Annotated in this window: 123 protein-coding genes and 3 tRNA genes (2 of these 126 only partly in view); 67 read left to right on the top strand and 59 right to left on the bottom strand. The window is 56.6% G+C overall.

All coding sequences use genetic code 11. From position 1 onward, the window contains the following. On the bottom strand, positions 1 to 771 hold the start of the coding sequence (gltB, locus tag BL107_RS03400; RefSeq protein WP_009788873.1) for a glutamate synthase large subunit. Its footprint begins 3831 nt before the window's first position; 771 of the gene's 4602 nt are visible here — the first part of the coding sequence; its start codon is at positions 769 to 771; its stop codon lies beyond the left edge, outside the window. A 101-nt stretch (positions 772 to 872) separates the two neighbouring features. On the opposite strand from gltB, the gene BL107_RS03395 reads away from it, so the two are divergent. The 9 genes from BL107_RS03395 to BL107_RS03355 all read left to right on the top strand — a co-directional run bounded on the left by BL107_RS03395 (position 873) and on the right by BL107_RS03355 (position 9364). Then, positions 873 to 2558: a phosphodiester glycosidase family protein gene (locus BL107_RS03395; RefSeq protein WP_009788872.1), complete on the top strand. Its 1686-nt coding sequence runs from the start codon at positions 873 to 875 to the stop codon at positions 2556 to 2558. A gap of 37 nt (positions 2559 to 2595) precedes the next feature. Then, complete coding sequence (locus BL107_RS03390; protein WP_009788871.1) at positions 2596 to 2922, top strand: AIR synthase; 327 nt, start codon at positions 2596 to 2598, stop codon at positions 2920 to 2922. Between the two features lie 74 nt (positions 2923 to 2996). Then, positions 2997 to 3371 carry a 30S ribosomal protein S12 gene (gene rpsL / locus BL107_RS03385; RefSeq protein WP_009788870.1) on the top strand — a complete coding sequence of 125 codons (375 nt, stop codon included), beginning with the start codon at positions 2997 to 2999 and terminating at the stop codon, positions 3369 to 3371. Between the two features lie 48 nt (positions 3372 to 3419). Beyond that, entirely contained in the window at positions 3420 to 3890 is a 471-nt protein-coding gene (gene rpsG / locus BL107_RS03380; protein ID WP_009788869.1) for a 30S ribosomal protein S7, read from the top strand. 89 nt (positions 3891 to 3979) lie between these two features. Beyond that, positions 3980 to 6055, top strand: a complete 2076-nt coding sequence (gene fusA, locus BL107_RS03375) for an elongation factor G (protein WP_009788868.1) — start codon at positions 3980 to 3982, stop codon at positions 6053 to 6055. Positions 6056 to 6097: 42 nt separating this feature from the next. Further along, complete coding sequence (gene tuf, locus BL107_RS03370) at positions 6098 to 7297, top strand: elongation factor Tu (protein WP_009788867.1); 1200 nt, start codon at positions 6098 to 6100, stop codon at positions 7295 to 7297. A gap of 118 nt (positions 7298 to 7415) precedes the next feature. Continuing rightward, on the top strand, positions 7416 to 7736 hold the full coding sequence (rpsJ, locus tag BL107_RS03365) for a 30S ribosomal protein S10 (RefSeq protein ID WP_009788866.1): 321 nt from the start codon (positions 7416 to 7418) through the stop codon (positions 7734 to 7736). Between the two features lie 57 nt (positions 7737 to 7793). Beyond that, on the top strand, positions 7794 to 8432 hold the full coding sequence (locus BL107_RS03360) for an LON peptidase substrate-binding domain-containing protein (protein WP_009788865.1): 639 nt from the start codon (positions 7794 to 7796) through the stop codon (positions 8430 to 8432). Beyond that, positions 8432 to 9364, top strand: coding sequence for a methyltransferase domain-containing protein (locus BL107_RS03355; protein ID WP_009788864.1), 933 nt, complete (start codon positions 8432 to 8434; stop codon positions 9362 to 9364). The genes BL107_RS03360 and BL107_RS03355 overlap by 1 nt, the downstream gene beginning before the upstream one ends. Here the strand turns inward: BL107_RS03355 and pheA are convergent. After that, entirely contained in the window at positions 9345 to 10193 is an 849-nt protein-coding gene (pheA, locus tag BL107_RS03350) for a prephenate dehydratase (RefSeq protein WP_009788863.1), read from the bottom strand. The two genes, BL107_RS03355 and pheA, sit on opposite strands and share 20 nt — an antisense overlap. Before the next feature lie 32 nt (positions 10194 to 10225). Here pheA and BL107_RS03345 point away from each other — a divergent pair, with 32 nt between their 5' ends. Continuing rightward, the gene (locus tag BL107_RS03345; RefSeq protein WP_009788862.1) at positions 10226 to 10780 is read left to right on the top strand and encodes a DUF1997 domain-containing protein; all 555 of its coding nucleotides are present in this window, start codon (positions 10226 to 10228) and stop codon (positions 10778 to 10780) included. Here the strand turns inward: BL107_RS03345 and BL107_RS03340 are convergent. The 3 genes from BL107_RS03340 to BL107_RS03330 all read right to left on the bottom strand — a co-directional run bounded on the left by BL107_RS03340 (position 10769) and on the right by BL107_RS03330 (position 16232). Then, positions 10769 to 11368 carry a ribonuclease HII gene (locus BL107_RS03340; RefSeq protein WP_009788861.1) on the bottom strand — a complete coding sequence of 200 codons (600 nt, stop codon included), beginning with the start codon at positions 11366 to 11368 and terminating at the stop codon, positions 10769 to 10771. The genes BL107_RS03345 and BL107_RS03340 overlap by 12 nt on opposite strands. Positions 11369 to 11371: 3 nt before the next feature. Then, entirely contained in the window at positions 11372 to 13327 is a 1956-nt protein-coding gene (locus BL107_RS03335; RefSeq protein ID WP_009788860.1) for an Rne/Rng family ribonuclease, read from the bottom strand. 250 nt (positions 13328 to 13577) lie between these two features. Further along, positions 13578 to 16232 carry a TIGR03960 family B12-binding radical SAM protein gene (locus tag BL107_RS03330; RefSeq protein WP_037987988.1) on the bottom strand — a complete coding sequence of 885 codons (2655 nt, stop codon included), beginning with the start codon at positions 16230 to 16232 and terminating at the stop codon, positions 13578 to 13580. 53 nt (positions 16233 to 16285) lie between these two features. Here BL107_RS03330 and BL107_RS03325 point away from each other — a divergent pair, with 53 nt between their 5' ends. The 4 genes from BL107_RS03325 (at position 16286) to BL107_RS12140 (ending at position 20593) form a co-directional block, all read left to right on the top strand. Continuing rightward, positions 16286 to 17512, top strand: a complete 1227-nt coding sequence (locus tag BL107_RS03325) for an LL-diaminopimelate aminotransferase (RefSeq protein ID WP_009788858.1) — start codon at positions 16286 to 16288, stop codon at positions 17510 to 17512. Between the two features lie 51 nt (positions 17513 to 17563). Then, positions 17564 to 17878, top strand: a complete 315-nt coding sequence (gene clpS, locus BL107_RS03320; protein ID WP_009788857.1) for an ATP-dependent Clp protease adapter ClpS — start codon at positions 17564 to 17566, stop codon at positions 17876 to 17878. Beyond that, the gene (locus tag BL107_RS03315) at positions 17879 to 18760 is read left to right on the top strand and encodes a CPBP family intramembrane glutamic endopeptidase (RefSeq protein WP_009788856.1); all 882 of its coding nucleotides are present in this window, start codon (positions 17879 to 17881) and stop codon (positions 18758 to 18760) included. It begins immediately after the preceding gene. A gap of 420 nt (positions 18761 to 19180) precedes the next feature. Then, complete coding sequence (locus BL107_RS12140) at positions 19181 to 20593, top strand: sulfatase (protein WP_071984224.1); 1413 nt, start codon at positions 19181 to 19183, stop codon at positions 20591 to 20593. Between the two features lie 16 nt (positions 20594 to 20609). Here BL107_RS12140 and BL107_RS03305 read toward each other — a convergent pair whose 3' ends face one another. Beyond that, positions 20610 to 21254, bottom strand: coding sequence for a sulfotransferase family 2 domain-containing protein (locus BL107_RS03305; protein WP_050749825.1), 645 nt, complete (start codon positions 21252 to 21254; stop codon positions 20610 to 20612). A 19-nt stretch (positions 21255 to 21273) separates the two neighbouring features. After that, complete coding sequence (locus BL107_RS03300; RefSeq protein ID WP_009788852.1) at positions 21274 to 22830, bottom strand: photosystem II high light acclimation radical SAM protein; 1557 nt, start codon at positions 22828 to 22830, stop codon at positions 21274 to 21276. Positions 22831 to 23033: 203 nt separating this feature from the next. Here BL107_RS03300 and psbA (BL107_RS03295) point away from each other — a divergent pair, with 203 nt between their 5' ends. The 6 genes from psbA (BL107_RS03295) (at position 23034) to aroC (ending at position 29625) form a co-directional block, all read left to right on the top strand. Continuing rightward, positions 23034 to 24113: a photosystem II q(b) protein gene (gene psbA, locus BL107_RS03295; RefSeq protein ID WP_009788850.1), complete on the top strand. Its 1080-nt coding sequence runs from the start codon at positions 23034 to 23036 to the stop codon at positions 24111 to 24113. A gap of 227 nt (positions 24114 to 24340) precedes the next feature. Further along, positions 24341 to 25867 carry a bifunctional orotidine-5'-phosphate decarboxylase/orotate phosphoribosyltransferase gene (locus tag BL107_RS03290; protein WP_009788851.1) on the top strand — a complete coding sequence of 509 codons (1527 nt, stop codon included), beginning with the start codon at positions 24341 to 24343 and terminating at the stop codon, positions 25865 to 25867. A gap of 144 nt (positions 25868 to 26011) precedes the next feature. After that, complete coding sequence (gene psbA / locus BL107_RS03285) at positions 26012 to 27091, top strand: photosystem II q(b) protein (protein WP_009788850.1); 1080 nt, start codon at positions 26012 to 26014, stop codon at positions 27089 to 27091. A gap of 119 nt (positions 27092 to 27210) precedes the next feature. Beyond that, positions 27211 to 28011, top strand: a complete 801-nt coding sequence (locus tag BL107_RS03280) for an aspartyl/asparaginyl beta-hydroxylase domain-containing protein (protein WP_009788849.1) — start codon at positions 27211 to 27213, stop codon at positions 28009 to 28011. After that, complete coding sequence (locus BL107_RS03275) at positions 28008 to 28466, top strand: cupin domain-containing protein (RefSeq protein WP_009788848.1); 459 nt, start codon at positions 28008 to 28010, stop codon at positions 28464 to 28466. Before BL107_RS03280 ends, BL107_RS03275 begins: the two co-directional genes overlap by 4 nt. A 64-nt stretch (positions 28467 to 28530) precedes the next feature. Beyond that, positions 28531 to 29625 (top strand): chorismate synthase, encoded by a 1095-nt coding sequence (gene aroC / locus BL107_RS03270; protein WP_009788847.1) that lies wholly within the window; start codon positions 28531 to 28533, stop codon positions 29623 to 29625. 3 nt (positions 29626 to 29628) lie between these two features. On the opposite strand, the gene BL107_RS03265 is transcribed toward aroC, so the two are convergent. The 7 genes from BL107_RS03265 to BL107_RS03235 form a co-directional block, all read right to left on the bottom strand. Further along, complete coding sequence (locus BL107_RS03265; protein ID WP_009788846.1) at positions 29629 to 30072, bottom strand: hypothetical protein; 444 nt, start codon at positions 30070 to 30072, stop codon at positions 29629 to 29631. Positions 30073 to 30134: 62 nt separating this feature from the next. Further along, on the bottom strand, positions 30135 to 30836 hold the full coding sequence (locus BL107_RS03260) for a bifunctional 4-hydroxy-2-oxoglutarate aldolase/2-dehydro-3-deoxy-phosphogluconate aldolase (protein ID WP_232192733.1): 702 nt from the start codon (positions 30834 to 30836) through the stop codon (positions 30135 to 30137). Beyond that, positions 30808 to 32661 (bottom strand): ATP-dependent zinc metalloprotease FtsH, encoded by a 1854-nt coding sequence (gene ftsH / locus BL107_RS03255; protein WP_009788844.1) that lies wholly within the window; start codon positions 32659 to 32661, stop codon positions 30808 to 30810. The genes BL107_RS03260 and ftsH overlap by 29 nt, the downstream gene beginning before the upstream one ends. Before the next feature lie 45 nt (positions 32662 to 32706). After that, positions 32707 to 33879, bottom strand: coding sequence for a sulfate adenylyltransferase (sat, locus tag BL107_RS03250; protein ID WP_009788843.1), 1173 nt, complete (start codon positions 33877 to 33879; stop codon positions 32707 to 32709). A 108-nt stretch (positions 33880 to 33987) separates the two neighbouring features. Further along, positions 33988 to 34815, bottom strand: coding sequence for a photosystem II manganese-stabilizing polypeptide (locus tag BL107_RS03245; protein WP_009788842.1), 828 nt, complete (start codon positions 34813 to 34815; stop codon positions 33988 to 33990). A 116-nt stretch (positions 34816 to 34931) separates the two neighbouring features. Further along, positions 34932 to 36221, bottom strand: coding sequence for a bifunctional phosphopantothenoylcysteine decarboxylase/phosphopantothenate--cysteine ligase CoaBC (coaBC, locus tag BL107_RS03240; protein WP_009788841.1), 1290 nt, complete (start codon positions 36219 to 36221; stop codon positions 34932 to 34934). Positions 36222 to 36225: 4 nt separating this feature from the next. Next, positions 36226 to 36426: a DUF2555 domain-containing protein gene (locus BL107_RS03235; protein WP_009788840.1), complete on the bottom strand. Its 201-nt coding sequence runs from the start codon at positions 36424 to 36426 to the stop codon at positions 36226 to 36228. 62 nt (positions 36427 to 36488) lie between these two features. Here BL107_RS03235 and BL107_RS03230 point away from each other — a divergent pair. From BL107_RS03230 to BL107_RS03215, 5 genes are all read left to right on the top strand, one after another. After that, positions 36489 to 36561, top strand: a tRNA-Ala gene (locus BL107_RS03230). 5 nt (positions 36562 to 36566) lie between these two features. Then, positions 36567 to 36707, top strand: coding sequence for a hypothetical protein (locus tag BL107_RS12560; RefSeq protein WP_009788839.1), 141 nt, complete (start codon positions 36567 to 36569; stop codon positions 36705 to 36707). Positions 36708 to 36752: 45 nt separating this feature from the next. After that, entirely contained in the window at positions 36753 to 36953 is a 201-nt protein-coding gene (locus BL107_RS03225; protein ID WP_006850779.1) for a hypothetical protein, read from the top strand. Between the two features lie 187 nt (positions 36954 to 37140). Then, positions 37141 to 37473, top strand: a complete 333-nt coding sequence (locus BL107_RS03220) for a DUF565 domain-containing protein (RefSeq protein WP_037987982.1) — start codon at positions 37141 to 37143, stop codon at positions 37471 to 37473. A 75-nt stretch (positions 37474 to 37548) separates the two neighbouring features. Next, the gene (locus BL107_RS03215; protein WP_037987981.1) at positions 37549 to 39081 is read left to right on the top strand and encodes an NAD(P)/FAD-dependent oxidoreductase; all 1533 of its coding nucleotides are present in this window, start codon (positions 37549 to 37551) and stop codon (positions 39079 to 39081) included. Here BL107_RS03215 and BL107_RS03210 read toward each other — a convergent pair. Further along, positions 39021 to 40070, bottom strand: coding sequence for an aspartate carbamoyltransferase catalytic subunit (locus tag BL107_RS03210; protein WP_009788836.1), 1050 nt, complete (start codon positions 40068 to 40070; stop codon positions 39021 to 39023). The genes BL107_RS03215 and BL107_RS03210 overlap by 61 nt on opposite strands. Beyond that, the gene (locus tag BL107_RS03205; RefSeq protein WP_009788835.1) at positions 40067 to 40735 is read right to left on the bottom strand and encodes a DNA-3-methyladenine glycosylase; all 669 of its coding nucleotides are present in this window, start codon (positions 40733 to 40735) and stop codon (positions 40067 to 40069) included. Before BL107_RS03205 ends, BL107_RS03210 begins: the two co-directional genes overlap by 4 nt. 111 nt (positions 40736 to 40846) lie before the next feature. On the opposite strand from BL107_RS03205, the gene BL107_RS03200 reads away from it, so the two are divergent. The 4 genes from BL107_RS03200 to gatC are packed head-to-tail and all read left to right on the top strand — an operon-like array spanning position 40847 to position 42949. Further along, a complete protein-coding gene (locus BL107_RS03200) occupies positions 40847 to 41617 on the top strand; it encodes a queuosine precursor transporter (RefSeq protein WP_156779373.1) in 771 nt (256 codons plus the stop codon). Between the two features lie 56 nt (positions 41618 to 41673). Next, the gene (locus tag BL107_RS12855; RefSeq protein WP_009788833.1) at positions 41674 to 41817 is read left to right on the top strand and encodes a hypothetical protein; all 144 of its coding nucleotides are present in this window, start codon (positions 41674 to 41676) and stop codon (positions 41815 to 41817) included. 53 nt (positions 41818 to 41870) lie between these two features. After that, positions 41871 to 42659, top strand: coding sequence for a creatininase family protein (locus BL107_RS03195; protein ID WP_009788832.1), 789 nt, complete (start codon positions 41871 to 41873; stop codon positions 42657 to 42659). Beyond that, entirely contained in the window at positions 42656 to 42949 is a 294-nt protein-coding gene (gene gatC / locus BL107_RS03190; protein ID WP_009788831.1) for an Asp-tRNA(Asn)/Glu-tRNA(Gln) amidotransferase subunit GatC, read from the top strand. The genes BL107_RS03195 and gatC overlap by 4 nt, the downstream gene beginning before the upstream one ends. A gap of 8 nt (positions 42950 to 42957) precedes the next feature. On the opposite strand, the gene crtR is transcribed toward gatC, so the two are convergent. Together crtR and BL107_RS03180 are read right to left on the bottom strand one after the other, a co-directional pair. Then, positions 42958 to 43989, bottom strand: a complete 1032-nt coding sequence (crtR, locus tag BL107_RS03185) for a beta-carotene hydroxylase (protein WP_009788828.1) — start codon at positions 43987 to 43989, stop codon at positions 42958 to 42960. 54 nt (positions 43990 to 44043) lie between these two features. Beyond that, positions 44044 to 44125: transfer RNA gene (locus BL107_RS03180), tRNA-Leu, on the bottom strand. Positions 44126 to 44183: 58 nt separating this feature from the next. Between BL107_RS03180 and BL107_RS03175 the strand changes: the two genes are divergently transcribed. Next, the gene (locus BL107_RS03175; protein WP_009788827.1) at positions 44184 to 44723 is read left to right on the top strand and encodes a Ycf66 family protein; all 540 of its coding nucleotides are present in this window, start codon (positions 44184 to 44186) and stop codon (positions 44721 to 44723) included. A 27-nt stretch (positions 44724 to 44750) separates the two neighbouring features. Next, complete coding sequence (ileS, locus tag BL107_RS03170) at positions 44751 to 47672, top strand: isoleucine--tRNA ligase (RefSeq protein ID WP_009788826.1); 2922 nt, start codon at positions 44751 to 44753, stop codon at positions 47670 to 47672. Here the strand turns inward: ileS and BL107_RS03165 are convergent. Both BL107_RS03165 and BL107_RS03160 read right to left on the bottom strand, forming a co-directional pair. Continuing rightward, entirely contained in the window at positions 47657 to 47950 is a 294-nt protein-coding gene (locus tag BL107_RS03165) for a hypothetical protein (RefSeq protein ID WP_009788825.1), read from the bottom strand. The two genes, ileS and BL107_RS03165, sit on opposite strands and share 16 nt — an antisense overlap. Then, on the bottom strand, positions 47950 to 48561 hold the full coding sequence (locus BL107_RS03160; protein ID WP_009788824.1) for a DUF3177 family protein: 612 nt from the start codon (positions 48559 to 48561) through the stop codon (positions 47950 to 47952). The genes BL107_RS03165 and BL107_RS03160 overlap by 1 nt, the downstream gene beginning before the upstream one ends. A gap of 69 nt (positions 48562 to 48630) precedes the next feature. Between BL107_RS03160 and BL107_RS03155 the strand changes: the two genes are divergently transcribed. Genes BL107_RS03155 through BL107_RS03140 form a run of 4 tightly spaced genes read left to right on the top strand, consistent with a single transcriptional unit; the run spans position 48631 to position 52893 of the window. Continuing rightward, a complete protein-coding gene (locus BL107_RS03155) occupies positions 48631 to 49908 on the top strand; it encodes an FIST N-terminal domain-containing protein (protein ID WP_009788823.1) in 1278 nt (425 codons plus the stop codon). Positions 49909 to 49912: 4 nt separating this feature from the next. Continuing rightward, positions 49913 to 50623, top strand: a complete 711-nt coding sequence (gene trmB, locus BL107_RS03150; protein ID WP_037988717.1) for a tRNA (guanosine(46)-N7)-methyltransferase TrmB — start codon at positions 49913 to 49915, stop codon at positions 50621 to 50623. Positions 50624 to 50626: 3 nt separating this feature from the next. Next, positions 50627 to 51955: an IctB family putative bicarbonate transporter gene (locus BL107_RS03145; RefSeq protein ID WP_037987978.1), complete on the top strand. Its 1329-nt coding sequence runs from the start codon at positions 50627 to 50629 to the stop codon at positions 51953 to 51955. Next, complete coding sequence (locus tag BL107_RS03140; RefSeq protein ID WP_009788820.1) at positions 51955 to 52893, top strand: BadF/BadG/BcrA/BcrD ATPase family protein; 939 nt, start codon at positions 51955 to 51957, stop codon at positions 52891 to 52893. The genes BL107_RS03145 and BL107_RS03140 overlap by 1 nt, the downstream gene beginning before the upstream one ends. Here BL107_RS03140 and glmM read toward each other — a convergent pair. Beyond that, positions 52880 to 54274 (bottom strand): phosphoglucosamine mutase, encoded by a 1395-nt coding sequence (glmM, locus tag BL107_RS03135; RefSeq protein WP_009788819.1) that lies wholly within the window; start codon positions 54272 to 54274, stop codon positions 52880 to 52882. The two genes, BL107_RS03140 and glmM, sit on opposite strands and share 14 nt — an antisense overlap. A gap of 270 nt (positions 54275 to 54544) precedes the next feature. On the opposite strand from glmM, the gene BL107_RS03130 reads away from it, so the two are divergent. Then, entirely contained in the window at positions 54545 to 56599 is a 2055-nt protein-coding gene (locus BL107_RS03130; RefSeq protein ID WP_037987977.1) for a lytic transglycosylase domain-containing protein, read from the top strand. Here the strand turns inward: BL107_RS03130 and BL107_RS03125 are convergent. Continuing rightward, positions 56537 to 57040 carry a hypothetical protein gene (locus BL107_RS03125; protein WP_009788816.1) on the bottom strand — a complete coding sequence of 168 codons (504 nt, stop codon included), beginning with the start codon at positions 57038 to 57040 and terminating at the stop codon, positions 56537 to 56539. The two genes, BL107_RS03130 and BL107_RS03125, sit on opposite strands and share 63 nt — an antisense overlap. A gap of 63 nt (positions 57041 to 57103) precedes the next feature. On the opposite strand from BL107_RS03125, the gene BL107_RS03120 reads away from it, so the two are divergent. Then, a complete protein-coding gene (locus BL107_RS03120; protein WP_009788815.1) occupies positions 57104 to 57661 on the top strand; it encodes a thioredoxin domain-containing protein in 558 nt (185 codons plus the stop codon). Between the two features lie 58 nt (positions 57662 to 57719). Next, positions 57720 to 58445, top strand: coding sequence for an FAD-dependent thymidylate synthase (thyX, locus tag BL107_RS03115; protein WP_009788814.1), 726 nt, complete (start codon positions 57720 to 57722; stop codon positions 58443 to 58445). A gap of 55 nt (positions 58446 to 58500) precedes the next feature. Here the strand turns inward: thyX and dcd are convergent, their stop codons facing one another. Then, positions 58501 to 59094, bottom strand: a complete 594-nt coding sequence (gene dcd / locus BL107_RS03110; protein ID WP_009788813.1) for a dCTP deaminase — start codon at positions 59092 to 59094, stop codon at positions 58501 to 58503. Next, complete coding sequence (locus BL107_RS03105; protein ID WP_009788812.1) at positions 59094 to 59702, bottom strand: cob(I)yrinic acid a,c-diamide adenosyltransferase; 609 nt, start codon at positions 59700 to 59702, stop codon at positions 59094 to 59096. Before BL107_RS03105 ends, dcd begins: the two co-directional genes overlap by 1 nt. A gap of 141 nt (positions 59703 to 59843) precedes the next feature. Here BL107_RS03105 and rph point away from each other — a divergent pair, with 141 nt between their 5' ends. The 4 genes from rph to BL107_RS03085 all read left to right on the top strand — a co-directional run bounded on the left by rph (position 59844) and on the right by BL107_RS03085 (position 62989). After that, positions 59844 to 60575 carry a ribonuclease PH gene (gene rph, locus BL107_RS03100; protein WP_009788811.1) on the top strand — a complete coding sequence of 244 codons (732 nt, stop codon included), beginning with the start codon at positions 59844 to 59846 and terminating at the stop codon, positions 60573 to 60575. Positions 60576 to 60650: 75 nt separating this feature from the next. Then, positions 60651 to 61367, top strand: a complete 717-nt coding sequence (gene ntcA / locus BL107_RS03095) for a global nitrogen regulator NtcA (protein ID WP_009788810.1) — start codon at positions 60651 to 60653, stop codon at positions 61365 to 61367. Positions 61368 to 61394: 27 nt separating this feature from the next. Next, on the top strand, positions 61395 to 62546 hold the full coding sequence (locus tag BL107_RS03090) for a DUF3084 domain-containing protein (RefSeq protein WP_009788809.1): 1152 nt from the start codon (positions 61395 to 61397) through the stop codon (positions 62544 to 62546). Beyond that, entirely contained in the window at positions 62543 to 62989 is a 447-nt protein-coding gene (locus tag BL107_RS03085) for a resolvase (RefSeq protein ID WP_009788808.1), read from the top strand. Before BL107_RS03090 ends, BL107_RS03085 begins: the two co-directional genes overlap by 4 nt. Here BL107_RS03085 and BL107_RS03080 read toward each other — a convergent pair. From BL107_RS03080 to psbH, 4 genes are read right to left on the bottom strand one after another with little or no spacing between them, the layout of a single operon-like run. Then, positions 62967 to 63224 carry a DUF3146 family protein gene (locus tag BL107_RS03080; protein WP_009788807.1) on the bottom strand — a complete coding sequence of 86 codons (258 nt, stop codon included), beginning with the start codon at positions 63222 to 63224 and terminating at the stop codon, positions 62967 to 62969. The two genes, BL107_RS03085 and BL107_RS03080, sit on opposite strands and share 23 nt — an antisense overlap. Further along, on the bottom strand, positions 63224 to 63841 hold the full coding sequence (gene pth, locus BL107_RS03075; RefSeq protein WP_009788806.1) for an aminoacyl-tRNA hydrolase: 618 nt from the start codon (positions 63839 to 63841) through the stop codon (positions 63224 to 63226). The genes BL107_RS03080 and pth overlap by 1 nt, the downstream gene beginning before the upstream one ends. Positions 63842 to 63850: 9 nt before the next feature. Next, positions 63851 to 64084 carry a TatA/E family twin arginine-targeting protein translocase gene (locus BL107_RS03070; protein ID WP_009788805.1) on the bottom strand — a complete coding sequence of 78 codons (234 nt, stop codon included), beginning with the start codon at positions 64082 to 64084 and terminating at the stop codon, positions 63851 to 63853. Positions 64085 to 64093: 9 nt separating this feature from the next. Further along, positions 64094 to 64294: a photosystem II reaction center phosphoprotein PsbH gene (psbH, locus tag BL107_RS03065; protein ID WP_006849996.1), complete on the bottom strand. Its 201-nt coding sequence runs from the start codon at positions 64292 to 64294 to the stop codon at positions 64094 to 64096. A gap of 86 nt (positions 64295 to 64380) precedes the next feature. Here psbH and psbN point away from each other — a divergent pair, with 86 nt between their 5' ends. Next, entirely contained in the window at positions 64381 to 64521 is a 141-nt protein-coding gene (gene psbN / locus BL107_RS03060; RefSeq protein ID WP_011360825.1) for a photosystem II reaction center protein PsbN, read from the top strand. Here the strand turns inward: psbN and BL107_RS03055 are convergent. Beyond that, on the bottom strand, positions 64509 to 67448 hold the full coding sequence (locus tag BL107_RS03055) for a glycoside hydrolase family 38 C-terminal domain-containing protein (protein WP_037987976.1): 2940 nt from the start codon (positions 67446 to 67448) through the stop codon (positions 64509 to 64511). The two genes, psbN and BL107_RS03055, sit on opposite strands and share 13 nt — an antisense overlap. 71 nt (positions 67449 to 67519) lie before the next feature. Here BL107_RS03055 and BL107_RS12135 point away from each other — a divergent pair, with 71 nt between their 5' ends. After that, entirely contained in the window at positions 67520 to 67639 is a 120-nt protein-coding gene (locus tag BL107_RS12135; protein ID WP_006042333.1) for a photosystem II reaction center protein I, read from the top strand. Positions 67640 to 67811: 172 nt separating this feature from the next. Next, positions 67812 to 70667: a DUF3769 domain-containing protein gene (locus BL107_RS03045; RefSeq protein ID WP_009788800.1), complete on the top strand. Its 2856-nt coding sequence runs from the start codon at positions 67812 to 67814 to the stop codon at positions 70665 to 70667. Here BL107_RS03045 and BL107_RS03040 read toward each other — a convergent pair whose 3' ends face one another. From BL107_RS03040 to BL107_RS03010, 7 genes are all read right to left on the bottom strand, one after another. Then, a complete protein-coding gene (locus BL107_RS03040; RefSeq protein WP_009788799.1) occupies positions 70668 to 71138 on the bottom strand; it encodes a pentapeptide repeat-containing protein in 471 nt (156 codons plus the stop codon). 24 nt (positions 71139 to 71162) lie between these two features. Further along, a complete protein-coding gene (locus BL107_RS03035; RefSeq protein ID WP_009788798.1) occupies positions 71163 to 71777 on the bottom strand; it encodes a 3-isopropylmalate dehydratase small subunit 2 in 615 nt (204 codons plus the stop codon). Further along, positions 71777 to 73195, bottom strand: a complete 1419-nt coding sequence (leuC, locus tag BL107_RS03030) for a 3-isopropylmalate dehydratase large subunit (protein ID WP_009788797.1) — start codon at positions 73193 to 73195, stop codon at positions 71777 to 71779. Before leuC ends, BL107_RS03035 begins: the two co-directional genes overlap by 1 nt. A gap of 26 nt (positions 73196 to 73221) precedes the next feature. Beyond that, positions 73222 to 74481, bottom strand: coding sequence for a competence/damage-inducible protein A (locus tag BL107_RS03025; RefSeq protein WP_009788796.1), 1260 nt, complete (start codon positions 74479 to 74481; stop codon positions 73222 to 73224). Next, complete coding sequence (locus BL107_RS03020) at positions 74474 to 75616, bottom strand: glycosyltransferase family 4 protein (RefSeq protein WP_009788795.1); 1143 nt, start codon at positions 75614 to 75616, stop codon at positions 74474 to 74476. Before BL107_RS03020 ends, BL107_RS03025 begins: the two co-directional genes overlap by 8 nt. Positions 75617 to 75721: 105 nt before the next feature. Then, the gene (gene glyA / locus BL107_RS03015; RefSeq protein WP_009788794.1) at positions 75722 to 77011 is read right to left on the bottom strand and encodes a serine hydroxymethyltransferase; all 1290 of its coding nucleotides are present in this window, start codon (positions 77009 to 77011) and stop codon (positions 75722 to 75724) included. A 98-nt stretch (positions 77012 to 77109) separates the two neighbouring features. Continuing rightward, positions 77110 to 77183 (bottom strand) — tRNA-Arg (locus BL107_RS03010). 88 nt (positions 77184 to 77271) lie between these two features. On the opposite strand from BL107_RS03010, the gene BL107_RS03005 reads away from it, so the two are divergent. The 3 genes from BL107_RS03005 to BL107_RS02995 all read left to right on the top strand — a co-directional run bounded on the left by BL107_RS03005 (position 77272) and on the right by BL107_RS02995 (position 78176). Then, the gene (locus tag BL107_RS03005; protein WP_037988715.1) at positions 77272 to 77517 is read left to right on the top strand and encodes a hypothetical protein; all 246 of its coding nucleotides are present in this window, start codon (positions 77272 to 77274) and stop codon (positions 77515 to 77517) included. Positions 77518 to 77547: 30 nt separating this feature from the next. Next, complete coding sequence (locus BL107_RS03000; protein ID WP_009788792.1) at positions 77548 to 77835, top strand: DUF3181 family protein; 288 nt, start codon at positions 77548 to 77550, stop codon at positions 77833 to 77835. An 80-nt stretch (positions 77836 to 77915) separates the two neighbouring features. After that, positions 77916 to 78176, top strand: a complete 261-nt coding sequence (locus BL107_RS02995; RefSeq protein ID WP_009788791.1) for a hypothetical protein — start codon at positions 77916 to 77918, stop codon at positions 78174 to 78176. A 42-nt stretch (positions 78177 to 78218) separates the two neighbouring features. Here BL107_RS02995 and BL107_RS02990 read toward each other — a convergent pair whose 3' ends face one another. Beyond that, positions 78219 to 79835: a DUF3352 domain-containing protein gene (locus BL107_RS02990; RefSeq protein ID WP_009788790.1), complete on the bottom strand. Its 1617-nt coding sequence runs from the start codon at positions 79833 to 79835 to the stop codon at positions 78219 to 78221. Between the two features lie 17 nt (positions 79836 to 79852). Here BL107_RS02990 and BL107_RS02985 point away from each other — a divergent pair, with 17 nt between their 5' ends. Then, the gene (locus tag BL107_RS02985) at positions 79853 to 80206 is read left to right on the top strand and encodes a rhodanese-like domain-containing protein (RefSeq protein WP_009788789.1); all 354 of its coding nucleotides are present in this window, start codon (positions 79853 to 79855) and stop codon (positions 80204 to 80206) included. Continuing rightward, complete coding sequence (gene hrcA / locus BL107_RS02980) at positions 80206 to 81180, top strand: heat-inducible transcriptional repressor HrcA (RefSeq protein ID WP_009788788.1); 975 nt, start codon at positions 80206 to 80208, stop codon at positions 81178 to 81180. Before BL107_RS02985 ends, hrcA begins: the two co-directional genes overlap by 1 nt. Before the next feature lie 15 nt (positions 81181 to 81195). Here hrcA and trpB read toward each other — a convergent pair whose 3' ends face one another. After that, entirely contained in the window at positions 81196 to 82452 is a 1257-nt protein-coding gene (gene trpB, locus BL107_RS02975) for a tryptophan synthase subunit beta (RefSeq protein WP_009788787.1), read from the bottom strand. 178 nt (positions 82453 to 82630) lie between these two features. On the opposite strand from trpB, the gene BL107_RS02970 reads away from it, so the two are divergent. After that, positions 82631 to 82957: a translation initiation factor gene (locus BL107_RS02970; protein WP_009788786.1), complete on the top strand. Its 327-nt coding sequence runs from the start codon at positions 82631 to 82633 to the stop codon at positions 82955 to 82957. Positions 82958 to 83005: 48 nt separating this feature from the next. Further along, positions 83006 to 83626 (top strand): adenylyl-sulfate kinase, encoded by a 621-nt coding sequence (cysC, locus tag BL107_RS02965; protein ID WP_009788785.1) that lies wholly within the window; start codon positions 83006 to 83008, stop codon positions 83624 to 83626. On the opposite strand, the gene BL107_RS02960 is transcribed toward cysC, so the two are convergent. From BL107_RS02960 to purE, 3 genes are read right to left on the bottom strand one after another with little or no spacing between them, the layout of a single operon-like run. Then, complete coding sequence (locus BL107_RS02960) at positions 83586 to 84677, bottom strand: AI-2E family transporter (protein ID WP_009788784.1); 1092 nt, start codon at positions 84675 to 84677, stop codon at positions 83586 to 83588. The genes cysC and BL107_RS02960 overlap by 41 nt on opposite strands. After that, a complete protein-coding gene (locus tag BL107_RS02955) occupies positions 84678 to 85313 on the bottom strand; it encodes a hypothetical protein (RefSeq protein WP_009788783.1) in 636 nt (211 codons plus the stop codon). Continuing rightward, positions 85313 to 85870, bottom strand: a complete 558-nt coding sequence (gene purE / locus BL107_RS02950) for a 5-(carboxyamino)imidazole ribonucleotide mutase (protein ID WP_050749824.1) — start codon at positions 85868 to 85870, stop codon at positions 85313 to 85315. Before purE ends, BL107_RS02955 begins: the two co-directional genes overlap by 1 nt. A 33-nt stretch (positions 85871 to 85903) precedes the next feature. Here purE and BL107_RS02945 point away from each other — a divergent pair, with 33 nt between their 5' ends. Next, positions 85904 to 87055, top strand: a complete 1152-nt coding sequence (locus BL107_RS02945; RefSeq protein ID WP_009788781.1) for an N-acetylglucosamine-6-phosphate deacetylase — start codon at positions 85904 to 85906, stop codon at positions 87053 to 87055. A gap of 28 nt (positions 87056 to 87083) precedes the next feature. After that, positions 87084 to 87797, top strand: a complete 714-nt coding sequence (gene bchM / locus BL107_RS02940; RefSeq protein ID WP_009788780.1) for a magnesium protoporphyrin IX methyltransferase — start codon at positions 87084 to 87086, stop codon at positions 87795 to 87797. A gap of 150 nt (positions 87798 to 87947) precedes the next feature. Here the strand turns inward: bchM and BL107_RS02935 are convergent, their stop codons facing one another. From BL107_RS02935 to BL107_RS02925, 3 genes are read right to left on the bottom strand one after another with little or no spacing between them, the layout of a single operon-like run. After that, positions 87948 to 88895: an RluA family pseudouridine synthase gene (locus BL107_RS02935; protein ID WP_009788779.1), complete on the bottom strand. Its 948-nt coding sequence runs from the start codon at positions 88893 to 88895 to the stop codon at positions 87948 to 87950. Then, on the bottom strand, positions 88895 to 89632 hold the full coding sequence (locus tag BL107_RS02930) for a response regulator transcription factor (protein ID WP_009788778.1): 738 nt from the start codon (positions 89630 to 89632) through the stop codon (positions 88895 to 88897). The genes BL107_RS02935 and BL107_RS02930 overlap by 1 nt, the downstream gene beginning before the upstream one ends. Positions 89633 to 89671: 39 nt before the next feature. Then, positions 89672 to 90286, bottom strand: a complete 615-nt coding sequence (locus tag BL107_RS02925; protein ID WP_009788777.1) for a hypothetical protein — start codon at positions 90284 to 90286, stop codon at positions 89672 to 89674. Between the two features lie 36 nt (positions 90287 to 90322). On the opposite strand from BL107_RS02925, the gene BL107_RS02920 reads away from it, so the two are divergent. Both BL107_RS02920 and BL107_RS02915 read left to right on the top strand, forming a co-directional pair. Beyond that, a complete protein-coding gene (locus tag BL107_RS02920; protein ID WP_037988714.1) occupies positions 90323 to 91387 on the top strand; it encodes a cysteine desulfurase family protein in 1065 nt (354 codons plus the stop codon). A 44-nt stretch (positions 91388 to 91431) separates the two neighbouring features. After that, entirely contained in the window at positions 91432 to 92238 is an 807-nt protein-coding gene (locus BL107_RS02915; protein ID WP_009788775.1) for a hypothetical protein, read from the top strand. Here the strand turns inward: BL107_RS02915 and rsmH are convergent. Continuing rightward, positions 92225 to 93109: a 16S rRNA (cytosine(1402)-N(4))-methyltransferase RsmH gene (gene rsmH, locus BL107_RS02910; protein ID WP_037987971.1), complete on the bottom strand. Its 885-nt coding sequence runs from the start codon at positions 93107 to 93109 to the stop codon at positions 92225 to 92227. The genes BL107_RS02915 and rsmH overlap by 14 nt on opposite strands. Before the next feature lie 55 nt (positions 93110 to 93164). Between rsmH and BL107_RS02905 the strand changes: the two genes are divergently transcribed. Continuing rightward, on the top strand, positions 93165 to 94349 hold the full coding sequence (locus BL107_RS02905) for an NAD(P)H-quinone oxidoreductase subunit H (protein WP_009788773.1): 1185 nt from the start codon (positions 93165 to 93167) through the stop codon (positions 94347 to 94349). A 130-nt stretch (positions 94350 to 94479) separates the two neighbouring features. Further along, positions 94480 to 94815 (top strand): DUF2752 domain-containing protein, encoded by a 336-nt coding sequence (locus tag BL107_RS02900; protein ID WP_009788772.1) that lies wholly within the window; start codon positions 94480 to 94482, stop codon positions 94813 to 94815. A 1-nt stretch (position 94816) separates the two neighbouring features. Here the strand turns inward: BL107_RS02900 and BL107_RS02895 are convergent, their stop codons facing one another. Further along, positions 94817 to 95494: a hypothetical protein gene (locus BL107_RS02895; protein WP_037988712.1), complete on the bottom strand. Its 678-nt coding sequence runs from the start codon at positions 95492 to 95494 to the stop codon at positions 94817 to 94819. A gap of 60 nt (positions 95495 to 95554) precedes the next feature. Between BL107_RS02895 and BL107_RS02890 the strand changes: the two genes are divergently transcribed. Then, positions 95555 to 96004, top strand: coding sequence for a thioesterase family protein (locus BL107_RS02890; protein ID WP_009788770.1), 450 nt, complete (start codon positions 95555 to 95557; stop codon positions 96002 to 96004). Here the strand turns inward: BL107_RS02890 and BL107_RS02885 are convergent. From BL107_RS02885 to menA, 3 genes are read right to left on the bottom strand one after another with little or no spacing between them, the layout of a single operon-like run. Next, positions 95975 to 97141, bottom strand: a complete 1167-nt coding sequence (locus BL107_RS02885; RefSeq protein ID WP_009788769.1) for an AMP-binding protein — start codon at positions 97139 to 97141, stop codon at positions 95975 to 95977. The two genes, BL107_RS02890 and BL107_RS02885, sit on opposite strands and share 30 nt — an antisense overlap. Then, entirely contained in the window at positions 97138 to 98109 is a 972-nt protein-coding gene (locus tag BL107_RS02880; RefSeq protein WP_006173513.1) for an o-succinylbenzoate synthase, read from the bottom strand. The genes BL107_RS02885 and BL107_RS02880 overlap by 4 nt, the downstream gene beginning before the upstream one ends. Continuing rightward, the gene (menA, locus tag BL107_RS02875; protein WP_198002318.1) at positions 98106 to 99050 is read right to left on the bottom strand and encodes a 2-carboxy-1,4-naphthoquinone phytyltransferase; all 945 of its coding nucleotides are present in this window, start codon (positions 99048 to 99050) and stop codon (positions 98106 to 98108) included. The genes BL107_RS02880 and menA overlap by 4 nt, the downstream gene beginning before the upstream one ends. A gap of 71 nt (positions 99051 to 99121) precedes the next feature. Here menA and BL107_RS02870 point away from each other — a divergent pair, with 71 nt between their 5' ends. Beyond that, positions 99122 to 100552, top strand: coding sequence for an isochorismate synthase MenF (locus BL107_RS02870; protein WP_009788768.1), 1431 nt, complete (start codon positions 99122 to 99124; stop codon positions 100550 to 100552). A 10-nt stretch (positions 100553 to 100562) separates the two neighbouring features. Here the strand turns inward: BL107_RS02870 and gshB are convergent, their stop codons facing one another. Together gshB and grxC are read right to left on the bottom strand one after the other, a co-directional pair. Beyond that, positions 100563 to 101486 (bottom strand): glutathione synthase, encoded by a 924-nt coding sequence (gshB, locus tag BL107_RS02865; RefSeq protein WP_009788767.1) that lies wholly within the window; start codon positions 101484 to 101486, stop codon positions 100563 to 100565. A gap of 3 nt (positions 101487 to 101489) precedes the next feature. Next, the gene (gene grxC / locus BL107_RS02860; RefSeq protein WP_009788766.1) at positions 101490 to 101747 is read right to left on the bottom strand and encodes a glutaredoxin 3; all 258 of its coding nucleotides are present in this window, start codon (positions 101745 to 101747) and stop codon (positions 101490 to 101492) included. Positions 101748 to 101823: 76 nt separating this feature from the next. Here grxC and prfB point away from each other — a divergent pair. From prfB to BL107_RS02835, 6 genes are all read left to right on the top strand, one after another. Further along, a protein-coding gene (gene prfB / locus BL107_RS02855; RefSeq protein ID WP_156779483.1) for a peptide chain release factor 2 occupies positions 101824 to 102952 on the top strand; the annotation gives its coding sequence in 2 pieces (ribosomal slippage) (positions 101824 to 101898 and positions 101900 to 102952; 1128 coding nt in all). A gap of 6 nt (positions 102953 to 102958) precedes the next feature. Beyond that, on the top strand, positions 102959 to 103135 hold the full coding sequence (locus BL107_RS12130) for a DUF3285 domain-containing protein (RefSeq protein WP_009788763.1): 177 nt from the start codon (positions 102959 to 102961) through the stop codon (positions 103133 to 103135). Between the two features lie 3 nt (positions 103136 to 103138). Then, positions 103139 to 103681, top strand: coding sequence for an rRNA maturation RNase YbeY (gene ybeY / locus BL107_RS02850; RefSeq protein ID WP_009788762.1), 543 nt, complete (start codon positions 103139 to 103141; stop codon positions 103679 to 103681). A gap of 66 nt (positions 103682 to 103747) precedes the next feature. Further along, positions 103748 to 104149 carry a diacylglycerol kinase family protein gene (locus BL107_RS02845; protein WP_198002352.1) on the top strand — a complete coding sequence of 134 codons (402 nt, stop codon included), beginning with the start codon at positions 103748 to 103750 and terminating at the stop codon, positions 104147 to 104149. 28 nt (positions 104150 to 104177) lie between these two features. After that, positions 104178 to 104771 carry an aminodeoxychorismate/anthranilate synthase component II gene (locus tag BL107_RS02840; protein WP_009788760.1) on the top strand — a complete coding sequence of 198 codons (594 nt, stop codon included), beginning with the start codon at positions 104178 to 104180 and terminating at the stop codon, positions 104769 to 104771. 35 nt (positions 104772 to 104806) lie between these two features. Next, positions 104807 to 105529, top strand: coding sequence for an MBL fold metallo-hydrolase (locus tag BL107_RS02835; protein ID WP_009788759.1), 723 nt, complete (start codon positions 104807 to 104809; stop codon positions 105527 to 105529). A 57-nt stretch (positions 105530 to 105586) separates the two neighbouring features. Here BL107_RS02835 and BL107_RS12850 read toward each other — a convergent pair whose 3' ends face one another. Continuing rightward, on the bottom strand, positions 105587 to 105745 hold the full coding sequence (locus BL107_RS12850; protein ID WP_009788758.1) for a hypothetical protein: 159 nt from the start codon (positions 105743 to 105745) through the stop codon (positions 105587 to 105589). A gap of 781 nt (positions 105746 to 106526) precedes the next feature. Between BL107_RS12850 and BL107_RS02830 the strand changes: the two genes are divergently transcribed. Then, positions 106527 to 106799, top strand: a complete 273-nt coding sequence (locus tag BL107_RS02830; RefSeq protein WP_009788757.1) for a DUF3104 domain-containing protein — start codon at positions 106527 to 106529, stop codon at positions 106797 to 106799. Here BL107_RS02830 and BL107_RS02825 read toward each other — a convergent pair. The 7 genes from BL107_RS02825 to argS form a co-directional block, all read right to left on the bottom strand. Next, the gene (locus BL107_RS02825; protein ID WP_009788756.1) at positions 106796 to 107776 is read right to left on the bottom strand and encodes an asparaginase; all 981 of its coding nucleotides are present in this window, start codon (positions 107774 to 107776) and stop codon (positions 106796 to 106798) included. The genes BL107_RS02830 and BL107_RS02825 overlap by 4 nt on opposite strands. Next, complete coding sequence (locus tag BL107_RS02820; RefSeq protein WP_009788755.1) at positions 107773 to 108876, bottom strand: histidinol-phosphate transaminase; 1104 nt, start codon at positions 108874 to 108876, stop codon at positions 107773 to 107775. Before BL107_RS02820 ends, BL107_RS02825 begins: the two co-directional genes overlap by 4 nt. Beyond that, complete coding sequence (locus BL107_RS02815; RefSeq protein WP_009788754.1) at positions 108873 to 109034, bottom strand: hypothetical protein; 162 nt, start codon at positions 109032 to 109034, stop codon at positions 108873 to 108875. Before BL107_RS02815 ends, BL107_RS02820 begins: the two co-directional genes overlap by 4 nt. 94 nt (positions 109035 to 109128) lie before the next feature. After that, entirely contained in the window at positions 109129 to 109314 is a 186-nt protein-coding gene (locus tag BL107_RS02810; protein WP_232192730.1) for a hypothetical protein, read from the bottom strand. Positions 109315 to 109316: 2 nt separating this feature from the next. Beyond that, complete coding sequence (locus BL107_RS02805) at positions 109317 to 110825, bottom strand: glucosyltransferase domain-containing protein (protein WP_009788752.1); 1509 nt, start codon at positions 110823 to 110825, stop codon at positions 109317 to 109319. Further along, positions 110822 to 111145 carry a hypothetical protein gene (locus tag BL107_RS02800; protein ID WP_009788751.1) on the bottom strand — a complete coding sequence of 108 codons (324 nt, stop codon included), beginning with the start codon at positions 111143 to 111145 and terminating at the stop codon, positions 110822 to 110824. Before BL107_RS02800 ends, BL107_RS02805 begins: the two co-directional genes overlap by 4 nt. Further along, on the bottom strand, positions 111145 to 112024 hold the 3' end of the coding sequence (gene argS, locus BL107_RS02795; RefSeq protein WP_009788750.1) for an arginine--tRNA ligase. It continues 893 nt past the right edge of the window; the window shows 880 of its 1773 coding nt (coding positions 894-1773); its start codon lies off the right edge, out of view; it ends in the stop codon at positions 111145 to 111147. Before argS ends, BL107_RS02800 begins: the two co-directional genes overlap by 1 nt.

Raw genomic sequence — 112024 nt, 5'->3', positions numbered from 1 at the left:
GATTTCACCGTTATGACCCAGCATTCGCATGGGCTGCGCCAGCGGCCAACGCGGAAGAGTGTTTGTACTGAAGCGACGGTGGTACACCGCAAAGCTCACTTCAAAGCGCGGGTCGCGAAGGTCGGCGTAGTAACGCGCCAACACCTCTGAACGCACCATGCCCTTGTACACAACGGTGCGGCTACTCAAGGAGGTGACATAAAAATCCTGAACTGAGTCGGGGGCCAACTCCTGACGAACCCGAGCACCAACTCGCCTGCGAAGGCGGAGCAAGAGAGCTTCAAGGGCATCACCATCCTCCGTTCCCCCCAACGCCCACTGCTCAATAGCGGGGGCGGTCTGCCGTGCCAACTCCCCCAAAACCGATGGGTCAATCGGCACCTCACGCCATCCCAAAGGCGACAAGCCCAAAGCTTTTGCTTCGGCATCGCAACAGGCGCGCACAGCGGCGCGGCTGGCCGGATTAGTTGGCATGAACATCATGCCAAGGCCCTTGGCAGCACTGGCTTCCGGCCAAACCGCCCTGAGGTAATTCCATGGAATGCCACACAAGATTCCGGCGCCATCGCCGGAATCACCATCACCGCCACAACCACCGCGATGTTCCATACACCCAAGTCCACGCAGGGCTTGTTGCAACACCCAATGGCTGGCTTTCCCTGACAGCTGTGCAAGAAAACCAACGCCGCACGCGTCCTTTTCACCAGCCACGGCATCAGGAGCAGCGCTGTCGCTGTATGGCCAAGCTGAGGGACGGATGGCTTCAGACATAAACATCAACCAGACAAATGCGTGGACTGCAACGACGTCTCCTGCAGAAACCAACGTCTTTGACGATCCTAGGCAGGCGACATTCCGCACCCAACCAACGCATGCTCCCCATCGCTCCACCGCCAGAGCCTCTGCCGCAAATTCGTGCCGTCGCGCCAAGGAGAGGAAATACGGTTGCGATTGATGGTGAACGCGTCGAATCAACTTGGGAATGGCGTGGCAACAACAGCAAGCAACCCGATCAGCTTTGGCTGCCACTTGATCTTCTCGAGGCACGGTTGGGGTTTAGACGCCAGGCAAGACCTGGTGGTGATGCCTTGGAATGGTTTGGTCGAACAGTGGCTTTGCGTCGGCTCGACAGCCGCACCCTCGGCGACGAAGTGGGGTTCGACGTTGGCGGTTGGTTGACCAGCGTTGGAGTGGACACCAAGCGCAAGGGAGGAACCTTGATGCTTCGCCTTCCCTCGCCTGCACTTCAAGGCTTAAGGCGGGGCAAAGGAGCCACCGCAAAGCGTCTCGTTCTCGATCTCAATGGGCCGACTTTTGCGCAACGCATCGGGACTGATTTGGCCTTCGCCTTACAGACCACCTCTCGACAGCGCAACATCCTCAGGCAGCTGGGCTTGCACCCTCTCCAAGAAGGGCGGCTTTTAAAACTCCGCGGCCAGGCCATTCGTCTGCGCAGTTTGAGCTTGGCCACGCCGTGGCGACTGGTGCTTGATGGAGTGGGGGGGAGAACCGTGGCCATACAGCCACGAGGAAAGCTTCTGATTAACAGCCCAGCACTGGCCCCATTTATGCAGAAGGGCCTCGTGATGGAAGAACGCACCATCAACGTTGGCGTCAAACCACTGCGGATCTTCCGCGTTGGAGGCAGGCTCAACGCGCTGGGCCTCAAGCTCCAACCCCTCGCACTAAAAGACCGACAGCAAGGGCTGAGTTTCCTGCCAGAACTGTCTCGATCTGCCAAAGCACTTGTCGCCATCAATGGCGGGTTTTTCAACCGCATCAATCAACTTCCCCTAGGAGCGCTGCGGCGCAATGGCACCTGGTTATCCGGGCCGATCCTGAATCGTGGCGTGATCGCTTGGAGCCGTCAAAGCCCTCTTCAGTTCGGACGGCTTGAGCTCCTGCAAGAGCTCCAGGTGAACAGCTCTAAACGTTGGCGGCTTGGCTTTTTAAACAGTGGGTATGTACAGAAAGGTTTGAGCCGCTACACACCCAGCTGGGGATCGAGATACCGCGCTCTCAGTGGCAAAGAGCAGGCTCTCCTCATTCGTCGAGGTGTTGTGGAACAAGAATGGGGTCAAAGCTCGCTGAGACAGGGCGTCCCCATTCCAACGGGAACGGATTTAATTGTTTCGCGAGGTGGCGCGGCACTCCCTGCAGGTATTGGCGATCGGGTGAAGCTCTTTTTGTGGCCTCGCTCAGCGCTCGGAACACACAGCAACGTGCTGGGTGGGGGGCCACTTTTGATGCAACACGGTCGCATTGTGCTGAACGGACGAAGCGAAGGGTTCAGTCCAAATTTTCTGCGTCTCACGGCGCCTCGCACCGTGGTGGGGCAAGGACGTGATGGTCAGTGGATGCTCACGGTGCATGGTGCAGCCACAAGTGATCCGACGTTGCTCGAAACAGCTCTGGCAGCCCAACAACTTGGTTTAACTGAGGCTTTAAATCTCGACGGGGGAAGCTCCACAACCCTGGTGGTGAGACATCAAACCGTCATGAACGGGCGGGGGAGCACCCCCAGGGTTCACAACGGCCTTGGACTCATACGGTCATGAACACCTGCAAAACTGATGAATCTTTGATTTGGTTTGCATGGCTGCCAATCTGCGATTAACCGCAGCAGCAGCTGCCGAGCTAGGGCGTCAAGCTGCAGTGGCTGGGACCCCAGGGAAAATGCACTTGGACGTCATCCCCGGGGAGTGCGCTCAGCACATCATCCGAATCCGCCCTGGCCACCTTGAGGGCATCGCCATTGCCCGGGCCGACGGCATCACACTGCATGCACCGCAAGAGCAAGTCGGAATTCTTAAAAATCTTTATCTGGACTACCGAGGCGACCTCAGCGGTGGTGGATTTCTAATCCGGGCAGCGAAGGGAATTGAACCGTGCGCTTGTGGAAGTGCCTTCACCCGTCGCTAACAATTGGCCCGTCAACCGGTATCGTGACGGATTGTCGAATTAGGTCGGGGTGTCCGGCCGCACACCGACCCTCGATGCCAACCATCCAACAGCTGATCCGCACTGAGCGCTCACGTCTCAAAGTCAAGACGAAATCGCCAGCTTTAAAGGCCTGCCCTGAGCGCCGCGGAGTCTGCACTCGCGTTTACACCTCCACGCCGAAAAAACCCAACTCGGCGCTTCGCAAGGTGGCTCGTGTGCGCCTCACCTCCGGCTTTGAGGTGACTGCTTATATCGGTGGCATCGGACACAACCTTCAGGAGCACTCCGTTGTGCTGATTCGAGGGGGACGGGTCAAAGACTTGCCAGGGGTCCGGTATCACATCATTCGCGGAACCCTCGACACGTCTGGAGTCAAAGACCGTCGTCAATCTCGCTCCAAGTACGGCGCCAAGGCTCCAAAAGAGTGATCTGAGATCACCCTCTATCCATTTTTGACCACAACGCTCTGAGTTTTCATGTCCCGCCGTAACGCCGCTGTAAAGCGCCCGATTCTTCCTGATCCCCAGTTCAACAGCCGGCTCGCAACGATGATGGTTGCCCGGCTGATGCAACACGGGAAGAAGTCAACGGCTCAGCGCATTCTTTCTGATGCTTTTGGCTTAATTAACGAACGCACCGGTGGAGATCCACTGGAACTCTTTGAAACTGCCGTCAAGAACGCAACTCCCCTTGTTGAAGTGCGTGCAAGACGTGTCGGTGGCGCCACCTACCAGGTGCCTATGGAAGTGCGCCAGGAGCGCGGCACAGCGATGGCCCTGCGCTGGCTTGTGAGCTTTTCACGCGCTCGTAACGGCCGCAGCATGTCCCAGAAGCTTGCTGGCGAACTCATGGACGCCGCCAATGAAGCGGGAAGTGCTGTTCGCAAACGCGAAGAGACGCACAAAATGGCCGAAGCAAACAAAGCTTTCGCCCACTACCGCTACTGAGCCCTATTGGCCAGTCAAACAACACGATTGTTCATGGCTGACATGTAGAGTCGGCCCGCCTTTTCACGCTTCACCCCCGGAGTACTCCTGTGGCCCGCGCCTTTCCCCTGGAACGCGTAAGAAATATTGGTATCGCTGCGCACATTGATGCGGGCAAAACCACGACGACAGAACGGATTTTGTTCTATTCAGGCGTGGTGCACAAAATCGGCGAGGTGCACGACGGTGCAGCTGTTACCGACTGGATGGCCCAGGAGCGGGAGCGAGGGATCACGATCACGGCAGCGGCCATTTCCACGAGCTGGAAAGACCACCGTGTGAACATCATCGATACTCCTGGACACGTCGACTTCACCATCGAAGTTGAACGCTCCATGCGTGTTCTCGATGGTGTGATTGCCGTGTTCTGCGCCGTTGGCGGTGTTCAGCCCCAATCGGAAACAGTCTGGAGACAGGCCGATCGCTATTCCGTTCCTCGGATGGTGTTCGTGAACAAAATGGACCGCACCGGAGCGGATTTCCTCAAGGTTCACGGACAAATCCAGGACCGCTTAAAAGCGAACGCCGTTCCGATTCAGCTCCCAATCGGTGCTGAAGGTGAGTTGAGCGGCATTATCGACCTCGTCGAGAACAAGGCGCACATTTATAAAGACGACCTCGGTCAAGACATCGAAGTGACCGATGTGCCTGACGACATGAAGGACCAGGTTGAAGAATGGCGCGCTTTCTTGATGGAAAAAGTTGCCGAAACGGATGAAGCGCTAATTGAAAAATTTCTAGATACCGGCGAGCTCTCAAACGACGAGCTCAAAACCGGAATCCGCACAGGTGTGGTGAAGCACGGTTTGGTCCCTGTGCTCTGCGGTTCAGCCTTTAAAAACAAAGGTGTACAGCTCGTGCTCGACGCTGTCGTCGACTACCTGCCAGCCCCCATTGATGTGCCTCCGATTCAGGGAATTCTTCCTGATGGCACGGAAGCTGTGCGTCCTTCAGACGACAAAGCTCCATTCAGTGCCTTGGCCTTCAAAGTGATGGCTGATCCCTACGGCAAGCTCACCTTCGTTCGGATGTATTCGGGTGTCCTGGAAAAGGGCAGCTACGTGATGAACTCCACGAAAGGAATCAAAGAGCGCATCTCGCGCTTGGTGGTGCTCAAGGCGGATGATCGCGAAGAAGTGGATCAACTCCAAGCTGGTGATCTTGGTGCGGTGCTTGGCTTGAAAAACACCACAACCGGCGACACGCTTTGTTCAGCCGAAGAACCCATTGTTCTTGAGACGTTGTTCGTCCCTGAACCGGTGATTTCCGTGGCGGTTGAGCCCAAGACCAAAGGTGATATGGAGAAACTCTCCAAAGCCCTGGTGTCTTTGGCAGAAGAAGATCCCACATTCAGAGTTCGCACGGATCAAGAAACTGGCCAGACCGTGATTGCTGGCATGGGTGAACTTCACCTGGAGATCCTGGTGGACAGGATGATGCGTGAATTCAAGGTTGAAGCCAACATCGGCGCACCTCAGGTGTCGTACCGGGAAACCATCCGTGGTTCATCCAAAGGCGAAGGGAAGTTCTCCCGGCAAACCGGTGGCAAAGGCCAATACGGTCACGTCGTGATCGAAATGGAGCCTGGCGAACCCGAATCCGGATTCGTGTTTGTGAACAAGATTGTTGGTGGTGTTGTTCCCAAGGAATTCATCAAACCTTCCGAACAGGGAATGAAGGAAACCTGCGAATCAGGTGTGATCGCTGGTTTCCCACTGATCGACGTCAAAGTCAGCATGGTTGATGGGTCTTACCACGATGTGGACTCATCCGAGATGGCCTTCAAAATTGCAGGCTCCATGGCCTTCAAAGATGCGGTCAGGAAGTGCAACCCTGTTCTTCTTGAACCGATGATGAAGGTCGAGGTCGAAGTCCCCGAGGATTTCCTTGGCTCCGTCATCGGCGACCTGTCCTCCCGACGAGGACAGGTCGAAGGTCAGGCAATTGACGATGGCACGTCAAAAGTCTCGTCCAAGGTGCCCCTGGCCGAGATGTTCGGCTACGCCACCGAACTCCGATCCATGACCCAGGGTCGGGGTATTTTCTCGATGGAGTTCAGCCACTATGAGGATGTTCCTCGCAATGTGGCCGAAGCCATCATCTCCAAGAATCAGGGCAATTCCTGATCTCTACAATCCTTTAATCCAACCCTCGATTCTTTAATTCCAATGGCACGCGAGAAGTTCGAAAGGAACAAGCCCCACGTCAACATCGGCACCATCGGCCACGTTGACCACGGCAAAACCACCCTGACTGCAGCGATTACCAATGTGCTCGCCAAGAAAGGGCAAGCACAGGTTCAAAATTACGCCGACATTGATGGTGCTCCAGAGGAGCGTGAGCGCGGTATCACCATCAACACTGCCCACGTTGAGTACGAAACCGAAAAGCGTCACTACGCCCACGTTGACTGCCCTGGACACGCTGATTATGTGAAAAACATGATCACGGGTGCTGCCCAAATGGACGGTGCAATCTTGGTTTGTGCAGCCACCGATGGTCCGATGGCCCAAACCAAGGAGCACATCCTCCTGGCCAAGCAAGTTGGCGTGCCTGCCCTGGTTGTTGCCTTAAACAAGTGCGACATGGTCGATGACGAAGAGATCATCGAATTGGTGGAAATGGAAATTCGTGAGCTGCTGTCCAGCTACGACTTCCCCGGCGACGACATTCCCGTGATTCAGGTCTCTGGCTTAAAAGCCATTGAGGGAGAGGCTGAGTGGGAAGCCAAAATCGATGAGTTAATGGAAGCTGTGGATGCAAGCATCCCTGAGCCTGAGCGCGAAGTCGATAAGCCTTTCTTGATGGCTATCGAAGATGTCTTCTCCATTACTGGCCGAGGCACGGTTGCCACTGGTCGTATCGAGCGTGGCATCGTCAAAGTTGGCGAAGAAGTTGAAGTGGTCGGCATCCGCGACCCCCGTAAAACCACCGTCACCGGTGTGGAAATGTTCCGCAAATTGCTCGATGAGGGCATGGCGGGTGACAACGTTGGTCTTCTTCTTCGCGGCATTCAGAAAGAAGACATCGAGCGCGGCATGGTGTTGGTGAAGCCTGGCTCCATCACACCTCACACCAAGTTCGAAGGTCAGGTGTACGTCTTGAAGAAAGAAGAAGGCGGTCGCCACACTCCTTTCTTTGCTGGCTATCGCCCGCAGTTCTACATCCGTACAACGGACGTGACCGGCCAAATCACCGCATTCACAGCGGAAGACGGTTCCAACGTGGAAATGGTGATGCCTGGTGACAACATCCAGATGACCGGTGAGCTGATCTGCCCCGTGGCCATGGAAATGGGCATGCGTTTCGCAATCCGTGAAGGTGGACGCACCATTGGTGCTGGTGTGGTGTCCAAGATCATCGAGTGATCAGTTTCAGCTGATGCCTTAACGGGATGGCAGGTTCCGGCCTGCCATCCCTTACATTGATTTCGAACCTCGACAACTGAATTCAGGGCTCCTCCCGGAACCTGTTCCCGCTTTCCTTATGTCCACTGCAATTGCTCAGCAGAAGATCCGCATTCGCTTGAAAGCGTTTGACCGCCGAATGCTTGATCTGTCCTGCGACAAAATCATCGAAACGGCCGATACAACAGCTGCCTCAGCGATCGGTCCGATTCCTCTTCCAACAAAACGCAAGATCTATTGCGTTTTGCGCTCTCCCCACGTGGACAAGGACTCTCGGGAACACTTCGAAACGAGAACCCACCGTCGAATTATCGATATCTACAGCCCATCGGCAAAAACCATCGATGCGTTGATGAAGCTGGATCTCCCCAGTGGGGTGGACATTGAGGTGAAGCTCTGATCACCTCGATCAGATCAACCTCTTCCTAGGATTGGAGAATCCTTGAACACGGCGTCCGTGTCTGATTATTCGGTCAGGGAACTTCCCCTGTTTCCCCTACCGGACGTCGTGTTGTTCCCACAACAGCTTCTGCCCCTTCATATATTTGAATCGCGCTATCGGATGTTGCTCCAATCTGTATTGGAGTCCGATAAGCGCTTCGGCATTGTCCGAATCGATCCTGAGACGGGCGAAATGGCCGACATTGGCTGTTGCGCGGAAGTTCTTCAGCATCAAACCAGTGAAGACGGGCGGAGCTACGTCGTAACCCTCGGGCAGCAACGTTTTCGGTTGCTGAACATCACTCGTGACACGCCCTACAGAACGGCAATGGTGAGCTGGATTGAAGATGGGCCAGTCGCAGACATGGAATCGCTCACGAGCTTGAGAGATCAAGTGAGTGGAGCGCTCAACGACGTGGTCACACTGACTGCGAAATTACAAAATCGAGACGTTGAACTCCCCGAGGACCTGCCTGACCTTCCGAGGGAACTGTCCTTTTGGATTGGCGCGCATTTGGATAATCGCGCCGCTGCTGAACAACAAACCTTGCTTGAACTCACCGACACGCACGACCGTCTGCATCGACAGTTCGAAATGCTTGATCACACCCGGCGTCAACTGGCTGCTCGCACCGTTCTGATGGACCTGAAGTAATGCTGGCTCTTCTGCTTCTGCTCTCTGGCGCCGTTGCTGCGCTGGCACTTTGGCTCTGGCTGAAGCGTGATCGAAAATATCAGTCATCTGAAAGTGTCGCTGCTGCTTACGACGCCTGGACCGATGACCGGTTGCTCGAACGTCTTTGGGGTGACCACGTGCATCTCGGCCACTACGGGGATCCACCACGCCATCACGATTTCCGCGAAGCGAAAGCAGCGTTCGTGCACGAACTCGTGCGCTGGAGCGGGCTCGATCAGCTCCCAGCAGGTTCGAAGGTTCTCGACGTGGGGTGTGGCATTGGTGGCAGTGCACGCATCCTTGCCCGGGATTACAACTTGGATGTCGTCGGCATCAGCATCAGTCCCGCACAAGTCGCTCGGGCCACAGACCTAACAACCCAAGGACTGAGTTGTCGTTTCGAGGTGATGGATGCGCTCGACTTGCAGATGGCTGACCACAGTTTTGACGCCGTTTGGAGCGTGGAGGCAGGCCCTCATATGCCTGACAAGCAGCGTTACGCCGACGAACTTCTCAGAGTGCTGAAGCCCGGTGGCTTGCTGGCCGTAGCGGACTGGAACCGGCGGGACCCGTCCGATGGCGCCATGACTAAAACAGAACGCAGGGTGATGCGCCAGCTGCTCAATCAATGGGCCCATCCCGAGTTCGCCAGCATTGCTGGATTTCAACAAAACCTAGAAACCAGCCACTACAGCCAAGGTGGCATCAGTACCGACGACTGGAGCCAAGCAACCCTCCCCTCCTGGATTGATTCAATCTTGGAAGGGGTACGACGCCCGAGAGCCGTGCTCGGACTGGGGCCAAAAGCAGTTGTTCAGGGATTAAGGGAAACGCCAACACTCCTTCTGATGCATTGGGCTTTTGCCACCGGACTGATGCAATTCGGCGTGTTCAAGTTGAAACGTCACTGAGCTCAGTGCTCGGATAAGCACCGAAATGGGCAAGGTGCTCACAAAAAGGTTCGAGTTGTGCGATCAACTCAGGAAGCGCCTCGGCTCGATTACTCGGAAGATCAACATCAACAAAAAAGACATATTCACCAAATTCCCGCTTCGACGGTCGTGACTCAATGCGGCTCATATTGAGTCCTCGATCTGCAAGGCATGCGAGGGCCTCCAATAAGGCTCCTGGAGCATTTCGATGGAGTGAGAAGGCCACACTGGCCACCGAGCCTTGTTCACGACGTTCACCACGCTTCAGCAAGAGAAAGCGGGTGCAGTTTCCAGCCACATCATTCACGGGATATGCCAACTCCTCCAAGCCGTGTTCATTTCCGGCCACCCTGGAAGCAATGGCGGCTCGGAAATGACTCCCCACCACCAATCGAGCAGCTTCCGCCGTTGAGGACGTGGGGAGCTGCAACGCTTGCGGCACATGCTTGGCCAACCAACCACTGCACTGGGCCAAAGCCTGTGGATGAGACAACACCTCATTAATCCCGGACAAATCTCCTTGGCCCAAGAGGGCATGACGAATGGGCAACACCAGAGCGCGACGAATACACAGGTCGCGATGGGACCACAACGCATCCAAGGTGGCCGTCACCCCACCCTCAACAGAATTCTCAATCGGCACTACAGCCGCATCGCACATCCCGCTTGCCAACTGCTCAACAACAGCGCGCAAGCCAACACAGGGAACGTAATGAACATCGCCCATCGCTTCGAGTTGCACCAAAGCGCGGGCGGCTTGCTCTCCATAGGTCCCTGTAGGGCCGAGGTAAGCGAGACGTGTTGGCATAAAAAGCCTGGCCACATGGACTCGATAGGATCATGCCGCGTCAAGTGATGCGCATGTCCCTGGCCTTCGAAGCCAGTCAGAAGTTGGACCTTCCAGTCCAATGCCACGCAGAACGGTTGTCGGACTATCTGCAGCAAGAGGAACGGGTCCTTGGAGCACTCCTGGATTCCCGGCAACTCACCAAGATCAAACCCGGGCACTACCGCTATCTCGTCACCAGCTTGCAGGTGTTTCAACTGCAGGTGAAACCCGTCGTATCACTTCAAATTGAAACCGAATCCGACACGTTGGTCATGAAGGCGGTCGATTGTGAGTTGGAGGGGCTTGGGCTTGTTGACGACTTCCAGTTATCGCTGGAATCAAAGCTCATCAGCGATGGACATGGATTAAGCGGCCATGCGCATTTGTCTGTTGAAGTCAGCCAACCACAGCTTCTCCGCTTGATTCCACGTCGAGTGTTGGAATCCACCGGTGAGTCGATCCTGAACGGGATTTTGATTGGAATCAAAGCGCGCGTTGGCCAGCAACTGATCAGCGACTTCCAGGACTGGTGCCAACCAGCTCCATCCGATGCACTAACCCAGTAGCCGTCGAAGAAAGCTTCGGCGATGCATGGACGTAGGGCCCAAGGCCAACAAGGCTTCACGATGCAGAGCCGTTCCATAGCCTGCATGGCGTTCAAGGCCATAGCCCGGAAACCGATTCGACAACCGCCGAATCAATGCGTCACGCGACTCCTTTGCCAGCACGCTGGCAGCAGCGATGGCCGCCGAACGCGAGTCTCCTCCCACCAGCGTTTTCTGTGGCCCACTCCAAAGTCGAAGGGGAAGATTTCCATCGACGAGAACAACATTTGGAGAATGCTCCAATTTCTGAAGAGCGCGAAGCATCGCCCGTTCTGTCGCCCTTCGAATCCCCACAGCATCGATTTCATGAGCCGATGCTTGACCAAGCCCACTGGTTAAACAATGTTGTTCAATCAGCGGCACCAAGCTTCCGCGCCGCTTTGCCGACAATTTTTTGCTATCCGTTAGACCCGCTTGCCACAGTCGCTGCTCTGCGACCTGATCCAAAACAACGGCTGCGGCAAACACCGGACCGAACAGACAACCACGGCCCACTTCGTCGACACCCGCAACCTGAGAACCACTCGGGATTCCCTCCAGCCGCGTCATCAATCAATTCGACGATGGAGCCGATGAACGCCGACGGCGGCGGCGGGGCTCCTCAACATCCTCAGCCGGTTGCTTGGACTTAACGAGCTCATCAACGAGCTCATCAACGGGCTCTTGATCCAGAACGACGGTGGCAGGAGAGACGCTTTCCAAGGGCGTGATCTCCACCATGAGGGGTTGCGAATCCTCTCGCTGCCGAGAGCGATCGACTTCAGGCTTTAAGGAAACGGGAATGGGCTCGGGCTGCGTCACCTCAGCACGGACCACACTTCGCCCCCCCGCACCACGGCTACCGCGACGGCGGCGACGTCCAGCACTGGCGGCCAATTGCTGGCGTGCTTCATCAAGAACCTCGGCCTCATCCTCACCAGGACGGACAACGCGCACAACAACATTGTCCGATTCAGGCGGTTCGCTTAACAGCAGTGCCGGGTTTAACCCAAGCCAGCTGTACACCTCCTGCTGTTCATCCGTCATCGACACTGCAATGAGCTCCGGATCTTGACGGCGGGCAATCGCTGGCTCATGGGCCTCTTCCGTTGAAACCTGGGGAGCTTCACTTTCAGGAGTGAGTTCAACGAGCGGAGATTCTCCCTCTGAAATCGTCCGGCCCCGGCCACCACCCCGTCGGCGACGACCGTTGTTGGCGGCGGTATCACCAGGTGAAACAACTTCGGAACGGGCTGAAGCAACGGATCGCACCAACCCTGTTTCGGCTGCCATTGGTGATGAAAGATCCTTGCCAGGCAAAACAGCCACATGTCCGAGGCCACCACAACTGGGGCAGGCACGAGCGAACAATTCATAGATATTTTGACCCTGGCGCTTCCGGGTGAGTTCCACAAGGCCTAGCTCAGTGAGTTGGGCAATCTGTGGACGAGCAGAGTCATCTCGCGTCGCCGTTGTGAAGTGCTCCAACAATTGGAGCTGATCACGGCGGGAGTCCATATCGATGAAATCGATGATGATCACGCCACCGATATTGCGCAATTTCAACTGCCTTGCAATTTCGATCGCCGCCTCGACGTTGGTCCAAAGCACCGTCTCCCGAGCATTTGCTGATCGGGTAAATGAGCCAGAGTTCACATCAATCACGGTGAGTGCTTCCGTGGGCTCGATAATCACGTAGCCACCCGAAGGCAAATCCACCCTGGGTCTTAATGCATCACGAATCGCAGCGTTGATCTTGTAATGCTCGAGCAATTCCGTGGACTCGTCATGGGACTCCACCACAACGTTTCCGTGCTCGGAGCCAAGGAAACTTCCCACCCTTGAAACCGCTGCTGGGTCGTCAACGACGACACGAGCCAAGTCTGGACCCATGTGATCGCGAAGAATGCGATGAATGAAGTCCTCATCGCGATTCAACAACACCGGCGGAACGGAGGTCTCTGCCGCCTGTTGGATAGCCTCCCACTGACGCAATAGAGCCTCTAAGTCATCGATCAGAAGCTCTTCACTAATGCCCTCCGCTTCCGTTCGAATCAACAAACCAGCGCCGGGAGGCTTAATCAGAACTCCTAAAGCTCTGAGCCTGTTGCGTTCCGCTTCGGCACTAATCCGGCGGGAGATGTTCACCCCCAAACCGTGGGGTTGAAGAACCAAATAACGGCCGGGAAGCGCAAGATTTCCGGTGAGTCGTGGGCCCTTGGTACCCGTTGGCTCCTTCATCACCTGCACCAGAACTTTCTGGCGAGGTTCAAGTAATTCAGTAATTCCAGCAGATCCTTTTTTTAGACGTAACGGGCCAAGATCTGTGACATGAATAAAACCATTTTTTTCACTTTCACCAATATTGACAAAGGCCGCATCAATCCCTGGAAGAACGTTCTCAACCGTACCTAAATAAACGTCACCAATCTGATATCGACCTTGCGCAACGATGAGCTCATCGACTCTCTCATCGGTGAGCACAGCTGCAATACGCAGCTGTTCCGCAATGACAATTTGTTGGGACATAAAAGAACAGGCATGAGCCCACTCGAGGCTCTGATCCGATCAGACGCCAGCCGGCAACCTGCATCGGGGTGTTTGGTGAATTGGAGTGTCCTAAAAGGACGGAAATGATGCGGAGTCGAAACTCCTCTGAAAATGGGCTCGGGGTTCTAGTGGAACCGACACGCGAGCATTGGACCTCGATATCCAATGAAGGATCAGACAAGACCGAGATCAACCAAGGCTGGAATTGCTTTGGCTATCTGGGATCAATTTAACACTGAGCAAGCTCTAAGCGATCCCGTTTCAAGCACTGCAAAGCGATGGGAGCCGAAATTTGCTCCTCCAACCAATGCTGAATCTGAGAGGGGCGCAAACTTCGTCCCATGGCGTCCACGTCAGCCTCTAACCGCAAACGCAATCGAGGACTCTCGTTTTCAGACACCACATCGAGACGACGCAGCACCGATCGACAATCACGGGAGCGGGGACGTCCTTTTTTATCTGTGTCGTGCCACATCAATTGATCCGCGGCCAAAAGAGCAGAAATAGCTGGAGACCAATCGATCGTGAGGCCGCTTTCCAGTTCCAGATCGAAACTCCACACAGCGGCTCGAATCTCTTGGGACAAACTCGGTCCGCTCACAGGCACCTCACCCACGGAAAGCAAGGTGATGCCTGGCGGCAGCAGCGGCTGCAAACCTTGCTGCAATTGACCTGGATCCAGGGCTTCGGTGAATTCCATATCCATCCATTCACTTCCCGCTTCTGCCCCTAACGGCAACGCCAAAGCGATTTGAACTCTGGGCAACGGATGGAATCCACCCGTAAAGCTGATGGGAAGCCCACTTCGGCGTAGAGCTCGCTCCAACATCCGCATGAGATCGAGGTGACTGAGCAGCGCCATCGACCCAGTTTTTGAAAACTGAATTCGCAGTCGACACACCCGTTCACTTGGAGGAGCTTGCGTGGGTACCTGCGGAGGCACCACAGGCGCTTGCACTACAACGTTGTGACCAAGCTCAGGCCCACACACTCCACAACTGCTGCAACCGTGAAAGGAACAGTCGGGAACAACGGAGGCAGCCAAAGCCCGTTGCAGATCTTCCATCAGCCATGTTTTGTCGATTCCGGTATCGATGTGATCCCAAGGCAAGGGCTGCCGACAGAACACCTCGAGATCCTTGGGATCCAACGCATTCACCGCACTCCAGCTGCCAACTTCCATCTCCCGATATCGACCTTCCAGACCGGCTTCGGAAATCGCACCCGTCCAAGCCGCATGGGTGCGATCGAGAGATTCGAACCAAGCATCCATCCCAGCACCAGCTCGCCAGGCAGCCTCAATCACAGGAGCGAGGCGACGGTCGCCCCGGCCGACAAAATCCTCCATCGCGGAGAGACGCACATCCGTGAAGTTCACTTTCAAACCGCGCAGACGCTTAAACGCCCCACGAAGAAGCTCTTGACGGCGCTGAAACTCTGCCGTCGAGACACTGTGCCACTGAAACGGTGTATGCGGTTTCGGCGTGAAATTACTGATGGTGATGTTCAAATTGAGCCGTCCCAAATCACGACAGCTCTGCTGCAACATCGTGCAGGTTTCTACGATTCCAACAACATCGGTATCCGTTTCACCGGGCAATCCGATCATGAAATAGAGCTTCACTTTCCGATAGCCGTTTTGCATCGCAACACGGATGCCTTTCAAAAGATCGTCATCGGTTAGCCCCTTATTCACGATGTCGCGCAAGCGCTGCGTGCCTGCTTCCGGAGCGAAGGTGAGACCGGATTGGCGTGTCCCTCCAAGAATGTGAGCAATGTCGTCATCAAAACGATCCACCCGTTGGCTAGGTAGCTGCAGGGTGACGTTCTGATCGGCCAGTCGATTACGCAGCTCAACGCCAACGGCGGGCAAGGCCAAATAGTCGCTACAGCTCAAGGACAGCAACGAAAAATCGCTGTAGCCCGTCTGCTTCATCCCCGTCTCCACGGCCTCGATCACAGCTTCAGGCTCCACATCCCTTGCGGGGCGAGTGAGCATTCCGGGCTGGCAAAACCGACAGCCACGGGTGCAGCCCCGTCGAATTTCGACCGTGAGACGGTCATGCACCGTTTCAACGTGGGGAACAAGGCCCATGGCGTAATGGGGCATCGGGGTCGCAACGCGACGAATCACCCGTTGGGGCAATTCTGAAAACAGGGGCTCCAACGACACCCCATCAGCGGCCAAGCCATAAAGCGATGGCACATAAACCCCTGGCACCTGGGCCAAATCCCTCAACAGCTGGGATCGACGCCAACCGCTTGCTTTTGCCTCCGCCACCACCAAACCAATCTCTGGGAGGAGCTCCTCTCCATCCCCCAAAGCGATGAAGTCGAAAAAAGGCGAATAGGGCTCTGGATTACTTGTGGCGGTGGGACCGCCCGCAAAAATCAACGGAACTGATGCCGGGTCATTCAGGGGCAAATCAGCACGATCGGCCGCATGAATTGGAACCTGACAGAGGTCCAACATTTCAAGAATGTTGGTGGCCCCTAGCTCGTAGCTGAGGCTGAAACCAAGAACATCAAACGCCAACAAGGGGCGACGGCTTTCGACGGCAAACAACGGTTGCTCGCGTTCCCGCAAACGCGTTGCCAAATCCGGTGCAGGTAAATAAGCCCGATCACACAATTGCCCAGGAACGGCATTGAGGATCGAATACAAAATGATGTGCCCCAGATTGCTGGAACCCACCTCATAAATTTCTGGATAGGTCAAGGCCCAGCGCACACAAGCCTGGTCCCAGTCGCGAGGAACCACCCCCAACTCGTGCCCCATATACCGGGCAGGCTTGTTGATGCCTTGATCAACCAAAGCGTGAAAATCAACTGGGTGGTCCACAGCAGATACGACCACAGACGATGACCTCGCTCCTTGCTTCATCGTATGGAGCTGTCGACACGGCAAAATGCATCGACAGAAACCCCCTCCGGTCCGTGGTGAAGGTCAACGGCAATTACCTCAAGCTCAAGGCGGGCTATCTCTTCCCCGAGATCGGACGGAGGGTAAAAGCATTCAGCGCAGCTAACCCTGACGCAGCTCTAATCCGTCTCGGAATTGGTGATGTCACCGAACCGCTCCCCCTGGCCTGTCGCGAGGCAATGAAAACGGCCATCGACGCCATGGGCACGGCAGAGGGCTTTCATGGCTATGGACCAGAACAGGGCTATGCCTGGCTCAGAGAAGCAATCGCTCAGCAAGATTTCCAATCCCGTGGGTGCGAGATCAATGCCGACGAGATTTTTGTTTCTGATGGCTCGAAATGCGACAGCAGCAACATCCTCGACATCCTCGGTGAAGGCAACAGAGTTGCCGTGACAGACCCGGTTTACCCGGTGTACGTCGATAGCAATGTGATGGCTGGCCGCACCGGTGATGCTGGTGCCGAGGGGCGCTACGCCGGACTCACCTATCTACCTATCAGCGCAGACAACAACTTCACAGCAGAAATCCCCAGCGAACCGGTGGATTTGATCTACCTCTGCTTCCCGAACAACCCCACCGGTGCCGTCGCGACAAGGGCGCAACTCAAAGCATGGGTCGATTACGCCCGCAGCCATAACGCACTGATTTTGTTTGATGCCGCCTACGAGGCCTTCATTCAAGACCCAGAGCTGCCGCATTCAATTTTTGAAATTGAAGGAGCTCGAGAGTGTGCGATCGAATTCCGTTCGTTCTCAAAAAATGCTGGCTTCACGGGAACTCGCTGTGCTTTCACCGTGGTCCCCAAAGGGTTGAAAGGGACCGCAGCGAATGGAGAACTCGTGGAACTTTGGGGCTTATGGAACCGACGCCAGAGCACCAAGTTCAACGGCGTTAGCTACATCATTCAACGTGGTGCCGAAGCGGTTTACTCCGCAGCAGGTCAAGCCGAGGTGAAGGCTCTTGTGAGTTTCTATATGGAGAACGCATCCATCATTCGCCAAGAGCTCACTGCTTGTGGTTTGCAGATTTACGGCGGCGAACACGCCCCTTACGTTTGGATCAAAACCCCAAATGGCATGGATTCCTGGGGATTCTTCGATCACCTTCTCAACAAGGCCAATGTGGTGGGCACGCCAGGAAGCGGTTTTGGTGCTGCTGGTGAAGGATATTTCCGTCTTTCTGCCTTCAACAGCCGCAAGAACGTCAATGAAGCCATGGCACGAATCAAATCTCTTTGAAACGGCCGTGATCCAATTTCCCTTACATTTCAACCAGTGAGTTGCCGAGTGATGGCAGAGGAGACACCAACCCGTAGTCCAGGAGGGGCTGCGGTGCTCGACAAAGCGCCTGAGCGTGTACGGAAGCGGTCACCTCGATACAAGGTGCTGCTTCACAACGACCCCGTGAACAGCATGGAGTACGTCATGGCGACATTGCGCCAAGTGGTTCCTCAGCTGAGTGAACAAGACGCGATGGCCGTCATGTTGGAAGCCCACAACACTGGCATCGGACTGGTGATCGTCTGCGACATCGAGCCAGCTGAGTTTTACTGCGAAACGTTGAAATCCAAGGGGCTCACCAGCACGATCGAACCGGAAGACTGATTGATCCGCACCATCAACGCCGGGCTGAATTGGCTGATCCTGCTAACCCCGCGTTGGCTTCCGGTGTTCGTCTTGATTCCAGTTTTGTACCTGATCGGCTGGAGCAAAGCCCAACTGCTCACGTTGGTGGGGTTGCCCACTAGTGCTGTTTCGCTGGTCGGGACAGTATTCAGCTTTCTGCTGTTTCTCCTACTGATGCCACGCTGGATCAGATTGCGCTGGCAGATCAAGCGACCCTGGGTTGCTTTAGGGCTCCGAGGCATGGAGGCTCATCAGCGATCATCTTTTGCAGTCCTCTTACGCGGGCTGTTGTGGTCAGTCCTTCTGCTCGCACTGATCATGCTGCCGCTGCTACTGGGACATTGGGCACAGTTCCAAAGAACAGACTCAGTTCGCCTTCTGCTGGATGCATTCGTGCTGTTATTCGGTGTTGGGTTGGCTGAAGAAATACTCTTTCGTGGTTGGCTTTGGCAGGAGCTGAACCGCCTGCTTGGAGCGAAAGCTGGAGTCATCAGTCAGGCTGCGATTTTTAGCCTTGTTCACGCCCGTTTCAACATGGGTGTCTGGCCAATGTTGGGGCTCCTCAGCGGGCTATTCCTCTTGGGCCTGGTCCTGGCCCTGCGTCGCCGGCTCGACCATGGCTCGCTTTGGGGATGTGTTGGCTTACATGGCGGCTTGATCAGCGGCTGGTTTCTCCTGGAGAAAAACGCTCTTCTACTGTCTGCAGACGCCCCTGCATGGCTGATCGGACCGGGCGGAAGCAATCCCAATCCGATGGGTGGACTTGTCGCAATTAGCGCCCTGACATTGTTGCTCTGGCTTCAGCGAACGGCTTTCAACAAATCCCTATTCACCAAAACTGAACATCGCAACGCCTCCTAAGAAGGAGAAATAGCTCGAACAACTCCATCACCGTGCGTCCAAAATCTCCATGGGCACGAAACAAGCTTCCAGACAAAGCCCTTAAGCCTTGGCCCATCGCGTCTGGATCCCAGCTTGATGAAGACCAGATCGAAGCTTTATAACTGCAGACGACTGCTCTAGAAGAAAGAAACAGCGAAGATATTTGAAGCCAAACTAATATTAAAATGAATCTCTTCTAGCCAATGCTTGGCTCTATCACAAAACTATAATCTAGGCTTTACTTGAAAAATACAAAACATAGCTCATTCCTTGATACTGCGAAGACCAAGCAAAAGCAGGAGTGGATGACATGAGCAAGGATTATTCGCGCACAATCAGAGAGTCGTCCTTATTGATTTACGCGAACGAACATATGCTTCACATTCATGCCATAGACTCGTGACAGCCAATATTAGAGATGTGGCAACGACGCCTTCACTAAAAAATATTATTTTTATTTTCGCAGACCAATGGCGTGGCACACCCGATATTTCACAATGCCTGACGCCAAGTCTAGATAAGCTAAAAAATCAAGGGATAAATTTTAGAAATGCCATTTCTGGATGCTCCCAATGCTCACCCTATCGAGGCTCATTATTAACAGGACTTTATCCACTAAGCCATGGCGTCCTCGTTAACGATTCAACCCTTTCACCCAGGCATAACTCAATTGCTGAAGCCTTCAAATCAAATGGCTATAAAACTGCATACATCGGGAAATGGCATGTCTACGGCTCACCTAGCGGGGGATTTGATCATCGAAATTCTCCAATACCCAGTCAATATAGGCTAGGGTTTGATTATTGGCAGGGCAATGAGTGTAATCACAATTATAATCAATCACCATACTATTTAAATAATCATACTACGCAGCAAACTTGGGATGGATATGATGCTTTCGCTCAGACAAAAATGGCTCGAAAATTAATTAAAAAGTTTTCATCCAAAAGCCAACCATTTTTATTAATGCTCTCATGGGGCCCGCCCCATGATCCTTATCACACAGCCCCAGATAAATTTAAAGATTTATACAAAGAAATAGACATTAAAATTCCAGAAAATGTACCCGAAGAGCATCAAGAAAAAGCACACAATCAATTGCGTGGTTATTACTCTCACATATCAGCACTGGATCGATGTCTAAAAATAATCATGAAGTGCTTAAAGAGGAGCGCACTGGAGAAGAACACACTTGTGGTTGTGACTTCAGACCATGGAGACATGTTATTCAGCCAAGGATTAACACGAAAACTTTATCCATTTGAAGAATCAGTTCGAATTCCATTCGTCCTTCGAGATCCTGATCTTCAACATCAAGCCGGCACAACATGTGATGCACCGATTGATGCGCCAGATGTCATGCCCACTTTACTTGGGCTTGCCAATCTTAAACAAAGTAGTCATACAGAAGGACGCAATTGGGCTCCAGTCATTCGCGGGGAAGAAACCCTGAGCGATACAGATGTAGGCCTACTCAATGCAGCAGTTTGTTCCGGTCCATTACAACTTTACGGAATGAAGGCCTATCGCGGAGTTCGAACCATGCGACATACCTACGTACGGAATGAGCAGGGACCTTGGCTTTTATTTGACAACTACAATGATCCCTATCAAAAAGATAATCTCATACAATCATCGAACAATGCAAACGGATTACTAACAGATTTAGACGACCTCCTTCACCAGAAACTCAAAGTGACTGGGGACAGGTTCCAAACGAGCCATCAAATCATTGAGCAGTTTCGACTTAGTGAACATGTTAAAAAAACTGGCTTAGGGTCTTCAGTTTGCTGGAAAAGCCCATGGAACTAAATCCCTAAGAGAACTTTCAAGCTATCGAATCAAAACTATAATTCAAATAATTAATATCACTTGAGTAGATTTCGCCCACCATTTCAATAGACTCTTGATCATAATAATGATCAATACTTTTTCTTTCTGATCGATTGGCATGAAAATTTTTAGTCTGCTCCCTACAAACACCAAGGATATCAAAAACTTCATGAGAGTCTTTTTCTATGTTTTCGAGACGCCCAATCTTATCAACTAATAATGTTCCATCTTGATCCAAAATGAAATCAGTCTGAGGCATCCATTGCACATGCTGTTTTTTTTGAATTAAGCCTAAATAGGCCTTAAATTCTGTGTCTGGTTGCATTCCAATAAAATCCATGAGATCTGGCCTGGTTTGCATATAGGCAAATTGTGAAACGATTCGATCCCAGGGATTTCTGACAATAGTAAATTTATAAAAAGAGTTGAAAATTTCCAAACCAACCTCTGAACGAACTTGACGAGCAAGAAGATGCTGCAATCCTCCTGTTTGATATTTATTGTGATACTGAGAGACAAAACCCCACCATAGATTTGCCTCGGTGAGATCTTCAGGATGCGGCCAAATTACATTTTCAATTGAAGTGCCACCACACTTGGGAATATGAATAAAAATGCAACGTTTATCGTATGAAATCATTGTCTCTCAAGAATAAGTATCAAACAATTGCTTTAGCAATCGCTTTCTTGCCCTCGACTGGAGCTCTTAAGGCTTCTTGAAGGGGTGCAACGCCATAATCCCGCTCGAGAAAAGACATAACGGTCCTGCCAAAATCATCGGCATTTCGATCAAACGCTTCCAAGCAAACACGTCCAAATGTGCTCCCCATCGGCTCAGGATTCCAAAGAAGCTTCCGCGCCGTCCAAGGCATCATGCTCATCGGGTTGTAACCAGGCTTGATCAAGCCTTGATCGAAACCGTATTGCTCAAGATGCGTATGGGGCTGCAAGCCAATGAAGAAAATCGCTGGCTCGACTAAATCGGCACCAAAAATGTTTTCTAGCTCACGGTGATAAGCAACGGTCTGTCGAATCGTTTCCGGCCTCTCATCAATCACATTGAAGGAATAATTCACCGACACGTGATCGCGAAAGCCTGCATCAGCAAGCATGCGGCAACTCTCCAGCACCGTCCGCAGGTTGTATCCCATGCGCATCTTGCGAACGAGCTCTTGAGAACCGGAGGTAATACCGATCTCGAAATAACTCATGCCCGTCTCCACCATGAGCTGGGCTAACTCGGGATCGAGATTGTCGGCTCGGATGTAAGCCGCCCAACGAATTCCAGTCAGCCCTTCGGCTTTGATCGCACGTAGCAGCTCCTTGGCGTCTTCGATATACCGCCGAGCTGGGATGAACTGGGCATCGGTAAACCAAAACCCCCTCACACCGCGGTCGTAAAGCTGGCGCATCTCCTTCACCACCTCCTGCACTGGATTGAGGCGCACCTGTTTACCTTCCACCACGGTGTAGACGCAGTAACAACAGTTGTGCGGACAGCCACGTTTGGTCTGAACGCCCACATAGAAATCACCACCCTCCAGGTACCAGTTGAGTTGGGGCCAAATGGAAGCGATGTAGTCGTAATCGCAAGCGGTTTTAGGTCGACTCTCCGGCTGCTCATGGATCAAGCCTGAGCGGGGTGACTCACCGACCAAAAAACAACGTTCTCCCTCGAGGGACTGTCCTTGGAGCAATTTTTCTAAGAGAGGTTCTCCCTCGCCAATCGAAACAATCGTTCCTTTCGGCAACGACTTACCGAGCTGTTCGTAAAACACACTGACAGCCCCACCACCAAGAACGGCACGCGCCCCGGGATGGTGACGACGCGCATGGGAGAGGCCCTTGTGCACCAGTGATTGATTGCGATGCAGCTCGCCGTAATGGCTGGTCATCAATCGCAAGCCACCAAGAGCGCCGTGAAGACGCTTGAGTGGATTGCGGGCGTAAAAGACTTCGAAAGAGTTTTGAAGAGGGTTGCCCCCTCGACCGTCAACCGGGGCGTAAATCTGAATATCCCGCCAAGAAAACACCAACAAAGTGGGGCGAAACTGATCCACCGTGGCTAGCAACACTCTCTGTACGTCCAGTACAGGCAGAGCAGCCAAATCCAGGATGCGTTGCGGCATCTCCGGAAAACACTTGTGCAAATGATCTGCCAGATAAACCGGGCCGATCGGGAAAATTGGGTTGCATGGAAGCCGCACGAACAGCACGCGTTCCGGTTGTGGAGACAAAGCGGCTGCAGCGTGGCATTTGGGACGCTAACAAGCGCATCCGCTAGCAGCGTGACTCGCCTCTTTACAAATGCTTCGTAAAGCTCCGAACACAGAACTCAATATTGCTTTACATTGGGTGAAGGCAGGGATTCCTGTCCCTTCCATAAACCGTCCCCTCGGGGGCATTTCTTTCCGTTCTCATGACCACCACCATCCAGCAGCGCTCCGGCGCTTCTAGCTGGCAGTCCTTCTGCGAGTGGGTCACCTCCACCAACAACCGTCTGTATGTCGGTTGGTTCGGTGTGCTGATGATCCCAACTCTGTTGGCTGCCACCATCTGCTTCGTCATCGCTTTCGTCGCCGCTCCTCCGGTTGACATCGATGGCATCCGCGAGCCTGTCGCTGGCTCCTTGATGTACGGCAACAACATCATCTCTGGTGCTGTTGTTCCTTCCAGCAACGCCATCGGCCTGCACTTCTATCCCATCTGGGAAGCAGCTTCACTCGACGAGTGGCTGTACAACGGCGGTCCTTTCCAGCTCGTCGTTTTCCACTTCCTCATCGGCATCTACGCCTACATGGGTCGTGAGTGGGAACTCTCTTACCGCTTGGGCATGCGCCCTTGGATCTGTGTTGCCTACAGCGCACCTGTCGCTGCTGCATCTGCAGTCTTCCTCGTCTACCCCTTCGGTCAGGGTTCGTTCTCTGATGCAATGCCCCTGGGCATCTCTGGAACCTTCAACTACATGTTGGTGTTCCAGGCTGAGCACAACATCCTGATGCACCCCTTCCACATGCTGGGTGTTGCAGGCGTCTTCGGCGGCAGCTTGTTCTCCGCCATGCACGGCTCACTGGTGACCTCCTCCTTGGTGCGTGAAACCACCGAAAGCGAGTCCCAGAACTACGGCTACAAATTCGGCCAAGAAGAAGAGACGTACAACATCGTGGCTGCTCACGGCTACTTCGGTCGCCTGATCTTCCAATACGCCTCCTTCAACAACAGCCGTAGCCTCCACTTCTTCCTGGCTGCCTGGCCTGTTGTCGGCATCTGGTTCACCGCCCTTGGCGTGTCAACCATGGCCTTCAACCTCAACGGCTTCAACTTCAACCAGTCCATCCTTGATGGTCAGGGCCGCGTCCTGAACACCTGGGCCGACGTGTTGAACCGTGCAGGCCTCGGCATGGAAGTCATGCACGAGCGCAACGCTCACAACTTCCCCCTCGACCTGGCAGCTGCTGAGTCCACTCCTGTGGCACTCCAAGCACCTGCAATCGGTTGATCTGGAATCAACCTGTTCCTTCTGGAACAGACAAAACGATTCAGATCAACTGAATCGCAAAGCCCCCGCCTCACAGCGGGGGCTTTTTGTTGACGCTTACTTGATCTCAATCGACAGCCTCCTACCAAACGACCAACAACATCAATGGCAATTGATTCAATTGATGGATGTAGAGCGATATTCAGCCAAATAACATCGCAATCTGGTCTCAATCATCCATGAGAGCCATGGGTTTTTTCACGGCACTCACCGAGGCCATGACCAGCAGATCATCTCTTCTGGTAACTGGTCTTGACCCCAACCCTGAAATGCTGCGGAGCTGGGCAACGTCTCGGGGCTTAGGCGGAAGCTCACTCTTGAGTCAGGCTCGGTCCTGGTGCAAATCGGTCATCGAATCCACCGCAGATCACGTCTGCGCCTACAAACCAAGCCTTGGTTTTTATCAAGCCATGGGGGCAGCTGGAGTGGAGCTGATGGTGGAAGTGCGTGAACTACTTCCGCATGACCTTCCTCTGATTATTGATATCAAACATGGCGATCTGAATAGCTCAAGCGCTATTGCCTCTTACCTCTTTCAAACGCTGCAAGCTGACGCCGTCACCCTCAATCCGATTGCAGGACAAGACATCGCTGCTCCTTTTTTGCTGTATCCAGGCAAAGGAGTCGTGATCAACTGCCATAGCTCCAATCCCGCAGCGAAAGTTCTGCAGCACTATCCCAATGAAAACGAACCGTTTTACTTACAAGTGGTTCGCGAAAGCCAGCGCTGGGGAACAGTGGATCAACTCCTATTAGAAGTTGGCACCAGCGATCCAGACATTCTGAAACGCGTCCGCCAGGCCGCCCCAGAACGATTTGTGATGCTGCGCTCCCTCTGGGGAGAAGAAGGCAATCTGCAACGGCTTCTCGAGAGTGGCCTCAACCAAGCTGGGGATGGGCTACTTCTCCCACTCCCCCAAAGCTTGCTCAATGAGAGTGACATCAATGGTCAGACCGCTGCTCTCAAAACTCGTATCAATGCAATTAGGGAAGAGCACCTCAACACTCAGCTCGAGATTTTGAGCCAACAGCCGACGGAACAATGTCGAATCTGGCCCCACAACAATCAAGCCAACGCAACTGAACAAACCAAAATCGAACAAATAGCAATCGAAAAAGATTTAAGAGAGCTCGTCATCGATTTATTCGATATCAAATGCCTCTTATTTGGTGAATTTGAACAAGCCAGCGGAGCAATATTCAATTATTACGTGGATTTACGCCAAATTATTTCAGATCCGGCTTTATTCCATCGCGTTCTGGATTGTTATGCCCAAGTTTTACGAACTCTCAAGTTTGATCGTATTGCTGGGATTCCTTATGGCTCATTGCCCACCGCCACTGGCCTATCGCTTCAACTCCATAAGCCACTGATCTATCCACGCAAAGAAGTAAAGGCCCATGGCACACGGCGACTAGTGGAGGGCGAATTCAATGAGGGCGAAACCGTGGCGGTGGTCGACGACATCTTGATCACCGGCGGAAGCGTGCTGGAAGGCATCGCAAAGCTCGAATCATCTGGCCTGAAAGTGAACGACGTTGTGGTTTTCCTGGACCATGGCGGCCTGCAAGACACCCGAGCTAAAGAACGACTCAATGACAAGGGGCTCAACATCCAAGCCGTGCTGAGCCTGGAAACCATTAGCGAAGTACTGGAAGGAGCGAAACGAATCAGCGCCAGCCAAGCGGAAGAGCTGCGAGGAACGGGGCGGTGATCAGCGGAGCTGATGGGAGCGATCAGAAAGGCTCAGCGGCCAATCGGTGACGGCTTCGCAAACTTCCGTTACATTTCGCAAGTCGGTTCTCCGACCTTTCTTATTCGCCGCCGGGTTTCGACCCACAGGCTGTTTTCCGTTCTCATGACCACCACCATCCAGCAGCGCTCCGGCGCTTCTAGCTGGCAGTCCTTCTGCGAGTGGGTCACCTCCACCAACAACCGTCTGTATGTCGGTTGGTTCGGTGTGCTGATGATCCCAACTCTGTTGGCTGCCACCATCTGCTTCGTCATCGCTTTCGTCGCCGCTCCTCCGGTTGACATCGATGGCATCCGCGAGCCTGTCGCTGGCTCCTTGATGTACGGCAACAACATCATCTCTGGTGCTGTTGTTCCTTCCAGCAACGCCATCGGCCTGCACTTCTATCCCATCTGGGAAGCAGCTTCACTCGACGAGTGGCTGTACAACGGCGGTCCTTTCCAGCTCGTCGTTTTCCACTTCCTCATCGGCATCTACGCCTACATGGGTCGTGAGTGGGAACTCTCTTACCGCTTGGGCATGCGCCCTTGGATCTGTGTTGCCTACAGCGCACCTGTCGCTGCTGCATCTGCAGTCTTCCTCGTCTACCCCTTCGGTCAGGGTTCGTTCTCTGATGCAATGCCCCTGGGCATCTCTGGAACCTTCAACTACATGTTGGTGTTCCAGGCTGAGCACAACATCCTGATGCACCCCTTCCACATGCTGGGTGTTGCAGGCGTCTTCGGCGGCAGCTTGTTCTCCGCCATGCACGGCTCACTGGTGACCTCCTCCTTGGTGCGTGAAACCACCGAAAGCGAGTCCCAGAACTACGGCTACAAATTCGGCCAAGAAGAAGAGACGTACAACATCGTGGCTGCTCACGGCTACTTCGGTCGCCTGATCTTCCAATACGCCTCCTTCAACAACAGCCGTAGCCTCCACTTCTTCCTGGCTGCCTGGCCTGTTGTCGGCATCTGGTTCACCGCCCTTGGCGTGTCAACCATGGCCTTCAACCTCAACGGCTTCAACTTCAACCAGTCCATCCTTGATGGTCAGGGCCGCGTCCTGAACACCTGGGCCGACGTGTTGAACCGTGCAGGCCTCGGCATGGAAGTCATGCACGAGCGCAACGCTCACAACTTCCCCCTCGACCTGGCAGCTGCTGAGTCCACTCCTGTGGCACTCCAAGCACCTGCAATCGGTTGATCTGGAATCAACCTGTTCCTTCTGGAACAGACAAAACGATTCAGATCAACTGAATCGCAAAGCCCCCGCCTCACAGCGGGGGCTTTTTGTTGACGCTTACTCTCTGCAAAGCTCCAGAGATGACAGACGCTCGCTCGATGCTCACCTCGCCAAATGACGCGACAACCCCCAAGCAGCGACGAAAGCGAAAGCGGTCGCCCATCGAACGTGTCATTCGCTGGGGGCCTTGGCACTATCGCTTTTGGCGAGAAATCGCCCGTTGGTGCTACGAACAATCCCTCCAAAACCCTGCTGTGGTGGATTCGGATCTGGGATTTCCTGCCCATGGCGAACTTCTCCAGAACTACGACGCCATTCGTCGAGAAACGTTGGAGATCGCGCTCTCCGGTCGGCTGCCGGCCAACCACGAAATCATGGAGCAGCAACGAACTCTGTACGAATTTGATCGCAAAGCTTGGGGGATGCTGCCACTGCGGGGTTACGGCTACAACTACCCAGCCAATCAAGACCTCATCCCGACACTCAAATCATTTTTAAAACGCCACCCCGATGTGGTGTCTGCGGCGGTGAGCCTGTTCCCGCCTGGAAAAATATTGCGACCGCACAAAGGTCCATTCAAGGGTGTTTGGCGTTTTCACCTTCCCCTGTACGTGGAAACACTGGAGAACAGCACCACATCCTGTGAGCTGATGATCGATGGAGTCACGTATTACCTCCGAGAAGGCGAGGCATTCCTTTGGGATGACACCTTTCTCCACTCCGCCGTGAATCGTTCAGAGCAACCGCGGGTGGTTCTGTTATTTGATGTCTTCCGGCACGACCAGCCGTTTTGGTTGATCGGAATGAGCTGGATCTTCCTCTGGGTCGCTCAAATTTGGCAACACCTCCAAAACATGCGCGAGCGTGCCCTGTTGCGATGACCAACCTCGAAGAACTGATCCAACAGCACCAACTCAAACGCCATCCAGAGGGAGGTTGGTATCGAGAGCTGCACCGCAGTACAACGACTGTCCAGCGACCTGATGCGGCGAAACGACCTGGTTTAACCGCCATTTTATTTCTCTTACCAAAAGACGAAATCAGTTGCTGGCATCGGGTTTGTGGCGCTGATGAAGCATGGATCTATATCGATGGTGCTGATCTCAACCTGTTCCAATGCAAACCAGATGGTTCAGCACTTCAGAAGCTCATCCTGAACAGGGGCAATCCAGTGCATGTGGTGCCTGGGGGATGGTGGCAAGCAGCTCAATGTGACGGCTGCTATGCCTTAGTGAGCTGCTGTGTCGGCCCAGGTTTCGACTTCGCCGACTTTGAAATGTTGCGGCAACAATTGGAATCGAAACGCCCGGTGTTGCCCCATCCAGAACTGATCTGAAGCCGTCACAAGGTGAGCGGAGCAGTCCACGGCTTCGTAGCCTCTCATTGATCGACTATCAGCCATGGGCAGCAGCTTCGGCGATCTATTCCGCATCAGCACCTTCGGTGAATCCCATGGCGGAGGCGTTGGCGTGATTGTGGAGGGCTGCCCTCCAAGGCTGGAACTGGATTTAGATGAAATCCAAACAGAACTAAACCGTCGCAAGCCAGGACAAAGTCACATCACCACACCAAGAAAAGAAGCCGATCAGGTAGAGATTCTGAGTGGCTTGCTGGACGGAAAAACCACCCTTGGCACCCCCATTGCGATGTTGGTGCGCAATAAAGATCAGCGCCCGGGGGACTACACGGACATGGCCGTGGCGTTCCGACCCTCCCATGCAGATGCCACTTATCAATCCAAATACGGCATCCAAGCCCGTAGCGGTGGCGGACGAGCATCAGCCCGAGAAACCATCGGCAGAGTGGCGGCTGGCGCAATTGCCAAACAACTCTTACGCAAAGCAGCAGGAACAGAAATTCTGGCGTGGGTGAAACGGATTCACTCAATCGAAGCCAATGGCATCGACCCATCAACAGTTTCGATGCAAGACATCGAAGCCAACATTGTGCGCTGTCCAGAAGCCTCCGTGGCCAGCCAAATGATCGAACGCATTGAAGCAATTGGTCGAGAAGGCGATTCCTGCGGTGGAGTGATCGAGTGCGTTGTGAGGCAGCCTGCCATGGGGTTGGGGATGCCGGTATTCGACAAATTGGAAGCCGATCTCGCCAAGGCGGTGATGTCTCTCCCTGCCACGAAAGGATTTGAGATTGGCTCAGGATTTGGTGGAACCCTCTTGAAAGGCAGCGAACACAATGACGCCTTTATCCCAGGAGACGATGGCCGACTCCATACCGCCACGAACAACTCCGGGGGCATCCAAGGCGGGATCAGCAACGGGGAACCGATCGTGATCAGGGTGGGCTTCAAGCCAACCGCCACCATTCGCAAAGAACAGGACACCATCGACTCGGATGGCAACGCCACAACACTGGCCGCCAAAGGACGTCATGACCCCTGCGTGTTGCCTCGGGCCGTACCCATGGTGGAAGCGATGGTGGCCCTGACGCTGGCAGATCATCTGCTCAGACAACAGGGCCAGTGCAGCCTGTGGTGAGCGTCAGCCAGCCTTCGATGCAACAGCTTGATCGCGTGTTGCGGATGGGGATTCAGCCATTTTTTTAACGGATTTAGACGAGCTTCTCGTCCGCGTTCGACGTGCTGGTTTTTTAGTCGCGAGCTTCTTGTTCACCGTCTTCCGTGAACGAGAAGCAGTCGAACGACTGCGATGACTCAGCACTAACGCCCATTCCTCATCGGTGAGAGTGGAGGGCTTGCTGCCGTGGGCATACGCCAGCTTGGCGGCCTTCTCGATGTCTTTAATCAAGTTGGTCCAGGATGTTGCAAATCTCTTGTCGGATTGCGACTTGGCTCCACTCTCCACAAGAGTTTCGACAACCCCTGCAGCAGTGACCTTTTTGCGGCGTCGGTTGAAGATCTCCTTCTGAAGCTGAGCAATCAGAGCATCAGCTTTATCGCTGAGCTTGATCGTGATCTGAGACATCAAAAATGCATCGACTATCTCATCTGTAGCATTCCGGACTCATTACGACCACCCAGGCGCCTTCAAGCTGAAGTCGGCGACCAGTTCAACCAGCCGAGGAGCTCGGGATCAACAGCTTGATCCCCGACAGCTGGATCGCCGATGGCTCGACGCCCAAGAGCAACGGCGTCGTGGCCCGCTCCTAGCCAGCCTGAGAGATCACTTGTCGCTAGGCCACCTGCAGCGACCACAAAGGGCAACGGGCCCATGGGAGCCTCAAGCCTTTTCCAATAGGTAACACCAACCGTTACCGCCGGGAACAACTTGACGAGACGACAACCAAATGCGGTGGTCTGTTGCACCTCAGTGGGACTCAAAACTCCTGGAATAAGGAGCTGTCCTCGATCCCGGGCCGCACCAACCAAGGAAGGATCCCAACAGGGAGCCATCGCATAGGCAAGGTCAAGCTCATGAAGGTCTTGAAGAGCCTCCATCGCCACAACCGAAGCAGCTCCCAGATAAAAGCCGGGGCAACACCCTTGGATCTCGCGCACAAAACGTCTCCAACCCACGTGGGAGCTCCAAGCCACCTCAACGTGACGAAGGCCTGCATCGTGAAGAACCTTCAGCTGATCAAGGAGCCTTTGGGAGTTCAAGGGGTCGTCCAACTGTGGACGCACAACCAATAAAAAAGGCTGGCACCGCAGTGAGGCAATGATTGCCTCCTGCCGCGCCAGCCACTTGGAATGATTGGAATCAGACGTATTCAGCAATCCGTACGTCACGCTTGATCAAGAGCTCCTGTAGCTCCTCCGAATCAACAGTTTCCTGCTCGATCAACATCCCCGCCAGCTCATCAAGAACAGCGCGGTTATCAACCAAAACCTTGGTGGCACGCTTGTAGGCGACATCAACGAGCTCAGAGACTTCCTGGTCGATGGTGGCCGCAGTTTCCTCAGAGAAGTCACGCTCAGCGGCGATATCGCGCCCCAGGAACATTCCTCCTTGGGCACGCCCTAAGGCCACTGGTCCGAGAACGTCACTCATGCCAAATCGGGTGATCATCTGACGTGCAGTGGAAGCCACCTGTTGAAGGTCGTTCGAAGCACCTGTAGTGACTTCGTCTTCGCCGTAGACAATCTCTTCAGCAACGCGACCACCCAGGGCCACCGCCATTTGATTTTGGAGATAAGCGCGAGAGTACAAACCCGACTCCATCCGCTCTTCACTTGGAGTGAAGAACGTGAGGCCGCCGGCGTTACCCCGAGGAATGATCGAAATCTTTTGAACGGGGTCGTAATCAGGCATCAATGCGCCGACCAAGGCATGGCCAGCCTCGTGGTAAGCCACCAGGCGTGCACGGCGTTCACTCATGACACGGTCTTTTTTCTCAGGACCGGCCATGACACGCTCGATGGCATCACTGATCTCGTCGTTGCTGACTTCGGTTAACTCGCGGCGAGCCGCCAAGATTGCGGCCTCATTGAGGAGGTTGGCAAGGTCAGCACCCGTATATCCGGGAGTCCGGCGCGCAACCTTGTCGAGGTCGACGTCCTTCGCCAAAGTTTTCCCTCGGGCATGAACACCCAAGATTTGAAGACGCCCGGAATAATCAGGGCGATCAACGGTGACTTGACGGTCGAAGCGACCTGGGCGCATGAGTGCGGCGTCCAGCACATCGGGCCGGTTGGTGGCAGCAACAATGATGATGCCGGTGTTGCCCTCAAAACCATCCATCTCAGTCAAGAGCTGGTTGAGGGTTTGTTCCCGTTCGTCGTTACCACCACCTAAGCCTGCACCACGCTGGCGTCCAACCGCATCGATCTCATCGATGAAAACGATGCAGGGTGCATTCTTCTTCGCCTGCTCGAACAAGTCGCGGACGCGGCTTGCACCAACACCAACAAACATCTCAACAAATTCTGAGCCGGAGATAGAGAAGAAGGGAACCCCTGCTTCACCAGCAACAGCTTTCGCCAGGAGGGTCTTACCGGTGCCTGGAGGACCGACAAGCAGCACACCTTTTGGAATTTTGGCTCCGACAGCCGTGAAGCGATCAGGATTTTTGAGGAAGTCGACAACCTCCGTCAGTTCAAGTTTGGCGCCTTCGATGCCTGCAACATCGGTGAAGGTGATTTGCGTCGAGGGTTCCATTTGGACCCGTGCCTTGCTCTTACCGAACTGCATGGCGGGGTTACCACCACCGCCACCTTGGGCTCGGCGGAACAGGAAGAACAATCCACCAAGCAGCAATAGAGGGAAGACCAGGCTTCCAGCTGCCTGCTGCCAACCGGGCGTTTGACGAGAAGGCTGGACCGCAATGTCGACATTGTGTTCAGTCAGCAAACCAAGCAACTCACGATCGGGTGCAAGGTTCACTTGCGCCCGTCGACCGTCGTTCTCAACCACTTGGGCCGTGCCTTGATCGGGTGCGATCAGCACGCGACTGATCTGGTCATCTTTGACAGCTTCAACAAATTCGCTGTAGCGAATGGTGTTGACCTGGGGCTGATTACCACCGCCACCGCCGCCAAAAAAGGCTGGTGCAATGACGACAATGGCCAAGACCAATAGGGCACCAAGCCCGATGTTTCGCCAACGCTTGTTCACAGGTTGCCTCTACAAGATGAAGGAATGTTAAACGGGGTTAGGGAATCATGAGGAACGGAGCACCTCAACGACACTCTTGAAGGCAAACCACTCGGGGATTTCCTCACCACCACGCAGCATTTTTCGGAACTGGGTGCCGCTGAGCTTCTTCACATGGAGACCACGCGCTTCAGCATGTTCAGCGGTGACATAGCCCTCCTCCTGCGTGTATACGAGGTTGAGAGATGGCACAGTCTCCATGGTGAGCTCTGGCGCACACTCCTTCGCAAAGTTCTGGGCGTCATAGGGGCCGTAAAAATCATCGCCGCTCAGAGATGATTTACAGCCCGCCATGTCACGCCCAATGATGAAGTGGGTACATCCATAATTCCGGCGAATAATCATGTGCTGGAGGGCTTCCCGAGGACCTGCCATGTGCATGGCATAGGGGAGATAAGCCCACCGAATCCGCTCGTTGTTGACTTCGGCAGCCAAGCGTTCGTAGGTCTCAAAACGCACCGAACCTGGAATGTCGTCCTGCTGGGTTGGTCCACAGGTGGGATGCACTAACACCACGGCGTTTGCGCTCACATTTTGGGCATGTAAAGCCCGGGTAAACAGTTCATAATGCGCGCGATGAATGGGGTTGCGGCATTGGAAGGCCACCACGTCTTCCCCATGGGGCAAATCAGAACGAACTTCAGCCGGGGTTTTGCAAGGGAACACCCGACTTGGCAGCTCTAAGCCCTTCAGCGTGCCGCCTAAGTAGAAGCATTTGCGCTCCATCGCGATCATGCGCACAGCGGGGTGTTCAAGCGATGTCGTGCCGTAACACCCCTGGGCCTCAGCCACTTTGTTGGGTTCCCACTTGTCCTCAACCTCGAGGAGAGCAAGCTCTTGCCCCTTGTAGGTCAGCAAAAGTTTGTCTCCCACCACCACATCGTCGCGATCGGTGTCCATCACGATTGGTAAACCGAAGAGATGGCCTGCTGAGGTGCGATGACCAGAGACCACAGCGTTGTAGTCCTCCTGGTGCATGAAGCCGCGAAGGGGGGAGAACCCGCCAACCACCAGCAACTCCACATCACAGGCGTTGCGGTCGGAGCATTCCAGCGTTTTGGTTGCAGATGCCTTGAGCGCAGCATGCTCAGCGCTTGGCACCATTAGATCCACCAGCGTGCCGCCATAGGGAGCAATCACTCCGGATCTCTGGGCTGAGGCAGAAGCACTGGCGGTCATGGAAACTCACTAAGACCGCGCGATTCTCACAGATGAACGCTGATACGCCCAGCCCCAAAAAAAAAGGGGGCTCTCGCCCCCCCAAGATTGATTGATCAAACCCAGTGATCAAGCTTCTTCTAAGCGGCCATAAAGTTCGCCAACCACTTTGATATCAACAACCTCACGGCCACCCATGTCGGAGTCGGAGGGCTGAATCGCTGTAAAGACACCTGCGAACTCACCGGTTTCGGGATCCACCTTGGTGATCGACATGCTCATCGTGCCAACCCCATCGATGTAGCGCTTGTTGTTGTCTTTCTCGAGATCTTTCTCGTCGCCGCCGAGGGCAATCAAACCTTGGGCGTACTGAACGCCGGTGGTGAGTGCACGCCCCTTGGGATCAATGAAGTTGCTCGTGCGGTAGCTCGGAGTTCGATAGGTGCCTTCGAAATCCGTGCTGGTTGTGATCGCTGAACCATCAGCAGTGGCACTCAAAGACTTACTGGAGAACGAGAACGGAAATTCTTCACCGCCGGGAACAAGAACCGTGATGGGCTGGAAGTCGATCCCGCCTTTTTCCTGGAACTGAAGGCCAGATTCGGTGACCGTTAGATCGCCATACACCTCATCGAGGCTTGAGGTGTAACGGGTAAGAATTTTGCCCTCAACAAATTCAGCCTGCTGGCGAATGTTCTTGGGCTCCTCCTTGGCATACACCTGTACGGGATGCATGCAAATCCCGCGAAGCTCATACTTCTGACCGGCGGTCAGTGGGATGGAACCACGGGCGGCGTCGCCGATTGTGGGGCAATCATTGGCTTTACCAGTGTTGCGAATGTCGTCGTAGGTGACGTTGGACTCGCCACGGTTTGCATCATTGCCACCGCTGCAAGCCGTAGTGAAAAAGGTGAGGCATAAGGCCAGCACTACGGCCAGCAGGGAACGAATGCGCATGGGAGGAGCCTGACGACTTAACGCTATTAGGAACGGCAATGCCGTCGATTCTCGATCTTACAGGCCATGAAACTGAGGCCAGAGCCAGCTTTTGCAGGTCTCAACAACTTGTTTAATTACCAGCTCTCGTTACGACCATCGGCCGCAGCCGCCGCGGCGATATGGGACTGATACATCGCATCGAGCAGCTGATGGGCCATCGTCAATTTGGACATCAATGGCATTTCATGCGTCCAGTCATGACCTAATAACCAACCACCGTTGGCCTGGTCACCAAAGCCCTGGCCGAGGCGATCAATGGGATTCACCATCAACAAATCACACCCCTTCGCATCAAGCTTGGCCTTGCCTTGGGCAATCAGGGCTGCGTCCTCGCCTGCCAACGCAGCAAAACCAAGCAGGGTTTGTCCGCGAGGGCGATGCTTCGAAAGCGCCGCCAACAAGTCTGGAACCTGACTCCAGCCCGAGGCCAGCAATTCGGGCAACTGCTGTTTCGAAACTTTGGTTTCTAAACGCTCCGCACGGCGCAGATCAGCTACAGCAGCCACCATCGCTATTGCATCCAGCGATGGTTGTCGATCGCTCAAGACGCGCTGCATTTCATCAGCAGTGGTGACAGGGATGCACTCAATCCCCTCACACCATGGCTCTGGGACGGATATCGGTCCATGCACCAGTTGAACAGTGGCTCCGCGCAAACGCGCAACCTGGGCCAGCAAGACCCCCATATGCCCCGTACTTCGATTGGTGAGAACCCTGGCTTGATCAATGGGCTCATGGGTGGCCCCGGCAGAGACCATTAAATGTTTGCCCTCCCAATCACGATCAGCAATGGCACCCTCCTCGCTCCGACTGAACAAGGCTGCCGCTGCCAACTCGATCAACATTGGATCCGCCATTCGGCCATCACCGCGGCGATCGCAAGCCAGCAACCCAGACGCAGGGAGAAGGGGAACAACCCCCGGGAAAGACTGAACGACTCGCCAATTTTGCTGAACAGCGGGGTGATGCCACATGGCCGTATTCATCGCTGGGGCAACCAAAACAGGCACCTCAGTTGCCAGAAGCACGCTGGCCAATAATCCTTCTCCTGATCCTTGTGACCAACGGCTCAGCGTGCTGGCACTCATCGGAGCGACAACGACTAAGTCGGCCCATTCAGCCAATTCAATGTGCAGTGGTCGGCTTCTCGACGGATCCCACTGATCGCCATCGCAGTAACAGTGATGGCGGCTCAAGCTTGCGAGGGCCACTGCGCTCACTAAGCGTTCAGCACTGGGGGTGACCAAACAGCGCACCACAGCTCCAGCTTTCACCAGAGCACTCACTAATAACGGTGTTTTCACCGCAGCAATGCTGCCGCTAGCTGCCACGAGCACATGGCGCCCAACCAACGGACCAGGCATTGAATCAGTCCTCATCGAAAGGTTCCTGATCCACAAGATGGTGATACGGAAGGGTCAACTCAGGCCGATGAATGGCCAGGGCTCGCAACAGATGCCAATCCGTAAGGCTGTCGAAGGGAGTGCGGTAATCGTCTTCTTCAAGACGCCGAGCCAGCTCCGCCGTCGTGGCGTCATCAAATGCTTCGAGCTGTTCCGGCGTAACCATCAGCTTTCGCAAAGCGCCATGCTCCAGTTTGACGCAATCCCTGACAGCTAGCGTTTGGTGGCGGGGAATTAGCTCAGCTGGTAGAGCGCTGCGATCGCACCGCAGAGGTCAGGGGTTCGAGTCCCCTATTCTCCACTCAAATGCGATGCCACATCCCCCTTCTGCTGGCGCTCGGTTCTGTGGTTCTCCTGAGCACCTTGGCCCGTCCCGCAGCACTGCTGACATTCACAGCACTGGCCATGGCTTGGGCTGTTGGTCAAAAACAAATTCGCCGGCACTAACCCCCTATGGGGTAAAAGGGGGGTAACTATCCCCCCCTGTGATCGATGTCGCAGTCGAAACGCGAACAGGTCGTAAGCCACCTGCGCTACATCCGGCAGGAGCTTCGTGAGATGCACCAAGGCGTGATGGAAGACGGTCTCTTGCCTGAAGCAGGAGAAGTTCGAGGGGTGATGGCACAAATGGAGGCTCTCTTGGAGCTCCTTGAGGGCAAATCATCCCGCAAAGCGAAAGCTGAATCCAAATAGATCCAGACGCATACCGATCCTCGAGCCCAGGTCACACCTGGGCTTTTTTGGTGGGGTTGGCGTTTCGTAGGGCATAAAACCGGTCAGGTCCTGACGTTTGAGGTAAACAGGGGTCGAAACATTGGCCGGGTGATGGAGATCCCTGGTTCCTGGCTCATTGGCTTCATCTGAATCGGGAGTGTGAACCTTGCGACGACTCCAATCCACTCGCCTGCAATCCCAATGGGGCGAAGCAATCAATCGTCTTGAGCTTTGGACCCAAAATCCATGGAGAAGGTTGTCGCTTCTCGCCATTGCCCTCCTCAGTGGCTTTTTGTTGGGTAGTGCTGTGACCTCCGTCGCGGGTGTTCTCTCCCAAATGGATCCCGTGGCCTCGCTCATTGTGGTTCTTGGAACCGAATTCACTCTGCGTCGCGTTCGCAGGTCGGGAGGCTCATGGACGCTCCCGGAACAACTGCTAGACCTCAGCCGAATCGGCTTTCTATATGGGCTCTTTCTTGAGGCGTTCAAGCTGATTTAACGGCGCATAAGTCGTTTACGCAGACAAATCCACGGGAGCTCCATAGCCTTCGAATTGGCTCCTCTGCTGCCATTCATGGCTGGCGATCACTATTTCTTGGAATTGGAACCGCCTGAAGAGCGGCTTCGCCATGCCCCCCATGTGGTGATTGTTGGTGGCGGATTTGCTGGAATTCAAGCCTGTCGTGCCTTAGCTCAATCAGAGGTGCGGATCACCCTGATCGACAAACGCAACTTCAATTTGTTCCAGCCGTTGCTTTATCAAGTAGCAACGGGATTGGTCGCGAGCGGCGACATCGCAACACCCCTGCGCGAGCTAGTGGGCAAACAACCAAACGTGCAAATCCTGCTCGGCGAAGTCACTCAATTGATCCCCGATGAACACAAGATCGTGTTCAACGGAAAAACGTTCAGCTACGACCATCTCGTGCTCGCAACGGGATCTGGCAGCAGCTTTTTCGGTCAAGACCAATGGCGCACTTTTGCGCCACCCATGAAAATCCTTGAGCACGCCGAAGAAATCCGCAGACGCCTACTCATGGCGATGGAACAAGCGGAGCAGACTCCTGATCCCGAAGCACGGCAATTTCTTCAAACCGTTGTTGTGATCGGCAGTGGTCCGAGCGGCTGCGAGATGGCAGGCGCCGCCTCTCGAATGCTGCGCTGGTCCCTGAAGGATGCCTACCAGCAGCTCGATCCAACCCAAACCCGAATTCTTCTCATTGACCCGGGTGAGAAAGTGCTACGAAGCATGCCTAAGGAGCTCTCCAAGGAAGCCCTGCAAGCACTGCAAAAAGCGGGCGTGGAATTCCTGCAGCAAAGTCGTGTGCAAAGCATGCGCCCAGGGGAAGTGGTGGTGAGCACTCCAAATGGAGAGCAATGCATTCGAGCCGCCACCGTGATCTGGACCGCAGGTGTCCGTGCCTCACACCTAGGACAAGCGTTAGAAGCCACAACCGGTTGCAGCCTGGATCGCGGCGGACGCGTTGTGGTGGAACCTGACTTTTCTATTTATAACCATCCTGAGATTCGCATCGCTGGTGATCTCTGCAGCTACAGCCACACCAACGATGGTCAACCCCTCCCTGGCATGGCAGCACCCGCCAAACAGGCGGGCAGTTTCATCGGCAAAGACATTGCCGCCGTGGTGGCCGGTCGTCCACGCCCGACGTTTCGCTATTTAGATCTAGGGAGCATGGCCATTGTCGATGGGTCGAGCGCCGTTGCCGATTTGCGAGGCCTCAAATTCTCAGGACTGATTGGAGTGCTGCTTTGGGCAGGAGTGCACTTAGGGCTCATCCATGACATGCAGCAACGGGTCTCCCTCGCCACAAAGTGGGTTTTTGCTCTGATCACCCGTCAGCGAGCATCCATGTTGCTGACGGGCATGCCCAGCCAGCACATCGCGCTCAATGCAGCGGACGCCCACTTTCCAATGCAAACCGGTCTTGGGCCATCAATTGCTTCCCCAGATGCGGCTTTGCAAGCAGCCATGGAGTACTACTCCAAGGAAATCTCAGGGATATCGATCACTCAAAAGACGAACACTCAAGAGCTGATCGACACCAATGGGGATTCCGCAGCGGACTCAGCTGCTGCCATCAAGTAAAGCAGCGCCATGCGAACAGGAACCCCGTTCCTGACTTGCTCTTCCACAAGGCACATGGATGGGTCATCCAACAAGCGGCTCGTCATCTCCACGCCACGGTTGACAGGCCCAGGATGAAGGACGGGAACGTTCCGTCCACACAACTGAAGGCGCGCATGGCTCAACCCATAGTCCCGGTGATAGCGCTTAAGGCTGGTCAACAACTGCTGTGTCATGCGTTCCTTCTGCAGTCGGAGTGTCATCACGGCATCGGCACCCGGCAACGCTTGTTCAAGACGGCGTTCAATGGTGACCTTGCCGCGCTGCGCAATGGGATCGCAGGACTGCCCGGGCGGTGGGGCATCCACAAACGCAGCAAAGTCATCTGGCAACAAACTCGGTGGTCCACACAGCACCACATCCGCGCCACATCCAGTCAGTGCCCAGAGATTGGAGCGGGCCACACGGGAATGCAGGATGTCGCCGACAATCACGATTTTTTTACCGTCTAAAGATTGAGGCGTTGGCTTCTGGGCATCGAAGTGACGGGCCAGGGTTAGAAGATCCAACAAACCCTGACTTGGATGGCTATGAAGACCATCTCCTCCATTCAGCACCACGGTGCGCTCCCCCAGCTGATCTAAATCAGCGGCGAGTTGCTGAGGAACGGATGTGGAGCGATGACGAACCACCAGCACATCCGCGCCCATAGCGACGTAAGTGCGGGCGGTATCCAAAACGCTTTCTCCCTTACTCAGCGAACTGCTGGAGGGAGAAAAACTCATCACATCGGCTGAAAGCCGCTTTGCCGCCAACTCAAAACTGCTCCGCGTGCGGGTGCTGGGTTCAAAAAACAGCGTGGCCACAAGACGTCCCTGCAGCGCCGGCAACTTGCGAACGCCTGTTACCGGAAGGGATCGAAACCGTTGAGCCAGTTCAAGGATCGAAGCAAAATCGTCCCGAGAAAAGGAAGCAAGATCAAGAATGTGGCGGTGCTGCCAACCGCTCATAACGCCCCCTCATCACACGGTGACCACGCCTGATCAAGCGATGGTTGGCGATCCCCCATGGCACGACGACTGATGCTGCGACTCAGCTGCAAATACCAACGCCATGGGAGCTCCTGCCCCTGAGAGATTCCAATTCGCGTTGTGGTCACAAGCACTGGGCTAGCGAGGGATGCCGGTCTTGGTGCCAGCCACACGTCATGTTCGCCCGTCACCGGACAACTGTCATCTCCCCGATCAAGACCAAAACGCCGAGCCAGCAAACCTGGGCCAGCTGCCACCCGCTCCAGCTCACCTGGCATCGCGATCGCCCGAAGCAAAACACCATTGGCCCAATCAGAGCGATCCGTCACCACATTCACGCAGTGATGAATGCCATAGCTCACATACACATAAAACCGACCAGGCTCACCAAACAGCGTTTCGTTCTGCGGTGAGCGGCGGCGGTAGCCGTGGCAGGCAGGCTCGTCCTGCGAATACGCCTCCGTTTCCACAATCACACCCGACAACAAACTTCCATCCAGCTGCCGTTTGACCAACCTGCAGCCCACGAGATCCGGTCCGACCAGTTCGGCTGCACGGGAGAAAAATGAAGACGGGAGAGCTTGCGAGATGTCGCTCTGATTAACGATGCCGAATCCGACCGGTCCACCTCTAAAAATAAACATCTGTGCAAAGGGGAAGTCAGCACAAACGTTGGATCAATGTTTTTTGAAGAACACAATGGCGTTGGGGCAACCAGCGATTCAGACACGACGCCCTTCTAACTCTCCGAGCGCATGCCCGCCTCAACCGATCACGCGTCCAGACAACTGCAAGCCCGGCGGGACAGCACGTTTTTAGTGCTAGCCGGACTGTTCTTAGGAACGCTAGGGATGCTGAACATCCTGGGACTCACGCGCTTCCTCCAACTCGGGCACATCGGTGCCTGGCCAATCGTGGTAGCCATTGGTGCACTCCCATACCCAATCACGTTTCTCTGCACAGACCTGATCAGTGAGTTGTGGGGAGAAGAGAAAGCCAACCAGTTGGTGTGGGTGGGGTTACTGCTCAATGGCTGGGTGGTGCTCATCCTCTGGCTTGGAGGCCTATTACCGGGTTTACCAGGCAGCGACGACAGCACCTTCCGCACCATCCAAGAACTCAGCTTTGGCGCGATCGGGGCTTCCATGGCGGCATACCTGACGGCCCAATTTATTGATGTGCGCCTGTTTCATTTTTGGAAGCAGCTCACGAACGGCAAAGCACTTTGGCTCCGCAACAACGGCTCCACCCTGGTGAGTCAACTCGTCGATACAACAGCCGTGGTGTTGATCAGCCATTACGGAGCCCATGTTCTGCCCATCGATCCGGAGAGTCCACTCGTTCCGCAACTCGGCAGCTTCATCGTGGGCGGATATTTGTTCAAAGTATTGGCTGCCCTGGCCGATACGTTGCCCTTCATCTGGCTCACGGGCTGGCTGCGTCGATGGCTCGATATCCCTGGAGACGGAGTGGAGCTACTAACGCCCTCCATCAATGATCGGCAAGTCACCACGGAAGCGAACTGAACTCCTGCAGTGCCGCTACTGAAGCGCCAAGCTGTTGTTAACGGAACAAGACCACCATGGATGCCGCTCTTTCCGGCTTCAATCTCGGAACAGTGCTCTTAGCCAGCATTGTGCTGTTTCCCTTGGCCTGCTTGTTCTTTGGCACCCGAGGCGGTTACTACAACACCGATAAGTACGACGGGAACGGAACTGCGCACTAGATGCATTTCAGGGTCTAGCAACCCGATCGATCAACACGACACCACCCTTTGAGATGCCTGCCTCGCTTCCCAACCCTGCTGACAGTACGGAAGACATCCGCCTGGCACTGCGGAGTTGGCCTGAGGTGGAAACCTATCTCCAAACCTGCAAAGGCGTGATTATTCCGTTGGGATCCACGGAGCAACACGGTCCAACGGGGGCGATTGGAACTGATGCGTTAACGGCGGAAGCCATCGCCCTCGAAGTCGGTCGGCGGACCGGTGTTCTTGTCACACCAGCGCAAGCTTTTGGCATGGCTGAACATCACCTGGGGTTCGCCGGAACCATGAGCTTGCAACCCGCCACACTTCTGGCGGTCATGCAAGACCTCGTTTTGTCCTTAGCGCGCCATGGCTTTGAACGGGTTTTCGTGATCAATGGCCACGGTGGAAACATTGCTACGACCAAAGCGGCCTTTGCTCAGGCCCATGGCACAGCAGCAAGTCGCGGGCTGCCTGCATCACCACACCTACGCTGTCGCCTCTCAAATTGGTTTATGGCGGGCCCAGTGATGCGGCAAGCCCGTGATCTTTACGGCGACAAAGAAGGGCATCACGCCACACCAAGTGAAATCGCCGTCACACTTCAGGTGGAACCCAGCTTGCAAAGCAAACAGCGCGACTTGGAAGATCCAGCACCCGCTGGACCCATCCACGGTCCTGATGACTTTCGTCGCCGCCATCCCGATGGCCGCATGGGATCCCACCCATCGTTGGCAACAGCAGACCATGGAGCGTCCATCATCGAGACAGCTGCCACCGCGTTGAGCGAAGATCTTCGTAGTTTTCTGAGCGACCCATGAGCCGGATCTCCGCCGACGATGTCCGTAAGGTCGCCAAATTGGCCCGCCTCAACCTTCCAGACGACAAGATCGCCACTTACACAGGGCAGCTGGAATCCATCCTGGGGTACGTGAGCCAACTCGAACAAGTCGACACGACTGGCGTGCCAGAAACTACGCGGGCTGTGGAAGTCACCAATGTGACGCGTCAAGATGGCGTGGATCCAACACCTGTACGCGAAGAGATTCTGAATCAAGCTCCACAGCGCGAGGGTGATTTTTTTCGTGTACCAAAAATTTTGGCGGACTGATTAAACCCTTAAAACGACTTCCAGCGCTTTGGTTCAGTTTTAATCGCCAGTGAATCGACAAATGAAAGCCAGCCCCGCTGCAAACGACGAGCTGGCAGCACTTTTGCAACTCGACGCATCTTTCCTCGGCGAGTTTTATGGCTTCTTACACCAACTAAAATGTCATAAAGAAAGTTATATCCATCTCGCTGGGTTTCAAAAATTCCCAAACGCTGAGGTGATCCCTTTGAATCCAGAAGCGGCTTAGTAGCTTCATAGGCCGGCTTGTATTCAAACCAGGGAATAGAAGGCCAAAGATGATGGACTAAGTGATAATTTTGTCCCATAATCAACCAATTCATGAGTTGACCAGGATAAATCCTCGCGTTGGTCCAGCGATTTCTAGATGTAAAGGGTCGGTGAGGCAAATAGTCAAAGAAAAGACCAAGAGTGACGCCCACCATGAGAGCTGGAGCGAACCAGCAATTAAAAACAAAGGGCAGGAAATCAAAACGTATCGCAGCCAGAACAATTACCAAAAAGATGCTGCGTTCAAAGCCCCATTGCATTAACTCCCAGCGCTTCCAAAGACGACGCTGAAAGAAAAACCATTCGTGATAGAAAAAACGAGGGGCAATAAGCCAAAGAGGGCCAAACGTACTGACGATGTGATCAGGGTCGTTATGGGGATCATTCACATGGGAATGATGCTCAAGATGGACGCGCGTAAAAACAGGAAAACTAAAACCCAACAGCAATGCAGAGCCATGGCCCATCAGTTGGTTAATCCAACGATTCGGATGGGCTGCGTTGTGGCAGGCGTCGTGGATGACCGTGCCTTCAAGGTGCAGGGCTAAAAAGCCTGTACAAAGCAACAGGGGCAAGGGCCAACCCCCTAAGAACCAGCCCCAAATCGTGAGAGCGGCAAGGGCATATCCGCCAAAAAACAACCCAACCGTGGGGTTCCAAGCAGAGGGAGGATCAACATATTCGCGAGGAACAGAGCGGTACCCAGCTCCTGCCAGACGCCTCTCCTGTTGTTGAGCAGGGGTCTGGGTCATTCAGTGGTCAGGCAACGCATGAAAACTTTCCTCGCACACAACGTAGGTAAGAAATGCCCACCGCGAGACTTGAACTCGCACAACCGAAGTCACTGGTACCTAAAACCAGCGCGTCTACCAATTCCGCCAGGTGGGCAGTTCACACACTTTAAGGAGCGCCGCAGAATGGGGGAAGCGATTCGCATCGTCGAACCATGCTCGCAACCCTCAGCGGAGACATTTGCCTGCTGTTCGGCCTCGCCTTACTTCTCCTTCCACTGCTCGCTGTAGAGCTCAGTCGCCCTCGAGACGGGGTGTGGGGAGCGGTTGTGCTGATCCTCGGCCTTGTGCTGGTCACCAGCAGCGATCGGATGCGGGGAGCCCCCATGCTTGCCGTGCTTTGTGGAAGCCTCTTGATCAGCCGCCTCAGTGCCGAAGTCGGGCAATCCCGGTGGCGCGCCTTAAGCGATGAAGAGCAAACAAAACTTGGATCTGCAGATCACTGGCGCAACAACCTGCAGCAACTTGGCTCCGCTATGGCAAGCCTGGGAGAAGGCCTGACAGGGATCGTCAAACAACTCAAACCAGCCGGAAAATCAGGAGTCACCTCAAAAAAATGGGTTCGACCCGAGCTGGAAGCCTCCAACGATGCTGAAGCTGAGCCTGGACCCACCACCTCCTCTGAAGGCCAGTCCGAAGAAACACCTGAAACCACACCGGCCACAAGCGCGCCAGAGAGTGAAGGCGAAGCCTGATAATTCTTCAATCAGACCAGAGAGCCTGTGAATAAAGAAACACGCGGTGCCGCTGAGGAACGTCCCTCTTACAAAAACACCCTCAACTTGCTGCAAACCAGCTTCGGGATGCGTGCCAATGCCGTCACCCGGGAGCCTGAACTTCAGAGCTTTTGGGCGGAACACGGGATTGATTTCAAGCTGGGCCTCACCAACACAGGGCCGACCTTCACCCTCCACGACGGACCTCCCTATGCCAATGGCGCCTTGCACATGGGCCACGCCCTGAACAAGGTGCTTAAAGACATCGTGAACAAGCACCAAATTTTGAAGGGGCGCCGCGTTCGGTTTGTCCCTGGTTGGGACTGCCATGGCCTACCGATCGAACTGAAAGTGCTGCAGTCGATGGATCAGGAGCAACGCAAGGCACTAACTCCGATCAAGCTGCGCAAAAAGGCTGCTGCTTACGCCCGAAAGCAAGTGGATGGCCAAATGAAAGGCTTTCAGCGCTGGGGAATCTGGGCCGACTGGGATCAGCCATACCTCAGTCTTCAAAAGGAATACGAAGCCGCTCAGATCGGAGTCTTCGGTGACATGGTGCTGAAAGGGCACATTTATCGCGGTTTGAAACCTGTGCACTGGAGCCCCAGCTCCCGCACAGCCCTCGCCGAAGCGGAGCTGGAATATCCCGATGGCCATATCAGTCCGAGTGTTTACGCGGCGTTCCCCGCTGTCGAACTTCCAGCGGCCCTGCGCGATGCCTTGCAAAAGGAAGGGATCGTTCTCCCCAGCGAAGCGGAGGAACTGGGCAACGCCTTCCACGTTGCAATCTGGACCACAACCCCTTGGACCCTCCCCGCAAACCTGGCGGTGTCCGTCAACGAGCGCCTCGACTACGCCCTCGCCGATAACGGCAACGGTCGTCTACTGCTCGTTGCAGCAGATCTGATTGAGTCTCTGAGTAAAACCCTCGGCCTTCCTCTAACGCAAAAAGCCACCGTCAAAGGTTCGTTGTTGGCTGGCCTGATTTATCGCCACCCCCTCCTGGACCGGACAAGCCCCGTCGTGATTGGCGGCGAATACATCACGACTGAATCAGGGACTGGCCTCGTGCACACCGCGCCGGGCCATGGCGTGGATGACTTCCATACCGGCCAAAAGCATGGCTTACCTGTGCTCTGTCCTGTCGACGAGGCAGGCACCTTGACCGACGAAGCCGGGGCGTTTGCCGGACTCAACGTACTGAAAGATGCCAACCCAGCCATCATCGAAGCCCTGGAGAAGGCTGATGCCCTGCTTAAGCATGAGCCCTACGGCCATCGCTACCCCTACGACTGGCGCACAAAAAAACCAACGATCTTTCGAGCCACCGAGCAGTGGTTCGCCTCCGTCGATGGTTTTCGTGACCAAGCACTCAACGCCATCGACAAAGTGAATTGGACGCCTGCATCGGGTCGAAACCGAATCGAATCGATGGTGAAGGAGCGCGGAGACTGGTGCATCTCCCGCCAGCGCACCTGGGGCGTTCCGATTCCGGTCTTCTACAACCGCACCAATGGGGAGGTCTTACTCAACGCCGAAACCTTGGCTCACATTCAGAGCCTCATTGCCGCCCATGGCGCAGATGTTTGGTGGGAAAAAGACGAGTCGGAGCTCCTCCCAGCGGCCTACGCCAGCGAAGCCAGCGATTGGCGAAAAGGAACGGACACGATGGATGTGTGGTTCGACTCAGGCTCCAGTTGGGCCGCTGTTGCAAGCCAACGCGACAACCTCAGCTACCCAGCAGATCTGTACTTAGAGGGGTCCGACCAGCACCGTGGCTGGTTCCAGAGCTCTCTGCTCACCTCTGTGGCCGTCAATGGCCATGCCCCTTATCAACGCGTTCTCACCCATGGCTTCGCCCTGGACGAGAAAGGTCGAAAAATGAGCAAATCATTGGGGAATGTGGTGGACCCGATGGTGATCATTGCTGGGGGTAAAAATCAAAAACAAGACCCCCCATACGGCGCAGATGTCTTGCGTCTTTGGGTGAGTTCAGTGGATTATTCGGCCGACGTTCCCATTGGAGCAGGAATCCTGCGGCAGCTGGCTGATGTATACCGAAAAGTCCGCAACACCAGTCGCTATTTACTCGGAAATCTGCATGATTTCGATCCAAGTCGTGACGCGATTCCAGTGAGTGAACTGCCGTTACTCGATCGCTGGATGCTGCAACGCTCAGCCGAAGTTATGGACGACATCAATGCAGCATTTGAAAGTTATGAGTTTTATCGCTTCTTTCAATTACTCCAGAACTATTGCGTTTCCGACTTATCTAACTTCTATCTGGATATCGCCAAGGATCGTCTCTATGTGAGCGCCCCTGGTGATCGTCGCCGGCGAAGCTGTCAGACAGTCATGGCCTTAATTATTGAACGCCTGGCTGGAATGATCGCTCCGGTCCTATGCCACATGGCAGAAGACATTTGGCAAAACATTCCCTATCCAGTGGCCCATACGTCGGTTTTCCAAAACGGTTGGCCCAGTGTTCCTGCCGATTGGCGAGACCCCGCACTGACATCTCCAGTTCAGCAGCTTCGCCAGCTCCGAACAGCGGTGAACAAAGTGCTGGAGGACTGCCGCAACCAACAGGAACTCGGTGCTTCTCTGGAAGCAGCCGTCCGTTTGGAAGCCCACAGCCCGGAACTCATCGCGGCTCTCCAATGGCTCGATGAGCACGGCGATGCTGAAGTTGATGGCCTGCGCGATTGGCTGTTGGTTTCTCAACTCCAAATCGGCGGAGAACCATGGGCAGAACTCTTGGCCAGCCAAGACAACGAGCAAGCTTTAATTGAAGTGGCCCATGCCCGTGGCAGCAAATGCAGTCGCTGCTGGCATTACGAAGCGGACGTCGGTCAGCACTCCGACCATCCCGATCTGTGCGGGCGTTGCATTGAAGTGCTGAATAGAAGGGATTACCAACTGGCCTGAGTCAGCAACTCAGCCGGAGGCATCGGTCCTGCCAAGACGCGTTCATCGCCAGGCATGATCGGCCCCATCAACAGCTCTGCGCGATCAAGGACGGTGCCATCCGGAAGCACCGAAGCATCGGGATCAAATCGTGTGGGATGGGTTGTACTGCTACTAAAACCACGAAAAATAAGCAGTTCAAAGGGCTCATTTCCCACGACACCCACCAGGCGCAATACCCGATCACCATGGTTCCGACTGCGCTCTTCCAGCTGAAAAACCAGTTCGACATCGGTCATCAAAAATCCCCTGCAACGCGCCCATAACGCGGTAGGCGAATCAACAACCACTGCAGGAAGCCAGCCAGGTAAGCCACCAAAGCCACGTAGCCCACAAAGGCGGCAAACGCTTCAGTCCACTGCCCTCCAAAAATGAAATCAAACACCGTGGCCGCAAATCCATGCAAACCCTGAGGCGCCTCCAGCCATGCCAAACAGTTCGCCGTTTGCCCCCCTTGTAGACAGCTGAGGCCAGTGGTGGTCATCGCCACACTGATGACAGCAAAGCCACTCAACGCCCAGCGCCATAAGCGAACGGTGAGCGGCAAAGCTTTCCAAGCTGGCTGATCAGCAAGCTCTTCATTGAGATCCACCCAGAACCACACACTCACCACCATCAGCACCGGAGCAACAACTGCCGTGAGGTATCCGAGCGGCCGCTCGTCCACCAGCAGCAGCACACTGATTCCCATGAGGCTGGCCACTTTCCAGTACAGCCCAAGAAGACGCACAACCATGGCGTCACGCCGCCATGCAGACCAAATCAATAAGACGAGGGGAAGACCCACCGCAAACGTGGCGGCCAGCCGGTAAGTCAGCCACACCAATGCGCGGTAAGACAGCTCGTTCACAGATGGGGTTCAAGTTGGCGCCATTATCGACGCGCCCGGCTGCCCTGCAGGATTGATAAGGTCCAAACCATGCCGACGTTTTCTCCCTTCAGCTGGTTGCAAGGCGGTTCCCCAGCGCCCCAATGCCGCACTGGCTTGTCATCCAAACCATCTCTGGATGAGGCGGTTCGTGATGTCGTGAATCAAGTGGGACGCCGTGGAGAGGCGGATTTAGCCCTCGTCTTCGTTTCGACTGGCTACGCCAGCGACTTGCCCCGTTTGCTGCCGATGCTCCAGAACGGTCTCCGCGCCAAACATTGGTTTGGATGCGCAGGCGGAGGAGTAGTCGGAACCAACGCGGCTGGCAGTGCCTCCGAGCTCGAACAGGGGCCGGCCCTCAGCGTGACGCTGATGTGTCTCCCGGGAGCCGACATTCAAACCAGCGTTCTCAGTACTGATCAATTGCCAGACCTCGATGGAGCCTCCATCAACTGGCAGGACTGGGTTGGCATTCGTCCCGATGCAAGCCGCAGCCAAATCGTTCTGATCGATCCCAGCTGCCGGGGCATCAACGACCTGATTAGTGGTTTGGATTACGCCTACCCAGAAGCCGAAAAGATCGGCGGCATCGCAGCTCCCCACAACGCCCCCCATGGCTCCCTTCTGGTCGACCAAAACGTGGTGACGGGTGCAGCAGTCTGTTCAATCGGCGGTGACTGGGTGTTCGACACCGTGGTCGCCCAAGGATGCCGTCCGATCGGGCCAGTCTTCGCCATCGAACAAGTGCAGCGCAACGTGTTACTCGAGCTCAACGACGGCACCACAACGTCGACTCCAGTGGCCTGTCTGCAACGGGTTCTTGCCGGCCTGAGCGAATCGGAACGCGAGTTGGTGCGGCACTCGCTGTTTCTTGGTATTGAGCGTCGCAACCTTCAACTTCCAACCGCAGAAGGGCAACCCAAAGACAGCGCTTTTTTGATTCGCAACTTGATTGGTGTCGACCCCAACAATGGTGCTGTGGCTGTCGCCGAGCGGGTGCGTGCTGGCCAAAACGTCCAGTTTCATTTGAGGGAAGCCGAAGCCTCCCGTCAAGAGGCCCTTGCCCTGCTCAACGAACACGTCGATGCGGTGGAGCAACCGATCACGTTCGGACTTCTTATGGCTTGCCTCGGCCGCGGCCAAGGCCTCTTCGGATCACCTGACGGTGATGTGAAGCTGGGTCGCAGTGTGATGCCTGACCTACCCATGGCGGGTGCCTTCTGCAACGGTGAAATCGGCCCCGTCGCGGGAACCACCCACTTGCATGGCTATACCGCCTGCTGGGGGCTCCTCCGTCATGCCCCCGTCTCAAGCTCGAGCAACCGATAGGCCCTTGCGACAGCACGTCAATCCCCTCAGTCGTTCGTTTCAGCTGCCTCTACGGTTGCCCCCACCAAACGACCTATTCGCTCACCCCGAGCACCCGATCCATCTCGACATCGGATGCGCACGGGGTCGATGCATTCTGGGTTTGGCCGACCGTCATCCGGATTGGAACCACATTGGGGTCGAAATTCGGCGCCCCTTGGTGATCCCTGCCGATCGCGAAGCTCTTGAGAGCCCCCATGGGAACGTGCGGGTGTTGTTTTGCAACGCCAATATCAGCCTCGAAGGGTGGATGGAAACACTGCCCAAGGATCGCCTCCAGCGGGTGTCCATTCAGTTTCCAGACCCTTGGTTCAAGCGACGCCATCGCAAACGGCGGGTCTTGCAACCCCGCCTCCTCATGGCAATCGCCTCGGCCCTTCAGCCCGGGAAAGACTTTTTTATCCAGAGTGATGTGCGGGAGGTGATTGATCCGATGGTGATCCTCACGGAACTGTCTGGTTGTTTCGACCGCCCTGACGGTGATGCGCACCCGTGGCGCAAAACGAACCCGTTATCGGTGCCAACTGAGCGGGAGCGTTATGTGATGGATCAGCAGCTTCCCGTGTATCGGGTGCTCTTCCGTCGCAATCACACCAATCAACCTCCCATCGAAGCGCTAGAGCAGCGCTGGCAGCAGATCGATAATCCAGGTAGTGCTCCAATGCCAGAAGCCTGAAGGATGCCCGCAACGGATGTGTCCAGTCATGTCTCCAGTCGCTCGATACCAATGCTGTCGCGCTGGCAGGGCCTCCTAAGGGCAAGCCCTGCCACTTTGCACAGATTGGAGCTGTTAGCGGGCTGTCTTTTGATCGTTCTGCTCGGCGGTCTGCCGTTCTTCACGCGTTCGGGACTGACCCTTTTGATGTTGAGCAGCGGCCTTCTCTGGGTGATTTGGAGCCTCGTTACACCAGCCGCTCCGATCGAAAAAATCACAACCTGGCTCCTGATCATTTTGGGAGTGGCCGTTCTGGCCACGGGGGTTTCACCTGTACCGATCGCAGCGACAAAAGGACTGTTGAAACTGCTGAGCTACCTCACGGTATTTGCGTTGATTCACAAGCTTCTGATCCATCACCAGAGGTGGTGGGATCGCCTCCTGGCTGGCTTGCTCTGTGGTGGACTCCTCAGCAGTGTTTTGGCTCTCAGGCAGCTTTATGCCAGCACTGAAGAACTGGCGGGTTGGGCTGATCCGAACTCCATGAGTGCTGGCACCATCCGGATCTACGGACCACTGGGCAACCCAAATCTTTTAGCCGGCTACTTGCTGCCCTTACTGCCGTTCGCGGCGATCGCCCTATTGCGCTGGAAAGGTTTTGGTTGTCGGCTCTTTGCAGGTGTCACCTTGGTGCTTACCACCGTCGCCACGGTGCTCACCTACAGCCGCGGAGGTTGGTTAGGGCTGATCTCAGGCCTCGCCGTTGTTGTGCTTTTGCTCTTGGTGCGCAGCACACAAACGTGGCCGTTGATCTGGCGACGGTTACTCCCGCCAGCCGTTTTACTCCTTGGTGTTGTTGTGCTCGTTGTCGCCACCACTCAATTCGAGCCCATCCGCACAAGAATCAGCAGTCTTCTGGCCGGTCGTGGGGACAGCTCCAACAATTTCCGCATCAATGTTTGGTTCGCTGCAGCTGAAATAGTTCGCGACCATCCCTGGCTGGGCATTGGTCCTGGCAATGCCGCCTTCAACAGTATTTATCCGCTGTATCAGCAACCCAAGTTCAACGCCCTCAGCGCCTATTCGGTGCCCCTCGAGATCCTGGTGGAGATGGGGGTTCCAGGGCTAATTGCCTGCTTGGGACTTCTCAATGCTGCAGTGCGCAAAGGCTTGGCAAGCCTTCACCTCGATCGCCCAGAAGCCTTAGCAGGCATTGCTTGCCTGGCTGCCATCAGTGGAATGTTGGTGCAAGGCATCACCGACACGATCTTCTTTCGTCCGGAAGTCCAACTCACTGGCTGGTTTGCCCTAGCGACCCTATCCAGCCAAACCGATCAGTCCAAGGAGGCGTAATGCTGCTCGCAGGATTTGATGCCGGACAAACCAAGACGCGTTGCCGAATCAGTCGCTGGCAAGACGGTCGCTGGGAGCCGATCAGTGATGGTGATGGCCCCGGCGTTTCTCACCTGGCATCAGCCGGAGGTGTGGAGCGTTTCCGGGAAGCCATCCGCTGTAGTAGCTCGGAAGCGATGAATCATCACCCGGACTTAGCCCTCGATGGTGCCGTGATCGGCGCTAGCGGCATCGAGCAAGGATCCGTCGTCCAAGAGCAGGCAACGGATCTACTCGCCAAAACCTTGGCCCTACCAACGCCTCAGGTGCTGGCCACCGGCGATGAACGGACGGCCCTACGGGGCGCTTTCCCCAACGATGCCGGCATCGTTGTGATCAGTGGCACGGGAATGATCTGCCTAGGGCGAACTGATCAAGGTATGGAGCATCGCTGCGGAGGGTGGGGCTGGCTGTTGGATGGGGCTGGCTCAGCCTTTGACATTGGTCACCAGGGTCTTCAACTGACTCTCCAAATGGCAGATGGGAGGAGACCCGACCATCCATTGCGCAACCAAATCTGGACAGCCCTGGGTTGTACAACCAGCGCAGCAGTGAAAGCCAAGGTGGTGCAGCCAAACTTTGGTGCTTCAGGTTTTGCCGCGCTGGCCCCTTTTGTCACCGCAGCTGCGATGCAAGAACTGGGCGAAGCCCGCTGCATTCTTGAGCGATCAGCCCTGGCCTTAGCGACGTCTATCCACACAGTGGCTATGAAGCTCCAGCTCGATCATCCAGATCTGGTGGGCCATGGTGGAGCCCTCGAGCATCTCGATGGCTTCAGCAGTTTGGTGAAAACAGCAGTTCAGACCGTTCTCCCATCCAGCCACTGGATGCCGGCCGCAGGTGATGCCTGTCACGGCGCTTTGGTGATGGCCCAAGAACGCGTTGTTAAGCAGCGTTGAGGGATTGGTCCACTACGGATGCCAGGTGGTTAGCCCAGTATTCAACAAGGGACATATCAGCAGCCTCCACCATCACTCGCACCAAGGGCTCCGTGCCGCTCGCCCGCACCAAAACACGGCCGTCTGAGCCCATGGTTTCCTCAGCAGACCTGATCGCCGCCATGAGTGGCTCACAACTGGACCACTGCTTGCGTCGAGTTTGGCTTTGCACCGTGACATTCACCAACTTCTGCGGGAAAGGCTGAAAGCTGCGATCCAACCAATCGCTCAGCGTGATGCCCTGGGCATGACACAAGGTGGAGAGTTGCAAGGCGGTCAGCACCCCATCCCCACATAGGCCATGGGATGCCGCAAGGATGTGACCCGATTGCTCTCCGCCAAGGGCGGCTCCACTCGCCACCATCGCAGCATGGACATGCTGGTCTCCAACAGGCGTGCGCTCGAGGATGCCGCCCCGCTCTTCCCACGCACGTTGAAAGCCAAGGTTCGACATCACGGTGGCAACAAGTCGTTGATCGGTTAACGCGTGTTGGTCCTGCAGCACGGATCCCCAGAGGAACATCACGTGATCGCCATCCACGATCCGGCCGCTGCCATCCACGGCCAACATCCGATCCGCGTCGCCATCAAAGGCAAAACCCATCACAGCGCCTCGATCTTTCACAGCATCTCGTAGGGGGCCTAACGCCGTTGAGCCACAACCCACATTGATTCGGGAGCCATCGGGCTCACCATGCAAAACAGTCAGATCAGCGCCAAGGGCCTGAAATGCTTCAGCCCCACAAGCCGTGGCAGAGCCCCAACAAAGGTCGAGCACGATCGGAACCCCGTCGAGTCGGTGGGTGCCAACAGCAGAGAGAAGCATTGATCGATAATCCGACAAGAGATCGGAGCTCTGCCGCAGGCCTCCACAAATCGAGTGGTCATGGTCGGAATGGTCGATCTCACCACGCAGACCAGCCTCGATCCGGGCCTGACGCTCGGGGGTCAACTTCGCCCCGTTCGCTCCAAACACCTTGATGCCATTATCCGCTGGTGGGTTGTGGCTCGCAGAAACCATCAGACCGCCTGCTGCTCCAAACTTGCGGATCAACAGCGGCACGGCAGGGGTAGGACACAAACCCAGATTCCACACCTCACGCCCAGCGGCGGTGAGGCCAGCGGTTAACGCTGACGCAACCATGCTGCCGCTCGTGCGTGAATCCATCCCGATCAACACAGGCCCCTCGACGGCCAACACCCGTCCAACCCAGTAACCCACTTGCAAGCAAAGGGCGGGTGTCACGACGCTGCCCACGCGACCGCGAATACCATCAGTCCCGAAACCAGGGATGGCATCTCCAAGGGTCGGACCAGCAGGAGAAAACGCCGCTTGAACCATGGGTGTCAATCGTGGAGAGCAGATTACGGAAACGCCACCCTCACTCCTTCAATAGGTCTAACGCCAAGGACCGGGGAGGCAAAGCAAAACGATGTGCTCTCGTGCAATCCAAATCAGAAGACTCAGAAACCCCCCACACCACTCCAAAAACCAGCGCCGCCAACCAGGTGCGGCTTCGCTGCCAGCACCCTGGATGACACGACAGGATCACTGCGCTGAGTAGAACCCGCTGATTAGAACCCACAGAATGACAGCAGTGCCAGGACCCGCTTGAACACAGGCCCCCGACTTGGGACCCTTCTGTTAATAGGGACCACCGCCCTCAGTGGCTTTGCAGCCTGGGGTGGGCAGAAATTTCTGGTGGAGAGGCATCAGCCCCTAACGCCGGATCGATCGGCAGCGCAACTCTGGACGACCTACCGCTGGGCGATCGATCCCCAGCAGCGCCGGGAAGCCGCGCTGTTGATGGCTGCACAAACTGGCTCCTACGACGTCTTGCAAAGCCAGGCTTGGGGAACGAGCCCGCTCGGAGCGGTGGCCCTAGAACTCGAGGCGGAAACGGCCACCAGACGGGGAGACCAAAGCCATTCCCGGAAGCTCTGGGACGACCTGCTCAAACGATTCCCACATTCAGCTGCATCCGCATCGGCTCGACGCGTTCTAGGGGACCAAAACCCAGCACTGCATCAAGACCTACTGAAGAAACAGCCAAGCCATCCTGCGGCGCTGAGTGTGGCGGAATCGATGGTTCCAAATTCCACAATCGGCTATCAGGGAGCGATTCACCTTGCCCGTTGGGGAGCGCGTTGGCCAGGTGCGTTCAAGCGCATCAGCCAGGCATGCAACGACCACAGTTCAATCGCGCCAACGACAAAAGATCGCCAATGGCTTGCTCGGGGATTAGCCAGCCTTGGGGATGGCCCTGGAGCACTGCAGTGCCTTCAACACCAACAACCTGGGTCAACCTCCCAACCTTCAAGTGAACCCTCCACACAACTCGCGATTGGACAAGCCTTACTTCGAGGCGGACATACCGAAGAGGGGACGGAACTTCTCCTGAACTTGACGCGTAATCTCCCGGAGGCTTCGGCCAGCGTTGAAGCCGCGCGACTACTGAGTGAACCTGTACGACCTTCGCCTGAGGTGCTCGATGCCATTCCGGTATCCGTTCAAAATCGTTCCGGGGCCCTGGCGGCAGCACGCGTTCGACTAGCCAACGGGGAGGGTGGCGAGGACGTTCTGCAGCGCTGGCCGGATGATCCAGACGTCTGGCAACTGCAATGGGACCTTGCCAGAGAGGCCCTGTTATCGGCGAACTGGGATCGAGCCAAAACCATCCTGACCCGTGAACCAAGCGCACAAGCATTGCCCGATCCCCTGGAAACCCGGCGGCTGTACTGGCTTGGCTGGAGCGAAGCACAGCTGGGGGATCCAAAGCGTGCCAGAACGATCTGGCAGCTGCTAATCAGCCAGTTCCCCCCTGGCTATTACCACTGGCTTGCGAGCGAAGCACTTGGAGACGCCACACCCCTAAACCTGACAGGAGCTCCAACACCAACCCAATCGCAGCTGATGTCTTGGGCCCCTTTAAACAGTGCTCAATCCTTCGTCAACACGCTTTGGCGTCTTGGGCTGAAGAGACAGGCCTGGGAGACTTGGCGCAGCGGGATCGACCCCAACACCCCACAACCCAAACCAGAACAATTGGTCGAAGGCAGGCTTCGCTTAGCGGTTGGAGACAGTTGGATGGCTCTCGATCAACTGCGGTGGCTCAGCCTGCGTTGGCGGTCGGCTAGCTGCCGTGAACGAATCGACCTCCACCACAGCCAGCACCCGAAAATTTTTAAAGAGGTCCTCCATCCAGCAGCGAGCGCGCAGCAGCTGCCTCTCGAGCTGCTCTTGGCTGTGAGCAAACAAGAATCTCGCTTCTCGTCAGGCGTGACCTCCACTGCGGGAGCGATTGGTCTGATGCAATTGATGCCCGCCACCGCCAGAGACGTCGCTGAAGCCCCGCTTACAGAGGACGAAATCAGAGAGCCGAAGCAGAACGCCGCACTGGGTGCCGCCTACTTGCGGCAACTGCTTTCGCATTGGCGGGGAGATCCCTTTCGAAGCATCGCCAGCTACAACGCTGGGCCTGGAGCTGTGGGGTCATGGTCTACGCAGGGCCTCAACGATGCACCTGCCCTGTGGGTAGAACGCATTCCCTATCCAGAAACGCGGTATTACACCAAAAAAGTTCTCGATAATTTCTTTGGCTATCTAGGCAGGGACAAGCGTTTTTGCGAACCAACCCTGAACGGGATTGGGCAAGACATGCCCTAAACCAATTCCAGAGAACACAATGACGGCCATCAACAACACCGACGTTGATGGCCTTAGGGAAATCCCAATGCGTGCGAGATCAAGACGAGCTAAAAGCACCGCAGAGGTCAACACCAAAAGATCACTCAGCATGTTGAGAAACAGCACATAAATGCCCACGGTCACCACAACAAAAAGGTTGACCACCAAGGTCATGAAGCGGCTGTAAGCCATCAACATTGAAAACTGCCGCATCACCAGGGACGGAATCGTGCACACCACTACAACGGTGAACACCTGCAGCAGCTCAAGAGACCAAAACATTGCAGGACTAATGCCCCGCGCGTTACTGAACAGGGGTTGGACGAGATTCCAGTGATTGCCCAAGACCACGGCAACACAAAACAGCAACGTCAGGAACGGTGCCCGCACCGGCAGGCTCAGCAAACGCAACAAAGCCATGGGCTAACGCTAAGCCCGTTGCCTTGAAGTAGCTGCCAAAGTGACGTCACTTGCACACGACTGATGACCGGTAGCCCTCAGCCCATGCCGCTGGGCCGGCTTCAGCAAGTTGTCCTCGTGGTGATCGCAGTCGCACTGGCCATTGGACTGCTCTTCATGCGGGGAGGGATCCAAAGTGAAACCCCGATGGAACAACTCGCGCGGCGCTCGGTTGAACCGGAGGTTGCTCTCACCAACGGCAAACCAACGTTGATCGAGTTCTACGCCGATTGGTGCCAAGTGTGTCGGGAAATGGCCCCAGCGATGCTGGAGCTTGAGCGATCGACGCAAAACCGTCTTGACGTTGTTTTGGTGAATGTTGATAACCCACGTTGGCAAGACCTGGTGAATCGCTACGAAGTGAATGGGATACCCCAACTCAATTTGTTTTCGGCAGACGGCCAACCCCGCGGCAAATCGATTGGTCTACGAAAACTGGAGGAACTAACAGCCATAAGTGCGGCACTGATTAATGATCAACCGCTACCGCAATTTCGAGGCGTGGGAAGCGTCAGCAGCCTCGAGGGTGAGAGCACGTTGCAAGCATCGGTGGCGCAAACCGGTCCTCGAAGCCACAGCTGACTTGAGAGAGTTCGGCTCTGTCGCCATGATCAGTACACAATGATGATCTGCTAGCTCCATGGATCCCCGCTTCCGGGTCGACCTCATCGCGGCAACCCCAAATCCCCAACAGTGCGTCTACGTGGGGATGCACCAGGACTACAGCGAGGGTTTTGTTGCAGCCGACCGCGAACAATGGCCCGACGAAACCAAAGCGGGCGAAATCTGCGTCAAGCGTCTGCTGGCTGGGGAGCGAGGCCACTACGGCCCCATGGAGCATGCCCAGATCGTTTTAAACGTTGGCTGGTTTCCTCATTCCGTGATGCAACAAGCGCGGACCCACCGGGTGGGCGTGAGCTTTGATGTGCAGTCGATGCGATATACCGGCGAACGCATCTGCAGGGCTGCAGCTGGTGAACTCGACCTCGAGGAGGTGTTTTATTTGCGCCCGTTGGGGCAATACAGCAACCGCCAAGGCAAGAAATATGCATACAGCCAAGCTGAACGGGATAAAGATCTCCATCACTGCAAAATCAGCGCTGATCGATACCAAGAATTACTCGAAGCAGGCTTCGCAGAAGAACATGCGCGCGGGATTCTCCCTTTCGACTATCGGCAGCATTTTGTGGTGAGCTTTACCCTCCGGGCCTTCCTGCATTTCATGGATCTGAGGGCCAAACTCGATGCTCAACAAGAAATCCGCGAGCTTTGCGATCTAATGTGGCCCCATCTTCAAGCCTGGACGCCAGAATTTGCCGCTTGGTATGAAAAAACTAGGCTCCATAAAGCCAGACTTGCACCTTAAACAATCACATGAAATATTATATCTAAATAGTAATTAAATTTTTAGCTCAAACAATTTATACCTTTGCGAGGGTAACGCGTTCAGGCTGATGTTGATATTTTCCTTCGCGGTCGCTATACGTCGTAGCGCAAGGTTCGCCTTCAAAAAACAACAACTGACAGATACCTTCATCTGCATAAATGCGGCAATCAGCTCCTGAGCTGTTACTGAACTCAAGGGTGAGATGACCTTCCCAACCAGCCTCCGCTGGTGTGGTATTCACGATGATCCCGAGACGAGCATAAGTACTTTTTCCAAGACAAATCACAGTGATGTTGGGAGGGACTTTCATCTTCTCCAAGGCCACACCTAGGCCATAGGAATGGGCCGGAAGTATGAAATAACGGCCATCTTCATCTTCATGCAACGGTGTGGGCTCAAGATTGGCTGGATTGAACCGCTTCGGATTCATCACCGTGCCAGGCACATGCCTGAAAATCAAAAACTCTTGTGATGACAGACGAAGGTCATAGCCATAGGACGAACATCCAAAGCTGAGCACAGGATTCTCACGCTTCTCCGGGTCGAGATGACGCACCAATCCCGACTGAAACGGCTCGAGCATGCCCTGCCCAGCTTGTTCCGTAATCCAACGATCACACTTGAGCATCAGAAACCTCGGCGTAGTTCCGTGACTTGATCAGCCATCTCAACAACATTGGCGGGGATAGCAGGACCAGTGATGATCACATCCATCGAGCCTGGTCGTTGTTCAAGAGCTGAAAGCACTTCAGCTTCATCGATGTAACCAAAGCCGATGGCCAAGCCAATCTCATCGAGAACAAGTTGATCTAGATCACCGGTGATGAGGTGTTGACGGCAAACCGCCCAGACGGCTTGAACCGCATCGCGACAGCCTTCCAAGTTCGGCTCAGCAACACAGGCCGGAACAGCTGGCCGCAACCAAACGAGCCCCCCACATAACTGCACACGACCTGATGGCCCCTGTTGCACACCACCCTTCAAAAACTGACTGATCAGGACGCGGCTACCAAGACCTGCTGCGCGAACCGCTTGGCTCAACACACTGGAATAACTTCCGCGATAAGAAGCTGTATGCACCTGGAGCTGACCTTCTGGAGCAACCAGATGCAAGGCAGGCGGCGGTGCAAGAGCATCGGGAACAGGCCACAAACCACCACGTTCAGTGACACGGTGATCGCCTTCAAGAGAACGGATCTCCTGAGATTGATGGCGGTCGGTCAGGCTTGCGATCATCGGATCAGGTCACACCGGGACAACCCGGAAGACCTTGAATGTAGCGGCGTTATGCCATTCAACAAGGCATCCGACGCTACCTATGGTGGCTCAAGCGCAAAGAGAAGGGAACTGCGAGGCTGATGTGACTTCTTCTGTGCCATGAGCGATCCATCCCGAGCCCGAGCCGATGGCCGCTGTCGCAATGATCTGCGGCCGTTTTCTGTGACTTGGGATCCGATGGGGTTCGCCTTGAGTTCAGTCACTGTGAGAACCGGTCGAACAACTGTTCTCTGCAGCGTTTGCCTCGATGACAACGTGCCGCGCTGGCGTCGAGGCGAGGGGCTTGGGTGGCTCAGTGCTGAATACCGCCTACTACCCGGCTCAACACCGCAACGGCAGGGGCGTGAGTTGATGAAACTGTCTGGCCGCACCCAAGAAATCCAACGTTTGATCGGGCGCAGCCTCCGGGCGGCGGTCGATATGGCAAAGCTGGGAGAGCGAACCTTGCTGATCGACTGCGACGTCATTGAAGCGGATGCCGGCACCCGAACAGCAGCCATCACAGGGGCCTGGCTGGCGTTGCAGCGGGCCTGTAGCCGTCTTGTTTCCCAAGGAATTCTCGAGAGTTCACCTCTTCAAAGCCAAGTTGCTGCAGTCTCCGTTGGGTTAGTGGATGGCCAGGCCCTACTCGATCTCGACTACAGCGAAGACAGTCGAGCTGAGGTCGATCTCAATGTGGTGCAAGCGGACGATGGTCGACTGCTCGAAGTGCAGGGCACGGCCGAAGGCGCGCCCTTCAGCCGTGCCCAGTTGGATGAACTCCTGGATCTAGCTGAACCCGGGCTCAAGCAACTCATGCAGGCACAGCGAGAGGCTTTGGCTTCTGACTGAACAACCAATGAGTAATAACCGCTACATGACACATCCAGACAGATCCGTAGCTTTCAGCGCAGTCGCGGACAAGCCATGAGCAGCAGCACTGGTTTTACCCGCTATGCGCCTACTAGCACTGCGGCAGCAACCGCTCAGCCAGCAGGCCCTCGCTCGTTGATGGAGGTGATTCGAGGGCTGGAGGGTGCCAGCACTGAAATGGTGGAGCGCAATAAAACAATTTTTTTCCCAGGAGACCCTGCCGAACGCGTTTATCTGATTCGACGGGGCGCGGTGCGCCTTTCAAGGGTTTACGAATCCGGTGAAGAAATCACCGTTGCTCTGCTCAGGGAAAACAGCCTGTTCGGTGTGTTGTCCCTACTCACAGGTCAACGCTCGGATCGTTTTTATCACGCAGTCGCCTTCACCCGCGTTGAGATGGTGACAGCACCAGCAACCTCGGTGCGCAATGCCATTGAAGCGGACACCACTGTTGGACTCAGGCTTCTTCAAGGCCTCTCCAGCCGGATCCTGCAAACCGAAACCATGATCGAAACGCTCACACATCGGGACATGTCGTCCCGACTGGTGAGTTTTTTACTAGTGCTGTGCCGAGACTTCGGAGTGCCTGATGAGTTGGGAATCACGATTGATCTCCGCCTCTCCCATCAGGCAATCGCAGAAGCCATTGGCTCAACCCGCGTGACAATCACGCGTCTGCTGGGAGACTTGCGTCAATCCGGTCTCGTCCAGATTGACCGCAAGAAAATCACCGTTCTCGATCCGATCGCTCTGGCCAAACGGTTTAGCTGATCGGATCTGCAGCCGAGGGCTAATGCCATGAGTGGCTGGCTGCTGATTTTGTCCCTGCTAATCCTCGGGGGGATTTTGTCCACCCTTGGCGATCGGCTTGGCAGCCGAGTGGGGAAGGCTCGTTTGAGCTTGTTCAATATGCGTCCACGCCGCACCGCCGTGGTGATCACGGTGCTCACTGGCAGCCTGATTAGCGCCCTCTCACTTGGCTTGATGCTTTTGGTGAGCCGGCAATTGCGGGTTGGACTGTTCGAACTCGATACTCTTCAAGCACGGCTGAAAGACAGTCGTGAACAACTGGATACAGCAGAACGCGAGCGCATCGAAGCCCGCAAGGCAACAGTGCGCATCGAAGCCGAACTCAAAGCTGCTCAACAACGGGCTCAGACCCTTCGGCAAGAGTTGGCCCCACTCCAGGAACAACGTTTAGCCCTCGAGGCCGACAGAGATCGTCTCAGCCGCGACATCGCAGCCCGAGACGTTGAGATTCAAAAAACCGAAGCCGAGCTCAACACGGTGCGCAACCGCATCCAATTGGGTGAAAAGGAGCTCAAGGACCTGGAACGCAATCTTGTCGCTCTTCGCCGCGGGGCTGTCGTTGTACGTAGTGGACAAGTGCTAGCCACCGCCACCGTTCGCATGGAATCACCCGGTCAAGCCAAACAGGTGGTGGATCGCCTGCTGCAAGAAGCCAATTTCAACGCTTACGGCAAAGTCTTGCCAGGCCAACCACCGGATCAACAGATCATTCGTGTTCCCCGTAGCGACGTGAAGCGCTTGCAGGGGATCATCAGCAAACCAGGCACCTGGGTGATCTCGCTGCGATCAGCGACCAACGTTCTTCGCGGAGAAACGGTGATTTATGCGTTCCCGGAGGTTCATCCGAATCGGTTGGTCGCCCAACAAGGGGACGTCCTCGCATCCGTGAGGCTTGATGCCAGCGAACGCAGTAACACGGCGATTCGCACCCGACTCAATCTGCTGCTTGCCTCGGCCTATGCGGAAGCCAAACGACGGGGCTCGCTCACGGCCGGCCTGCAATTCGATGGCCAAGCCTTAGCGCAACTGGGGCAAACCCTGATGGAGCGTCCGGAACAGGGGGTCACCCTGGAGGCCATCTCCACCCGCGACAGCAATAGTGCTGATCCAATCTTCGTCGCCGTGGAGTCGAACCCTTGAGCCGTCTGGTCGCACTCGATCCAGGACGCAGCAAATGCGGATTGGTGCTGATCGACAGCGAACACAATCGTGTTTTAGAAGGCAAGGTGGTGCCACCCCAAGCAGTGATGGCCTGGGTGGATCACTGGCATGAGCAGCGCAGCCTGGATCAAGTGATCGTTGGCGACGGGACGGGCAGTGCCCAGTGGCTTCAAGCCTTCAACAGATTTGCCAACGTTCAGTCCGTCAATGAGCGCGGCACCACCTTGAGAGCTCGCGACCGGTATTGGGATTTATGGCCAACCAAAGGCTGGCAACGTCTTCTTCCGAAAGGGTTAAGGCTTCCCCCAAACGAACTGGATGCAATCGCTGCCCTGGTGATGGCTGAAGATCACCTCAAGCAACGCTGTTCATGGCTTGGGCCACCCCCAAACTTCTCGCTTAAAACTTGGCCCGAACAGTAAAGCTGTAATCACCACCAGGCTCGAGGCGGTAATCGGTGCGCACCAGAAAACGGAACAGGGCATCTTGAATCAAGGCTCGTCCTAACGACGGTTCCACCGTGAGTTCTCCGCGATCAAACGCCCAATAGAACTGCCACTGAAAACCACCAGCAGCCACCTCACCCTCCACACACTGATCTTGAAAGCACTGACGCAAGACGCGGAGATGGGCTGTTGTGGCAGGGAGGGCCGCCATCAAGTCGCTGAAGGGGATTCATACCTGAATCCATTAATCCAAGTGCCAGCCCGTTCCATACCCTGCTTTTTCAGGCGATCTAAACCATCCAACACTGCATCTAAAACTGCATCAACACAGGGCTGTTCGGCTCGACTGAAGGGGCCAAGAACATGGGACACCGTGCGAGCTCGTCGTTCGGCTGGATTCTCTGCGGGAGCACCGATTCCAATGCGTAATCGAGGGAAGACCTGAGTTCCAAGATGCTGAATCGTGCTGCGGAGACCGTTGTGTCCCCCAGCACTTCCCTGCGCTCGCAGCCGCAACCGCCCGAGCGGGAGATCCATATCGTCGACGAGCAACACGATGTCTTCTGGCTGAAAGCCATACCAATCGAGGGCTGCGCGCACGGAACGTCCACTGTCGTTCATGAATGTTTGAGGCATGAGCAAGCGCAATCGCTGATCCCCAAACCCCATATCAGCCACCAGACCATGCAACTTGGCTTGTTGCCGAAAACTGAAGCCTTCTCTGAGCGCTAAACGCTCAAGAGCCATGAAGCCGATGTTGTGCCGGGTGCCGTCGTACTTCGATCCAGGATTTCCCAGACCAACCACAAGGCTGAGCTGTTGGGCCATCACGACGGATCAAGTCCCCGGAGGGGGCTCTTCATTGGCCTGTTGCTCGGTCGAAGGCAAGGCCTCTGGCTCAGCCATCGCCTTATTGATTTCACGCTCGAACTCCTTGGAGGCAGATTGAAATCCCTTCAAGGTTTTGCCGAGTGTTTTGCCGAGCTCGGGCAAGCGCTTCGGACCGAAAACCAGAAGTGCCACGGCGCCGATCACCGCCATCTCGGGAAGGCCGACGCCGAACACATTCATGGTTTCTAGTTAACCCAAGCCATTCCAATTGACATTGATGCCTTCAAGGATCAATGACTTGTTGTACAGCTGAAGGATCACGAGAAGGAACACGAGGAAAAGCACCATAAAGATGCCCATCACTGGCGTGGTGCCCCAACCGGGAACGACCTTGCCGTACTCGGAGTTCAGAGGGCGGAGGAGGTCTCCCAGACGGGTGCGTTGGGCCATGGCGACGCTTGGGTCTCGGGTTAAAGGAAGTGCCGATACTGTAGGGGCCAGCTCCGGTTAGGGGCTGGTCCTGCCGAAAGATTGTGATGGAAACGTCGTCCCCTGCCCTATCTGTTGCCCTCGGCGTCATGGCTGTTGTGCTTGGACTCACCGGCTTTGGCGTCTACCAAGCCTTCGGGCCACCGTCCAAAGAATTGGATGATCCGTTTGACGATCATGAAGACTGACGCAGCTGTAATTCCGCCAGTTCTCCGGGTGCAAGCATCATTTGATCAACGAATGGGTCGTGCGTCCCACGCCGAACCAGCCAATTGTGTCCTGGTCGCCAAAGGCAACGGGCAGGGCCTGCGTTGAGGACACGACAAGTGACCCCATCCCGATTCTTCTGAAGAGAAATGGGAGTGAGGCTGACGGGCAAGGCAGGAAACCATTGTTTTGCTCGTGCTGGTTGGGGTCCCCACCATCCCGGCTCCCGAAATGCGATCGCAGCCTGGGTGACGCCCGACGCGCTCCAGGAGCCGGCGATCGGCATCAATGCCATGCGCTGACGATGCCAACCGCGATCCGCGCTCGGGTCAGGCCAGGTTGGTCCTCGCAACAACGAAACACCCAGACGATCCGCGTCCCAATCGACGCCTTGGGGTCCATCGAGCAAAACCGCAAGACCACCGCCGGGGGCAGCGGCCTGGGATGCCGCCCATGAGATCACGGGCAATTCCCAACGGGCCATTTCCCTTGCAGTGACGGGTGATGCCGGGCGCTCAATCACGCCGCCACTGGTATCAGCCGCCACGCGCACAGCCGACCGAGCCAATGGCATGGTCAACCGCAACAGTTCGTGGCGTTGAGACCAGTTAATACTGCAAATCAACTCCAACCAAGGCCGATTCGCCATCAATCGCAAATCCATCCGCAAAGCACTGGAGCCAAACCGTCGTCTGAGCACCGCATGGGCCACCAATGGGCCTTGCTCAATCCACTGGAACCCATCCAGCACATCCACGCCTAAGGAATGCTCGCCGTAATCGGCGGCTAGATCCCAGGCATCCCAAAACTCACCCCGATCCTGATACCGCTCCAACCGCAGTGGTGCGGAGAGTTGATCACAACCTTGCGCATCTCGGACTTGAAGGATGCCCTCAGATGAGAAATCCAGCTCAATCAGGCCATTGCCCATCCGCCAGACATCGTCACCCAACTCCTGAATCACGACAGGGCCGATGGGCAATGGGGGGGCAACGGGCTCAGAAGGCTGTTGCTCAAGTGACACAGAACTGATGCCGCGCTGAAGCGGCAATTGCACCCACGTGCCTCCCACGGACGACGTCTGCTGAGGAAGGCGCTGGCCTTCCACACTCCAACAACCCTTCGGGAGGCGAAGCAAGGGCGACCAAGCTGACAAGGGTTGAAGCGCGCACCAGGACCAGTGCTGCCCCGACAACGCCTCGTTGCGGACCTGAAGCAGTCTTACAACGCTCAGATCGCGCTGTTGTTTGGCCTTCCGACGGGCATCGCGCCAGAGCGTCTCGGCCTGATCAAAGACCTCTGGAATTGATGTGCCGGGGAGGATGTCGTGAAATTGTTGAAACAACAGTGGTCGCCAATCGCTACCCGGCGACGCTTGGCCGCTGAGGGCGAGCAAGGCAGACGCACTATCCGCCTCACGCAGCAACCTCTCCAGAGTTTTGTTATGTCGCTTTTGATCAGGACGACTTGTTGCACAGCCACGGTGAAGCTCTAGATAGAGCTCATCGCGCCAAACCGGCCAATGCTCAGACGCCGGTTCAAGATCCGCCAAGAACTGGCGAACCGTGCCACTTCGCATGGATACAGCCGCAGAATTTGAATTCCAGAGCTGCATTTGTTCCAGCATTTCTTCCGTAGGACCACCACCGTGGTCGCCAACGCCTGGGATCCAGAGCGCTGAATCCCGACCGGTTTGATCCTGCCAACTGCGCTGCTCTTGGAGCATGTCCACCGGATCACCCCGCCGACCAATCGGGGGGAGCATCAGGCTGTTCACCTCATAGTTTCCACGGCTACGCCAGCGAAACAACCGATGCGGGAAAGGGTTAACAGCATTCCAAGCCAACTTGTGCGTACAAAACCAGCGCACCCCAGTCGCCGCAGCCACGGCCGGTAAACCTGCCCCAAATCCAAAGCTGTCGGGCAACCAAGCGAGGTGATGCGTCCAATCCGGAAAGGTGTCGTAGCTGTACTGCTGACCAAGTGAAAATTGCTGCCACAGCGATGCGGTACTCACCAGCACGCAATCGGTCTCGACCCATGGACCGTTAATCGGCTCCCATCGCCCCGCCTGACTGGCCGCTTGGATCTCAGCAAAGAGCGCAGGACGATGGTGCTGCATCCAGGCATACAAAGCCGGTGTGGAATGGGCAAAACGAAGTTCAGGCCAACGCCTCATCAAATCGAGGACCGAGCGAAATGTTCGTTCTGCCGCCTGCCACGTATCGGCCACAGGCCAAAGCCAAGCCAAATCGAGATGCGCATGGGAGATCCAGAGGATTTCGCCCGGGGTGGGCTCTGCAGCTTTGAGCTGTTGAACCACAGCCTGTAAAGCCACTGACCCGCTGGGCTCCAGCCCATTCCATTGCATCGGTAAATCCCCTCCTGCGGCCAAGTGCAACATCAGGGATTGAGGAACCAAGCTGAGATCCGTATCCAGATTTGGCGTATCTGGTTCAAGGTCCAAATCAGTGCTGATCAAGGCCCCGTCGTCATGGAGGGGGCTGCACAGTTCGAGCTGAAGATGAAGAGTGGCCCCCAATCGACACGACTCCGGCACACGCCAGCGGCAAGCCGTATCGAAAAGGTCTCCTTCATGGATCAGGACACCGTCGACCCAAAAGCGCATCTGCTCAGCCCACCAACTCATCCCCAAACGGGCATGACTGGCTTGCACCTGACTCCAGGCGCTTGGCCAGGCCAACTGTTGCTCCAAACGCACCCATTGACGGCCGCGAGGCCAGATCAGCAAACCCCGAGAAAACCAGTCAGGCCGGTGCTTCTTCCCCCACGCCTCCTCAATAAATGGCCTCGATTCCTGCGCGCCTGAACGGCGCCAATCACGACGCAAGTCGCGATGTGCACGACTGCGAAACGTTTCAATCCACTCCGATCGACCTACCGACATGGGGTACTTCCCGGTTGAGACCCTGTCATTCCCCATAGGATGATCGCTGTGTCAGACGCCGGTCGGTCTCCATGCTCGCCCTCAAGATCTCCGTTTACTCGGTCGTCTTCTTTTTTCTCGGCATCTTCGTCTTTGGCTTCCTGGCTAGTGACCCAAGCCGCACGCCAAGTCGCAAAGACCTCGAGGATTAGAACGATCCCGATCAGACCGCGCCAAGCACTGGTCTGATCGGCAACCATTCTTTGGCCCTGAGCTGTCACACTCACGGGCCGATGCAGTGATTCTTTGGCGGCGTCCCGCCTCGCTATTGCCCTCACGGGACTGCTGGCATCAGGGGTACTTTCGACAGGATTGTCGAGCCCTGTGGCAGCGGAGGATTTCCGTGTGAAATTGCCTGCCAGCGATGCAGACATTTCCTCAGATGGTGTGGCTTCTGCCAACGTTGAAACGGCCGTTGTCCCTGAGCAGCTCGAGCTAAAGGCCGACCGTCAGTTTTACGACAGCAAACGCAAAATCACCATTGCGGAAGGCAATGTGACAGCGCGGTTGGGTGAGGCCCAAATCCAAGCCGATCGCATTGAATTCGACACTGCGTTTCGCACACTTTTTGCACGTGGCTCCGTTCGATTGCGCCGCGGGAACCAGTATTTCCAAGCCTCTGTTCTGCGTTACAACCTCGTTCAAAACGAAGGTGAACTCGATGATGTCTATGGCGTGCTCGACCTGGAGGGCACGTCCTCAACGCTGCCAGCTCTTACAACAAAGCCAACAGTCGGTTCATCCTTAATAGAACCAAGCAGCCAAGTGGCCGAACGTGAGCCCCACAGCAGTGTGGAAGACGACAGCAGCATGGCCTGCACTCCGTTCTTGCCCCCCGTACCGGATTGGCACCCGCAGCCCTGGGCCGTCACCGCCTGGGGAGGGCAGATGATTGACGCCGCCTTTGGTGACACATTTCTGTTCAACGGCAGGATGCGCCCCGAAGCCGTGATGGGCGTTGGTTTGCAGAAACGCATTGCACGAGCTGGCCCCGTTGCCTTGGAACTCGAGGCTGATTTATTCAGCCATGTGGCAAAACAACAGCGTGGTGGGGAATACAACCAAGACACTCCTTACGCCGACTTACCCGCCCAAAGCTTCGGGGAAGGCGTGCTTGGTATCGGTGCTCGTCTGTGGGTTCAGCCCTGGCTGAGCTTCAGCCTGATGGAGGGCGTTAGCTACAACACCGATCAAAGCCTTTATGAAAAAACATTCAGAAAGAACTACTCACAACTTCTGAACTACCTGGGCTTTGAGCTCGAAGCGGCCGTTTCTCAAGACCTTTCACTGGTCGGACGGATTCATCACCGCTCAGGCGCATTCGGCACTTACAACGGCGTCACGGAAGGAAGCAACGCCTACCTATTGGGCTTGCGATACCGCTGGGGTCGCGACCTTCCCAGTTACGACGTGGCGGTCATGCCGCCGCCAGACGGCTGTCCAGATCCTGATCGGGATCAGCGCATCAATCCCAGTTCGTTGTCCGAACGCCTGGAATCAATTGCGCTTGGAGATGGCGGCCAACCGCAACAACATGTGCCACTGCAAAACAGCACAAAGCCAGCCGAGATCACTCCAGCCGAGCAGCAGGCCTTGCGAACGGCAGCCATTCAAACCATCGATCAGCGTGTCTCCGACATCGGCCTGACCGGTAGTTTTTCCATCGAACGCCGCAGCGGCGTTCCAGTCCGTCGCCTGAACTCATCTGTTCAAGATGAAAATCGCTTCGGCGTTGTGAAGGTGCCGCAGCTAAAACGCCTCGGCAGCGCCAAACTCCTGAATGGAACCATCAGTCGCTGGCGAATCCAGGCGAATCGCATCCGCATTACCGCCAAAGGCTGGCAATCGGAGCGGATGGGATTTAGCAACGACCCCTTCACGCCATCACAATCTCGGATCGATGCCGAGGGCGTGATTGCAAGGGAACAACCAAACGGCGACCTTCTGATCTCAGCACGTCGAAATCGGTTGATCATTGATGAACGACTGCCCATTCCAGTCACCCGACGCCAACTGATCGCGAAAGAAGAAGAAGTGGAAAACCGCTGGGTGATCGGTATTGACAACGACGATCGCGGTGGCCTCTTTATCGGACGAACCATTCCACCAATCACCATTGGCAACAGCACGGAATTGTCACTCGAACCCCAAGTGCTTGTGCAACGGGCTGCCAGTGATGGCGGCGAAAATTTGGGAGACGTTTTTGGCCTTGAAGCCAAATTGACGAGTCGAGTTGGCGGCTATCGACTCAACTCCGAAGCCGATATCAGCTCCTTTGATGGCGATGAGTTCCTTGATAACAGCCGTTACTGGGTCGACTTCGGTCGCAACGTTGATCTGGGATTTCTTGGGGAGGTTAAAACAAAATTATTCGGTGCTTATCGCTATCGCACCTGGAATGGTTCGCTTGGTGAAACCGACATCCAAGCTGCCTATGGCATTTATGGGGAAAAGAGTGGTGAATGGTCGCAAGGAGACATCACTCATCGCTATTTAGTTCGAGGAGCAGTTGGTGATTACTACGCAGATCGGTTCAGAAAACCACAGATGTTGCGTAGTGGACGTGGAAGTTTGTTTGCATCACTCACCAGCAACTTCCCCCTCTGGAAAGGGAAGAGCGCCGAACTAACTCCAACGCAGGCCTATCGATATTCGCCCGTTGCCATCGTTCCTGGGATCAGTTTGGCCACCAACATCAACAGCACGATTGCGATGTACAGCGAAGGCGCACAGCAATCAAGCCTCAGCTTTAGTGGTGGTCCGACGATCACCTTGGGCACGTTCAGTAAGCCATTCCTGGATTTCACCCAGATCTCTGTGATCGGAGGGGGCACTCTTAAGAACGGTGCAAGTCCATTTGAGTTCGACAGGATTGTGGACTTTGGCACCCTTGGAGTAGGAATTACGCAGCAGATTATTGGTCCGCTGATGTTTAGCACTGGAGTCAATTTGAACGTTGACCCAGGCTCGGCCTATTACGGAGAGGTGATCGACTCCAATTTCGAATTGCGCTGGCAGCGTCGTAGTTATGACATTGGTTTGTACTTCAATCCCTACGAGGGAATTGGAGGCGTACGATTCCGATTAAATGATTTCGATTTTAAAGGAACAGGTGTTCCATTCGTGCCATACGCCCCAACAGATTGGCTCAATCACAACAGCAAGAATCAACCCTACTAATTAATCTCCACCACCAATGATCAAATGGCTTCCTGTTAAGTTAGCCCCTGCAAAACGTATACCTTCGACCTGCACATTCGGCGCAAATGCATTGATGACCACAGCGTGACGTAGGTCTGCCTGCCTTAGGTCAACACCTGAGAGTTCGGCATTCGTGAGGTTGGCACCGCGCAAATCAGCGCCGGACAGCCGAGCGCCACTGAGATCAGCACCTTCCAGATTGGCGCCGCGCAAATCAGCATCCCGCAGGTCTGCCTGCCGCAGATCAGCACCGATGAGATGGGCATCCCTCAGGCTTTGGGATCGAAGATCACAGCGCGGACAATTGCGATCAAACCCCTTGTAGGGCTGCACCTCTAGAGGCAATGGAGACGAGATAGCAGGGGCAGCCGCAACCAGGGCAACCACACACAACTGAACATTCCGAAGAACACCGTTCACAGCTCCACCAAAAACACTTGTCTCATTCATAGACGAAAGAGACCCAGATTGCCATTAGCGCCTTACGAAATGATTGAGGTAAGGCATCCCATCCATCAACGTTTTCACCTTGGAGCTGTTGTCGAGCAACTGCGATGTTGCATCCCATCGCCCACTCCGCAGCATGTCCCTTGGGCCAGGATCCATGGTCACGTCCCAGCGATCTTGATCCGAAGCAAGCGCCATCTGATCAAGATCAAGCGTCCAATGCAGCGTCGCATCATCATTCACCAAAGCCTGAATCGCCAGAATTTGATCGGGCGATGCGGATGCACAGGGAATTCCTAAAGCTAGGCAATTGCCAAAGAAGATCTCCGCAAAACTGACACCAACAACGGCACGAATACCCCACCGCATCAATGCCTGAGGTGCATGTTCCCGGCTTGATCCACAGCCAAAATTACCATTCACAATCAAGATTGAAGCGCCTTTAAAACGTCCTTGATCAAAGGGATGCTCGCCAGCCAACTCAAGACGATCATCAGCAAAAACCTGATCACCGAGGGCATCAAAACTGACGCATTTCAGAAACCGAGCCGGGATGATTCGATCGGTATCAATATCCTCTCCTTGGATGATGAGAGCCGTGCCAGAAACATTCTGAACAGCACCATTTGGAAAAGTAGACATCAAGAGGCTGGGTGAAGAGCAAGGGTGCGGACATCAGTCACCCGGCCATGAATAGCCGCTGCAACGACCATCGCCGGACTCATCAACAGGGTCCTGCCACTTGCTGATCCCTGCCTGCCCTTGAAATTTCGATTGCTAGAGCTGGCGCTGATCTGGCGCCCCTCCAACCGGTCTGGATTCATGGCCAGACACATGGAACAGCCTGGTTCCCGCCATTCGAAACCAGCGGCAGAAAACACCTGATCCAGGCCTTCAGCCTCAGCCGCACGAGCCACCTGTTCGGAACCAGGCACGACGAAAGCCTTGACCCCTTTGGCCACCTGACGGCCACGGGCGACGGCTGCAGCGGTCCGAAGGTCACTTAACCGACCGTTGGTGCAACTACCGATGAAACACACATCAATGGGAACACCAGCGATGGGAGTGCCGGGCTGAAGATCCATGTAGCGATAAGCCTCCTGCGCGATCGGACGCTCACCGGGATCAAGCATCGACAGCGTTGGGACGCACTCATCAATCCCCAAGCCCTGACCCGGCGTAATGCCCCAAGTCACCGTTGGTGCAATCACCGTTGCATCGAAGACAACCTCATCGTCCACCTCAGCAGCGGCATCTGTTGCAAGAGATCGCCACCACTCCACCGCCGCAGCCCAAGCCGCACCGCTTGGGGCATGGGGGCGTCCCTCGAGGTAATCAAAAGTGGTCTGATCTGGATTGACATATCCACAACGCGCTCCACCTTCGATCGCCATGTTGCAGAGCGTCATTCTCTCTTCCATCGACAACGCTTCGATGGCCGAACCCGCGAACTCATAGGCATAACCAACTCCACCTTTGACGCCCAAGGTGCGGATCACATGCAGAACCAAATCCTTCGCAAAAACCCCAGCGGAAAGCTGTCCATTCACCAATATTCGTCGCACCTTGAGTTTGTTCATGGCCAGGCTCTGGCTGGCTAGAACATCCCTTACCTGACTCGTTCCGATCCCGAAGGCGATCGCTCCAAAGGCCCCGTGGGTGGACGTATGGGAATCGCCACAAGCAACGGTCATTCCCGGCTGGCTCAAACCGAGCTCAGGAGCAATCACGTGAACGATGCCCTGTCGACCACTCCCGATGCCGTTCAGAACGATCCCGCTCTCAGCGCAATTGCGTTCCAAGGTGCTGAGCATTTCCTCTGCCAAGGGATCGGCAAACGGACGCGCTTGAGAGGTCGTGGGAACAATGTGGTCCACCGTTGCCACAGTTCTTTCAGGGCAAGCGACTTTGAGCCCCTTGTCACGCAGGCCCGAGAACGCCTGGGGACTGGTCACTTCGTGAATCAAATGGAGACCCACGAACAATTGTGTGGACCCTCCGGGCAGGTCTGCCACCCGATGAAGGTCCCACACCTTGTCGTAGAGGGTGCCGGAACTCAACAGTGCTGCTGCAATGACTGACGACCTTACGACTGGGCCAGCAGGCGCAGACGCAGACGGTCGAGGGCACGAATCACGCTGAGCTGTTGCACCGCCGATCGACCCCGACGCGCGCCAAATCGCTGCACCCACGTGTCGCAGCCCTCTGGCCCCGCCAAGGCCAAACAAACCATGCCAACGGGCTTCTCAACGGTTCCTCCCCCTGGGCCCGCCACACCACTAATCGCGATGCCCCAGTCGCCATGAAACCGAGTGCGAAGACCCTCTGCCATCGCTTTCACCACTGGCTCCGAGACAGCACCATGCTGATCGAGCAAGGCCGCTGGCACGTCCAAAAGCCGTTGTTTCACAGCATTGCTGTAAGCAATCACGCCACCCGCAAACACGGCCGATGAGCCTGGCACCGCCGTAAGGGCAGCACCAAGGGAACCCCCCGTACAGGATTCAGCAACAGCCAAGGTTTGGCCTGCCTCCCCAAGCAATCGCAACACGACCGACGCCAGAGTGTCGTTATCCCGTCCGTAGCAGAACCGTCCTGTCCGTTGCAACAACTGCTCCTCCATGGGATGCAGCAAAGCCTCTGCTTGGCCAGGCGTGGATCCGGAGGCGGTCAACCGCAATGTCACATCACCCAATGCGGCATAGGGAGCCACGGTGGGGTTTGCAGATTTGAATAGATCACCCACCTGCTCTGCCAAATCAGACTCTCCAATTCCGGTGAAATGAAGCCTTCGACTCACAAACGCAGAGGAGGCGCCACCGTTCTGACGGAACCACGGTTCCGCTGTCTCCTCCCACATGCTCCTCATCTCCGAGGGGACTCCCGGAAAAGTGAGGATTGTGAAGTCGGGACAAGGGGACCAAATCATCCCCGGAGCAGAGCCCAGCGAGTTAGGTAAAACCTTTGCACCAACTGGCAAGAACGCCTGTGATCGATTACTGGCAGCCACGGGACGACCACCCGCAGACAACTTGGACTGAATCTCTTGCCAGAGTTCTGGACGCTCTTCAAGGGGGGTGTCAAACGCCGCGGCCAAAGCCGCGGTGGTGAGGTCATCAGGAGTCGGCCCTAACCCTCCAGTTGTGATCAGAATCCGGCACCGCCCAGCGGCCTCATGCACAGCGGAGATCAGCCGCTCGGTGTTGTCGCCCACAACGGTCTGGCGAAAATGCGGAAGGCCTAGATCCGCCAGCCTCTGTGCCAACCAACGAGCATTGCCATTGAGGATGTCACCCAACAGCAACTCCGTGCCCACACACAAAATTTCGACGCCGGTCTTAGCCATGGGGATTACCGGGCGGGGTTGATCCACCAGCAATGCCCGGCGGAGTGGCCTCTCGCAAAGCCTTTTCAGCTTGCAGTTGACGGCGACTCACGACCACCGTCGCGACAAGAATCGCCGTCGCTAAAGCCAACCAGAGAAAACGCATTTCCGCATCCACCATCACTAAAGCGATGGATGCCAACCACTGGGTAAACACGTAAATCAGCAGGACAGTTCGTCGGTGACTGAAACCCGCCCTGAGCAAGCGGTGATGAAGATGACGGCGATCTGGATAAAACGGGGATCTGCCTTCCCGCAACCGACCCATGATCACTGCCGACATATCCGCTAACGGCAAGGAGAGGATCAGCAATGGCAACAACAAGCTCACCGTGGTGAGGCCCTTCGCCGGGCCAACAATGCTGATAGAGGCAAGGGTGAAGCCAAGGAAATAAGAACCGCCATCCCCCATAAAAATTCTGGCCGGATTGGAGTTATGTCGCAAAAAGCCCAAACAACACCCAGCCAATGCCGCCGCTAGGAAACCTGCCGCAACTTGATGCAACGAAAAGCTGACGGACACCAAACCGATGGCCGCAATCCCGGCAACACCTGCGGCAAGACCATCCAAACCATCAAGCCAATTAATGGCATTGGTGATGCCCACCAACCAAATCACCGTGGCCAACAAACTGAGGCCATCGGAGAGATGGATCGCTGAGCCGGTGGAGCTAATCCAGGGCAAATCAATGGCACCAATGCGAACCCCCTGGCTCCAGATTGCTGAGGCCACAAGGATTTGACCGGCCAATCGGGGCCATGGTGATAGGGCATACAGATCGTCGGCCAAGCCGATCAGGAAAAAACAGAGCGAACCAGCGAGGGTGCTCCAAATCAGCTGATCCCGTTCGGGAGCCACGAGGCCAAAGCCTCCCAGAAGCCAAATGGCCGACAACGACAAGACAAATCCGCTGACCATCGCGATGCCACCAACACGCACGATCGGGGTGCTGTGTTGCTTGCGAGCATCAGGCTGGTCGGTGAAACCAAAGCGAAGACCGAGACGTCTCACCAGGGGAACAAACCCGATGGTGAAACCAGCTGCCACCAGGAAACTCACCGTGGCAACCACAATCGGGCTGGCTGGGAGGTTCACTGAGGCTCCTGAAATGAAACGGCTCGCCGAGTTAACGCTGCCCAAATCTTAGGGAGCTTCAACTGGGGACACCATCGCGATTTGATGACGTCACAGCAACATCCGTCACACAAGCGCAGGCTGCTTGCAGTCGGCGTAAAGAGGGAAGCGGGTGCAAAGAGTGGACACGCGCTCAAGACAGCGCTGACGCATCGCATCGTCCTCAGGGTGATGCAAGCGGTCGGCAATCACATCCGCCACCTCCTTAAACGCGGCAAGATCAAAACCGCGTGTGGTGAGTGCAGCGGTACCTAGACGAAGTCCACTCGTCACAAACGGAGATTCCGGATCGAAGGGCACGGTGTTCTTGTTGGCCGTGATGTGCACATCACTCACAAGCAGGTCAGCCACCTTGCCCGTCATCCCAATCGAGCGTAAATCGAGCAACACAATGTGGTTGTCGGTTCCACCACTCACCACGTCAATTCCCCGTGAAATCAACTGCTCTGCCAAGGCTCCGGCATTGGCCACCACATGCTGGCTGTAAGTTTTGAACGACGGTTGAAGCGCTTCTCCAAAAGCAACAGCCTTGGCCGCGATTACATGTTCCAAAGGGCCGCCTTGCGTGCCTGGAAAGACAGCTTTGTCGAACTTCTTGGCAAACTCTGCATCCCGACAAAGGATCAAACCGCCCCGAGGCCCGCGCAAGGTTTTGTGGGTCGTGGTGGTAACAACATCGCAGTGGGGAACTGGACTGGGATGGACACCAGCCGCCACCAGACCGGCGATATGTGCCATATCGGCCAGCAAAAAGGCTCCAACTTCATCAGCGATGGAGCGGAACGCCGCAAAATCGATCGTGCGCGGATAAGCCGAGTAGCCACAAACAATCAGTTTTGGTTTGTGCTCGATAGCAAGCTTTCGGATCGCCTCCATATCGAGGCGCTGGGTTGTTGGGTCAACGCCGTACTGAACAACGTTGAACCATTTACCGCTCACGTTGACGGGCGATCCATGGGTGAGGTGACCGCCATGGGAGAGATCAAGACCCATGATCGTGTCGCCAGGCTTCAACAACGCCAGAAACACCGCGAAGTTGGCCTGCGCACCACTGTGGGGCTGGACGTTGGCCCATGCAGCATCGAATAACTGCTTAGCGCGTTCGATCGCCAAGGTTTCGATCGCATCAACGTGCTCGCATCCGCCGTAATAACGCTTGGCGGGGAGGCCCTCGGCATATTTGTTCGTAAGCACAGAACCCTGCGCTTGCATCACGGCTTGCGACGCAAAATTCTCGCTGGCAATGAGCTCAAGATGCGTTTCCTGACGATGACGCTCCTGGTCAATCAGACGGGAAATCTCGGGGTCAGCCGAAGCCAGACCTGCATTAATGGCCCGTTCGGAGACCTGGCTCATGGGGAAAGGACGTAACCGGTATACCAATCGTAAGAAACGGTTCTTGGATCGGGATGGGCAAAAACAAAAAAAAAACTGCCTAATCGGCAGTTTTCAAGCGCGCCTGGAGAGATTCGAACTCCCGACCCTCTGATCCGTAGTCAGATGCTCTAATCCGCTGAGCTACAAGCGCTTGCGTGAATCCATGAGACTCCATCAAGGTGCCGATCGTCAACTGGGCCGCAGCCGAGCCAGGATCACAGCACGACCGTTTTATTGCGATGCCGATCCGCTGGTATGGCCCTGCCAACCCTGAAGACCCGACTTATCGGCACTTTGAACGCATCGTCAACTTTTGTTTGCACGCTGGCGTCTTCGCTGCAATCAACAGCGGTGCCTGGTTTTTCCAAGAAATGAAACATCCTTTTCCGGAACCCTCACTCAGTTGGATCACAGGGGTATGGGCTAGCGCTCTGGCCATTCAGTTGGTCAGCGTGATCGCTCGTCGCCCAAGGGAGTCCGATTAGAGCCACCATGAGACAGCTCTGAGCTGCGACATGTCTCTCTCCGCATCCGACTTGAAAGATCTGCAAGCAGCTGTGGCTGATCGCCTGTACCTGCAGATCAATGGCTGGCATCTCTACCTCGGTGATGCCGGTATCGCTGAGGCTCTTGCCGTTGAATGCAGCGCCCTGATCAATCAAGGGGCCGCTGTCGCAGCACGGCAAGCCATCGAAGCGGTGAAGGTTCCTGTAGCCGGCGGTGCCAGTCAGCTACCGCTGGCTCGGTTAATGCCGCCAGCCCAACTGAGAGACCTTGAGGACCTCCTGCAGCCTTACTGCTAACCGAAAAAGCAGTTCGGGAGGATGGATCAAGACCTGTGGTCGATAGATCCCATAAAGTCGCATGACGACAGGGTTCCTCCGTGCTGCTAATCGAGGTCACCAACGCACGTCAAGTCGTGCAACAACGCATTGGAAAACTCGGGGCACGACTGATTGGGAAAGTGGTCGATCCGGAAAAGCAAGTGGAAGAGGCCTTGATGCAGGAAATGGAAACTGCCTTCAAAGAGTTCGGAATCGAAGCCAAAATCTCTTCAGTGGCCAATGCCCAAACCATCGGCACTGGTCTGCTGGAACTTCCGATTCAAGTAAGAGCAACCAAAGAAGTGCATCACGACGATTAATCGAACGCAGGGGTCCAGAACACCCGTTCAACCAGCACCAGTTCAGCCAAGGTCGAGCCGCGCATGCAGGGGGAGCGTGGTGCCCACGTCATCCTGTTGATCAACATCCACCACAAGGCTGAGACCTTGGACCTGACCTTTCAAAGATTGGCCCGCGAGGGCCTGAACGAAGGCCCAGGGTTGCCACGCAGCCAGCAAATTCTGGGATGGCTCAGCTCCGAGCACAAGCGCATGGGACGGGCGAGCGTCGGTGCTGATGGCCTGCCACTGCCTAAGGCGCGGCTGCAACCCGCGGGTGTCCTGACGATGCTTCAACCCAGTGAGGGTCTCCCCCCACCAATCCACTGAGGCAGCATGAGCTTGAGCTACGGCCAACTGGGCCTCAAGGCCAGCCGTGCGACCACGCTGCCGCACAAGGCGCGTCCAAACCGAGAGCTTTTCGCCATCACCATCCAACTCTGATCGCGATAGGCCTTGCTCCTGAAGCTGAGCATCCACCACAGCCTGCTGCGGCTGCTCACGGGATGTCGTCAGAAGCCAACCATCGGCCTGGTGTTGCCAAAGCAAAGGGCCCTCATCAAGCTCCACCAGCGTTGCGGCAGCCGCTTGATCCTTTAACTGGGAACGCAGAATCGGGCCCAGCCACTGCGCCAAAGGGTGCTGGTCATCAGAATCCAGCAGCCTGGATGGGTTCTGGAGCTGAGCCAGCCAGAGAGCCCGACCACCGGCCGTGTCGGACAAATCTTTGAGGGGTGGCCATCGCTCTGGGGACAGCTTGTCGCGGAATGCAAGAACAGCATCTGCAGCCAACGTGGCCCCATCCGGACGCAGTGATGCCACCAACCCCGCCAAGTCGGAACGCTCGGTGAGCTCCACAGGGAGCTGCAACCATCGCTGCATCGCAGCAGGAGACGCCGTTAAAACCGCCACCCCATCACCGAGATCAGCCACGGTCTGCTGCAGCCGTTGATCCCCCAACTGATGTTGGTCCTTCAACTGGGACACATCGAGGGATTGCTCGAGCACGCCGCGGCCTGAAGCCAGCAACAGGAGATCGTCATCGATCAGGGCGGTCGCGAGAGGCTGGGGATCGCGACCGATCAAGGCACCACGACCGCTAATCACACCAATCCCGCGGTAGCTACTGATCTGCAAATCAGTGCCAGCCAAACTTCGGGTTTGCCAGAAGCGCTGCAAGAAACGGCGGGCACCGTCGCTATCACGACTGGTCAGGGCCAGAACCCATCCAGGGTCAGACGCGCCGTCAAGCAAGGTCAGGCTGATTTCCGAGCCAATCCAAGGTGCGAGTTCTGCATCAAACTCAAGGCCAGCCAAGGCAAACGCACCATTGCGCCAGGCACGGGCTCCATCTCGGGCCGCACGACGTTCTGAAGCGGGCGCCACAGCCTGGGCATAGGCGGGCAAGCGTGAGGGATCTGCCAGCCAATGCAACGACACAGAAGCATCACGGGGCACAAAGCGGGCCGATCGCGGCAATTGCAACGGCTGCTCCGCCAGATGAAGCGGGCTACGCCGATCCATGGTCCAAATCAGACCCGTAGCTAGCAGCACTAGCGACAACAGGGCGGCACTAACCGCGGTAAGAAAGGAGCGGGCCTGCATGGGCCTGCGATCGCGAATCACCTCATCTTTGTCCATCACCGCAGAATGGCGCCATGAGCCTTGTCCAACCACGTCCGATCAGCGCCCCTGACCTACAGCTTTGGCTCCAGGGAGATGCGCCTTCACCACGGGTTTTGGATGTGCGAGAAGCCCAAGAATTGATGATGGCCAAATTTCCCACCGACGTGCTGCACTTGCCTTTAAGTGCGTCGTCTGAATGGATCGAAACACTGCAATCGCGGCTTGTACCCAACCAACCCGTCGTGGTGCTTTGTCATGCCGGTGTGCGCAGCCATCACTTCGGTCTATGGCTCCTCGATCAAGCCTGGGGCCTAGAGGTTTGGAATCTGGAGGGGGGCATCGACGCCTGGAGTACCCAGGTGGATGACACCGTCCCCCGCTACTGATGAAGCCTTTATCGCGTCGTCAAGAGCAAGTGCTGCAGGCCACGGTGCATCACTACGTCGACACGATGGAGCCGGTGGGAAGCCGAACGCTGGTACAACGCTTCTCGATGCCAGCCAGCTCAGCCACCATTCGCTCAGCGATGGGTGCCTTGGAACAACGTGGACTGCTCACCCAACCCCATACATCCTCTGGCCGGATTCCAAGCGCCCTGGGATATCGCCATTACGTGGACTGCCTCCTCCCGGAACCTGCAGCCACCGTCCTGCACTTGGAACGGGAACTCACGGGACTCAGCCTTGGCTGGGCCGCCCTCGATGATCTGCTCCTGCAGCTCGCGCGCCGACTGACTGATTTCACCGGTTTAATGAGCCTCATCACCCGACCAAAGCGGACACAACCTCAGCTCGAAGCGATTCGTCTCGTGCAAAGCGGCGAACGGTTACTGGTGATGCTGGTGGAAAACAGCGGTCACGCCAGTCATCTGAATTTGCGGCTGCCCCATGCAACGAGTGATGAGCTGGATGCCATCGAACGCTGGACAGAAGAGCAATTGCGAGCGGGGGTCCTGAACTGGGAGAAATTGCCCACCCAACTCCAACGGAGTGGCGATGTGCTGCGTCATGCCCTCGAACATCCCTCGATCTCGCTCGCACCAACAACCTTGGTGCACGGTTTATCACGACTGGTCGCCGAACCAGAATTCCAAAGCGCCCAAGACCTTGGCCCCTTGCTTCAGCTCATCGACGATGAGCCCACGGCCCTGATCAGCCCTGGTGCTGAAGCGCGGGTGTTCATCGGCCAAGAGCATCCCCAATCCGCGCTTGAGGCCTGTTCTGTGGTGCAGGCTCCGTACCGATGTGGACAAGAGGGAACTGGCCACGTGGCCCTCATTGGACCCATGCGAATGGCTTACGCCACGGCATGTTCCGCAGTGGAGCGTGTCGCTCGCCACCTGGAGCTACTGCTCAGCTGACGGGCAATTCACCACTCAGAGCTTGTCGCCGAGCTTCTCAGCGACTGTGTTCACATCTTTATCGCCACGACCCGAACAGTTGATCACCACTTCACAACCCTGGGGCAGGGTTGGGCAGAGCTGCTCCAACCAAGCAAAGGCATGGGCTGTTTCGAGGGCGGGAATAATTCCCTCTAACTCACTCACCAAACGCAACGCATTAAGGGCTTGTTCGTCGGTGACTGCGGCGTATTCAGCCCGGCCAATCTCTTTGAGATAGCTGTGCTCAGGGCCAACTCCGGGGTAGTCCAAACCGGCACTAATCGAATGGGCTTCTTGCACCTGGCCATCACTGTCTTGCAACAGCAAGCTCATCGCCCCATGCAAAACCCCCGCCCGGCCTTCGGTGATGGTGGCGGCATGACGGGGCGTATTCACACCGTCACCGGCGGCCTCTACGCCAATGAGACGAACCGTGGTGTCTTGCACAAACGGATGGAACAACCCCATGGCATTCGACCCCCCTCCCACACAGGCCATCAACACATCTGGCAGGCGACCAAAGGCTTCCTGGCACTGCTGTTTGGCTTCCTGGCCAATGACCGCGTGAAAATCGCGCACCAGCATTGGATAGGGATGGGGACCAGCGACAGAACCGAGGATGTAGTGGGTGGTTTCCACGTTGGTCACCCAGTCGCGAATCGCCTCACTTGTGGCGTCCTTCAACGTGGCTGACCCTGCTGTCACCGGTTCCACCGTGGCGCCAAGAAGACGCATACGGAACACATTGAGAGCTTGTCGGCGCATGTCCTCCGCGCCCATATAAATCACACAATCGAGGCCGAATCGAGCGCAAACGGTTGCTGTAGCCACACCGTGCTGGCCAGCCCCTGTTTCCGCGATGATTCGTTTTTTGCCCATCCGCAGGGCCAAAAGCGCCTGACCGAGGGCATTATTGATTTTGTGAGCACCGGTGTGGTTCAGATCCTCACGCTTCAGCCAAATGCGTGGGCCACCATCATCGCGGCGGTAATGGGTGGTCAGTCGTTCCGCTTCATAGAGGGGGGTGGCACGACCCACGTAGGTTTTGAGGAGATGGTTGAGTTCCCCGGTGAACGCTGGGTCTGCCCACGCTTGAGCTGCCGCCTGCTCCAACTCCGCCAAGGCTGGCATCAGAGTTTCTGGGACGTACTGGCCACCAAAGCGTCCAAAACGTCCATGGGCGCCTGGGCGGGCTGCCGGCTGGAGGCTGGAGGGATCCGGTTGGGAGGCTTTCGGCAGAGTGCTGGTCACGGATCCAGATCGAAGCGTTGAATCAGCGTAAGCAGGCAATCACGCGATGACGTGAGTCGCAAGCTTTGATCCTGAGATCAAAAAGCTCGACATGGTGCCTCAAGGCTCTTAAACAAGGCGCCCACCGGGGCACTGACGTTCGTCATCGAGAATGGGTTGACGTCGCGAACACAGGTTGATGCCCAAGGGCGGCTGGCAGGAATTCAGCAGCGCCGAGAGTCTGCAGCGACCCAAGGGTCCAGCAGCAGCGCCAACTCCGAAAGCAGATCAAATGGTGCGGGTCCAGCCGACCCGTGGAGGGAAAGGGGGCAAAACAGTGACTGTGATTCGTGGCTTGGAACTCGAACCGGATGGCTTCAAGGCCTTACTGAAAAAACTGAAGAGCCGAATCGGCAGCGGCGGCACCACCAAAGACGGCGTGATCGAACTGCAGGGAGACCAGGTGGATTTGAGCCTGACCCTGCTCATGCAAGAGGGCTACCGACCAAAACGGGCGGGTGGTTAAGGAACAGCATTCAGCTGGGCGAGAATGCACGCCTTACTGCCCCTTGTCATGACCGCGTCCACCCCCAAGGCCACCAACATCGTCTGGCATGAGGCCTCAGTCGATCGGGCCGCCAGGGCGGATAAACGCGGCCATCGCAGCGCCATTCTTTGGTTCACAGGGCTCTCTGGCTCTGGCAAAAGCACCCTGGCCAATGCAGTGAATGCTGCGTTATTTGAGCGCGGGCTTGCCACCTATGTGCTGGACGGTGACAACGTTCGCCATGGCCTCTGCAAAGACTTGGGCTTTTCCGACGCCGACCGTGAAGAAAATATTCGCCGTATCGGCGAAGTGGCGAAATTATTCCTCGATGCAGGCGTGATCGTTCTCACCGCTTTTGTGTCGCCGTTCCGGGCCGACCGTGACAAAGCACGCGACCTCGTGGAGGAAGGGGATTTTTTCGAGATTTTCTGCGCGGCGGATTTAGACGTTTGCGAATCCCGCGATCCCAAGGGTCTGTATGCAAAGGCCCGCTCAGGCGCCATTAAAGAATTCACAGGTATCTCAAGCCCTTACGAGGCTCCTGATACCCCAGAGCTGAAGATCGACACGGGCGCTCAAGAACTGGCGGAATCGGTGGAGGTGGTGATTAAGGCTCTGCAGGACAAGGGAGTGATTCCGGCTGCGTGACGTCCGGCGAGTCCAGATCCGAGCGTGCTGCGTCGGCCAGCGTTTTGATGCAGCTGGCCACCGGCACCGCCAACAGCAACCCCAGCAGTTCTCCCAAACCAAGAATCCCAGCCAATCGGGCACCGACCGGGAGAGCAATCAGGAGCCAGGCAGGTTGCAAGCCCACAATGCTGCCCATTAATCGGGGCTGAATCACCTGATCCACAATTTGGCCGACCGCAATGGCGGCGGCGAGGAGCTCCAACCCCGTGCGAGGGTCCTGCACCCCAAGGATGGCGCTCACAAACACAATCGTGAGAGCACTGGCATAGGGAATGAGGGTGCTGAAGCCGATCAACACGGCGAACAACACTCCATAGGGGATCTCCAAAACGGTGAACACCAAGAGCTGGCCCCCGCTGAGGATCAAGGCCAAGACCACCTGACCAGCGAAATACCCACGAAAGGTTCGACCCAGCGTGGTGGTCACCAGCTCGCGCCATCGAGCTGGCAACCACTGGGCGAGACCAGCCGTAATCGAGTCGGACCCCAGAAGCAGGAACACCGCCAACACCAACACGATCACGGTGTTGATCGACGTGCCGACGGTGGCCCCAAGGATGCTGAGCAAGCGTTGGCTGAGCTGGGTCGCCACCCGACTGATTTGAGAGACCAAGTCGCTGCTGAGATCTGCAAAGTCTGCAGGGAGCCCATGGGCAATGGCCCATGCCTGCCCTTGGTTAATGCCCTGTTCAGCGGCAGTGAGTAACGACGGTGCAGCACTAATCAATTGGCTGAGCTGCACGATTAGCAAAGGCAAGAGCTCAACGACCGCGAACGCAAGCAATCCCGCGGTGAGCAAAACCACCACAGTGATTGCCGGTAAGCGCGGCAAACCACGCCCCATCAGCCATCGGCAGGGGATGTCCAACAAAAAGGCGATCAACGCTGCCGTAATAAACAGGCCTGGAAATGGGGCGAACTGCACCAGCACCCGTTTGAGCACAAACACGTTCAACCCGATCACGGGAAGCACCAGACCAATCCGAAACCAGGCGGGCCAAGCGTTCACTTAGCGGGTCTCTCCGACGAGCGAAGCGCTAGAGGCACCAGCGACGTATTGGCACCAAAAACCCAGCCAAGCGGCAATCCCGAGCAACTTGAACCCCTCCTCAGTGAGTTGAATCGTTGTAGGGGGGAAGGGCAAATAGTTCTGCAAAGCATCAATCAACACGGAACCACCCAGAAGCAGCACCGACAACAAAAAAGAGTCCCCTCCAAATCGTCGTAAAGGTTTGCGGAAGCAGACCAGCAGCAGCACGCTGAAAACGGTGTAGGTGATGTAAAGCGTGGCCTCCCCGAGATAGCGGTCATGGACGAGAAACATGTCGTCTAAGCACAACCAGAGGGAAAAACCGCCCCCGCAAAATGCAAACTGCCGCCAAGCGACAGGACCTCTGATTTGGCCCGAACCAGCTGCAAACAATGCAATCGCAGCCGCTGCCATCCAGAGCAAATACCCAACGCTGGAGATAAAACCCAAGCCCAAGGGCGCGTCGCATGTTTGCGCCAGATCACGCACGACCAGTTGAAGATCAATTCCCTCAGCCGAACTCCAAACCAGAGAAATGGCGTAGAGGGCCGCTGCAGGCAAAAGCGTCCACCGAATCGTGGAGCTGAGGGTGGACGTTCCGGTTAAGCGCTGCATCAGCTCATTTGCTCCAAATAAGCGCTGCTGCCCAGATCGAGGAGGCGCGCGTCTTTTGCCACCACTGCATCGTGCAGGCTGCTGCGGTAGTCCGCTAGCCGCTGGGTCAAGTCGTCATCGGAGCTGGCCAAGATCTGCGCCGCCAACAAACCTGCGTTAAGCCCCCCTCCAATCGCCACCGTGGCCACAGGGATACCAGCGGGCATCTGCACAATCGAATGCAGTGAATCCACCCCCGACAAAGCACGGCTCTGCACAGGCACTCCAATAACCGGCAGAGTCGTGAGAGCGGCCACCATGCCAGGGAGGTGGGCCGCACCACCGGCACCGGCAACGATGACGCGGAAGCCACGTCCGCGGGCTTGCTCCGCAAAGGCCACCATTTCCAGAGGGGTTCGATGGGCTGATAACACCCGCACCTCGACCGTGACGCCGAGCTGCCGCAAGATCGCGGCGGCCGGTTCCATCGTTGGCAGATCGGAATCGCTGCCCATCACCACGGCAACACGGGCAGAACAAGAGGGTGTTGTCACGTCAGATTCCGGCGAGACTGCCATCGTCTCCCCCACCGGCCTGCAGCGCCAGCCCTAATGCGACGGATCACCAATGTGCGCCTCCCCGCACCCTTGGGTGGTGCGACAAAACGTCAGCACTGGCTGGACCTCAACATCGAGGGAGTCGTGACCGCTTTGGGTCCCATGGGCTCGGGGACATCTCAGGCAGAGAACAACTGGAACGGCGACTGGATCAGCCCCCGTGGCATCGATTTACAAATCAATGGGGGCTTGGGCTTGGCCTTCCCCGAACTGACACCCCATGACCTACCGCGACTCATGGAGCTGCTGGATTTGCTCTGGAGCGATGGCGTCGAAGCGATTGCCCCAACCTTGGTGACTTGCGGAATCAAGCCCCTTCGCAATGCCCTCGCCGTTTTACGAGAAGCCAGGACGCAGCATCGCGCTGGTCGCTGTCGACTTTTGGGGGCCCACCTTGAAGGTCCATTTCTGGCGGAATCACGCCGGGGCGCCCATCCACGGGAGCACCTGGCCAGCCCAACCCTCACGGCCTTGGAGACACGCATCAACGGCTTCGAATCCGAGATTTCCTTGATGACCCTGGCCCCAGAACTGGTGGGAGCCGATGCAGTGATTCAGCGGCTGAGGGAGTTGGGGATCACGGTGGCCCTCGGGCATAGCGCCGCCAACGCAAACACCGCTGGCCAAGCGTTCAGCCAGGGGGTGGGCATGCTGACCCATGCTTTTAATGCCATGCCAGGCCTCCATCACCGCGCGCCGGGCCCAGTCGGCGAAGCCTGTCGAAACGGCAACATCGCCCTAGGACTGATCGCCGATGGCGTGCATGTCGACCCCACGATGGCGGTGTTGCTGCAACGACTTGCCCCAAGCCAAATCGTGCTGGTGAGCGATGCCCTGGCGCCCTATGGGCTCGCCGATGGAACCCATCGCTGGGATGAACGAACCCTGCTCGTGACGAATGGAACGTGCCGCCTGGAGGATGGAACCTTGGCGGGGGTAACACTGCCGCAGCTCGAAGGGGTAAAACGCCTTGCCCGCTGGAGCAAGGAGATTGGGCCAGCGATTTGGAGCGCCACGATTGCTCCTCGCCAGGTGATCCAATCCACTTGCAACATCCAAGAGGCATTACTCGGACAACCGTTATCAGACCTCCTGCGATGGACACAAAACGCTGACGGTGATTTGCAGTGGGCCAACGCTGCTTAGGATCTCGCGGTCTCAGCGCCTCACCCCCATGGACTCCGATCAGCTCCTGGAGCAGACGCAGGCTGAGAAGCAAGAAGTCAAGGGTTACTTCGAAACCACAGGATTTGATCGCTGGAATCGCATCTACAGCGAAAGCGACAACGTCAACAAAGTGCAGCGCAACATCCGCATCGGCCATCAAAAGACCGTGGATGAGGTGCTGGCCTGGATTGAGAAGAGCGGCGAACTCAACAACGCGAGCTTCTGTGATGCCGGCTGCGGCGTCGGCAGCCTCAGTTTGCCGCTGGCTGCCATGGGAGCCGGTTCCATTCAAGCCAGCGATATTTCAGAGGCCATGGCGAAGGAAGCCGATCGCCGCGCACGGGAGAACGGTCTCGACATGGCCAAATTGAACTTCTTTGCCAGTGATTTAGAGAGCCTTAGCGGCTCTTTTCACACCGTGTGCTGCCTGGATGTATTCATCCACTACCCCCAGAAACCGGCCGAGGAGATGGTGAAGCATCTCTGCGGGCTCACAGAGCAGCGACTCATTGTGAGCTTTGCCCCTTACACACCGCTGCTGGCGCTTTTAAAAAGCATCGGTGAGCTGTTCCCAGGCCCAAGCAAAACCACCCGGGCTTACACCCTCAAAGAAGACGGCATCGTAAAAGCAGCTGAATCTTGCGGCTTTCAGTTGGTGCGTCGCAGCCTAAACAAGGCCCCTTTCTACTTCTCTCGCTTGATCGAATTCAGCAAGAAATAGATCGCCGAGATTCATCACTTTACAGGATCTAATCTCGCCTTAAAATTAGCAATTTACCCGCCTTTTACCGTACGCAAAACCTAAATTTTGGACGAACAAATTCATACATAAGGACAGCTTTAAGCGCATTTATTTTGCCGAAATCACTCCTTAAGCGTTGAAACTTTTAGGCAGGGCGGCCTGCAACGATAAGCCTCCAGCCGTTAGTCCATCCAGCCGCCATGCATGCAAGCCATATCCCCCATCCCCCGGTGTCGCATGGTCGGAAATCTTTCGATTGAGGAGATACAACGGATCTCCCAACAGAGGACTACCCAATTGGGCTAAATGAATTCGGATCTGATGGGGCCGCCCAGTACGGATTGTCACCTCAAGCCGATCGCCAGCAGCGCAACGGTCTAACAATCGGACCGTGGAGTGGGCCGTGAGCCGCTTCCGAGTCGGTTCCTTGTCCCGCGGTTCTGGCCCCCAAAGCCAACCCAGCAACGGATGCTGACGCTCCACCACATCAGTACTCACCACCAAGCTTTTGCCGGGCTCCAAGCCCTCCACCCGATGGGCCCAAGCCTGATAAATCTTCTGACAGCGACTGTCTGGTCGGAACTGTTTTGACAGCGCTGCCCGGGTTGCTGCCGTCCTCGCGCACACCTGCAATCCCGACGTAAACCGGCCCAGCCGATGCACTGGTTTCGCCCCCGTGGATGCCAGCAATGCAGTGAGCGTGTGTTCCAAAAAACCGCCTCCAGGCATCACCGGCAGCCCCGATGGCTTGTTAATCACCAAGAGATCACCATCGTCATGAATGGTGTCCCATTGATCCGGTATGGCCTCCTCAAGCCACGGTGGCCTTTGCCAACGAATCTCATCCCCACTGGCCAGCTGGGTATCCCCCCGCAACGGTTCACCATTGCGATGCAGTTCACCGGCAGCAATCCGACCCAACCAAACGGTTACATCGGAATGCTGATAACGGTTTGCCATCCATTGGCTTAACCATTCACCCTCGCCATGGCGCAAGACCCGATCGTGATGGGCCCAACCTGCATTGCGTGCTGCCGGCCGCCAGCCCTGCCTCCAACCGGCAACCCCATCAGCCATCAGGTCACCAGTCGATGTTCGAGGGCATAACGCACCAATTCCGTGCGGCTGGAGGTGCCGGTTTTATTGAACAAACGGCTCACGTACTTCTCCACATTGCGGATCGAAGTTTCCAGTTGCCGGGCAATTTCTTTGTTCATCAACCCCTCCGCCACCAACTGCAGCACACTCGCCTCCCGCGGCGTAAAGCTATGCACCACAGGATCCTTGGAGGGCAAGGCTTCCGCCTGGGCCAACAAGGAGCGGATCTCTGTGATCTGCTTCGCCATCTGCCCCATATCCGTATCAGCGAAGCGGGCCGCCTCCTGTAACAGCCGATGCTGCCGTTGCGCCACATTGCGCACCCGCGCCACCAGCTCATCGGGATCGAACGGCTTCGGGATGTAGTCATCCACCCCAGCCATGTAGCCCTGGGTGCGATCAGCCGTCATGCCCTTTGCCGTTAAGAAAATCACAGGCGTGCCGCCGAGCCGTTCGTCATCCCGCAATTTCTTCAGCAGGCCATAGCCATCCAGCCGAGGCATCATCACGTCGCTGATCACCACATCGGGCAACATCTGCTGCGCCTTGGTGAATCCTTCCTCTCCATCCACCGCGGTGGCGACATCGAACCCCTCATCCTCGAGATAGGCCTGAACCGCCGTGCGCAGCCCGGGCTCGTCGTCCACAAGGAGCAACCTTGGTGCCGGAGGCGGTGCCTCTTGCTCTTCAGTGGGGGGAATCGGGGCGTCGCTCATGACTGGAGTCGCTCTGCAGTCAATGTATGGAGGTTGCGCTTAAGGGGCCAGTGCGGGTAACTGCTCCTGGCGTTCGGACAGCAGGGTGGAAAAGCCCAGTTCCAGGGCTTTGTTACGCAAGGTGGCAGGGTCGGTTCCCGCCACTTCCGGCACACAGGCGGCCCACCACACCAAGTGGTCTTCTCGATTGCCCTCCAGGATCGGGCCACCGGGATTCAAATGCCGAACGAACACCGCTGAAAGCGTGCGCTTCACCCGTAAAGGGTTGTCGACACCGCAATTCACCGATTCCACATAGACATTCAAATCGGACGGGGATTCTTCCCAAAGGCTGTAGCTGCGCAAGGTTCCATCGACCCCTCCGGGCTTGATCCCATAAATGCCAATGATGCGAGGGCCACCAGCATCCGGCTCCTCCAACAGCACCTGCAAATCCTTGGGTCTCGACTGTTTCATCCGCTCCAGCACCTCTTGACGGCTAATCGCCACTGCCGCCAGCGGGGCCAGCAGCAGCGCCAACCCAAGGCCAAGACCCAAACCCAGCCGAGCCATCGGGAAACGCAGACCCATGCGAGGAAGGAACACAACGCCAATCATGATCGCAACAGTTGCCAACCCCCACTGAGCGGCGCGCCCCTCGCTTTTGATTTCCAAGCCACCACCCCCTGCTCAGCGGAGGTGGTGGAAGCGATGGCGCCCTATTGGACTGAGCATTGGGGTAATCCGTCGAGCCGTCAACATCGCCAAGGCCTCACCGCATCGGCAGCCATTGCCCTGGCGCGGCGCCAAATCGCAGAGGCCCTCTGCATCGATCCCAATCGATTGATTTTCACCAGTGGCGCTACCGAAGCCAACAATTTGGCCTTGCTTGGCCATGCGCGAACTCACGGTGGCGGTCACCTGATCAGCGTGAGGACGGAACACCACGCTGTGTTGGATCCCCTCGCCCAACTCCATCGGGAAGGATTCCAGATTTCGCTGCTAACGCCCCAGCCCAATGGCTTAATCACTCCAGCCCAACTGGAGGAAGCAATCAGGCCGGACACACGTCTGGTGAGCGTGATGGCCGCCAACAACGAAATCGGTGTCTTGCAGCCCCTGAAGGAACTCGCAGAGATCTGCCGAGACCGTGGGGTCGTCTTTCATAGCGATGCAGCCCAAGCCTTTGGACACATTGCGCTTGAACCCGACAACCTGGGGCTTGATCTCGTCAGCCTCAGCGCTCACAAGCTCTATGGCCCCAAAGGCATCGGCGCCCTAATGATCCGCGAGGGGCTCGAGCTGGAGCCCCTGCAATGGGGAGGTGGGCAGGAAGCAGGCCTGCGCGCCGGCACGCTGCCCAGCCCCTTGATCGTGGGCTTTGCGGCGGCTGTACAACAGGCCATGGCGGATCGAGACGAACGTCAAAGACGGCTTTCTGGGCTGCGGGATCAACTCTGGAACGGGCTTAACGATCAACTCCCCTCCATAGAACGCAACGGTGCCGCAGCTCCGCGCTTAGCCCACAACCTCAACATCACCCTTCCAGGCGTGAGCGGCAGCCGCCTCCATCGCAGCCTTCGGCCCCATCTCGCCTGCAGCAGCGGTTCCGCCTGCAGCAACGGCGCACCATCCCATGTGCTCCAAGCCCTCGGACGGTCCCGCGCCGACGCCGAGGCCTCCCTTCGCCTCAGCCTGGGACGTTCGACCACGGCCAGCGCAGTCGAACAAGCCATCGCATGCATCGTTGAGGCCGTGGCTGCACAACAAACCTGAGCTCCCTACGGTCGGCCCAGTCGTCCTTTCACCGTCTCTCCAAGATGAGCAGCGAACGTGCCCAACTATTCATCGGCACTGCCATTGAGGAGGGATGGACCGCATTCCGCCGAGCTCCCTGGACCTTTGTTGGTTTTGTGCTCCTCACTGGAGTGCTCAGCCAGCTGTTAGCGGTCCTCCCACTCCCTGGCGTGGGCAGCTTGTTGAGTGCTTTGGTGAACCTTTGGGGGGCGGTTGGTTTAATTCGCGGATCGTGGATTGCGCTCAACGGTGAGGCACCCCGATTCCAGGACTTTATTCAGTTGAACTGGCCTGCTATTTGGCGACTATTCAGCAGCCAAATCGTTCTCACCCTTTTACTGGTGCCGATTGTTTTCGGTTTGATCTTCGCCAGCCTCACCGCAGCCGATGCCTGGGGTTTATTCACCCCAATCGCAAACCTGGCTCTCACCGTGGATCCCACCGATCCACGGATCACTGAGGCCTTCAGCGATGTCGGCCCGCGTTTGCTCCAGCAGGTGACCACCAATCCCTTCGCGGTGGCGATTGTTGTTTTCACAGCACTTGGAGGCCTTTATATCCAAGTGAACCAAAGCTTTCTTGGCTTCATCGCCCTCCTCGACGGTCGCGGCCCTCTTGCCACCATCCGCCATGGATTGATGGTGGTTCAGGGCCAGTGGTGGCAAGTGTTCGGCCTATTGACGCTGCAGGCACTCATCTTGCTTCTAGGCGTTTTGGCCTGCTTCGTCGGCCTCGTCGCCGCGGCTCCCGTATGCCTGTGCATCACCGGTGCCGCCTACAGACAACTGTTTAGCGCCGACGACCAAACGGGCCTGCTCAAAGACCGTTGACGCGACGCGCCAAACGCCATTTGGCGCTTCTGCTGCGGGGGTTGCTGTCCTGTTCATCTTCCGTTGCCACCGTTGGTTTACGCGTGATGCGCTCCAACCGCTCATCCTGCAGAAACGCCGTTTTCACACGCCGATCCTCGAGTGAATGGAAACTGATCACCCCCATCACCCCTCCTGGTTCGAGCCAGTCCGGTGCCTGGTCCAACAATCGATCCAACACGGCGAGCTCATCGTTGACCGCAATCCGCAACGCCTGAAACGTTCGCGTTGCCGGATGGATGCGACCGCGACGGGCCTTCGGCGGGTAGCACCCGGCAACGGCGTAAGCCAACGCTGCCGTGCCCTCATAGGGGCCCTGGGCCGCCAAGTCGGCCTTGATCCGTCGGGCAATGCGGCGGGATAAACGCTCTTCCCCATAGCCATAAATCAGATCCGCCAACGCGTTCTCCTCCAACCGGTCGATCAGCTCAGCCGCAGTTTCCGCATCACTGCCAGGATTCATCCGCATGTCGAGGGGACCATCCAGACGAAAGCTGAAACCCCGCTCCGCTACATCCAGCTGTGGACTGCTCACCCCGAGGTCGGCAAGCACCATCAAAACCGGGGCAGGTGGGGTGTAGCTCGCGAAGTTGGTCGCCAAAATTTCAACGCGATCACCAAACGCAGCCAATCGCTCAGCCGCTGCGGCCCGGGCCGTGGGGTCTTGGTCGAGTCCGATCAGATGGAAGCCAGGGAAACGCTCCAGTAACAGGGCGCTGTGGCCGCCACCGCCGAGGGTGGCATCGATCAAGACGCCGTTTTGATGGGGCAAGTGCTCAGCTCCAGCCACCACGGCATCGGCCAAAACAGGCACGTGGCTGAAAGGAGGCACAGGCCATCGGCAAGGACTACCTAAGATCTATACATCGATTGCACCTGGGCTCCCCATGACGCAGCTGGAAACGCGCACGGAGCCCATGGTGGTGAACTTCGGACCCCATCACCCCTCCATGCATGGGGTGCTGAGGCTGGTGGTCACCCTGGATGGCGAAGACGTGGTGGATTGCGAGCCGGTGATCGGCTATCTCCACCGCGGCATGGAGAAGATTGCCGAGAACCGCACGAACGTGATGTTTGTGCCCTATGTGAGCCGCATGGATTACGCGGCCGGCATGTTTTACGAAGCTGTCGTCGTGAACGCGCCGGAAAAACTGGCCAACATTCCCGTGCCAAAACGCGCCAGCTACATCCGAGTGCTGATGCTGGAGCTCAACCGGATCGCCAACCACCTGCTCTGGCTTGGCCCCTTCCTCGCAGACGTTGGCGCCCAGACGCCATTTTTCTACATCTTCCGAGAGCGGGAGATGATTTACGACCTCTGGGAAGCGGCCACAGGACAGCGGCTGATCAATAACAACTACTTCCGGATTGGTGGCGTAGCAGCAGATTTGCCCTGGGGTTGGCTTGAAAAATGCCGTGATTTCTGCGACTGGTTCGCCCCCAAGATCGACGAATACGAAAAGCTGATTACCAATAACCCAATCTTCCGCCGCCGAATCGAGGGTTTGGGCACGATCGAAACCAAAGATGCGATCAACTGGAGCCTGAGTGGTCCGATGCTGCGCGCCTCAGGAGTGCCATGGGACCTTCGCAAGGTGGATCACTACGAGTGCTACGACGACTTCGACTGGCAGGTGGCCTGGGAGAAGGAAGGCGACTGCTTCGCGCGTTATCGCGTGCGCATCGAAGAAATGCGTCAATCGCTCAAAATTCTTCGCCAAGCCTGCGACATGATTCCTGGCGGTCCCACGGAAAATCTCGAAGCGAAGCGTCTGAATGAGGGCAAGGGCAGCGACGCGGCTGGATTTGACTTCCAGTATGTGGCGAAAAAGGTGGCTCCCACCTTCAAGATCCCTAACGGAGAGCTCTACACCCGACTCGAATCAGGCAAAGGCGAAATTGGCGTGTTCTTGCAGGGCAACAACGACGTCACCCCCTGGCGGTTCAAGATCCGGGCTGCTGATAGCAACAACCTCCAGATCCTTCCCCACATCCTGAAGGGACACAAGGTGGCCGACATCATGGCCATCCTGGGCTCCATCGACGTGATCATGGGATCTGTGGACCGCTGATCCAGGCAGTGAACTGCCAGAGAGGCTTGTCACACTGGGAAACGCCAGCACAGGACTCTCAACACTGAATCGTTTCCTTCAACACATTCAGCGCACAGGTTTTCTGCTTCCCGCTGCGCTCACAGGAACGTTGTGGCTAAAGGGAATTCACCCTCAGCTTCCGGGGTTCAGCTGCCCGCTGCGGGCTCTTACCGGCATCCCCTGCCCCACCTGTTTCCTCACCCGCGCCACCAGTGCAGCCCTAACCGGAGACCTCCACGACGCTATGCACTGGCATCTGTTCGGCCCTGTGCTGGCAGCGGTCTTGGTCGGTTGGTCTGTCGTTTCAATTCGCCAGCGGCGGCTCATGCCCCGAGGTGTCTTTCGGAGAGCAGCAGCCAGGCCAACCCTCGCCCTCGGCACTTGTTCGCTCCTTGCCTACTGGCTCCTACGCCTCAGCTTCAATGCTTGGCCCTCCAGCGCCTAAATCAGCGCAAGAGGCCACGCTGATAGGCCATGTTTTGAAGGTAAAAACTGGCCATCGGAATCACCGCAAGCCCAGCAAGACCGCAGGTGATCGCAGCCAACACCGTGACCACGATGGCCGCAAGCACCTCAAGCCCCACAAAACTCATGCCGTTCTCTGAGCGGTACACCACCTGGAACGCTTGGGAAAACGCCTCACCTATGCTCATCTCGGTGACAAAAATCCGGTTCACATACACCGGCGTAACGAGGGCCACGGCCAGGCCAGGCAGAACGCATAAGAGCAAACCGATCGTCATCACGATGGAGAAGAACAAACCGGCCAGCACGTAACGCCAGAACCGTTCTCTCAACAACGCCAGCGCCGCCCCGATGGTGACCACGTCACCGCGTTCGTAATACACCGCTGGGATCGCCACCATCAGCACACTGAGAAGACTGGAGAGCACTGAAAAGGGAATCTGCGCGAGTTGACCCAGGATTGCGCCAAGGGAAAACGCTGAATCACTGGAACCCCCCAAGCTCCCCACAGCCATCACGATCAGCACCGATACGGCGAGACCCAAGACAGCCAGGGCGATGCTGCCCACCCAAATCACCAGGAGCACCGGGATGTGTTTTAGGAAAGCATCCCAAGCCTTCTGAATCGAAGGATGTTCAAAGGCAATGGATGCAGCCATGGGTTTCGGCGGATTCGGTGTCAGGGTGGCAGTCCATTTCTGCATCGACAACGCATCGCAATGAACGCCTACCCATGGCTGGAAATCCACCGAACGGTGCGCTTCAGCGACACCGATGCCGCCGGGGTGATGCACTTTCAACACCTCCTGGGCTGGTGCCATCAAGCGTGGGAAGCCAGCCTGGAACAGTTCGGGATTCCAGTTGGTGCCGTTTTCCCCGGTGGGCGCTCCGAACAACCCAGCGTGGCCCTGCCGATCGTGCATTGCCATGCAGACTTCCGGGCCCCCATGCATGTGGGGGATGCCGCAGTGATCCACCTTCAACCCAAACGGATCGATCCCGGTTGTTTTGAGGTGATCAGCCAAATCCGCCTGGGTGATCAACCCGTCGCCAGCGGTGGCCTACAGCACCTCGCGATTGATGCCGTGACGCGCAAACGCTGCAGCTTGCCCGAACCGATCGAACGTTGGATCGAAGCCTCAACCCTGGGCCAAATCCAACCGCTTTAACCAGTCACGCCAGGCTTGCCGCTGCCATTTCCCAGCATCCGTTGGAGCCAACTCAGGACACAACACCCAGCGTCGAGGACGGTCTGACGTAGGCCATTCAGCCGTCATGGCTGCCAACTGCTCCAGAACGACGGAATCAGACGTCCGCACCAATGTCACCAACCGTTGGCCCCATTCCGGGTCGTCCATTCCCAAAAACAAAACGCACTCCACGGGTAAACCCGCCACGCGAAGCTCACGCATCAATCGGGCTTCGAGCTGCTCAGGAAAAACGGTTTCACCACCACAACTCAATGCTGTATCCAGCCGACCCCTAATCACTAACCCCCCATTGATCTGGGCCCGGTCTCCTGAACGCCACCAACCCGTGGAATTCGCAACAGGCAACAACACTTCAGGCTGTTCATCACGCCATGAGCCCATTGCCAGGCGTTGGGTTCGGACCTCTAAAGCTTCATCAACTCCGAGCCGCAATTCCACATCGCTCAAGGGGGCTCCGCAGGATGAATCCCCAGCCAAAAATTGTTGAGGGGAGAGCGCCGTCACCATCGCCGCCGTTTCAGTTGCCCCGTAGCAGGGAGCCAAGGGAATTCCGGCAGCCCTTGCTTGCTCCGCCAGGGGCTTGGCCAACGACGCCCCACCAACCCAAATCACCCGCATCTCGCCCAAGAATTCCCGGCCAGCCGGATGAGATAGCAACCGACCCAACTGTGTTGGCACCAACGAGAGCAACACCGCACGATTCGACCAGTCCGGCAAATCCCTGCAATGACGGAGCAGTTCTCCAGGCTGCTTCATCAACGTTGAAGGCAAGCGGTGGTGGGGCACCCCCCAGCTGCGGGCGCGCCACCAAGGCATCAGCCCACTGACGTGATGAATCGGCAAAGGATTGAGCACTAGGCACCGCTGGGGATCCATCCCGATGTCCTGCAGCCAAGTGGCCGTGGCGGCAGCGGAAGCATCGAGATGGTGGCGAGGCTGCAAACACCAGCGACGACCACCGCTGCTGCCTCCACTCCTCACCACGACTCCCGGACCTGGCGGGAACAAATCCAAAGGCAGCACCATTGGTGCATCTGCCAATGGCACCCATCGACCGGCATCTAAGGCCTGCAAGATGTGGTCGGGATCAATCACCCTGCAGCTGCCCAGACCAGCTCTGGATTGTCAGAGAACAAGGGTCCTTTAGGACACCATCCCGGCGCAAGACCAGGGGCAGCAGGCGTTGGACCAACCCACTGCAACGCCGCCAGATGGTGCACCCAACGGCGAGCGATCCCAGTTTCGAAGGCGGTACTCACCATTCGATTGGGAACTCCAGATTGGATTTGCCGCAACAACGGCCTTGGATCCCCATCCACCGACGGACGCCGAACCTGCCAGCCAATCCAGCTGTTTCGGAGCTCGGGTCGATGCTCAAGTGATTCATCGAGGGCCACCGATCCGCGTTGGGCCAATTGCTCGAGCCCTTCGTGGTCAGTCACCGCCAACGGCTGCTCCAGCCAATCAAACCGCGACTCCTGCCGCAACCGCTCTAGCCAAACTCCTGCGGTCAAGCGATCCCACCCGCCATTGGCGTCCAACCGCAGCCTGGCGTTATGGGGAAGACGCACGAGAAGCTGCTCCAGCCAACGCTGTTCGCGTTCCGATGCCTCGGTGGCCACCTTCCACTTAAAGGTGAGCGCGTGGGATGGCGGGCAGTCGATGAGAACTTGATCCAATGCCATCAGCATCTGCTCGCCCGCTGGCAGGAGCTGAGCCGGGGGAGGCGCTTCCTGCCAAGGCTCGGACGACAAGTCCCCCACGAGTCCATCCAACTCGGCTAATGCTGCAGCTAAGCCAAAGCCAAGCGCCCCTGATGCTTGAGCAATCAAGGCCTCAAGCTGACCACGGCTCACCTCTCCAGGCAGTTCCTCCAACAGGGTTTGGCAGCGCAACCACTGCTCCGTTCGCAACGGCGCCACTTCCCCCCAACCCACGGCACCGGTATCGCCATCGCATAACCGCAGCAACCACCCGCGCCGCTCGAACAACACACCAGTAGCGGTCCTCAACGGTTGCAAGAGCGAAAAGCTAAAGGGACGCACCTGAAGCTGGATCGTCATCCCAACGGCCACAACGGTGCAAGGGCTAAGCCGAGGGCAAGCCCTAATCCATTCCAAGCCTGAAAGCGCAAGGCCAAGAATTTGCTGGTGCAGGTGCGCTGCGGCTGATTGTGATGTCGCCGCATTAAACGAATCAAAGCCCATCCAGCCGGCAAGCCCAAACCACTCAGCAGAGCCGTAGGCGGCCAATGGCCCAAGGCCACTGGCAACCACTCCAAGGTGAGGGTGAGGCCCACAAACCAAGGGATCAGCGCAGCCGCCCGTGCGGTCCCCAGGCGCACCACCGGTGAGCGCTTGCCATGGGCTGCGTCTTCCTCCACCTGATGGAAGTGGGAACAAAACAGCACCAACGAGGTGGCCAAGGCCGGCCCAGCTCCCAACACCAATGCAGATGTCCAAGGCACGTCCCCCACTCCAGCTGGAGCGAGCACCAACAGAGCTGCAGACGACGCCACCGGACCGAACGCCAACCAACAGAGCGGTTCCCCCAGCCCCTGGTAGCCCAAACGAAATGGCGGACCTTGGTAGACGTAGCCCAAGCCACAACTGAGCAACACCAGCAGCAACACGGCGGGATGGCTTCGCCAGGCCAGCCATCCCATCAAGCTCAAACCGAGCAGTAGGGATGCAGTTGACAGCCAAGCAATGCGATCCCGACGGCCGGTGAGATTCACAACCGAATGGGGCTTACCAACCGCATCCACTCCCGTATCGGCATCAAATAAATCGTTGCTCAGGTTCTCCCAAAGCAATAAAAGAATGGCGGCGAGCAAAAAACCGAAGAGCTGGTCCCAACGCAGAATTCCCTTAAAACCAAGCTGCCATCCAGCGGCCAAAAGGACCGGCATCACCGCAACCGAATACATCGGCCACTTGATCGCGGCCTTCCATAACGCCCGTCGTTGGGCGTAACGGGTTGCGACAGCCTGCGGCTCTTGCATGGGCAGGACCCGTGTCAACCAGGAGGAGGGCCCATACATTTGAGCAGTACCTCGGCCCAACGACGCAACAGATGTCTGCTGATCTGAGTTTCAGCAACCTGATTGCCACCGCCCAACGGGGCTGGCTTGACCGACAGCACGACGACGGGCTGTTGAGTTTGGCCCTGCCATTGGACGGCATCGATCCGCTCAGGGGCCTGCCTCAGCTGGCTGTTGACCACACATTCCGCGTGCTTTGGGACAGCGCACCCGGCCTCTGCTTTGCCGCCGCCGGCCACTGCCAGCAGCTCGAATTGGCGGGTGCTCGACGCTTCGAACTCGCCCAACGATTCGCCGACCTGAGCTTGAGTCGGCTCACAGACACCAAGACCGACACGCCAGCCCAAGCAAGACCCAGGGTGTTGCTGTCGTTTCAATTTTTTGATCAAACCAGTGAGCGCGACCACAACACCCACGGCTGCCCATCCGTGCAGGCCGTGTTGCCCCGCTGGCAACTCAGCCGCCAAGGGCGACGGGGCTGGCTTCGCTTAAACGGTGTCGTAAGCAACGCCGCCGAAGCCCGTGAACTCGCCGAGCAACTGTGGTTGAAGCACCTCGACCTCCAAAACAGAGAATCCGACCAACCCAAACCAAGCTCGGCAATTCAACTGGACACCCGCGACAGCAGCTCCTGGCAACAGCGCTACGCCAGCGCCCTGGAGCGTGGTTTGGATTTGGTCAATGGCGGTGAACTCCACAAATTGGTTCTGGCGGTGCGCCAATCGTTCGATGTGGGAACAAGCTTCGATCCCTTGCCGCTCCTAACCCGTTTGCGGCGTCAACAGGCCGGCAGCTGCCGCTTTCTTTGGCAACGCAAAGCGGACGATGTGTTCTTTGGCGCTTCCCCAGAACGGCTCTTAAGCCTCCGCGGCGGTTTCCTCCGCAGCGATGCCCTCGCTGGCACCGCCGGACCAGGGGACGACGGCCAGCAATTGCTCCGCTCCGACAAAGACCGACGAGAGCATGAACTGGTGGTGGAAACCATTACCGACCAACTCCGCGAAAGCGGTCTGTCTCCCTGGCGCCGGCCCCAGCCCCAGCTGGCACGCCATGGGCGCCTCACCCATCTCCACACACCCATCACTGCCGCTGCGCAAGGCAAGTCGGTTCTGGCACTCGCCGAACAATTACACCCCACCCCTGCCGTTGCCGGACTACCCCGCCGCGAGGCGATGGCCTGGTTGCGAGCGCTGGAGCCGTTTGAGCGAGGAAATTACGCCGCACCGATCGGCTGGATCGACAGCGCTGGAGATGCCGAACTCCGTGTTGCAATCCGTTGTGGCCACGCCCAGGGACGTCGTTTGGATCTCACCGCAGGGGCTGGTCTCGTCCGCGGCTCCATCGCCGAGCGGGAGCTTCAGGAAGTGGGCTTGAAGCTCGCCGTGCTCGCCGACCAGCTCGCTCTGGGGTCGACAGAATCGCCCCAGCTCAACAGCAGGCCTCTAAGAGAATCTGTTTTTTAGCCAAGGACAACTAAAGGGCGTGATGCAGCCGTTCGATCGTTTGATCGGCCAAGGGTTGCTGCATGAGGCGTTCCACTTCCCGCACACCCGTGGGACTGGTGACATTGATCTCACTCAACATCCCAGCGATCACGTCGATGCCGACAAAGAACAAGCCTTCTGCCCGCAGCGCGGGGGCTAATGCAGCACAAATCTGCCGTTCGCGATCGGTGAGTTCCGTCGCTTCCGCCTGACCGCCGACGGCCAAATTGCTGCGGAACTCTCCCGCCAGAGGGCGGCGATTCACCGCCCCCAGCGGTTCGCCATCCACCAGCAGGATCCGCTTGTCACCGTCCGTCACAGCAGGCAAAAACGCCTGGGCCATCACTGGCAATCGCTCTTGCTCCGTGACCAGCTCCAACAACGCCTTAAGACCAGGCGCTTCAGCATTCACTCGGATCACACCCAAGCCAGCCCGACCTCCGAGGGGCTTCAGCACCACCTCTCCTTGCTCCTGGGCAAAGGCTCTGAGCTCTGCCACCCGTCCGGACACGGTGGTAGGAGCCATCCAACGGCAAAAGCGCAACGCACCAAGCTTTTCGTTCCATGCCCTCAGGGCACTCGGGCGGTTGAGCACCCGCACACCGGCACGTTCTGCCACCTCGAGCAGATGGGTGGCGTACAAATACGCCTCATCAACGGGGGGATCTTTGCGCATCCAAATCACGTCAAAACCTGTGAGGCACTGACGTTCACTGGCACCAATCGTGATCCACGGTTCCGTGGTGACCGGAAGCGCCATCGCCAACGGTTCATCGCCTCGGGCAATCAAATCTGCAGGCGTGCATGCCCACACCTCATCACCAGCCCGCTGCGCGGCCTGCATCAAGGCCGCTGACGAGTCTTTAAGCGGATTGATCTGCTGGAGCGGATCCAGCACAAACAGCTGACGCATGGATCAAGCGTTCAAAAGGGAGTCGAGCTTTCCGGCTCTCTCCAAACCATGCAATTCATCACAACCACCCACGTGGGCGTCGTTGATGAAGATCTGAGGAACACTGCGGCGCCCGTTGCCACGAGCCGCCATGGCATCACGACCAGGCTCATCGCCGTCAACACTGATTTCCGTGTAGGCAGCACCCTTTCCATCCAGCAGTGCTTTGGCACGAATGCAGAACGGACAGGTGCGCCAGGTGTAGATCTCAACCTTGGCCATAACAAAAAAAGCACCGCTGCAGCGACTCTATGCAGCAAATGCGCTGATAGCTTCAGAGTTGATTAGGGCCGAGTCCTTGCTGGATCTCACCGACTTCAAGCGCGACCTGTCTGAGCTCACTGACCGCCTGGGCCATGCCCAGGACTGTCTTTGACGTACCTGCACTGAACGCTAGGCAGCAGGATCTCGAACAGCTCGCCGCACAACCAGACTTCTGGAACGACCAGCAAAACGCCCAAAAACAAATGCGTCGCCTCGATGAGGTGAAGGCTCAGTTAAAGCAATTGGCCGACTGGCGCAGCGCCATTGATGACGCCAAAGCGACACTCGAGCTGTATGAGCTGGAGGCGGATGAAGACATGCTGGGGGAAGCACAGCAGGGCCTCACAGAACTGCGTCAGGGGCTCGATCGCTGGGAACTTGAACGGTTGCTGAGCGGTGAGTACGACAAAGAAGGCGCCGTCCTGAGCATCAATGCCGGCGCCGGCGGCACCGATGCTCAGGATTGGGCCCAAATGCTGCTGCGCATGTACACCCGTTGGGCCGAAGACCACGACATGCGGGTGACCATCGACGAGATCAGCGAGGGAGAAGAAGCAGGAATTAAAAGCGCCACCATCGAAGTGGAGGGCCGCTACGCCTATGGCTACCTCCGCAACGAAAAGGGCACCCATCGATTGGTCCGGATTTCTCCGTTTAACGCCAACGACAAACGTCAAACCAGTTTCGCCGGCATTGAAGTGATGCCCAAGCTTGAGGAAGACGTCGATATCGACATTCCTGACAAAGATTTAGAGGTGACCACATCGCGCTCCGGTGGTGCCGGTGGTCAGAACGTGAACAAGGTGGAAACAGCCGTTCGCATCCAACACTTACCCACTGGCCTGGCCGTGCGCTGCACCCAAGAGCGCTCACAACTGCAGAACAAAGAAAAAGCCATGGCTCTGCTGAAGGCCAAATTGTTGGTGATTGCCCAAGAGCAACGGGCCGCTGAAATCGCCGATATTCGTGGCGACATCGTGGAAGCCGCCTGGGGGAACCAGATCCGTAATTACGTGTTCCATCCCTATCAAATGGTGAAAGACCTGCGCACTCAGGAGGAAACGAACGATGTGCAAGCGGTGATGGATGGCGCACTTGACCCGTTCATCGACGCATCTCTGCGGCAAGGTGTCGACCGACCCGGCGACGATGCCGACAGCTGACCACCCATGAGCACCGAGTCCAACCAGCCCACCACTCCGCCGCCCAGCTTCGTGAAGCAAGCGATGCGCAACATGGTGCGCAAGGGTCGTCAAAGCTTGCTCCACTTCGGCCTTACTGCCGTTGGATTCTTGGGTTTCATCACCCTGGTGGCTTGGTTAGGCCGGCCAACCTTGCCTCAATAGTCCATGGAGCTAGACCTCTCCCTGGATGCGAGTGGTGTCGGGATTCCTGGACCACTGAATGGGACCTTGTTGACCCATGCAACCTGGGTATCGGTGTTGCAGCAGTGGATTGAGTTCATCCGTTCCAACCCAGATCTGTCTTGTCCTTCCGTCGTCCGGCAAGCACCAGAGGTAAGCCTTGGATTGCGTTTTACCGACGATGCAGGAATCACTGAACTCAACAGCGAATGGCGGCAGCGATCAGGCCCCACCGATGTGTTGTCCTTTGCAGCCCTCGACGACACACCCGACTGGCTCGAGGGCGCCGCAGTAGAACTTGGCGACATCATCGTGTCGCTCGACACCGCTCAACGACAGGCCCAAGACCACGACCACAGCTTGGGCTATGAACTGCATTGGCTGATCAGTCATGGCCTCCTCCACCTCTTGGGCTGGGACCATCCCGATGAGCGAAGCCTCAGGGCAATGCTTGACCTTCAGGAGCGTCTTCTCGACAGTACGGGTAACGTTCTGCCTAAGGACAAGCGTCCTGTGGAGATCGAGTGAGTGCTGATGCGTACAACAACAGGCCGGCACCGCTCCACCGATACAGCACCTGATGAGGTTGCAGTGATGGCCCGTTCCCTCCGACATGGAAGTTGGCGCATCGCTGGGGATCTTCCGGCCAGCTTCCGTTACGCCGCCCAGGGATTGGGCTACGCCTTCGCCACCCAACGCAACTTCCGCATCCATGTGCTGATCGGTTCGGTTGTGTTTGCGTTGGCGGGCTGGCTTCAGCTGGATCTGATCCGACTAGCCGTGCTGGTGCTGACAGTGACGGCCGTTCTTGTGCTGGAGCTCCTGAACACGGCCATGGAAGCGGTGGTCGACCTTGCCATTGGCAGGAGATACCACCCCCTCGCCCGCATTGCGAAAGACTGTGCAGCAGCCGCTGTTCTCACAGCCGCGATCAGTTCGATGCTGATCGCCACGTTCCTGCTCCTGCCCCCCTTACTCCTTCGCCTGGGGCTTTAAGCCTCACCCTTTCGCCACCTCTTTGCTGATGTTGCTGGTCATTGATAACTACGACAGCTTCACCTTCAATCTGGTGCAATATCTCGGCGAACTCGCCCCGCAGCATCCTGTGGCTGCTGATCTCAGAGTGGAGCGGAATGACGCCCTAAGCCTCGCGGAGATTCGTCGACTGAATCCCAAAGCGATTCTCCTGTCCCCAGGCCCTGGCGATCCAAACCAGTCCGGTGTCTGTCTGGATGTTCTAAAGGAACTGTCTCCAACCACTCCCACCTTGGGGGTGTGCCTTGGCCATCAGGCCCTCGCCCAGGTCTTTGGAGGAACGGTGGTGCGTGCTCCTGAGCTGATGCATGGCAAAACCTCACCGGTTTTGCATCACGGTGAAGGGGTGTTTGCAGGCCTCCCCCAGCCCCTCACAGCCACCCGTTATCACAGCCTGGTGGCAGATCGAGACAGCCTGCCGGATTGCCTCGAAGTCACCGCGTGGCTTGCCGACGGCATGGTGATGGGTTTGCGGCATCGGGACTTTCCCCACGTGCAGGGGGTGCAGTTCCATCCGGAGAGTGTGCTCACAGACTCCGGGCACCAACTGCTCGCCAATTTCTTGAAGGAAGCAGCGAGTTAACGCTGTTAGCTTCAAACTCAACTTTTGAATCTCGCATGACCCTCCTGCGCTCTGCTGTGATCGCCGCCGCGGGCATGGCGTTATCTCTTCAAGGGGCCGCCCATGCCGGCGGGGGCGCGACGATTACCAGCTACGGCCAGCGGGCTCTTTTGATCCAGGGAGGAGGACAGTCCGTACTGCTAAACCCGTATCAGGCTGTTGGCTGTGCAGCAGGACTTCCAGAGCCTCGGGTGAATGCAGGAATCATTTTGGCGAGCTCTCAGCTCGCCGATGAGGGGGCACGGGACATCGCCGGTGGCCGATATTTGGTAAAGCCAGGGGCCTATCGCATCGGTGGTCTCAACCTCGAAGGCTTTGGCAGTCCACACGACCGAATGGGCGGTCGACGTTTTGGAAATGCCACCATCTGGCGCTGGTCACAGGGGGGCTTGAACTTTGCCCATCTCGGTGCCACGGCTGGCCCAATCTCCGGCGCTGATCAGGTGTTGCTTGGACGGCCAGATGTACTGATCCTTGGCGTTGGCGGGGGCAGCAAAATTTTTGATGGAGATGAAGCCGCGGCCCTTGTGAACGAGCTCAATCCCAAGCGCGTCATCCCCGTGCAATACGTGATTGGCGACCCTCCTGAGGGCTGCGATCAAGGCGGCGTGCAACCCTTCCTCGATGCCATGGCGGGCACCACGGTTCGCAAGGTGGGGCGCTCCATCTCGCTTCCGGGTCAGCTCGATGATTCAACGGTGGTCACCGTGATGCAGTGACCGTGATGCAGTGACCGTGATGCAGTCACCGTGATGGAGTGATTGCACTGAGGCCCATCAGCCAAAGGCGTAGAGCACCATCTCGAGGGCACCCAAACCAACGAGGAACGTACCTGCCAGCAATCCAAGGTCCTTACGGGAATTGGCCATGGCGAGATTGGGAGCTCCAACCAGAACTGTTCCGCCAAACCTAAAGAAAAAATAAAGACTGGACATGTTGTTTCGTGACAAGCCCCATTCAGAAATGTAAACCGACTGCGTCGCAGGGCTTTTTGAAGAGATTCAGGCGAACACAAGCACCCTTTCCGCCCATGCACTTCTTCGCAGTCAACACTCTCAAACGCTCCTTTGGCTTTGATTTCAGCCTATGGGCAAGCCAGTGAGAAATGTCTCCGCGCACACCACCACTAGCGTGCAACCAAAAAAAAACCTGTCGCAAGGACAGGCCGAGTGATGGGGGGTCTCACATTAACGCCCTTAAACACCAGATGCAGCGGTTCAATAACAGTGAATCAGAGCTTTTCTAAACTTCACAAAAAGAGTCCAGATTCTTGAGTGAATCAAAACTCACACCACATAAAGAGATTTTTGATTACTATTGCTTCAACACCACAAGATGTGGTGCAAAAGGCCGGGTGATGGGGATCGTCCAGGCATCTAATAACCGCTTCATAAGTGAAGCGGTTTTTTAGTGCTCAATGCTTGTTTTATACCCAGCAGCTCAAGGGAGGTCCATGGCAGGACATCACGACACAGTCAGCTTCTGAGCTGCACCTGGGGGCCTTGTCGTCTTTCACAGATACGCAATCGCCTCTTTTCAGCCGCAAATAGCCCATAACCGTTGAGATTGAGTGATTTCGCTCTCCCCTCTACGTCCATTCCTTGGCCATGAATGATGTGGAGGTGCAAACCGTTGACCACCAAACAACCCATAGGTAGAACGCTTGTACTCATTCAGGGTGGCATGAGCGTTGGTGGTGTAAGCGTTCCATCAGACATGACGTCTGCTGCGAAGCAAAAGCGGCTCTTGGCGCTCCCCGTGCAAGCAGGCGATGTTGTGATCGTCTGGGCGACCCAAGAGGCGAAATCGACTCAATCAAAAGATTGGTGGATGGGAGAGGTGTTGCGTGTGGAAGACCTGTCCATGGATGGCGATCCATCGCCCTTGCTTCAAGTCGCTGACGTCGACACAGGCATGGTCTGCCTCGTGGAATGCGCTCAGGTGCAGCGCGTGCGCATCCCGATTCATGCGCCCATCACGACGTCCTAAGCCGCTTCACATAGGGACGCCAAACCCTGCTGATCCAACCCCGCAATCAAAGCCAGCAACAGCAATATGCGCGCTTTCTGCGGGTTCAGGCCACTCGCCGGCAGCAATCCAAACTGGGCTTGATCCGCATCGCCATAGACCGGGCCAGAACCGCAGCGGTTCGAACGCAACATCAGAGGCAAGAGGCGATCCCAGGCTCGTAAGGCCGAACGCTCTCGCTCGGACAGCTGCCCTGCTCCAGTTCCCGTGAAGACCAAACCCTGAACGCCAGCTCCTAGGAGAGCCGAGATCCAATCACCCGAAGGCTCCACGCACCCGTAGACGATCGTCACCCATGGCCAATCATTGGGCAGCTGGATCTGGGCCAAAGGCTTTGGACGCCCCGCCTCCGCGGACGGAAGATGGACGCCGGCATCATCCACCCAACCCAAAGGACCTGAATCAGGACTCGCAAAGGCACTCACCCCTTGGGTTGCGATTTTGGTGACCGCCTTTGCGCCATGGATCTGACCATCCATCACCACCAAGACCCCCTGGCATCGGGCCGCAGAGCTCACCGCCACCTGAATCGCCTGGTACAAGTTCAACGGCCCATCAGCACTGAGGGCCGTGGCCGGACGCATCGCTCCCACAAGCACCACGGGACGGGGATCGTCGATCAACAGCTGCAGCAACCAGGCGGTTTCCTCCAGCGTGTTGGTGCCATGGGTGATCACCACCCCGGCCAGCTCTGGATCCGCCGCAAAGGCGTCACGAATGCGCTCCACGAGCGCGCGCCAATGTTCAAACAGCAGGTCGGCGCTGTCGACATTGGCGACCTGCTCGACGCTGATCGTCGCCAGATTCTGCAGCTGCGGCACCGCCGCGAGCAGGGCATCACCCCCCAGCACTCCAGCGGTGTAGTCGTTCAGCGTTGCACTGTCGTCTGCAGAGCCGGCGATGGTGCCGCCAGTGGCCAGCAGCAGCAAGCGGTTCATCGCTCCAGGGGGTAAAACCCCTCCATGAAGCGCTGCATCTGGCTGGTGGTGCCGATGCTCACCCGAAAACAACCATCAATGAGGGGCTTGCCCGCCATCGAACGCACCAGGATTCCCGCCTGCCGCAACGCCGCATCCACCTCCGCCACCGGGCGCTGGGGCCAGATCAGCAGATAGTTGCCGCCATCGCAGTGGTGGCGCACGCCAGCATCCCGCAGCGCATTGAGTGTCCAGTCGCGAGCCCGCAGCACCTCAGCCACGTAGGCATCCACATACGACTGATCCGCCAAAGCGGCGAATGCTGCTGCCACCGCCACACTGTTCACGTCGTAGGGCCCCGTGACCCGGCCAATCCGATCGATCACAGCAGGATGCCCAACGGCGAAGCCGATGCGAAGCCCAGCCAATCCGGCTGTTTTTGCCAACGACCGCAACACCAACAGATTGGGCGTAGCTTCGAAATCAGCAGTCGGCAGCACGCTGTCGCCCGTAAAGGCTTCGTACAGCTCATCCACCACCACCAAGGTGTTGGGGGCTGAAGCCGCCAAAGCGATCACCTGATCCGCTGGCAACCGCGTGCCGGTGGGGTTGTTGGGATTGCAAATCAAAAGCAACCGTGGCGTCTGCGCACGCAAGGCCGCTTCAATCCCCTGCAACGGGAACGCAAAAGCATCACCCTCGTAGGGGATCGCCTCAATCACCATCCCTTGCATCCGAGCGCAAGGGGCGTAATACCCAAATGTGGGAGCTGTGGTGAGCAGTCGATCTCCTTGATCGCCATAGGCCTGAAACACGGCATGAATGGCCGCATCAACCCCGTTGAACAAACCCACCTGATCGGGCTGCAAGCCACTACGGCATTGGGTTTCCAGCAGGTTTTGCACCACCGCCTCGCACAATCCCTCGTATTCGGGATAGATCGAAATGTCTTCGGCGCTGAAATTCCGCACCGCTTGAGCCACTAAAGGGCTGGGTCCAATGGTGTTCTCGTTGAAATCCAGCCTTAAAAGTTCCCGACGCCCTTCCAACGGAGCGCTATAAGCCTGCAGCTGCTCGACAGCCGCACGAGCCGGAGGCGGAGCGGAACTGTTGGGGTTCACAAGAGGTTGGCTTTCGAAGCGAAGTCTGGCAGGGCTGTCTTGGAAAGGCTGATTTGAACAGGCCCCCGCACATTCAGCAGCACCGCCAGCACCATCTGCGATGCATCAAAGCTGTAAGACAGGTTTTCGATGAAATAGGGCGAGCCGAACAGGAACATGCAAGCCAGGGGAGCAGCCCAGGGTTTGGGATGTTGAAACAAGCGAGTGAACAACCAACTGGTCCAGCGGACTGGTGAGCACCGTGCGCGGTGCTCACATCAAGAGCAGCTGACTGACGAAATCCGCGAGGGGGCGTCCATTCTCACTCCAGCCATAGGAACCATTCAGAGACCGACCCAAATCATCGAAATAAAGCGGTGCGTGCAAGCCCAACGGCACCACGATCAGTGCAGCGACACCGATGGCGACCGCAAGGGCACGGCGATCGGTCGAAGACAACATCAAGAGTCGTGGAAGTGAACCACAAGGGTTTTCCCTTCTTTGGCCAAGCTGTAGAGCGATGTCGATGCAATCGGTTGAGGGGTACCGATGTCCTCAGGCTGCAGCATCTTGAACGGCTTACGGAAGCCCTGATGTTTCAAGCCGATATGCCCCCACCAGTTGCCCTTCACGGGCTTCACCAGGCGCTTGAGGTAAGGAAAGGTCCGGAAGGTGTTGTCCGCCACCGGCGCCCGCGGTGTTTTCCCCGTGATCACCACACGATCGAAATCAGCGTTGCGGAGTCCACGCTGCTGCAGGGTTTGGGTCAGCGACTGCAGCACCTGTTGATTCAAGCCCTGCTGCGCCGCCTGAGCATTGGCATAGGCATAGGTGATCGTGATGCAGGCCCACGCCGCCGCTACCAACACGAGCAACACCCCACGGTTCCACCAGCCTCGCCAACCCTTCCGGGTGGCAATCAAAGCGAGGCTGGCCATCACGACGCCAATCCCCACAAAGGTGCGCGGTTCAAAGATTGGTCGACTGAGCAGCAGAGGGAGTCCATGGGATAGGGCGACAATCACCAACACAGCGAGTGTTCCGAAGCCAACCGATCTGGCCGGCTGCCATCGCATCGCCCCAGGCCTCAATGCCTTTTGCCTGCCCAAGCAGGCAGTGAGCAACGCGACCAGAGCAGCAATGAAAAAAACCAAACCGGCCTCGGTCTCCCGCCAGTCGTCATGCAGGGTGGAGAGATAACGGCCACTGTTTTCCACCAACACAGCTGGAAGATCACCAAGCGGAGGCAAAGCCGAGTGGTAAGCCGCGTAATCCTTCAGCTCCAGTTGACTAAAAACTCCGTACTTGTAAATCAACAAGGCCAACACCTGACAGGCCACCAAGTCGGCGAAAACCCTCCAGCCAGATCGCCCTGTCGTCCCATCGGGGAAGAGCAAAGCCATCAACACGACGATCCAAAACGCAGAATTGGCCGGCTGATACGTGGCCAACGAGCACACCCCGAGCGCCACTGCCGCAATACGAGAGCGGGGGCCTGAGCACAACACCAGGCATGCACCAGCCCCTAGGCATAGGAGTACCGCAAACACCATCAACGGTGAATCGAAGGAGTACGACAGGGTCTGCAATGCGTAGGGCTGACCAAACAAAAAAATGGTCGCCAAAGCTCCGGCCCAGGCCGCGCGATGTCCAACGATGCGGCACAGCAACAAACTCGACAGCGCCATGCCCGGCAGACAGAGCAGTTGGCCCAGCGGACTGGTGAGAACAACGCGGTCGGAGCCCAGCATCAGGGTTTGGTAGATCAGCTCCGCCAAGGGACGACCATCTTTCGACCAGTCGTAAGAGCCACTGAGCGAACGCCCGAAATCGTCGATAAACATCGGCACCTTCAGTGCCAACGGCACCACGAGCAGCAGACCCACCCACAAGGCCGCCACCAACTGCCCGCGATCCCGTGACGTGAGGGACCAAAACGAAGCGGAATGCTCCGAAGCAGCGATCGTCATGGGTTCACCTCTGGTGCCTTGAACATCTCCTGAAGGCGTCGCCCCTGGAAAGCAACATCCATCAAGGCTGACGACCCAATCGAACGCAGCGCGCCCATGTTGTCGTCTCGATCACGATCAGATAAAGGGCGACCATCCCTGGCCCAGGAATGCATGCCGTTCACCGCCCGCTCAAAGTCGTCTTGGTAAAGCGGCACACACAGACAAATGGGCAGAACCAGCACCACAGCCGTCACCAATGCGGCCCCCAACTGGTTCCATTCCGATGTGTTGAGTTGCCACTTGGACAGCCACTGAGGCTGCTCCGGCAGACCCTGCATCACATCCGCTCCAGCGTTGGAATCCCTAAAAGCGCCAAACCACATCGCAACGTATCGGCCGTATGACGGCAGAGGGCCAAGCGAGATGCCAATGCAGAGGGTTCCGCTTTGAGCACAGGAACCTGGTCGTAAAAACGGTTGAACACCTGACTGAGTTCGAACAGGTAGCTGCAGAGGCGATTGGGTAAGAGCTCGTCTTCCACCTCGACAATCACCCGATCAAATTTGAGTAGCTCCCGCACCAAAGCCCACTCTTGGGGTTCGCTGAACTGCAAGGCAGCGTTGGACACGCCGAGATCTCCACCCTTGCGAGCAATGCCAGCAATGCGGACCACCGCATACAACAAATAAGGCGCAGTATTGCCCTGCAGGGCCAGCATCCGATCGAAGGAAAATTGATAGTTGGTGAGACGGTTTTGGCTGAGGTCGGCGTACTTCACAGCCGCCAGACCAACGGTGGTGGCCACATGGGAGATGAACGCATCGGACTCGGTGCGCTCCTCCTCCTGCAAGCGCGACCGCAGATCCTGTTCCGACCGCTCCACCGCCTCATCCAATAGATCTCGAAGCCGCACGGTGTCGCCGGCGCGGGTCTTGAGCTTTTTGCCGTCTTCCCCTTGCACCAGCCCAAAGGGCACATGCTCAAGACGGGCCTCAGCGGGAATCCAACCCGCCCGTTCCGCCACCTGAAACACCCCAGCAAAGTGGTTGGCCTGGCCTGCATCGGTCACGTAAATCACCCGTTGCGCCGCATCCCCCGCAGGCGACGATGCAAACCGGTAGCGAATGGCGGCGAGATCCGTGGTGGCGTAATTGAAACCACCATCACGCTTCTGCACGATCACAGGCAACGGATTGCCGTCTTTGCCCGTCACGCCC

Origin of the sequence: Synechococcus sp. BL107 (assembly GCF_000153805.1) — a bacterium.
GTDB lineage: Bacteria > Cyanobacteriota > Cyanobacteriia > PCC-6307 > Cyanobiaceae > Parasynechococcus.
Note: the sequence above shows the minus strand (reverse complement) of the source record. Positions and strands in the feature narration are given on the sequence as shown.

What these genes read in the sequence shown, in the direction of transcription:
- BL107_RS03395 (WP_009788872.1), top strand. Translation starts at nt 873, where the DNA reads ATGCTCCCCATCGCTCCACCGCCAGAGCCTCTGCCGCAAATTCGTGCC.
- BL107_RS03390 (WP_009788871.1), top strand. Translation starts at nt 2,596, where the DNA reads ATGGCTGCCAATCTGCGATTAACCGCAGCAGCAGCTGCCGAGCTAGGG.
- rpsL (WP_009788870.1), top strand. Translation starts at nt 2,997, where the DNA reads ATGCCAACCATCCAACAGCTGATCCGCACTGAGCGCTCACGTCTCAAA.
- rpsG (WP_009788869.1), top strand. Translation starts at nt 3,420, where the DNA reads ATGTCCCGCCGTAACGCCGCTGTAAAGCGCCCGATTCTTCCTGATCCC.
- tuf (WP_009788867.1), top strand. Translation starts at nt 6,098, where the DNA reads ATGGCACGCGAGAAGTTCGAAAGGAACAAGCCCCACGTCAACATCGGC.
- rpsJ (WP_009788866.1), top strand. Translation starts at nt 7,416, where the DNA reads ATGTCCACTGCAATTGCTCAGCAGAAGATCCGCATTCGCTTGAAAGCG.
- BL107_RS03355 (WP_009788864.1), top strand. Translation starts at nt 8,432, where the DNA reads ATGCTGGCTCTTCTGCTTCTGCTCTCTGGCGCCGTTGCTGCGCTGGCA.
- pheA (WP_009788863.1), bottom strand. Translation starts at nt 10,193, where the DNA reads ATGCCAACACGTCTCGCTTACCTCGGCCCTACAGGGACCTATGGAGAG.
- BL107_RS03345 (WP_009788862.1), top strand. Translation starts at nt 10,226, where the DNA reads ATGCCGCGTCAAGTGATGCGCATGTCCCTGGCCTTCGAAGCCAGTCAG.
- BL107_RS03340 (WP_009788861.1), bottom strand. Translation starts at nt 11,368, where the DNA reads ATGACGCGGCTGGAGGGAATCCCGAGTGGTTCTCAGGTTGCGGGTGTC.
- BL107_RS03335 (WP_009788860.1), bottom strand. Translation starts at nt 13,327, where the DNA reads ATGTCCCAACAAATTGTCATTGCGGAACAGCTGCGTATTGCAGCTGTG.
- BL107_RS03330 (WP_037987988.1), bottom strand. Translation starts at nt 16,232, where the DNA reads ATGAAGCAAGGAGCGAGGTCATCGTCTGTGGTCGTATCTGCTGTGGAC.
- clpS (WP_009788857.1), top strand. Translation starts at nt 17,564, where the DNA reads ATGGCAGAGGAGACACCAACCCGTAGTCCAGGAGGGGCTGCGGTGCTC.
- BL107_RS03305 (WP_050749825.1), bottom strand. Translation starts at nt 21,254, where the DNA reads ATGATTTCATACGATAAACGTTGCATTTTTATTCATATTCCCAAGTGT.
- psbA (WP_009788850.1), top strand. Translation starts at nt 23,034, where the DNA reads ATGACCACCACCATCCAGCAGCGCTCCGGCGCTTCTAGCTGGCAGTCC.
- BL107_RS03290 (WP_009788851.1), top strand. Translation starts at nt 24,341, where the DNA reads ATGGGTTTTTTCACGGCACTCACCGAGGCCATGACCAGCAGATCATCT.
- psbA (WP_009788850.1), top strand. Translation starts at nt 26,012, where the DNA reads ATGACCACCACCATCCAGCAGCGCTCCGGCGCTTCTAGCTGGCAGTCC.
- BL107_RS03280 (WP_009788849.1), top strand. Translation starts at nt 27,211, where the DNA reads ATGACAGACGCTCGCTCGATGCTCACCTCGCCAAATGACGCGACAACC.
- BL107_RS03275 (WP_009788848.1), top strand. Translation starts at nt 28,008, where the DNA reads ATGACCAACCTCGAAGAACTGATCCAACAGCACCAACTCAAACGCCAT.
- aroC (WP_009788847.1), top strand. Translation starts at nt 28,531, where the DNA reads ATGGGCAGCAGCTTCGGCGATCTATTCCGCATCAGCACCTTCGGTGAA.
- BL107_RS03265 (WP_009788846.1), bottom strand. Translation starts at nt 30,072, where the DNA reads ATGTCTCAGATCACGATCAAGCTCAGCGATAAAGCTGATGCTCTGATT.
- sat (WP_009788843.1), bottom strand. Translation starts at nt 33,879, where the DNA reads ATGACCGCCAGTGCTTCTGCCTCAGCCCAGAGATCCGGAGTGATTGCT.
- BL107_RS03245 (WP_009788842.1), bottom strand. Translation starts at nt 34,815, where the DNA reads ATGCGCATTCGTTCCCTGCTGGCCGTAGTGCTGGCCTTATGCCTCACC.
- coaBC (WP_009788841.1), bottom strand. Translation starts at nt 36,221, where the DNA reads ATGCCTGGTCCGTTGGTTGGGCGCCATGTGCTCGTGGCAGCTAGCGGC.
- BL107_RS03235 (WP_009788840.1), bottom strand. Translation starts at nt 36,426, where the DNA reads ATGGTTACGCCGGAACAGCTCGAAGCATTTGATGACGCCACGACGGCG.
- BL107_RS12560 (WP_009788839.1), top strand. Translation starts at nt 36,567, where the DNA reads ATGCGATGCCACATCCCCCTTCTGCTGGCGCTCGGTTCTGTGGTTCTC.
- BL107_RS03225 (WP_006850779.1), top strand. Translation starts at nt 36,753, where the DNA reads ATGTCGCAGTCGAAACGCGAACAGGTCGTAAGCCACCTGCGCTACATC.
- BL107_RS03215 (WP_037987981.1), top strand. Translation starts at nt 37,549, where the DNA reads ATGGCTGGCGATCACTATTTCTTGGAATTGGAACCGCCTGAAGAGCGG.
- BL107_RS03210 (WP_009788836.1), bottom strand. Translation starts at nt 40,070, where the DNA reads ATGAGCGGTTGGCAGCACCGCCACATTCTTGATCTTGCTTCCTTTTCT.
- BL107_RS03205 (WP_009788835.1), bottom strand. Translation starts at nt 40,735, where the DNA reads ATGTTTATTTTTAGAGGTGGACCGGTCGGATTCGGCATCGTTAATCAG.
- BL107_RS03200 (WP_156779373.1), top strand. Translation starts at nt 40,847, where the DNA reads ATGCCCGCCTCAACCGATCACGCGTCCAGACAACTGCAAGCCCGGCGG.
- BL107_RS12855 (WP_009788833.1), top strand. Translation starts at nt 41,674, where the DNA reads ATGGATGCCGCTCTTTCCGGCTTCAATCTCGGAACAGTGCTCTTAGCC.
- BL107_RS03195 (WP_009788832.1), top strand. Translation starts at nt 41,871, where the DNA reads ATGCCTGCCTCGCTTCCCAACCCTGCTGACAGTACGGAAGACATCCGC.
- gatC (WP_009788831.1), top strand. Translation starts at nt 42,656, where the DNA reads ATGAGCCGGATCTCCGCCGACGATGTCCGTAAGGTCGCCAAATTGGCC.
- crtR (WP_009788828.1), bottom strand. Translation starts at nt 43,989, where the DNA reads ATGACCCAGACCCCTGCTCAACAACAGGAGAGGCGTCTGGCAGGAGCT.
- BL107_RS03175 (WP_009788827.1), top strand. Translation starts at nt 44,184, where the DNA reads ATGCTCGCAACCCTCAGCGGAGACATTTGCCTGCTGTTCGGCCTCGCC.
- BL107_RS03165 (WP_009788825.1), bottom strand. Translation starts at nt 47,950, where the DNA reads ATGACCGATGTCGAACTGGTTTTTCAGCTGGAAGAGCGCAGTCGGAAC.
- BL107_RS03155 (WP_009788823.1), top strand. Translation starts at nt 48,631, where the DNA reads ATGCCGACGTTTTCTCCCTTCAGCTGGTTGCAAGGCGGTTCCCCAGCG.
- BL107_RS03145 (WP_037987978.1), top strand. Translation starts at nt 50,627, where the DNA reads ATGCCCGCAACGGATGTGTCCAGTCATGTCTCCAGTCGCTCGATACCA.
- BL107_RS03140 (WP_009788820.1), top strand. Translation starts at nt 51,955, where the DNA reads ATGCTGCTCGCAGGATTTGATGCCGGACAAACCAAGACGCGTTGCCGA.
- glmM (WP_009788819.1), bottom strand. Translation starts at nt 54,274, where the DNA reads ATGGTTCAAGCGGCGTTTTCTCCTGCTGGTCCGACCCTTGGAGATGCC.
- BL107_RS03125 (WP_009788816.1), bottom strand. Translation starts at nt 57,040, where the DNA reads ATGGCTTTGTTGCGTTTGCTGAGCCTGCCGGTGCGGGCACCGTTCCTG.
- BL107_RS03120 (WP_009788815.1), top strand. Translation starts at nt 57,104, where the DNA reads ATGACCGGTAGCCCTCAGCCCATGCCGCTGGGCCGGCTTCAGCAAGTT.
- thyX (WP_009788814.1), top strand. Translation starts at nt 57,720, where the DNA reads ATGGATCCCCGCTTCCGGGTCGACCTCATCGCGGCAACCCCAAATCCC.
- dcd (WP_009788813.1), bottom strand. Translation starts at nt 59,094, where the DNA reads ATGCTCAAGTGTGATCGTTGGATTACGGAACAAGCTGGGCAGGGCATG.
- BL107_RS03105 (WP_009788812.1), bottom strand. Translation starts at nt 59,702, where the DNA reads ATGATCGCAAGCCTGACCGACCGCCATCAATCTCAGGAGATCCGTTCT.
- rph (WP_009788811.1), top strand. Translation starts at nt 59,844, where the DNA reads ATGAGCGATCCATCCCGAGCCCGAGCCGATGGCCGCTGTCGCAATGAT.
- ntcA (WP_009788810.1), top strand. Translation starts at nt 60,651, where the DNA reads ATGAGCAGCAGCACTGGTTTTACCCGCTATGCGCCTACTAGCACTGCG.
- BL107_RS03090 (WP_009788809.1), top strand. Translation starts at nt 61,395, where the DNA reads ATGAGTGGCTGGCTGCTGATTTTGTCCCTGCTAATCCTCGGGGGGATT.
- BL107_RS03080 (WP_009788807.1), bottom strand. Translation starts at nt 63,224, where the DNA reads ATGGCGGCCCTCCCTGCCACAACAGCCCATCTCCGCGTCTTGCGTCAG.
- pth (WP_009788806.1), bottom strand. Translation starts at nt 63,841, where the DNA reads ATGGCCCAACAGCTCAGCCTTGTGGTTGGTCTGGGAAATCCTGGATCG.
- BL107_RS03070 (WP_009788805.1), bottom strand. Translation starts at nt 64,084, where the DNA reads ATGAATGTGTTCGGCGTCGGCCTTCCCGAGATGGCGGTGATCGGCGCC.
- psbH (WP_006849996.1), bottom strand. Translation starts at nt 64,294, where the DNA reads ATGGCCCAACGCACCCGTCTGGGAGACCTCCTCCGCCCTCTGAACTCC.
- psbN (WP_011360825.1), top strand. Translation starts at nt 64,381, where the DNA reads ATGGAAACGTCGTCCCCTGCCCTATCTGTTGCCCTCGGCGTCATGGCT.
- BL107_RS03055 (WP_037987976.1), bottom strand. Translation starts at nt 67,448, where the DNA reads ATGTCGGTAGGTCGATCGGAGTGGATTGAAACGTTTCGCAGTCGTGCA.
- BL107_RS12135 (WP_006042333.1), top strand. Translation starts at nt 67,520, where the DNA reads ATGCTCGCCCTCAAGATCTCCGTTTACTCGGTCGTCTTCTTTTTTCTC.
- BL107_RS03040 (WP_009788799.1), bottom strand. Translation starts at nt 71,138, where the DNA reads ATGAATGAGACAAGTGTTTTTGGTGGAGCTGTGAACGGTGTTCTTCGG.
- BL107_RS03035 (WP_009788798.1), bottom strand. Translation starts at nt 71,777, where the DNA reads ATGTCTACTTTTCCAAATGGTGCTGTTCAGAATGTTTCTGGCACGGCT.
- BL107_RS03025 (WP_009788796.1), bottom strand. Translation starts at nt 74,481, where the DNA reads ATGGCTAAGACCGGCGTCGAAATTTTGTGTGTGGGCACGGAGTTGCTG.
- glyA (WP_009788794.1), bottom strand. Translation starts at nt 77,011, where the DNA reads ATGAGCCAGGTCTCCGAACGGGCCATTAATGCAGGTCTGGCTTCGGCT.
- BL107_RS03005 (WP_037988715.1), top strand. Translation starts at nt 77,272, where the DNA reads ATGCCGATCCGCTGGTATGGCCCTGCCAACCCTGAAGACCCGACTTAT.
- BL107_RS03000 (WP_009788792.1), top strand. Translation starts at nt 77,548, where the DNA reads ATGTCTCTCTCCGCATCCGACTTGAAAGATCTGCAAGCAGCTGTGGCT.
- BL107_RS02990 (WP_009788790.1), bottom strand. Translation starts at nt 79,835, where the DNA reads ATGGACAAAGATGAGGTGATTCGCGATCGCAGGCCCATGCAGGCCCGC.
- BL107_RS02985 (WP_009788789.1), top strand. Translation starts at nt 79,853, where the DNA reads ATGAGCCTTGTCCAACCACGTCCGATCAGCGCCCCTGACCTACAGCTT.
- hrcA (WP_009788788.1), top strand. Translation starts at nt 80,206, where the DNA reads ATGAAGCCTTTATCGCGTCGTCAAGAGCAAGTGCTGCAGGCCACGGTG.
- BL107_RS02970 (WP_009788786.1), top strand. Translation starts at nt 82,631, where the DNA reads ATGCCCAAGGGCGGCTGGCAGGAATTCAGCAGCGCCGAGAGTCTGCAG.
- cysC (WP_009788785.1), top strand. Translation starts at nt 83,006, where the DNA reads ATGACCGCGTCCACCCCCAAGGCCACCAACATCGTCTGGCATGAGGCC.
- BL107_RS02955 (WP_009788783.1), bottom strand. Translation starts at nt 85,313, where the DNA reads ATGCAGCGCTTAACCGGAACGTCCACCCTCAGCTCCACGATTCGGTGG.
- purE (WP_050749824.1), bottom strand. Translation starts at nt 85,870, where the DNA reads ATGGCAGTCTCGCCGGAATCTGACGTGACAACACCCTCTTGTTCTGCC.
- BL107_RS02945 (WP_009788781.1), top strand. Translation starts at nt 85,904, where the DNA reads ATGCGACGGATCACCAATGTGCGCCTCCCCGCACCCTTGGGTGGTGCG.
- bchM (WP_009788780.1), top strand. Translation starts at nt 87,084, where the DNA reads ATGGACTCCGATCAGCTCCTGGAGCAGACGCAGGCTGAGAAGCAAGAA.
- BL107_RS02935 (WP_009788779.1), bottom strand. Translation starts at nt 88,895, where the DNA reads ATGGCTGATGGGGTTGCCGGTTGGAGGCAGGGCTGGCGGCCGGCAGCA.
- BL107_RS02930 (WP_009788778.1), bottom strand. Translation starts at nt 89,632, where the DNA reads ATGAGCGACGCCCCGATTCCCCCCACTGAAGAGCAAGAGGCACCGCCT.
- BL107_RS02920 (WP_037988714.1), top strand. Translation starts at nt 90,323, where the DNA reads ATGGCGCCCTATTGGACTGAGCATTGGGGTAATCCGTCGAGCCGTCAA.
- BL107_RS02915 (WP_009788775.1), top strand. Translation starts at nt 91,432, where the DNA reads ATGAGCAGCGAACGTGCCCAACTATTCATCGGCACTGCCATTGAGGAG.
- BL107_RS02905 (WP_009788773.1), top strand. Translation starts at nt 93,165, where the DNA reads ATGACGCAGCTGGAAACGCGCACGGAGCCCATGGTGGTGAACTTCGGA.
- BL107_RS02895 (WP_037988712.1), bottom strand. Translation starts at nt 95,494, where the DNA reads ATGGCTGCATCCATTGCCTTTGAACATCCTTCGATTCAGAAGGCTTGG.
- BL107_RS02890 (WP_009788770.1), top strand. Translation starts at nt 95,555, where the DNA reads ATGAACGCCTACCCATGGCTGGAAATCCACCGAACGGTGCGCTTCAGC.
- BL107_RS02880 (WP_006173513.1), bottom strand. Translation starts at nt 98,109, where the DNA reads ATGACGATCCAGCTTCAGGTGCGTCCCTTTAGCTTTTCGCTCTTGCAA.
- menA (WP_198002318.1), bottom strand. Translation starts at nt 99,050, where the DNA reads ATGCAAGAGCCGCAGGCTGTCGCAACCCGTTACGCCCAACGACGGGCG.
- BL107_RS02870 (WP_009788768.1), top strand. Translation starts at nt 99,122, where the DNA reads ATGTCTGCTGATCTGAGTTTCAGCAACCTGATTGCCACCGCCCAACGG.
- gshB (WP_009788767.1), bottom strand. Translation starts at nt 101,486, where the DNA reads ATGCGTCAGCTGTTTGTGCTGGATCCGCTCCAGCAGATCAATCCGCTT.
- grxC (WP_009788766.1), bottom strand. Translation starts at nt 101,747, where the DNA reads ATGGCCAAGGTTGAGATCTACACCTGGCGCACCTGTCCGTTCTGCATT.
- BL107_RS12130 (WP_009788763.1), top strand. Translation starts at nt 102,959, where the DNA reads ATGAGCACCGAGTCCAACCAGCCCACCACTCCGCCGCCCAGCTTCGTG.
- ybeY (WP_009788762.1), top strand. Translation starts at nt 103,139, where the DNA reads ATGGAGCTAGACCTCTCCCTGGATGCGAGTGGTGTCGGGATTCCTGGA.
- BL107_RS02845 (WP_198002352.1), top strand. Translation starts at nt 103,748, where the DNA reads ATGGCCCGTTCCCTCCGACATGGAAGTTGGCGCATCGCTGGGGATCTT.
- BL107_RS02840 (WP_009788760.1), top strand. Translation starts at nt 104,178, where the DNA reads ATGTTGCTGGTCATTGATAACTACGACAGCTTCACCTTCAATCTGGTG.
- BL107_RS02835 (WP_009788759.1), top strand. Translation starts at nt 104,807, where the DNA reads ATGACCCTCCTGCGCTCTGCTGTGATCGCCGCCGCGGGCATGGCGTTA.
- BL107_RS12850 (WP_009788758.1), bottom strand. Translation starts at nt 105,745, where the DNA reads ATGTCCAGTCTTTATTTTTTCTTTAGGTTTGGCGGAACAGTTCTGGTT.
- BL107_RS02830 (WP_009788757.1), top strand. Translation starts at nt 106,527, where the DNA reads ATGACGTCTGCTGCGAAGCAAAAGCGGCTCTTGGCGCTCCCCGTGCAA.
- BL107_RS02825 (WP_009788756.1), bottom strand. Translation starts at nt 107,776, where the DNA reads ATGAACCGCTTGCTGCTGCTGGCCACTGGCGGCACCATCGCCGGCTCT.
- BL107_RS02815 (WP_009788754.1), bottom strand. Translation starts at nt 109,034, where the DNA reads ATGTTCCTGTTCGGCTCGCCCTATTTCATCGAAAACCTGTCTTACAGC.
- BL107_RS02805 (WP_009788752.1), bottom strand. Translation starts at nt 110,825, where the DNA reads ATGACGATCGCTGCTTCGGAGCATTCCGCTTCGTTTTGGTCCCTCACG.
- BL107_RS02800 (WP_009788751.1), bottom strand. Translation starts at nt 111,145, where the DNA reads ATGCAGGGTCTGCCGGAGCAGCCTCAGTGGCTGTCCAAGTGGCAACTC.